Source organism: Clostridium sp. UBA7503, from assembly GCF_002477055.1.
Classification (GTDB): Bacteria; Bacillota; Clostridia; order Clostridiales; family Clostridiaceae; genus Clostridium_J; species Clostridium_J sulfidigenes.
The window spans coordinates 1-89,665 of sequence record NZ_DLNT01000057.1 but is presented as its reverse complement, the minus strand read 5'-3'; the positions used below and the strand labels follow the sequence as shown (position 1 = coordinate 89,665).

The 89,665-nt window shown below is 29.0% G+C and carries 76 protein-coding genes, 2 tRNA genes, 2 pseudogenes and 1 other annotated feature; of the genes and pseudogenes, 23 read left to right on the top strand and 57 right to left on the bottom strand.

The annotated features are described in order from the left end of the window. Positions 1 to 99: 99 nt before the first annotated feature. From B3630_RS16585 to B3630_RS16575, 3 genes are all read right to left on the bottom strand, one after another. The gene (locus B3630_RS16585) at positions 100 to 2,319 is read right to left on the bottom strand and encodes a heavy metal translocating P-type ATPase (RefSeq protein ID WP_346900093.1); all 2,220 of its coding nucleotides are present in this window, start codon (positions 2,317 to 2,319) and stop codon (positions 100 to 102) included. Positions 2,320 to 2,343: 24 nt separating this feature from the next. Continuing rightward, positions 2,344 to 2,697: a metalloregulator ArsR/SmtB family transcription factor gene (locus tag B3630_RS16580; protein ID WP_346868968.1), complete on the bottom strand. Its 354-nt coding sequence runs from the start codon at positions 2,695 to 2,697 to the stop codon at positions 2,344 to 2,346. A gap of 192 nt (positions 2,698 to 2,889) precedes the next feature. Next, complete coding sequence (locus tag B3630_RS16575; protein WP_346868969.1) at positions 2,890 to 3,519, bottom strand: DUF1836 domain-containing protein; 630 nt, start codon at positions 3,517 to 3,519, stop codon at positions 2,890 to 2,892. 221 nt (positions 3,520 to 3,740) lie between these two features. Here B3630_RS16575 and B3630_RS16570 point away from each other — a divergent pair, with 221 nt between their 5' ends. The 3 genes from B3630_RS16570 (at position 3,741) to trhA (ending at position 5,677) form a co-directional block, all read left to right on the top strand. Next, positions 3,741 to 3,908, top strand: coding sequence for an IS110 family transposase (locus B3630_RS16570; RefSeq protein ID WP_346900091.1), 168 nt, complete (start codon positions 3,741 to 3,743; stop codon positions 3,906 to 3,908). Positions 3,909 to 4,176: 268 nt separating this feature from the next. After that, positions 4,177 to 4,614: an IS110 family transposase gene (locus B3630_RS16565; protein WP_346900097.1), complete on the top strand. Its 438-nt coding sequence runs from the start codon at positions 4,177 to 4,179 to the stop codon at positions 4,612 to 4,614. Positions 4,615 to 5,020: 406 nt separating this feature from the next. Next, positions 5,021 to 5,677, top strand: coding sequence for a PAQR family membrane homeostasis protein TrhA (trhA, locus tag B3630_RS16560; RefSeq protein ID WP_346900089.1), 657 nt, complete (start codon positions 5,021 to 5,023; stop codon positions 5,675 to 5,677). Between the two features lie 75 nt (positions 5,678 to 5,752). On the opposite strand, the gene B3630_RS16555 is transcribed toward trhA, so the two are convergent. The 3 genes from B3630_RS16555 to B3630_RS16545 all read right to left on the bottom strand — a co-directional run bounded on the left by B3630_RS16555 (position 5,753) and on the right by B3630_RS16545 (position 8,863). Further along, on the bottom strand, positions 5,753 to 6,325 hold the full coding sequence (locus tag B3630_RS16555; RefSeq protein ID WP_346900087.1) for an FUSC family protein: 573 nt from the start codon (positions 6,323 to 6,325) through the stop codon (positions 5,753 to 5,755). A gap of 91 nt (positions 6,326 to 6,416) precedes the next feature. Then, positions 6,417 to 8,114, bottom strand: a complete 1,698-nt coding sequence (gene ade, locus B3630_RS16550; protein ID WP_346900085.1) for an adenine deaminase — start codon at positions 8,112 to 8,114, stop codon at positions 6,417 to 6,419. Between the two features lie 95 nt (positions 8,115 to 8,209). Further along, on the bottom strand, positions 8,210 to 8,863 hold the full coding sequence (locus B3630_RS16545; RefSeq protein WP_346900083.1) for a ribonuclease H-like domain-containing protein: 654 nt from the start codon (positions 8,861 to 8,863) through the stop codon (positions 8,210 to 8,212). 230 nt (positions 8,864 to 9,093) lie between these two features. Between B3630_RS16545 and B3630_RS16540 the strand changes: the two genes are divergently transcribed. The 3 genes from B3630_RS16540 to B3630_RS16530 are packed head-to-tail and all read left to right on the top strand — an operon-like array spanning position 9,094 to position 11,272. Next, complete coding sequence (locus B3630_RS16540) at positions 9,094 to 9,321, top strand: FeoA family protein (protein ID WP_035133006.1); 228 nt, start codon at positions 9,094 to 9,096, stop codon at positions 9,319 to 9,321. 1 nt (position 9,322) lies between these two features. Next, positions 9,323 to 11,101: a ferrous iron transport protein B gene (gene feoB, locus B3630_RS16535; protein ID WP_346900081.1), complete on the top strand. Its 1,779-nt coding sequence runs from the start codon at positions 9,323 to 9,325 to the stop codon at positions 11,099 to 11,101. 15 nt (positions 11,102 to 11,116) lie between these two features. Beyond that, the gene (locus tag B3630_RS16530; protein ID WP_346900079.1) at positions 11,117 to 11,272 is read left to right on the top strand and encodes a FeoB-associated Cys-rich membrane protein; all 156 of its coding nucleotides are present in this window, start codon (positions 11,117 to 11,119) and stop codon (positions 11,270 to 11,272) included. A gap of 68 nt (positions 11,273 to 11,340) precedes the next feature. Here B3630_RS16530 and argS read toward each other — a convergent pair whose 3' ends face one another. From argS to B3630_RS16505, 5 genes are all read right to left on the bottom strand, one after another. After that, positions 11,341 to 13,035, bottom strand: a complete 1,695-nt coding sequence (gene argS, locus B3630_RS16525; RefSeq protein ID WP_346900077.1) for an arginine--tRNA ligase — start codon at positions 13,033 to 13,035, stop codon at positions 11,341 to 11,343. Between the two features lie 80 nt (positions 13,036 to 13,115). Further along, positions 13,116 to 13,374, bottom strand: a binding site (T-box leader). A 143-nt stretch (positions 13,375 to 13,517) separates the two neighbouring features. Beyond that, the gene (locus B3630_RS16520; protein WP_346900075.1) at positions 13,518 to 15,098 is read right to left on the bottom strand and encodes an ABC-F family ATP-binding cassette domain-containing protein; all 1,581 of its coding nucleotides are present in this window, start codon (positions 15,096 to 15,098) and stop codon (positions 13,518 to 13,520) included. A gap of 120 nt (positions 15,099 to 15,218) precedes the next feature. Then, positions 15,219 to 15,470, bottom strand: coding sequence for a DUF1653 domain-containing protein (locus tag B3630_RS16515; RefSeq protein ID WP_346900073.1), 252 nt, complete (start codon positions 15,468 to 15,470; stop codon positions 15,219 to 15,221). 64 nt (positions 15,471 to 15,534) lie between these two features. Next, a complete protein-coding gene (locus B3630_RS16510) occupies positions 15,535 to 15,897 on the bottom strand; it encodes a YccF domain-containing protein (RefSeq protein ID WP_346900071.1) in 363 nt (120 codons plus the stop codon). A 133-nt stretch (positions 15,898 to 16,030) separates the two neighbouring features. Next, positions 16,031 to 16,204 (bottom strand): hypothetical protein, encoded by a 174-nt coding sequence (locus B3630_RS16505; RefSeq protein WP_346900069.1) that lies wholly within the window; start codon positions 16,202 to 16,204, stop codon positions 16,031 to 16,033. 321 nt (positions 16,205 to 16,525) lie between these two features. Between B3630_RS16505 and B3630_RS16500 the strand changes: the two genes are divergently transcribed. Beyond that, the gene (locus B3630_RS16500) at positions 16,526 to 17,590 is read left to right on the top strand and encodes a carbamoyl phosphate synthase small subunit (protein ID WP_346900067.1); all 1,065 of its coding nucleotides are present in this window, start codon (positions 16,526 to 16,528) and stop codon (positions 17,588 to 17,590) included. A 46-nt stretch (positions 17,591 to 17,636) separates the two neighbouring features. Then, positions 17,637 to 20,843 carry a carbamoyl-phosphate synthase large subunit gene (gene carB, locus B3630_RS16495; protein ID WP_346900065.1) on the top strand — a complete coding sequence of 1,069 codons (3,207 nt, stop codon included), beginning with the start codon at positions 17,637 to 17,639 and terminating at the stop codon, positions 20,841 to 20,843. Between the two features lie 94 nt (positions 20,844 to 20,937). Here carB and B3630_RS16490 read toward each other — a convergent pair whose 3' ends face one another. From B3630_RS16490 to B3630_RS16465, 6 genes are all read right to left on the bottom strand, one after another. Continuing rightward, positions 20,938 to 21,129 carry a hypothetical protein gene (locus B3630_RS16490; protein ID WP_346900063.1) on the bottom strand — a complete coding sequence of 64 codons (192 nt, stop codon included), beginning with the start codon at positions 21,127 to 21,129 and terminating at the stop codon, positions 20,938 to 20,940. A gap of 183 nt (positions 21,130 to 21,312) precedes the next feature. Beyond that, entirely contained in the window at positions 21,313 to 22,347 is a 1,035-nt protein-coding gene (locus B3630_RS16485; protein WP_346900061.1) for a pyruvate kinase, read from the bottom strand. 347 nt (positions 22,348 to 22,694) lie between these two features. Continuing rightward, positions 22,695 to 23,534, bottom strand: coding sequence for a DUF975 family protein (locus tag B3630_RS16480; protein WP_346900059.1), 840 nt, complete (start codon positions 23,532 to 23,534; stop codon positions 22,695 to 22,697). A gap of 164 nt (positions 23,535 to 23,698) precedes the next feature. After that, positions 23,699 to 24,496: an XdhC/CoxI family protein gene (locus B3630_RS16475; RefSeq protein WP_346900057.1), complete on the bottom strand. Its 798-nt coding sequence runs from the start codon at positions 24,494 to 24,496 to the stop codon at positions 23,699 to 23,701. A 13-nt stretch (positions 24,497 to 24,509) separates the two neighbouring features. Then, entirely contained in the window at positions 24,510 to 25,529 is a 1,020-nt protein-coding gene (locus tag B3630_RS16470; protein WP_346900055.1) for a molybdopterin-binding protein, read from the bottom strand. A 105-nt stretch (positions 25,530 to 25,634) separates the two neighbouring features. Continuing rightward, complete coding sequence (locus B3630_RS16465; protein ID WP_346900053.1) at positions 25,635 to 26,930, bottom strand: uracil-xanthine permease family protein; 1,296 nt, start codon at positions 26,928 to 26,930, stop codon at positions 25,635 to 25,637. A 388-nt stretch (positions 26,931 to 27,318) separates the two neighbouring features. Here B3630_RS16465 and B3630_RS16460 point away from each other — a divergent pair. Next, a pseudogene (locus tag B3630_RS16460) lies at positions 27,319 to 28,119 on the top strand (hypothetical protein). A gap of 83 nt (positions 28,120 to 28,202) precedes the next feature. Next, entirely contained in the window at positions 28,203 to 29,399 is a 1,197-nt protein-coding gene (locus B3630_RS16455; RefSeq protein WP_346900051.1) for a pyridoxal phosphate-dependent aminotransferase, read from the top strand. A 99-nt stretch (positions 29,400 to 29,498) separates the two neighbouring features. Here B3630_RS16455 and B3630_RS16450 read toward each other — a convergent pair whose 3' ends face one another. The 9 genes from B3630_RS16450 to B3630_RS16410 form a co-directional block, all read right to left on the bottom strand. After that, a complete protein-coding gene (locus tag B3630_RS16450) occupies positions 29,499 to 30,362 on the bottom strand; it encodes a GNAT family N-acetyltransferase (RefSeq protein WP_346900049.1) in 864 nt (287 codons plus the stop codon). 133 nt (positions 30,363 to 30,495) lie between these two features. Beyond that, a complete protein-coding gene (locus B3630_RS16445; RefSeq protein ID WP_346900047.1) occupies positions 30,496 to 32,415 on the bottom strand; it encodes a bifunctional 4-hydroxy-3-methylbut-2-enyl diphosphate reductase/30S ribosomal protein S1 in 1,920 nt (639 codons plus the stop codon). Between the two features lie 58 nt (positions 32,416 to 32,473). After that, positions 32,474 to 33,133 carry a (d)CMP kinase gene (gene cmk, locus B3630_RS16440; RefSeq protein WP_346900045.1) on the bottom strand — a complete coding sequence of 220 codons (660 nt, stop codon included), beginning with the start codon at positions 33,131 to 33,133 and terminating at the stop codon, positions 32,474 to 32,476. Positions 33,134 to 33,228: 95 nt separating this feature from the next. Further along, complete coding sequence (locus B3630_RS16435; protein WP_346900043.1) at positions 33,229 to 34,446, bottom strand: NAD(P)/FAD-dependent oxidoreductase; 1,218 nt, start codon at positions 34,444 to 34,446, stop codon at positions 33,229 to 33,231. Positions 34,447 to 34,679: 233 nt separating this feature from the next. Beyond that, positions 34,680 to 36,032 carry an NADP-specific glutamate dehydrogenase gene (gene gdhA / locus B3630_RS16430; protein ID WP_346900041.1) on the bottom strand — a complete coding sequence of 451 codons (1,353 nt, stop codon included), beginning with the start codon at positions 36,030 to 36,032 and terminating at the stop codon, positions 34,680 to 34,682. Positions 36,033 to 36,276: 244 nt separating this feature from the next. Continuing rightward, a complete protein-coding gene (locus B3630_RS16425) occupies positions 36,277 to 37,164 on the bottom strand; it encodes a MurR/RpiR family transcriptional regulator (protein WP_346900039.1) in 888 nt (295 codons plus the stop codon). Between the two features lie 216 nt (positions 37,165 to 37,380). Then, positions 37,381 to 37,923, bottom strand: coding sequence for a class I SAM-dependent methyltransferase (locus B3630_RS16420; protein WP_346870634.1), 543 nt, complete (start codon positions 37,921 to 37,923; stop codon positions 37,381 to 37,383). Then, positions 37,916 to 38,644, bottom strand: a complete 729-nt coding sequence (locus tag B3630_RS16415) for a pseudouridine synthase (protein ID WP_346900037.1) — start codon at positions 38,642 to 38,644, stop codon at positions 37,916 to 37,918. The genes B3630_RS16420 and B3630_RS16415 overlap by 8 nt, the downstream gene beginning before the upstream one ends. 136 nt (positions 38,645 to 38,780) lie before the next feature. Then, positions 38,781 to 38,933 (bottom strand): hypothetical protein, encoded by a 153-nt coding sequence (locus B3630_RS16410; protein WP_167403023.1) that lies wholly within the window; start codon positions 38,931 to 38,933, stop codon positions 38,781 to 38,783. A 189-nt stretch (positions 38,934 to 39,122) separates the two neighbouring features. Between B3630_RS16410 and B3630_RS16405 the strand changes: the two genes are divergently transcribed. Then, positions 39,123 to 40,226 carry an iron-containing alcohol dehydrogenase gene (locus tag B3630_RS16405; RefSeq protein ID WP_346900035.1) on the top strand — a complete coding sequence of 368 codons (1,104 nt, stop codon included), beginning with the start codon at positions 39,123 to 39,125 and terminating at the stop codon, positions 40,224 to 40,226. Between the two features lie 108 nt (positions 40,227 to 40,334). Here the strand turns inward: B3630_RS16405 and B3630_RS16400 are convergent, their stop codons facing one another. After that, positions 40,335 to 40,895: an N-acetylmuramoyl-L-alanine amidase gene (locus B3630_RS16400; protein ID WP_346900033.1), complete on the bottom strand. Its 561-nt coding sequence runs from the start codon at positions 40,893 to 40,895 to the stop codon at positions 40,335 to 40,337. A 109-nt stretch (positions 40,896 to 41,004) separates the two neighbouring features. Then, complete coding sequence (locus B3630_RS16395; RefSeq protein WP_346900031.1) at positions 41,005 to 41,382, bottom strand: PadR family transcriptional regulator; 378 nt, start codon at positions 41,380 to 41,382, stop codon at positions 41,005 to 41,007. A gap of 241 nt (positions 41,383 to 41,623) precedes the next feature. Between B3630_RS16395 and B3630_RS16390 the strand changes: the two genes are divergently transcribed. The 4 genes from B3630_RS16390 to B3630_RS16375 all read left to right on the top strand — a co-directional run bounded on the left by B3630_RS16390 (position 41,624) and on the right by B3630_RS16375 (position 45,552). Continuing rightward, entirely contained in the window at positions 41,624 to 42,457 is an 834-nt protein-coding gene (locus B3630_RS16390; RefSeq protein WP_346900029.1) for a PHP domain-containing protein, read from the top strand. A 45-nt stretch (positions 42,458 to 42,502) separates the two neighbouring features. Next, positions 42,503 to 42,820: a DUF1540 domain-containing protein gene (locus B3630_RS16385; RefSeq protein WP_346900027.1), complete on the top strand. Its 318-nt coding sequence runs from the start codon at positions 42,503 to 42,505 to the stop codon at positions 42,818 to 42,820. A gap of 341 nt (positions 42,821 to 43,161) precedes the next feature. Next, positions 43,162 to 44,547 (top strand): YjiH family protein, encoded by a 1,386-nt coding sequence (locus B3630_RS16380; protein WP_346900025.1) that lies wholly within the window; start codon positions 43,162 to 43,164, stop codon positions 44,545 to 44,547. Between the two features lie 240 nt (positions 44,548 to 44,787). Beyond that, positions 44,788 to 45,552: an alpha/beta hydrolase family protein gene (locus tag B3630_RS16375; RefSeq protein WP_346900023.1), complete on the top strand. Its 765-nt coding sequence runs from the start codon at positions 44,788 to 44,790 to the stop codon at positions 45,550 to 45,552. A gap of 33 nt (positions 45,553 to 45,585) precedes the next feature. Here B3630_RS16375 and B3630_RS16370 read toward each other — a convergent pair whose 3' ends face one another. Both B3630_RS16370 and B3630_RS16365 read right to left on the bottom strand, forming a co-directional pair. Further along, on the bottom strand, positions 45,586 to 46,218 hold the full coding sequence (locus B3630_RS16370; protein WP_346900021.1) for an isochorismatase family cysteine hydrolase: 633 nt from the start codon (positions 46,216 to 46,218) through the stop codon (positions 45,586 to 45,588). 53 nt (positions 46,219 to 46,271) lie between these two features. Continuing rightward, the gene (locus B3630_RS16365) at positions 46,272 to 46,445 is read right to left on the bottom strand and encodes a hypothetical protein (protein ID WP_346870643.1); all 174 of its coding nucleotides are present in this window, start codon (positions 46,443 to 46,445) and stop codon (positions 46,272 to 46,274) included. 187 nt (positions 46,446 to 46,632) lie between these two features. Between B3630_RS16365 and B3630_RS16360 the strand changes: the two genes are divergently transcribed. Then, on the top strand, positions 46,633 to 47,352 hold the full coding sequence (locus B3630_RS16360) for a lysophospholipid acyltransferase family protein (protein ID WP_346870644.1): 720 nt from the start codon (positions 46,633 to 46,635) through the stop codon (positions 47,350 to 47,352). 127 nt (positions 47,353 to 47,479) lie between these two features. Beyond that, on the top strand, positions 47,480 to 47,725 hold the full coding sequence (locus B3630_RS16355) for a TIGR03905 family TSCPD domain-containing protein (RefSeq protein ID WP_346900019.1): 246 nt from the start codon (positions 47,480 to 47,482) through the stop codon (positions 47,723 to 47,725). A 36-nt stretch (positions 47,726 to 47,761) separates the two neighbouring features. On the opposite strand, the gene B3630_RS16350 is transcribed toward B3630_RS16355, so the two are convergent. Both B3630_RS16350 and B3630_RS16345 read right to left on the bottom strand, forming a co-directional pair. Continuing rightward, positions 47,762 to 49,315, bottom strand: a complete 1,554-nt coding sequence (locus B3630_RS16350; protein ID WP_346900017.1) for a methyl-accepting chemotaxis protein — start codon at positions 49,313 to 49,315, stop codon at positions 47,762 to 47,764. A gap of 80 nt (positions 49,316 to 49,395) precedes the next feature. Further along, positions 49,396 to 50,184, bottom strand: coding sequence for an SDR family oxidoreductase (locus tag B3630_RS16345; protein ID WP_346900015.1), 789 nt, complete (start codon positions 50,182 to 50,184; stop codon positions 49,396 to 49,398). A 225-nt stretch (positions 50,185 to 50,409) separates the two neighbouring features. Between B3630_RS16345 and B3630_RS16340 the strand changes: the two genes are divergently transcribed. Next, a complete protein-coding gene (locus B3630_RS16340) occupies positions 50,410 to 51,045 on the top strand; it encodes a DNA-3-methyladenine glycosylase (protein ID WP_346900013.1) in 636 nt (211 codons plus the stop codon). Positions 51,046 to 51,079: 34 nt separating this feature from the next. Here B3630_RS16340 and gltX read toward each other — a convergent pair. From gltX to B3630_RS16220, 24 genes and pseudogenes are all read right to left on the bottom strand, one after another. Then, a pseudogene (gltX, locus tag B3630_RS16335) lies at positions 51,080 to 52,751 on the bottom strand (glutamate--tRNA ligase). A gap of 208 nt (positions 52,752 to 52,959) precedes the next feature. Further along, complete coding sequence (pglX, locus tag B3630_RS16330; RefSeq protein ID WP_346900011.1) at positions 52,960 to 56,652, bottom strand: BREX-1 system adenine-specific DNA-methyltransferase PglX; 3,693 nt, start codon at positions 56,650 to 56,652, stop codon at positions 52,960 to 52,962. Between the two features lie 277 nt (positions 56,653 to 56,929). Further along, positions 56,930 to 57,127, bottom strand: a complete 198-nt coding sequence (locus tag B3630_RS16325) for a hypothetical protein (protein ID WP_035132938.1) — start codon at positions 57,125 to 57,127, stop codon at positions 56,930 to 56,932. 118 nt (positions 57,128 to 57,245) lie between these two features. After that, positions 57,246 to 58,052, bottom strand: coding sequence for an NAD(+) diphosphatase (nudC, locus tag B3630_RS16320; RefSeq protein WP_346900009.1), 807 nt, complete (start codon positions 58,050 to 58,052; stop codon positions 57,246 to 57,248). Positions 58,053 to 58,179: 127 nt separating this feature from the next. Beyond that, a tRNA-Lys gene (locus tag B3630_RS16315) sits at positions 58,180 to 58,255 on the bottom strand. A gap of 220 nt (positions 58,256 to 58,475) precedes the next feature. Further along, positions 58,476 to 58,551 (bottom strand) — tRNA-Lys (locus B3630_RS16310). Positions 58,552 to 58,678: 127 nt separating this feature from the next. Continuing rightward, on the bottom strand, positions 58,679 to 59,824 hold the full coding sequence (locus B3630_RS16305) for an alanine/ornithine racemase family PLP-dependent enzyme (protein WP_346900007.1): 1,146 nt from the start codon (positions 59,822 to 59,824) through the stop codon (positions 58,679 to 58,681). A gap of 370 nt (positions 59,825 to 60,194) precedes the next feature. Continuing rightward, positions 60,195 to 61,664, bottom strand: coding sequence for a PLP-dependent aminotransferase family protein (locus B3630_RS16300; protein WP_346900005.1), 1,470 nt, complete (start codon positions 61,662 to 61,664; stop codon positions 60,195 to 60,197). Between the two features lie 137 nt (positions 61,665 to 61,801). Further along, positions 61,802 to 62,260 carry a hypothetical protein gene (locus tag B3630_RS16295; protein WP_346900003.1) on the bottom strand — a complete coding sequence of 153 codons (459 nt, stop codon included), beginning with the start codon at positions 62,258 to 62,260 and terminating at the stop codon, positions 61,802 to 61,804. Positions 62,261 to 62,531: 271 nt separating this feature from the next. Beyond that, positions 62,532 to 63,710 carry an O-antigen ligase family protein gene (locus tag B3630_RS16290; protein WP_346900001.1) on the bottom strand — a complete coding sequence of 393 codons (1,179 nt, stop codon included), beginning with the start codon at positions 63,708 to 63,710 and terminating at the stop codon, positions 62,532 to 62,534. Between the two features lie 522 nt (positions 63,711 to 64,232). Continuing rightward, positions 64,233 to 65,477, bottom strand: a complete 1,245-nt coding sequence (gene purD, locus B3630_RS16285) for a phosphoribosylamine--glycine ligase (RefSeq protein WP_346899999.1) — start codon at positions 65,475 to 65,477, stop codon at positions 64,233 to 64,235. Between the two features lie 30 nt (positions 65,478 to 65,507). Continuing rightward, positions 65,508 to 67,025, bottom strand: a complete 1,518-nt coding sequence (gene purH / locus B3630_RS16280) for a bifunctional phosphoribosylaminoimidazolecarboxamide formyltransferase/IMP cyclohydrolase (RefSeq protein WP_346900095.1) — start codon at positions 67,023 to 67,025, stop codon at positions 65,508 to 65,510. 4 nt (positions 67,026 to 67,029) lie between these two features. Beyond that, positions 67,030 to 67,644, bottom strand: coding sequence for a phosphoribosylglycinamide formyltransferase (gene purN / locus B3630_RS16275; protein WP_346899997.1), 615 nt, complete (start codon positions 67,642 to 67,644; stop codon positions 67,030 to 67,032). Continuing rightward, positions 67,632 to 68,630 carry a phosphoribosylformylglycinamidine cyclo-ligase gene (purM, locus tag B3630_RS16270; protein ID WP_346899995.1) on the bottom strand — a complete coding sequence of 333 codons (999 nt, stop codon included), beginning with the start codon at positions 68,628 to 68,630 and terminating at the stop codon, positions 67,632 to 67,634. Before purM ends, purN begins: the two co-directional genes overlap by 13 nt. Positions 68,631 to 68,646: 16 nt before the next feature. Beyond that, entirely contained in the window at positions 68,647 to 70,071 is a 1,425-nt protein-coding gene (gene purF, locus B3630_RS16265; RefSeq protein ID WP_346899993.1) for an amidophosphoribosyltransferase, read from the bottom strand. Positions 70,072 to 70,110: 39 nt separating this feature from the next. Next, on the bottom strand, positions 70,111 to 70,812 hold the full coding sequence (gene purC / locus B3630_RS16260; RefSeq protein ID WP_346899991.1) for a phosphoribosylaminoimidazolesuccinocarboxamide synthase: 702 nt from the start codon (positions 70,810 to 70,812) through the stop codon (positions 70,111 to 70,113). Continuing rightward, entirely contained in the window at positions 70,812 to 71,291 is a 480-nt protein-coding gene (gene purE, locus B3630_RS16255; RefSeq protein ID WP_346899989.1) for a 5-(carboxyamino)imidazole ribonucleotide mutase, read from the bottom strand. Before purE ends, purC begins: the two co-directional genes overlap by 1 nt. A gap of 26 nt (positions 71,292 to 71,317) precedes the next feature. Beyond that, complete coding sequence (locus B3630_RS16250) at positions 71,318 to 75,088, bottom strand: phosphoribosylformylglycinamidine synthase (RefSeq protein ID WP_346899987.1); 3,771 nt, start codon at positions 75,086 to 75,088, stop codon at positions 71,318 to 71,320. A 257-nt stretch (positions 75,089 to 75,345) separates the two neighbouring features. Beyond that, complete coding sequence (locus B3630_RS16245) at positions 75,346 to 76,293, bottom strand: ROK family protein (RefSeq protein WP_346899985.1); 948 nt, start codon at positions 76,291 to 76,293, stop codon at positions 75,346 to 75,348. A gap of 95 nt (positions 76,294 to 76,388) precedes the next feature. Further along, the gene (locus tag B3630_RS16240; RefSeq protein WP_346899983.1) at positions 76,389 to 77,147 is read right to left on the bottom strand and encodes a YdcF family protein; all 759 of its coding nucleotides are present in this window, start codon (positions 77,145 to 77,147) and stop codon (positions 76,389 to 76,391) included. After that, entirely contained in the window at positions 77,140 to 77,595 is a 456-nt protein-coding gene (locus B3630_RS16235; protein WP_346899981.1) for a VanZ family protein, read from the bottom strand. The genes B3630_RS16240 and B3630_RS16235 overlap by 8 nt, the downstream gene beginning before the upstream one ends. A 21-nt stretch (positions 77,596 to 77,616) precedes the next feature. Beyond that, on the bottom strand, positions 77,617 to 79,014 hold the full coding sequence (locus tag B3630_RS16230) for a Sapep family Mn(2+)-dependent dipeptidase (protein ID WP_346899979.1): 1,398 nt from the start codon (positions 79,012 to 79,014) through the stop codon (positions 77,617 to 77,619). A 552-nt stretch (positions 79,015 to 79,566) separates the two neighbouring features. Beyond that, positions 79,567 to 81,216 (bottom strand): carbon starvation protein A, encoded by a 1,650-nt coding sequence (locus B3630_RS16225; protein WP_346899977.1) that lies wholly within the window; start codon positions 81,214 to 81,216, stop codon positions 79,567 to 79,569. Between the two features lie 94 nt (positions 81,217 to 81,310). After that, on the bottom strand, positions 81,311 to 81,823 hold the full coding sequence (locus B3630_RS16220; protein WP_346899975.1) for a hypothetical protein: 513 nt from the start codon (positions 81,821 to 81,823) through the stop codon (positions 81,311 to 81,313). Positions 81,824 to 82,103: 280 nt separating this feature from the next. Between B3630_RS16220 and B3630_RS16215 the strand changes: the two genes are divergently transcribed. The 3 genes from B3630_RS16215 (at position 82,104) to B3630_RS16205 (ending at position 86,133) form a co-directional block, all read left to right on the top strand. Further along, the gene (locus tag B3630_RS16215; RefSeq protein WP_346899973.1) at positions 82,104 to 83,339 is read left to right on the top strand and encodes an aminopeptidase; all 1,236 of its coding nucleotides are present in this window, start codon (positions 82,104 to 82,106) and stop codon (positions 83,337 to 83,339) included. 251 nt (positions 83,340 to 83,590) lie between these two features. Next, on the top strand, positions 83,591 to 84,295 hold the full coding sequence (locus B3630_RS16210) for a response regulator transcription factor (RefSeq protein ID WP_346899971.1): 705 nt from the start codon (positions 83,591 to 83,593) through the stop codon (positions 84,293 to 84,295). Positions 84,296 to 84,309: 14 nt separating this feature from the next. Further along, positions 84,310 to 86,133, top strand: coding sequence for a HAMP domain-containing sensor histidine kinase (locus B3630_RS16205; RefSeq protein WP_346899969.1), 1,824 nt, complete (start codon positions 84,310 to 84,312; stop codon positions 86,131 to 86,133). A 61-nt stretch (positions 86,134 to 86,194) separates the two neighbouring features. Here the strand turns inward: B3630_RS16205 and B3630_RS16200 are convergent, their stop codons facing one another. After that, positions 86,195 to 86,692, bottom strand: coding sequence for a metal-dependent transcriptional regulator (locus B3630_RS16200; RefSeq protein WP_346899967.1), 498 nt, complete (start codon positions 86,690 to 86,692; stop codon positions 86,195 to 86,197). A 316-nt stretch (positions 86,693 to 87,008) separates the two neighbouring features. Here B3630_RS16200 and B3630_RS16195 point away from each other — a divergent pair, with 316 nt between their 5' ends. Beyond that, positions 87,009 to 87,275, top strand: a complete 267-nt coding sequence (locus B3630_RS16195) for a FeoA family protein (RefSeq protein ID WP_346899965.1) — start codon at positions 87,009 to 87,011, stop codon at positions 87,273 to 87,275. A 199-nt stretch (positions 87,276 to 87,474) separates the two neighbouring features. Beyond that, complete coding sequence (gene feoB / locus B3630_RS16190; protein ID WP_346899963.1) at positions 87,475 to 89,634, top strand: ferrous iron transport protein B; 2,160 nt, start codon at positions 87,475 to 87,477, stop codon at positions 89,632 to 89,634. Positions 89,635 to 89,665 lie beyond the last annotated feature (31 nt).

Below are 89,665 nucleotides of genomic sequence, written 5' to 3'. Positions count from 1 at the left end.
ATGCTGGGCGCACTTAAAAAACCCTTTAATGCTAAAATCATTAAAGGGTTTTAATATGTTTTAATTTTCTATTCTAGTATTTTTAGGTTAAACTTTTATTTATTCTTCCATCTTCATAGATCTCATAGCATTTAATACAGCTATTATTGTAACTCCCACATCTGCAAATACCGCCATCCACATATCGGTAATTCCTAGCGCTGTTAATACTAAGACTATAGCTTTTATCAATAAGGAAAATACTATATTTTGAACTACAATTTTTTGCGTCTTTCTAGCTATTTTTATAGATGTAGATATTTTTTCAGGATCGTCAGTCATAATAACAACATCAGAAGCTTCTATAGCTGCACCTGAGCCTATTCCCCCCATCGCTATCCCTATATCTGCTCTAGCTAATACAGGAGCATCATTTATTCCATCTCCAACAAATACTAATCTTCCCTTCTTAGAAAGATCATTATATATTTTTTCTACTTCACTTACTTTTTCATGTGGCATTAATTCGGCTCTAGTCTCATCAATGGAAATAACCTTTGCAACATATTCAGCAATTGTTTTATTATCTCCAGTAAGCATAACAGTTTTTTTAATTCCTAATTCTTTTAACTTTGCAATAGCCCTAGGCGAAGTATTTTTTATTCTATCAGAAATCACTAAACTTCCTACAAAATTATTATTTACTGCAACATATATAATAGTACCTACTTCATTTGATTTTACGTATTTAATTTCAAGCTCTTCCATAAGCTTATAATTTCCTGCATATATATATCTATCACCAAAGTATATTTTTACACCTTTACCTGTAATCTCTTCATAACTCTTTATTCTACTTTTATCAATAATAGCCTTTGTACTAATTTTTTTATAGGATTCTACAATAGATTTTGCAATAGGATGATTAGAATATATTTCAGCATATGCCGCATATTCCATTAACATGTCCTCTGTAATGAATCCATAAGGAGTAATTTTTGTAACTTCAAAGCTTCCTTCTGTTAATGTACCTGTTTTATCAAAAATCACCACTTCCGCTTTGCTCAATGCTTCAAGATAATTTCCTCCTTTGACAAGCACCCCACTTCTAGATGCTCCTCCAATCCCACCAAAGAAGCTTAAAGGTATTGATATTACAAGGGCACAAGGACAAGATACAACTAAAAATGATAGTCCTCTATATAACCAGATATATAAATCTTCACCCATAATTAATGGTGGTAAAAAAGCTAGTAGAATAGCTAATATAACCACAATAGGAGTATAGTATCTAGCAAACTTTGTTATAAACTTTTCTGTTGGTGATTTTTTACTTGAAGCATTTTCTACTAATTCAAGAATCTTTGATACTGTAGATTCACTAAATTCCTTAGTTATTTTAACTTCAATAGGAGAAGTTTTATTTATAGATCCAGCTAAAACTTCATCTCTTTCCTTAACTACTCTTGGAACAGACTCTCCTGTTAAAGCAGAAGTATCTATTTGAGAATCCCCCCTTACTATAACTCCATCTAAAGGAATTATTTCACCTGGCTTAACAATTATTATTTCACCAATGCCTACCTCTTCTGGAGATACTGAAGATATATCCCTGTTATTTAATTTTAAATTTGCATGGTCTGGACGAATATTCATTAACTCTGATATAGAATTCCTAGATTTATTAACTGCTAATTCTTGAAAAAACTCTCCTACTTGATAAAATAGCATTACACCAATAGCTTCTGGATATTCACCAATTAAAAATGCACCAACTGTAGCTATACTCATTAAAAAGTTCTCATCAAAAACTTGACCTTTTATTATATTTTTACTAGCAATAAGCAGAATATCTCCACCAATTACTAAATAAGCAGCTATAAATAATAATAAACTTACCATATCCTTAGTTAATACTCCAGCAACTGCAAAAGAAATTCCTATAATAAATCTTATTATTTGTTTCTTCTTAAATCCTTCTCCATGATCATGGTTATGATTATGAACATGCTCATCACCATGAGAATCCTTATATGTAACATTTTCTTCCTTGACTTTATTATCATTTGAATTAGAATTAACACTTTTTTTATTTATAATACTTTTATCAATTTCTTTAACTCTAACTCCATGTTCAATTCTAGTAGATATACTTTCCACATCATCAAATATTAGCTCTTCACCAATGCCATCTTCAACCTCTAAAATAGCTTTTGATGTCACAGAGCTGACTACAGCACTTTGTACGTAAAATAATTGATTTAGTTCACGTTCGATTTTCAAAGCACAATTTGTGCAATGTAATCCTTGAATTTCATAAAGCCTTTTTGTTTGTCCCATTATTTTACTCCCCCTATTAATAGTTTATTCATTAACGTGGCTAAGTCCTTTATAGAAAATATCTTTAACATGATCATCATCTAAAGAATAATATACAACTTTTCCATCTTTTCTTGATTTTACAATCCTAGCTAGCTTTAGTACTCTTAATTGATGAGATATTGCAGATTGTGTCATATTAGTTAAAGCTGCTATGTCGCAAACACAGGCTTCTGTATTTAATAAAATATTTAATATTCTAACCCTAGTAGGATCTGCCATAGACTTAAATAAATTTGAAAGTTCTTCTACTGTAGTATCATTTAAAGTTTTGTCTTTTAATTTTTCAGTAACTTCATCATGTATGCAAACTTGCATACAAACCTCTTCTTTATACATATATTACATACTCCTTTCATGTGAACATTTGTTCATATGTTTATATTATTCTCATTTCTTTTTTTTGTCAATACTTCTTAAATAATATATTTATTTAAGAATTTTATATAGTTTATAATATAAATATTAATTATAAATTTACACCCCAAAAATAAAATGACTGTCTACAAAGGCAGTCATTTTGTTTTTAATTCATTCATTAAAATAAGTATCTATCATCTTCTCTGCAATTCTTTTATTTAAGGAAGCTGAATTTAAAAGTGTTAATATAATCAATAATATTTTTTTATAATCCTCATAATTTTTATTAGTTTCTTTTTCACATAAATTAGTTGTATCATTGACAATTAAAGTTAAGAATTCTTTTTCTTTATCAATTTGATTTTTCTTTAATGAAAGATACTCATTATATATATTACTTAATTCAAAATTTGATTTTTCTTCTGATAATACTTTTATCATAGGGGTAAATAATTTTTTTATATCACCTATAGACAAAATTTGTTTTAAATCATAAATCAAAATCATTAAAAGAATATGATCTTTAGAATATTTTTTATTTTTATTTTGAAAAAGTAATTTGTCTTTAGAATAGTTATTTATCATAGTCTTGGTTAAAATCTTGTCCGCAGGGTTTCTTTTTATATGCTCTAAATTATTTTCAAATAATTGAATTACCTGATCCATATATAAATCAATATCTGGTATTTTATTGATATTAATCCTATCATCTAAATTCATATCAATTAAAAGTTTTTCTAAATTCTCTATATTAAAGTTCACATAATCACCTTGTATAATGAACTCATAGTAAAAATTCATTATACTTTCCCTTTCATAATAATTTTTATTATACTTAACATAAGACGCTGTGGATTAGTTCAATCACCTATAGCTAGACTATTTAAATTGAGGATATAACCACAGCTTTATGCTTATTTGTTAATTAGTTAGATAACGCATGACATTTTATATAGAGCAAGGATACATTTAGCATAAAGTTAGTGGAACATAGCGGACTAATTTAAAAAGGAGTTGTTCTTATGCTTTATGTCGGTATTGATGTGGATAAAGACAAACACGATTGCTGCATTGTAAATTCAGATGGAGTTATTATTAATGATTCTCTACGTATATGTAATTCAAGTGAAGGCTTTGAACTACTATTCCCCTGTATCATATCAAATTCAAGATCTAAAGTCACTAACTAGACATCGCTATAGAATGATATGATATCGATCAAGGCTGAAAATATCAATAACTAGACTCATAGATATAATCTTTCCTGAATTACCTAAACACATTTGGTCAATTCATCAAAATTCTTCTTATTGCCTCCTAACGGAGTTGTCAAATCCGAAGGATATTGCAAGTTGTCATCTAACTAAGTTAACTAATATTCTTAATAAATCCTATCAAGATCGCTATGGTAAAGCTAAGGCTATTGAAATAAAGGAAGCAGCTAGTTGTTCAATTTGCATGAGCGTAAGCTCTTTATCATTCGAACTTAAGCAAACCATTAGGCTAATTCAGTCAGTTCAAACAGAAATTGCTGCTTTATATATCCAAATAAAGAAAGTTGTTATTGAAACAAACACTTCACTAATGACAATTCCAGGTATTTCATCCACTTTAGCTGCTATTATTCTATCTGAAATTGGAGATATCGATAGATTCACAACTCCAGCAAAACTCTTAGCCTTTGCTGGTTTAGAACCTTCTACATACCAATCTGGTAAATATAATGCTTCGTATACACCAATGGTGAAACGAGGTTCTACATATCCGCGTTGGGCCATGCTAACGGCATCAATGACAGTTACTATGAGAGATGAAACTTTTGATTTATACCTTTCGAAGAAACGAGATGAATGTAAACATTACTACGTTGCTATGAGTCATGTAGCCAAAAACTAACCCGTACCATATTTTATCTTTTAAAAACTAATAATGCATTTGTTCCACAAATGTAATCCAATAAATTATTTTTAAAAGCAACATTCAAGTTGCTTTATTTGTCATGCAAATTTTTAGGCCACTAACAATTAAGAAATTTATATAAAAATTATATTGACTTTATATAGTTAGTCTCTTATGTATATTTTCTTTTATTATAATATTATTATTAATAGTAGTAAATACTATTATATATAAATATACATATTAAAATTATACTATAGTAACTTAAACTTAATTAATAATGATAATTAACACATTTTTAATAATTATCATATGTATTTATATAATAAATATGATATAATATTAATATGATAATACATAGTATTTAAAACTATATTACCCGATAAATCTTAGGAGGTATATTATGACTAATTTAAAATTTAGAGAACCCTTTAGTGGATTTTCCCATATGGTAGGAGCTATAATTTCTTTATTGGGTTTATGTTTCTTATTATTTGCCCAATTTCATAGTAATAATTACAACATATATACTTTAATATCAACTGTTATATTTGGAATAAGTCTAATTCTACTATATACAGCTAGTAGTGTATATCACCTTATCGTAGCTAAAGATTCAATAATAAATATTCTTAGAAAGATTGACCATGCAATGATATTTGTATTAATAGCAGGAACATATACACCTATCTGCCTAGTTTTATTAGAGACACCAATTAGATACTATATGCTGGCTATAATATGGGCTGTAGCTATAATTGGCATTCTTTTTAAATTATATTGGATTAATTGTCCTTCTTGGTTATCTTCTACTATTTATATCGCTATGGGATGGATGGCTATATTCATTTTTAATCCTCTTTCAAAAGTGGTATCTAGTATAGGACTTTCAATATTAGTATTAGGAGGAGTATTATATACCATAGGTGGAATTATATATTGCTTAGAAAGAAAAGGAAACCATAGAACTTTTGGTGCACATGAAATATTTCATATTTTTGTTCTACTTGGAAGTTTTACTCACTATTACTTTATTTATAGGTATGTATTTAATTTATAACATTTAATTAATAAAATTTGTGAAAATAAAAACTACTGATTAATTAATAAATTATATCAGTAGTTTTTACTATTTTTACTCTTTTATATCTATTTTTTCAGGAACTCTCATAATAAAATTTTCTATATCCTCATCATACTCATTCTCCGATTTACCCTTAGCAAATTTAGAATCTGAGGGTGGAGATATAATGTAATTAATTATTATCGATATGACAATTCCAACAATAGTATCAACGGTTCTTTGAAAAGCGTACAAAACTATATTTTCACTAGTCATAGTAATCATAATTACACAAAATACAACACAAGCCATAGATATAGAGTCTTGCCATTTTAATATATTAAGTAATGTTATCAAAAGTACCATTCCTAAAAAGAGCAGAAATATGTTACCTGGATCTATTAGAACAGTTATAATGCCTATTAATCCTCCTATTATAGTACCAAGCACCCTTGCAATTCCAGCATTAATTCCCTTCTTCACTGTGGTTTCCATAGAAATTAAGGCACCTGTAACTACAAAAAATGGTGATTGAAGATGAAACAATTCGGCTACAATTACACTTATTACTGCGGCTAGAGCAGTTTTTATATTTCTCATACCGATATATTTCTTAAATTTATATATAGAGTTTAAGTTATTCAAGATTACAATCTCCTTAATTAATGTTGTTCATTTTTAAATTATGTAAAAAGTATTATTAATATTATATATAACTTGTAATATTGTGTCATCACTAATTAAAAGAAAGATCAATAAATTTAAATAACTCATATGAAAATAACCCTTTACTTGTAAGCTTTACCTGTGGAATTACTGGTAAACTCATAAAAGATAAAGTTATAAATGCATCTATATCAGGTTTTAACCCATAGTTCTTTACTAATCTATTTAAATTTTTTAACTTATTATATACATAATCTATAGGTAAATTAGTCATCAATCCTCCTATTTCTAAGGGCAGACTATCAATTAGTACACCCTCACTTACTATAGTAATTCCTCCACCTATATCAATTAACTTGTTTACTGCCTTGCACATATCCTTATCATTATCTCCTATAACTATAATATTATGAGAATCATGTGCTATACTTTGAGCTATAGCACAGTTTTTAATACCTAATCCCGATAAATATCCTAAGGAATAATGATTAGTATTTTTATGTCTTTCGAAAACTCCTATTTTTAAAATATCTTCGTATTCACTCATATCTAAATATCCATCTATAGTTTTACTAGATTTCACTAATAACTTAGTTTCAAGCGATCCTTGAGTTACACCAATTACATTTACTTTGCTTCCATTAGATAGTATTCTAAAATCCTCCTCTTTTAGCTTTTCTATATTCATAGTGTTTTCACTTTTAATAATGTAAGATAATTTATTATAGTCATCTATTACTCTACCCGACTTAATAACTTTATAAATATCTACCTCATTTAAATCATTTAGAATAACCATATCAGCCTTATATCCTGGTGCTATAGCTCCTTTATCTTTTATTCCATAACATGTGTATCCATTATAACTTCCCATTATATAGGCTTTTATAGGATCCATACCACTTTGTATACTGAGTTTAATAGCATTATTTATAGATCCCTCTTCCACTAAGTCCTCTAGGTGTCTATCATCAGTGCAAAATAAAAATCTTCGAAAATTCTTATTGCTAACTGCAGAAATTAAATCCTTTAAATTTTTAGCAGCAGAACCTTCTCTTATAAGAATATACATACCTAATTTTACTTTTTCTAAAGCTTCTTCCTTTGAAGAACATTCATGGTCAGTTCTTACACCTGATAAAATATATTGATTAAGATATTTATAAGAAATTTGAGGCGCATGACCATCTATGATTTTATCTTTAAATACATTCAACTTATTCATCATGGACGGTGCTTGCTCTATTACAGAAGGTATATCCATTACCTCACCAAGACCTATTACTTCTGGTTGATCAATAAACTTAGATAAATCTTCCGCACTTAAAGTAGCACCATTTTCTTCAAAAGATACTGCTGGTACACAAGAAGGCATCATAAAATATATATCTAAAGGGCTTCTTTGCGCACTATCTAGCATGAAATATATCCCATCAATTCCAAGTACATTGGCAATTTCATGCGGATCAGCTACTACTGTAGTAACCCCATTGGCTAAAGCTACATTTCCATAAGATTCTGGAGTTGTCATTGAAGATTCTACATGAATGTGTCCATCCATAAACCCTGGACATATAACTTTAGAACTACAATCAATCTCCTTAATCCCTTCGTATGAACCAATTCCTATAATTGTGTCATTAATAATTCCTATATCTCCCTCTTCTATTTCTTCAGTAAATACATTAATAAATTTTCCATTTTTAAGTACTAAGTCGCATTTATCATTCCCTATAGTAGCACCTTTTCCTTTTCTTAATATTTCCATAATACCCCCTAAATTTGTAAATACTAAATACACTATATAGAAAACTATCTCATAGAAAAATACAAATTTATATTCTTCTATGAGATAGTTTTTAATTACTCTGTCCTAATATATTTATTCCATTGAGTATATATATGAAATAAACTAACTACATCCTGCATATTATACAAAAGAATTTTCTCTTTTTTTTCTATGGGCATTCTTGAAAAATACATATCATCTTTCATTATCTTACCAAAGGTTTTAGCCAATGTTGAGCCACTTATGACTTCACTTTCCCTAACAATGTCACATTCACTCTCTAGTGCTTTAAGGCCTATTGACTTCTGTTTAACTTGTTCATATTTTTTTTGTAAATCTATACTTTTAAAATATTCTTCCACAGTATAATTAAAATTATATTTTTTAAACAGATAATCAATTACTAGATAATCATTATTCCCTGAAAAAGTAACAACATATTCTTTTTTGAAAATATTTCTCATATTTTCAAAATATTCTTTAGCCAAGGCAAGAATTTTCTCAAGTTCATACTTATTTTCAATCATATACTGAGTAATTACCAACTTATTATTTTCTTCGTCATAATATCCTGCTCCAAAGACCCCTATGCATATAGGTTTCTTATAAACATAATGTTCTAAGTCAAAGAAAACTGATTTTTTATAAAGTTCATTATCTCCGCTAATATTTAGACTTTGTTTAAATTTATCTTTTTCAATGTCTATAGTACTTTCTTTAACTATCACCTTACCACTCATTTCTTTAATAGGTATTGTACTTTAAATAAACCTATATATAATTATATGTACTATAAAAATATATAATTATATTATACCATAAATAAATCCCTTTTATCTATATTATACATCCGTTTTATGTATTTTATTAATATATATTTTAAGTTGACATTGGTTATCATTTAGAATATAATAATACCATATATATTGATAATTATTTTCATAAAGGAGTGATATTCATGAATGTTTTTAATTTAAAACCTGGTGATAAAGGTTTAATTAAAGAACTTGCATGTGATGATAGATTAGCTAAAAGATTATTAGCTTTAGGATTTGTTGAAGGAACAGAGGTTTTAGTTAAGAAAACCGCTCCTTTAGGAGATCCAATTATTATAAATTTAAGAGGGACAGACCTTGCAATTAGAAAAAAAGATGCTGAATTAATTTTTATTAAGGAGGCAGTGTAATATGAAAACCATTGCCCTTATTGGTAATCCTAATGTAGGAAAAACAACTTTATTTAATGCACTAACAGGTTCTAACCAATATGTAGGTAACTGGGCAGGTGTAACTGTAGATAAAAAAGAAGGATATTTGTCAAAGGATATAAAAATTGTTGACCTACCAGGTATATATGCAATGGATACCTTTTCTAATGAAGAAAAAGTGTCTAAAAACTTTTTGTATACTGATGAAGTAGATTTAATTATAAATATAATAGACGGTTCTAATCTTGAGAGAAACCTTTACTTAACCTCTCAATTAACGGAATTTAATAAGCCTATTTTATTAGTCGTAAATATGATAGATGTAGCAGAAAGTAATGGAATTCACATTAATTATTCCGATTTATCTAAAGAATTAGGTGTGAATATTATGGCTATATCTGCTTCTAAAGGTGAAGGTGTAAAAGATGTTAAGGATTTTCTTATCAATAACTTTTCCTTTAACTCTATAGATAAAACTATTAATTCTAAACATGAGTTTAATAAAATGAACGAAAAAGAAACCTATGGATATATAGAAAACATTCTGAACAGATGTGTAGAAGGAAAAAAAACAAATATTAATACTATTACTGAAAAATTAGATTCTATCGTGCTTAATAAGTTTTTGGCTTACCCTATATTTTTAGCAATTATGTTTATTATATTTAAGTTTACCTTTGATTGGGTTGGTGGGCCACTGCAAGAATTAGCTGATAAACTAGTCAATGAAGACTTTGTATCTTTAATAGAAATACCTCTAGCTAATACATCCCCTTGGTTTAAATCATTAATAATTGATGGTATCATTGGTGGTGTTGGTTCAGTAATTGTGTTTCTTCCAATTATATTAACTCTATTTGTAGGGATTAGTTTCCTTGAAGATAGCGGTTATATGGCTAGAACAGCATTTATTATGGACAAGTTAATGAGAAAATTAGGACTTTCAGGAAAGGCCTTTATACCTTTAATAATGGGCTTTGGATGTTCAGTACCAGGAATAATGTCTGCAAGAACTTTAGAAAGTGAAAAAGATAGAAAGTTAACAGCTCTGATTATTCCTTTTATGTCTTGTAATGCAAGATTACCTGTATATGCCCTATTTGCTGGTGCACTTTTTGCAGGCTATGAATCATTAGTCATTTTCGGATTATATTTCTTAGGACTTATAGTAGCCTTTATAATGGCGTTTATATTTAAAAATACTTTATTAAAAAAAGACGAAGAACCCTTTATCATAGAATTACCTGAATACAAACTTCCTGAGTTTAAAAGTTTAATACTTCATACTTGGGAAAAAGGTAATGGATTTTTAAAGAAGGCTGGAACTTTAATATTCTCTATATCTGTTCTAGTATGGTTCTTATCAAACTTTAATATGAGTGGAATGTCTGAAATTAACGAAAGTTTCCTTGCATCTATAGGTAACTTCATATCTCCAATTTTTGTTCCACTAGGCTTTGGTACATGGGAAAACGCTGTGGCACTTTTAACTGGGCTCATGGCTAAAGAAGTAGTTATAGGAACTTTAGGAGTACTTTATACTGGTGATTTAGCTAATAGCATAGCTACAACATTTACAATAGCCAGTGGTATTTCTTTCTTAGTATTTACTTTGTTATACACACCATGTGTTTCTGTTATAGCTACCTTTAAGAAAGAATTTAGTGGAAAACTTGCTGTATTCTCAGTTGTATATCAATTTATTGTAGCATGGATTTTTTCATTTGGAATATATCACATAGCTTCACTGATATTTTAAAGAGGTGATAATATTTTGGAAATAATTATAACTATAATTATTGTTGTATTAGCCATCTTTATTCTTTTTAAAAATTTAAAGAAAAAATCTAAAGGATGTAATTGTGGTAGTTGTACCTCTAAATGTCCTAATTATGTTAATTCAATAGAAAAACATGAAGATGATAAATAACACAATAAATAAAGAAAATCCCTTGGATGATAAATTGTCCAAGGGATTTTCTTTATATTAATCTTTTATTACATTTCATCTACTGTTTCAAGACCTATAAGATGTAATCCATTTTCTATTACTTGAAGGGTAGCCTTAACTAAAGCTAATCTGGTATTCTTTGTTACTTTGTCCTTCGAATTAGATATATTTATAGAATTATAGAATTTATTAAAAGCTTTAGCTACATCTATAGTGAATCTTGTAATTATACTTGGTTGTAGTTTATCCAAAGCCTGCTTAATAGAATTATTAAACCCAGATAAAGTTTTAACTAGTTCAAACTCTTCCTCTGAAATAAGCTTACCATAATCAACTTCACCAGTGCCTTCTCCTAATTTTCTTAAAATACTCTTTCCTCTAGCATAGGTATATTGAACATATGGTCCAGTCTCTCCTTCAAAACTAAGCATTTCATCCCAATCAAAGATTATGTCTCTCTCTCTCGAGTTTTTAAGATAAGCAAATACAACAGCTCCAATTCCTACCTTTTTAGCTACTTCCTTTTTATTTTCTAATGTAGGATTTTTATCATTTATTATTTCTTCTGTTTTAACTACAGCTTCGTTTAACAAATCCTCAAGGAATACTACATCGCCTTTTCTTGTAGAAAGCTTCTTATCTGGGAAACGAACTAAACCAAATGGTACATGTATACAATCATCAGCCCAATCATAGCCCATCTTTTTAACTGTACTAAATACTTGTTTAAAGTGAAGGGATTGATCCTTTGCAACTACATATATATTCTTATAGAAATCATAAGTTTTCTTTCTATAGAACATAGCTGCTAAATCACGAGTTGCATATATTGTGGCTCCATCTGCCTTCTTTATTATACAAGGTGGAATATTAAGCTCCTCTAACATAACAACCTTAGCACCATTACTTTCCGTTAATAACCCTTTAGATTCTATTTCATCAATGACAGCGTCCATTTTATCTTGATAGAAGCTTTCCCCCGCAAAAGAATCAAATTTAACATTTAACATTTCAAATAACTTATCAAATTCCTTTAAACTTAAGTCTTTAAATTTAGTCCAAAGCTTAACTTCTTCTTCATTGCCATCCTCTAGAAGCTTAAAATGCTTTCTACCTTCATCATCAAGAGCAGGATTTTTTTCTGCTTCATCATGAAATTTTACATAAACCCTTAACATTTCTTTAATTGGTTCTTCCTCTAAAGCCTTCTCATCACCCCAATGATTATATGCATATATAAGTTTACCAAATTGTGTTCCCCAGTCTCCTAAGTGGTTTATTCCTATAGCATTATATCCTTGAGAATTGAATATTTTATAAAGAGAGTTACCAATCATAGTAGTATATAAATGTCCTACGTGGAATGGCTTTGCAATATTAGCTGAACAATATTCAACAATTACATTTTTGCCTTCTCCTTCTTTTGTACTTCCATAAGTCTCTTTCTCATTTAATACTTTTTCAATGATTTCCTTCATAAAATCATTTTTAGCTACAAAAAAGTTTATATAAGGTCCAAAAGCTTCTATTTTTTCAAATCCATCTAAATTACCAAGTAATCCTTTTAGATCTTGAGCTATCATATTTGGTGCTTTCTTCATAGATTTTGCTAACTGAAAACACGGGAATGCAAAGTCCCCCATTTCTGGTTTTGGTGGGTTTTCAACAAGTCTTTCTATTGTTTCCTTTTCCATATCTATATGCTTACATAAATTTTCTGCTATTATATTTTTATACTCCATAATAAATCCTCCTTTTTATTTCCAACTCTTTTATTTATTAAAATTTCAAAATTCATATAAAAAACCGTCTCTTTCCATTGGAAAGAGACGGTTATACACCCGTGGTACCACTCTAATTGACTTTTTAAAAAAGTCCACTCATAATTTTAACGCTTTTCACGACTAACCCTACTAAGTAACCCTTTTGGGCAGCTTCTCCAAGGTTCTCTTCCTAATTTATTATAAATAAATTTCCCTACAATTACTTGTTAAGATTCTTTTATTCTTGTGAAGCTCACACCAGCCTCCACTCGCTTTAAGAATTAATAAAGAAAGTACTGTCCTTTTCATAGAATTTCCATATTAAATTTTATTTTATTTGTATTATAAATAAATAATGGCAAAATGTCAACTAAATAAATCAATATTTATACAAACTAAATGTTAATTTATTCATATAATGCCTATCTACTACCAAAGTAATTTTTATATCAACCTAATCTCTATTTTAATTCTAGATACTCATCATAAGTCATATTCTTATCAATTACACCACCATGAATAATTTCTATTATTCTATTTGCAACAGTATTAATAAACTGATGGTCATGGGATGTAAATAATATAGTTCCAGCAAAGTTAATTAATCCATTATTAACTGCTGTTATGGATTCAAGATCTAGGTGGTTTGTTGGCTCATCTAAGATTAGTACGTTAGCTCCACTTAACATCATCTTTGATAGCATACAACGAACTTTTTCTCCTCCAGAAAGCACAGATGCTTGCTTTAATGCTTCTTCTCCTGAGAATAGCATTCTTCCAAGGAATCCTCTTATAAAACTTTCCGCCTTTTCTTCTGAAAATTGTCTTAACCAATCTACAAGATTTTGATCGCAACCCTCAAAGAACTCTGAGTTATCAGATGGGAAATACGATTGAGATGTAGTAATCCCCCATTTATAGCTTCCACTATCTGGTTCCATTTCACCCATCAATATTTTAAATAAAGTGGTTTTAGCAATACCATCACCTAAAAATGCTACCTTATCATTCTTATATATCATAAAACTTACATTATCTAAAACTTTAACACCATCAATAGTCTTACATAAATTCTCAACAACTAGCAAATCATTACCAGCTTCTCTATCCGCTTTAAATCCTACAAATGGATATCTTCTTGAAGATGGCTTAATATCATCAAGCGTTAATTTATCTAATTGCTTCTTTCTACTAGTTGCTTGCTTAGCTTTTGATGCATTAGAACTAAAACGAGCTATAAAGTTTTGAAGTTCTTTAATTTTTTCTTCTTTCTTTTTATTCTGATCCTTAGACATTTGTAATGCTAATTGACTTGATTCATACCAGAAATCATAGTTACCAACATACATTTGAATTTTTCCAAAGTCTACATCAGCCATATTAGTACATACTTTATTTAGGAAGTGTCTATCGTGGGATACCACAATAACAGTTCCCTCAAAATCCATTAAGAAATTTTCAAGCCAAGCTATAGATTTAATATCTAAGTGGTTGGTAGGCTCGTCAAGTAAAAGAATATCTGGATGACCAAATAAGGCTTGTGCAAGTAAGACTTTAACCTTCTCTGAACCATTTAAATCCTTCATTAACTTGTAATGTAAATCTTCTGTTATCCCAAGTCCTTGAAGTAATGTAGCTGCTTCACTTTCCGCTTCCCAACCATTAAGATCTGCAAACTCGCCTTCAAGCTCAGAGGCTCTTATACCATCTTCATCACTAAAATCTTCTTTAGCATAAAGAGCATCCTTTTCATTCATAATTTCAATTAATCTAGGATGACCCATAATTACAGTTCTTAGTACTTCTTCTTCATCATAAGCAAAGTGATCTTGCTTTAAAACTGCTAATCTTTGTCCTGGTGTTATATTAACTTCGCCTGTATTAGGTTCTATATCTCCTGATAATATTTTAAGAAATGTAGACTTTCCTGCACCATTTGCTCCTATTAATCCATAACAATTACCTTCTGTGAACTTAATATTAACATCCTCAAAAAGTTTACGTCCTCCGTATCTTAAACTAACTCCTGTAGTACTAATCATAACGTTACCTCCAATTATCATTAAAAAAGTCTTACCCATTGGGTAAAACCTCTTGAACTTTTCTTTAAAACATACGATTACTATTATAACATAGATTTATATTTTATACTATTCTTTACTTCAAATATTTTTACTTTCTACTATTATCTCTTGAAATCTATACTTTTGTCCTGTCGGATTCACCTTATTTTTAGGTGCTTCTTCTGTAAACATCTTATATGGTCTTACGAACAACCCACACTCCCCATATAATGCTCTATATAGCACCATCTTTTCTTGTGTTTCTGAATTTATTACAAAATCCTCAAGTAAATATAAATCCCCTTTGAAGTGTCTAAAAATCTTCCCCTTTAATTCTGATATATCTCTCATAACTCCTCCTATACAATTACTTTAATACTACAATAATCATAAATTTAACCTATTAAATCAATTTTTATATTACATCTTTTCCAAATGGTGCTAAAGATAATTTTGCCATTTTTAATGATTGCACAGCAAAAGGTATACCTATTATAGTTATAGACAGTAAAAATGCACTTATTAAATTGGTTATTGCAAGAAGCAAACCTCCAAATATTACCCATAATATATTCAGAAAAAATCCCATACTACTATCATTTGTTGTAATAACTTCTTTTCCGAAAGGTGCAAATTGTAGTTTAGCTAACTTGAAACACTGAATGCCAACTGGTATTCCCACAATAGTTATACACCATAAAAGACCTGTTAAAAACCATTGTAACCCTGCAACTAATCCTCCAAATATAAACCAAATAATATTTCCTAAACAACTCATAATATACTCCTTAAAAACTTCTAATAATTAATATAATATATAATTAATTTATATTTGCAATGGAATTTAATAAAAATTAACAAAAATAAACTTAGATAAAATTAAATTTACCTAAGCTTATTTATAAATATTTTTATTTATCTAAATTTTTATTTACTTTCTCTAAATAATTTGTTTCACTAACAATTTTATTTTCAAAATTTTCTACAGCTCCTTTAGTATAATTACCAATAGCCTTTAAATTTACCCCTTGGAGATTATTATCATTTTTCAAACCATTATTTTTTAAATTATTGTTTTTATTCATTTGTTATCACCTCCTGAATTTATTGTTAGTAATTTTATTAGATTTATTCAGCAAATATTTGCTAAATATTTCATTAAAAATTATATTTTATAATAATATATTTATTTTATTATTGACATTTTAAAAAGTTTTTTATAAAATCAAAAGGACAAATCTACTTTTAAGTTGGTCCAGAGAGGCCAAGAAGGGAGACAGGAATAATGGCTAGAATTATAATTATTTTAAAGAGAAACCCATAGGATAATAAATAGAGCATCTAATAATTTGCTTTGTTTGTTGTCCTTTTGTTATACATTAATTATTTTGATTGGAGGGTTTTTCTTGAAAACAAAAAATACAGAAGCAAAACTTATATTAGAAAACGGAATGAAATTCAAAGGTAAAGCCTTTGGTTACATTGATGATACCGTTGGAGAAGTAGTATTTAATACATCTATGACTGGGTATCAGGAAACTCTTACTGATCCATCTTATTATGGTCAAATTGTAACTATGACCTATCCCTTAATTGGAAATTATGGAATTAATTTAGAGGATATAGAATCTTCTTCTCCAAAAGTTAAGGGTTTTATTGTAAGAGAAAAATCTAATAATCCTTCAAACTTCAGATGTGAGATGGAGTTAGATGGGTATCTTATAGAAAACAAGATTTTTGGACTAGAAGGTATTGATACAAGGGCCCTTACGAAAATTCTTAGGGACCATGGATCAATGAAGGGTTATATAACGACTAAAAACTTATCCTTAGAAGATATAAAGGATAAGCTGGAAAAATTTCAAAATGATGATGCTGTGTATAAAGTATCTACTGATGAAATATATGAAATACCAGGCAGTGGACCACATGTTGCCGTTATGGATTTTGGAGTTAAATCAAATATCTTGAGAAGTTTTAAAGAAAGAAATTGTAGATTAACTGTGTTTCCAGCTACCTCAAAGGCTGAAGAAATTCTTTCTACAAACCCTGATTTAATATTTCTATCTAATGGTCCTGGAGACCCTATGAAATTAGATAATATAGTTAAAGAAGTAGTAAAATTAGCAACTTCAAAACCTACTTGCGGAATTTGCCTTGGACATCAACTTTTAGCTTGGGCCTTTGGTGGAGAAACTAGCAAACTAAAGTTTGGTCATAGAGGATCTAATCACCCAGTAAAAGATATTATATCAAGTAAGGTATACATAACTAGTCAAAATCATGGCTACTATGTTTCTAAGTTACCTGTTGATATGGACATAACTCATGTTAGTGTAAATGACGGCACCTTAGAAGGTATGATGCATAAAAAATTGCCAGTAGCAAGTGTACAATATCATCCAGAAGCATCACCAGGACCTAAAGAAAATAATGTTATATTTGATAGTTTTTTAAGCTTAATAAAATAAATTACATTAAGAAAGACAGTGAGCTTTCATGTAGGAGGAATAATCAATGAGTAAGAGAAATGATATAAAAAAAGTATTAATAATAGGATCTGGTCCAATTGTAATAGGACAATCAGCTGAATTCGACTATTCTGGAACTCAAGCTTGTAGAGCACTTATTGAAGAAGGGATAGAAACCATACTAATAAACTCTAACCCTGCAACCATAATGACTGACAAGGAAGTGGCAAATAAAATATATATAGAGCCATTAACTACTGAGTTTATTGAGAAAATTATAGTAAAAGAAAAACCAGACAGCATTTTATCAGGTATGGGTGGACAAACAGGTTTAAATCTAACTATAGAACTTGCTGAAAAAGGTATATTAGATAAATATGGAGTTAAAATCATAGGAACTTCTGTAAAATCTATAAAAAAAGGTGAAGACAGAGATTTATTTAAGGCATTAATGGAAAAAATCAACGAACCCGTTATTGAGTCAGATATAGTAAATGATGTAGATTCTGGAGTTAACTTTGCTAAAAAGATTGGTTACCCTGTAATTGTAAGACCTGCCTACACCCTTGGTGGTACTGGTGGTGGTATTGCAGATACTGAAGAAGAACTAATTACCATATTAGATAGCGGTCTTTATCTTAGCCCTGTAAAACAAGTTCTTATAGAAAAAAGTATTAAAGGATGGAAGGAAGTTGAATATGAAGTTATGCGTGATTCTCATGGGAATTGCATAACAGTATGCAATATGGAAAACATAGATCCCGTTGGTGTTCATACAGGAGATTCCATAGTTATTGCTCCGTCTCAAACTCTTTCTGACAAAGAATATCAAATGCTTAGGACTTCAGCCTTAAAAATAATAGACGAAGTAGGAATTATTGGAGGTTGTAATGTACAGTTTGCTTTAAATCCTAATAGTTTTGAGTATGCTGTAATTGAAATAAACCCTAGAGTTTCTCGTTCTTCTGCCCTTGCATCAAAGGCTACAGGATATCCTATAGCTAAGGTAGCTGCAAAAATCAGCCTTGGATATACCCTAGATGAAATTGTAAATTCCGTTACTGGTAAAACAATGGCTTCCTTTGAGCCAGCTCTTGATTATGTAGTTGTAAAAATACCAAAATGGCCTTTTGATAAATTTAAAAATGCCAATAAATCCTTAGGAACCAAAATGATGGCAACGGGGGAAATTATGGCTATAGGATCAAATTTTGAGGCTGCCTTCCTAAAAGGAATTCGCTCCTTAGAAATAGGAAAATATGTGTTAGATCATAAACCATCTCAGGAAAAAACCTTATCTCAGCTAAAGAGTAGCGTAATGGTGCCAGATGATGAAAGAATCTTTGATCTAGCTGAAATGCTTAGAAGAAAATATCTAGTGGAGAAGTTATCAGAGGTTACAGGAATAAATACCTTCTTTATAAATAAAATAAAATGGATAGTAGAACAAGAAGAATTCTTAAAAACTGCTAAGTTAGAAGATTTAAACAAAGATTATCTAAAACTATTAAAGAAAAAGGGTTTTTCAGACAAAGGTATTGCAGACTTAATGGATATTAGCCCTATAGAATTGTATACTCTTAGAAATCTGTATAACATTATGCCAACCTATAAGATGGTAGATACTTGCGCTGGAGAGTTTGATGCTATATCACCATACTACTATTCAACCTATGAAGAATTTGACGAAGTGGTTGTATCTGATAAAAGAAAAGTAATGGTTATAGGTTCAGGTCCTATTAGAATTGGACAAGGAATAGAGTTTGATTACTGCTCTGTTCATGCTGTTAGAGCTCTTAAGAAAAAAGGCATTGAAACTATAATTGTAAATAACAACCCAGAAACTGTATCAACGGACTTTGATATATCAGATAAACTTTACTTTGAACCTCTAACTGAAGAAGATGTACTCAACATAATCAACAAGGAAAAACCTGAAGGTGTAATTCTTCAATTTGGTGGTCAAACTGCTATAAAATTATCTAAGTTTCTAAGAGAAAATGGAATTAAGATTTTAGGTACTGATGCTGACGGTATAGATAGGGCCGAAGATAGAGAAAGATTTGATGCTATGCTTGAAAATCTTGATATTAATAGACCTAAAGGAATTGCAGTATGGAACCTTGATGAAGGAATTGTTGGTGCTGAGAACCTTGGATATCCTGTACTTGTTAGACCTTCTTATGTATTAGGAGGTCAAGGTATGGAAATCACCTATAGAGAAAAGGAACTTAAAAAGTATTTGGAGAATTCTTTTAAAAGAGATCATAAAAATCCTGTTTTGATTGATAGATACTTAGTTGGTAGAGAGATTGAAGTGGATGCTATCTGTGATGGTAAAAGTATTTTAATTCCAGGAATTATGGAACACCTTGAAAAAGCCGGAGTCCACTCTGGAGATTCTATAAGCATATATCCTTCTCAAAATATATCTTACAAATCTAAGAAAACTATCTTTGAATATACAAAGAAGATTGCTTTAGAGCTTAAAGTTCTTGGGATGATAAATATTCAGTTCATTGAGTTTGAAGGAGAAATTTTTATCATAGAAGTTAATCCTAGAGCTTCTCGTACAGTTCCATATATAAGTAAGGTTACTAATGTTCCTATAGTTGAATTAGCTACTCGCGCCATGCTTGGAGAATCTCTAGAAAATATGGGATATAAGGAACAAATATGTGCTGAACCTAATTTTGTAACTGTAAAAGTACCTATATTCTCTACTGAAAAGCTTCCAAAGGTTGAAGTAAGTCTTGGACCTGAAATGAGATCTACTGGAGAAGTACTTGGTGTAGGACATACCTTTGATGAAGCTATGATGAAGGGTTTCTTGGCTGCCAAAAGACCAATTTTAAAGTCTGGAGACAAATTACTAGCAACCATAAATAATAGTGACAAAGATGAATTCTTAATACTAGCTAAAGAAATGAACTTACTTGGCTGTCAGATAGTAGCCACAGAAGGAACTGCAAAAATGCTTCAAATTGAAGGTATAGATGCAAAAATAGTTAATAAAATTGGTGAAGGAAAACCTGATATAGTAGATTTTATCAGAAATAAATCTATAAATATGATAGTTAATACACCAACTAGAGGAAATGACTCTCAGCGCGACGGCTTTAAACTTAGAAGAACAGCTGTAGAATCAGGAGTTTCATTAATGACTTCTCTCGATACCTTAAGAGCAATGGTAACAGTAATGAAACGAGGATTGAAAGTTAAAGATTTAGATATATTTAACTTAGGAAAATAGTTTATATAATTTTTCATTAATATATGTTTAAAAGCAATAGACAAAATTAAGTCTATTGCTTTTGTTCTACATTTTAAATAATTATAAGGATTTATTAGTTATACATGAATAAATCAATAAATCCACCACAATCAAGTGTTTGATTAGAATCAGTTGTTGTCAATTCTCTAAAAGGACATTCTTCACATTCATTATGAGTACATTGAATTTTTGATAATTCTTCTGTTAATCTAGCAATTTCATTATATATTTCTTGTATCTTTTCCTTCTGTAAATCTTTATTCATAATAATCCCCCCTATATGCTTAGGTTAGTGTAGAGTTTTTACACTATCTATATTTAATTATATCATCGAACCCCATGTAAATATATAGAATTGATGCCTAAAATATAACTAAACTAGATTAAATAGTGAATTAATTCTAAAATGAAGATAGATATAATTTTCATATTCATCTTCATTCTTTTCTTAACTAAGATAACTATATTTATCTATAAATTCTTTAGTAAATCTTATAACATGCAGAGGATTTTTACCTACCCCAACTTCTCCAGCTAGCATAATTCCATCCACTTTATTTTTTATAAAATTATATAAATCATCTAATTCAGGAATTTTAGGTTTTCGAGTACTCCTCATAGAATCTAACACATAGGTTGCGATTATAAGCTCCTTTTTTTCAGATTTCATCTTTTCTATTATTTCATCCTGAACAAACGGAATTTCCATTATGTCCAATTCAGAGAATAAATCTCCCCTACCTAGCATAATTCCATCAACAGATTTTAAAATAGAATCAAAATTAAGAATTCCCTCTTTACACTCTATTTTTGCCCAAATTTTAGGCATAATAATTTGAGGATTATATTTCTTTACTTTTTTTATATATTCCTTTAATTCTAAAATATCAGATTCTCTCGTAACATAGGAAAGACATATTATATCCACACCACTTAATAGTCCAAATTCAATATCCTTCTTATCCTTCATGGTTAACGTCATTCCCGACCTATCAATTCCCGGAGCATTTAACCCCTTCTCACCTCTAACCATGCCACCTAAAACAACTTCTGCCTTTATTGCCTCTTTATCCTTAAGCTTTCCTACAACATTAAATTCCATCGTTCCATCCTTCATAAGGATTTTTTTACAGCTAGAAAGCCACGTAAATTGTCCTTGAAAAGAAATTGGAATTAATGTATTCTTTGCACTATGTCTAAGATTTTCTTTAAAAAATTCTTCACTACAAAAATATACGGTCTCTCCAAAGTTAACCCTTAATTGGCCATTAAACAAATTAGATACTCTAATTTTATTTCCCTGCAAATCTTGAATAATAGAAATATCAGGATAATTCTCCTTCATATACTTAATTTGTTTTTTTGCTGTATCATTTTCTATATGAGAAAAATTCAATCTCATAGAATTCATTCCTGAATTTACAAACTTATCTAAATCATTTAAGGTCTTAACATTAGGACCTATTGAACATACTATCTTCATTTCATCACCTAATCATTCATTTATATTTATCCAATACATAACTAATTAATATATTTTATCTTTAATGTAATCTATTATAAATCTATCATCTTTATTCATAACAAACAATATCATTCACATACAATCTTAAATCTTGAAGCAATATTTTTTAAATTTAGGCTTTAGTTTATTTACTTCTAATTATACTTAATAATAAAAATCCAAAGAACTCCTTTGGATTTAAGTTGATATACATATTCTTTAATTATGATATAAACCTAGTTAAAATTTAATTCACTCTAAATGCTGAGTTATTGTATAAGTAATCTCATTCATATCTAATTTATATAGATATATAAACCATAGTGTTAATTTAATGGATTAATTTCATTATATATAGGTTTATTATTATATCCAGATATTTCATTAAAGAAATTTAAAGATGTTGTATTTATATATGGTACTAGCCATAGAAAACCAATTGATGCAATGAAAGGTAATATAGTAATGAGAGTTTCATTAAATGAAAAAACTGCAATAATAGCTACAACTATAACTGGTACAATACATAAAATAGCCCAGCCTAAAAAGCTAAGGTATAGTACAAATAAACTCCATACATTCCCTTTCATTAATTTAAAACTTTCTTTTATACACTGAATTACACCCTTACTATTATCTTCACATACTAAAATCACTGCTGGGAATAAATATAAACCCAAAATAATTATTGGTATACATAAAACTAACGTAACCAGAACAATCATGGTTGTCATGCCTTCAAAAGATGGAATAGAGTTACCTGATAAAGAACCCATAAATATCTGGTTACTATAATGAATTGTTATAAATCCTACAACTATACCAATAATAATTATTATTGGTATGTACATTAATACTATTAAAAGTTGTATACCCGTACCTTTTCCCCAAGTCTTACCTGAGATAAGTATATCAGAAAATTTAACTTTCTTATCCCTAGAAATTTTAAGATAAAATGAATTACTCATAATTGCTATACTTAAGCTTACTATTATGCTCATAACTGTTATCAGAAGTGATGGTCCTATAGTATCTTTAAAAGTCTCAGAACCAAGACTTATACTTCCTTGAATCACAAAGATTATTAGTGTTATTAAGACCGGTATCTTCCACTGCCCCCTTAATTGATCTTTAGATTTACTTTTTAAAGCTTTCCGATTTACCATTGTTTTCCCCCTTAAAACTCCCTTTTATTTATATATTAATAAAATACAATATTGCCTATCATACTTTACTTTTTTACAAATAAAATTAACCCTTATATAATTAAAATATTATGAACATATTGATTATATTACAATAATTCGATATAAATTTTTTTCTCTCTATATTATTGTAATTTTTTATGAGTCAGTTTTCCATTATTTATAACTAATGAAATTTCTGCCATTATAGATAATGCTATATCTTCTGGTCTTTCACCACCTAATTCTATGCCAATAGGTGCATATACTTTATTCAACAAATTTTTCTTAAATCCTTCATCTAATAATTTATAAATAGTTTTTTTCACCTTGACTTTACTTCCTATCATACCAATATAATTTGCTTCAGTATCTATAACAGTTTTTAAAGCTTCATAGTCATGGAAATGTCCCCTAGTTATAATCACTATACTGCATTGATTATTTATAGGATATTTTTTTAAACTTTCTTTAATATCTCCTAGTAAAAGCTCATCAGCCAATTTAAATCTTTGCTCATTACAATATTCTTTCCTATCCTCAAAAACTACAATATCATATCCTAATACATTAGCTATAAAATGTAGTGGCAACGCAATATGTCCTCCACCAACTATAAGAAGTTTACGCTTAGGCATTAATACTTTTATATATACTTCAATGTTTCCTCCACAAACCATATTAAGCTCTTTATTATCTTCATTCAAACTATATTCGTATCTACCACTTCTTTGTGTTTCTATAGCTTCTATACTAGATTTTATAATTTCATCTTCAACTGCACCTCCACCTATAGTACCAATTACAGTACCATCTCTTAGAACTCCCATCATGGTACCTTCTCCCCTAGGTGAAGATCCACAAGCCTTAGTAATTATAGAAAGAGCTACAAAATTCCCATTCTTCACTTGCTCATTCACTTCTTCGAGTAAAGTAATACTCATATAAAATACCTCCCTATTTCCCAAATGGACAAATTGGATAATGACATATATTACATTTTAAACAAAGGCCTCCGTGAGATAACTCACTTATTTCTCTTTTACTAATTTTATCCTTTGCCATTATCCTAGGAAGTAAAACATCAAATACAGTTATTTTAGAGAACATTCCACAAGCTGGAATCCCAACATAAGTTATATCATCACTATATGCTAACATAAACATAGCTCCTGGTATTACTGGAGATCCATAGGTAATTATCTCTGAAGCTACTTTTTCAATAGCTACAGGTGTTAAATCATCTGCATCTACTGACATTCCCCCACTGCATATTATTAAACTGCATCCTCTAGACTTAAATATCTCTATAGCATTAGTTATTTTTTCTAAATTATCTGGAACAAATATGACATCTTCAACAACAGCTTTGTAATTACTAACCTTTTCCTTAAGTATTGGAGCAAATTTATCAGTAATGAAGCCTTCATAAACTTCCGTACCAGTAATAACTATTCCTACCTTCTGAACTTTAAAAGGTATTATGTCTATAATCCCTGATACATTTCTTAATATATCCTTAACTTGATTAATATATCTTTTTTCTACAACTAAAGGTGTTACTTTTGTAGCAGAAACAATTGTATCCTTCTTTACAACAGTATTATTGTGTAATGTACTTACCACAATGTTTTTAATATAATTAATTTCATATAACAGACTAGTGTTAATTTTCAAAAGTCCATCCCGGGCAGCTAAAATATTTACTTTTCCCTCACTAGGTGATTTAAGGTAGGTATTTTCTCCTCCAATTGCTTGTCCTAACTCTAAAGCTGCCTGGTCTTCATGAAGCATTTCTGAATTCATTTCAATAATATAAATGTGATTTTTCCCTATAAACTTCAACTCTTCTATATCTTTTGCTTCTATTATATGTCCTTTTTTAAAAGCAGCACCCTTGAATTGCCCAGGTACTATCTTAGTTAAATCATGGGCCACCACCATCCCAATAGCATCTTCAACTTTAACTTTTTTCATTTTCACACCCCCATGTTATATTTTATTATATTATACCATGATATGTAAAAAAATACCACTTAATACATAGTCTTTGTATTAAGTGATATTTCAATGAATGCATAGTTAAGCTACATATTCATTTCTATTTTCTTCTTTTTCACTTTTAAAATTTAAAATCATATTTAGTATAACCCCTACAAGAGCTGCTAAGCTTACGCCTGTTATTTTAACAGATGCACCAACTGGAATTCCAATTGATATACCAGTGTATTTTTCTAAATTAGTAGTACCAAGACCAATTATTATTATAGTAGCTATTACTACAATGTTTTTCCAATCAAAAGTTACATCTCCATTTTTAATAGTTTTAAATCCTATTAATGCAATCATTCCAAATAGCATGATACTAATACCACCCATAACAGCGCTAGGGATAGATAATAGTAATCCTCCTAATTTAGCTACAAAACCTAAGATGATAGCAAATATTGCTGTAATTCTTATTATTGATGGGTCATAATTTTTTGTTAATGCTAAAACTCCAGTATTCTCTCCGTAAGTTGTATTTGCTGGTCCTCCAATAAATGAAGAAAACATAGTTGCAAGTCCATCTCCTAATAGGGTTCTATTAAGACCAGGATCTTCAATGAAGTTTTTGCCCACTACTTGTCCGTTTGTACTAATATCACCAACATGCTCCATTAATACAGCTAACACTACTGGGGCAATTGTAAGGATAGATGCCATATCAAATTTAGGAAAGTTAAAGCTAGGTATCGCTAAAAATGCTGCCTTAGATATTATGCTAGTATCTACTATATTAAAAATCAATGAGAGTATATACCCTGATGATACTGCAATAAGTATAGCTAATTGTTTTGAAAAACCTTTTCCAAATAAGTTAATTGATAATGCTATAGATAAAGTTATCCCTGCTATAATAAAATTATCACTAGCCATTCCTATAGCTGTAGGTACAAGGTTTAATCCTATAACTATTATCATAGGTCCTACTACTTGGGCCGGAAGGAATCTTTTTATAGTGGTTACTCCAATTTTCTTAACTAGAAATGAAATTATTACATAAATAAAACCTGCAACTAACAATCCGCCTTGTGCATATGCTAAATCTCCGCCATTTAATTCTCCCGCAGCTATTATTACCGGTATAAATGCGAAGGAAGATCCAAGAAATACTGGAACTTTTCCTTTCGTACAAAGGTGAAATATCAAAGTACCACATCCTGCGGCAACAAGAGCAACTGAAGGGTCAAGTCCTGTAAGTACAGGTACTAGAACCGTTGCACCAAACATAGCAATTAAGTGCTGCATAGCAAGTACCATTCTTTTAGTCTCTTCCTTAATAGATCTCTTTGCCAATGTTTCTTCTGCTTCTTTTTTTAATGTTATTTCTGACATATAAAGCCTCCTTAATATTTTTAATATTAGGAGAAATTTCTTTCTCCCCTTTCAGTATCCCAGTACTGATTAAAAGGTATATAAATAAAAAAACTTCTTACTTTCGCAAGAAGTTATATACAGAAATATAGTGTGCCCTGTAATTATATCTACCTTCTTGCCAGCCTCTCTGGACTGATTTAAAGAAATATTTTATTATTTAATTTATTCTTTAGGTTATTGTACTACTTTTTCACTCAAATAACAAGTATTTTTAAGATTTATTTTATTACTCTTTCCACTATATTAAAATATCTTGAAAAAACATGCAAATAAGTTATAATAAAATCATGGTACATAAGATAAATAGTATAACTGATTTTAAAACATAATTATGGGGGGTGTATATATGAACATACGTTATGCGAATAGGACTTCAAATTTAAAAGCATCTGAAATAAGAGAACTTTTAAAATTGACTGAAAAGCCAGAAATTATTTCTTTTTCAGGTGGATTACCAGCACCTGAATTATTTCCTTTAGATAAACTAAACGAAGTATCATCAAAGGTTATAAAAGAAAAAGGTCAAGTAGCTCTACAATATGCTTCTACTGATGGTTACATGCCTTTGAGAGAACTAATTGTAAAAGAAAGAATAGCGCCTACAGGAGTAAAATGCGATACTTCAAATGTTATGCTAACTAATAGTTCTCATAAAGGTTTAAAGTTTTCTGCAAAGCTTTTCATAAATAAAGGAGCACACTATTGCATGTGAGAGTCCAAGCTATCTTGGAGCTTTAAATGCATTTCTAGCTTATGGTCCTAAATTCTTAGAATACCAGTGGATAAAAATGTTATAATTGTACAATAATTAGAAAATGGAAACCACAATATAGAAATAATTTATACTATTTCATATTTTCAAAATCCAAGTGGAATTACATGAAAAAATATTTTCCTGAAGACGTTAAATACACTTATCCTTCAGGAGCGTTGTTTACTTGGGTTGAATTAAGAAAAGATTTAGATTCTGCTTCTATTATAGAAGATGCTCTAAAAGAGAATGTGGCCTATGTACCTGGTGCTTCTTTCTTCCCTAATGGTGGAAAAAAATTTCTTTAGATTAAATTACTCTAATATGCCAGAAGATAAAATCGTAGAAGGAATAAAAAGATTATGTAAAGTTCTTCATAAATATTATACAAAATAGAAACAATATATAATGTATACTAGTACAATAATGAAAATAAATAAACTTAAATATTTATTCATATTATTTTAGGAGGAGTTAAAATGGAATTTTCAAAAAGAATACTGGCTATGGGATATTCACCTATTAGAAAACTGGCACCATATGGAGCTGAAGCTACACGTAAAGGAGTAAAAATATATCATCTAAATATTGGTCAACCTGATATTGAAACTCCAAAGGAGTTCATGGAAGGAATTAACAACTATAAAGATGATGTGCTTAAATATGCTCAATCTCAAGGAATAGATGAAGCAATTAATAGTTTTATTAAATATTATAAAGAATGGGATATAGATTTTGAATCTAATGAAGTTCTTATTACTAATGGAGGTTCTGAAGCTATTTCTTTAGCATTAACAGCAATTTGTGATGTAGACGATGAAGTAATTATACCAGAGCCTTTCTATACTAATTATGCAGGATTTGCACAAGGTGCTGGCGTAAAAGTAGTACCTTTTATAACTAAAGCTGAAGAAGGCTTCCATCTACCAGGAAAGGAGGTTATAATATCTAAAATAACTCCTAAAACTAAAGCAATCATGGTTTCTAACCCTGGAAATCCAACTGGAGTTGTTTACACTGAAAATGAAATAAGAATGCTTGCTGATATATGTAAAGAAAATAACCTATTCCTTATTGCAGATGAGGTATATAGAGAGTTTGTTTATGATGGATTAAAATACACTTCTGCTCTTTATATGGAAGATATTAAAGATAGAGTAATTTTAATAGATAGCATATCTAAACGCTATAGTGCATGTGGTGCAAGAATTGGTTTAGTAGCTTCTAAGAATAAAGAACTTATAAGTCAAATTATGAAAATATGTCAAGTTAGACTATGTGTTCCAACTATAGAACAATTAGCAGCAGCAAATTTAATCAATACTCCTAAAGAATACTTTATTAACGTTAAAAAAGAGTATGAATCAAGAAGAAACATTCTGTTTGAAAAGCTTTCAAAAATGCCAGGTGTTATATGCAAAAAACCTACTGGGGCATTTTATATAGTAGCAAAACTTCCAATAAAAAGTGGAGAAGATTTTGCAAAATGGTTACTTACAGACTATAATTATAATAATAAAACTGTTATGGTTGCTCCTGCAGAAGGTTTCTATGCAACAGAAGGTCTTGGTATGGATGAAATAAGATTATCTTATTGTTTAAATACTGAAGCTTTAGCTGATGCAATGGACATATTAGAAAGAGCTTTAGCTGAATATGTAAAAATTGAAAAATAATAATAAAAAAAGAAATTAAGNNCTTAATTTCTTTTTTTATTATATTTGCTCTTAATAATTATAAAGTATAGTTCTATATTTACTACATTAATTATTATATTAAAATGAATCTATATTATCTTTCTTATACTCATGGTAAATATCTATTGTTTTAAACCCTTCACCTATATATAAATTTGCAGCTTCTATATTCTTTTTATCACATTTAAGATATATTTTACCATTACCAAGATCATGAGCTATATTCACTATATGTTTAAGTAGCTTCTTTCCATAACCTTTACCTCTATATTCAGGCAAAATTCCAAAGTTAGCTATATAAATTTTTGAATCTTTTTTTATTAATTGCCCGTACCCTACATGAACCCCTTTATGTTTAATAAAAATACATCCTTCTGGAATATAATAATTTTGATATTTTTCGTATATAATATCCTCTTTATTTATAGACTGTCTATTAGCTGAATCAAAAACTTTATTCTGAATTAAACACCTATATTTTTCATCTTTTCCTTCTTTAAATGTTGCAAAAGAAATATTTTCATCATTATTTTGTTCTTCATAGGAACTTATATCTCTTTCCATTTCAATAATAGTTCTTTCTACACTAAATCCTAGTTCAATCAATAAAGTTGTATTCAAGTTATTATTTTCACTAATTATAATTGAATTACAACTATTGAAAAACTTAAAAACTTCTTTATAATACTCAAAAGTACTATATTCAGGAATAAACTTTATACAGTGTATTTTATATACTTGATATTGAAGTTTACTATACCATAAAAACCCTATATATTTTTGTTGAGATTTTATATACTTGATATTTTTTCCCAAAAGAAGTTTTTTAAATATATTCTTATTTGTACATATATCTATGAGTTCTTCTTTATACTCATTAGTAATATCAAACTCATTTATAAAATTAAAATTTGAATTATTTAATGTTTCTAATCTATACATAAATCCATCTACCTCATACTTTTGAATCTATATATATATTATAATCCAAATTTAAATAATATAACCATTTTTAGTATATTTATTTTAATTTAAAATAGAAGATACACCAGTATAGTGTATCTTCTAAAAATTTTTATGCTTCTAAATCTTTAATGCTAAGTCCAATTTTCTTTCCTTCAGCATCTACTTGAGTTATAACAGCTTTTACGATCTCTCCAATTTTTAAAACATCTTCAATTTTTTCAACTCTCTCATTAGAAATTTGAGATATGTGGACTAACCCATCTATCCCTTCTTCTAATTCAACAAATGCTCCAAATGGTGCAAATCTTACTACTTTTCCAGCAACAACATTTCCTGTTGGATATTTTTCATTAATATTATTCCATGGATTTTCGCTTAACATTTTAACACTTAGAGCCAATTTGTTATTTTCTCTATCAACTTCTAAAACACCAACTTTAATAATCTGACCAACTTTAAATAATTTTGATGGGTTATTAACTTTATTCCAAGACATTTCTGAACTGTGTAATAAACCATCTATACCATTAATTTCTACAAAAGCTCCAAAAGCAGTTAATCTTTTAACTTCACCTTCAACTACCATACCCTTTTCTAAAGAAGACCATGTAGTAGCTTTTTTAACTTCATTCTCCTTCTCTAAAAGTTCTCTTCTTGAACCAACTATTTTAACTCTATTTCTTTCTCTAGAATATTCTATAAGTTTTATATCAAAATTTTGCCCTATATACTTAGACAAATCACTAACTCTACTTAATTCTATATGAGATGCTGGTATAAATACTCTTTCTCCTTCAAATAAAGCTACAAGTCCACCTTTTACTTCTTGTTTAACTTGAACATTTATTATCTCTCCATTATCAAAAGCAGTCTTTAACACTTGTTGTTGTTCAGCTCTTAAAACCTCAGTTCTTGATAATACAACTAATCCATCAGAATTTTTTCTATTTATTACTTTTGCTTTAACAACATCTCCAACTTTAATTTGTTGATTTAAAGGAGTGCCATTTTCTCTAGAGTATTCCTCTGCTGTTACTATAGCCTCAGTTTTTGTACCTATAGTTAAATATGCTTCTTTTTCATTTACTTTAAATACTTCACCTTCTAAAATACTCCCTACAGATATGTTGCTAGTATCCTTAAAATATTTATCATAAAGGTCCATATCCTCTTGACTTATATCGTTTTGTTTTTTCATTTTACTAATAGCCTCCTCAATTACGTACTCTGGAGTTGACGCCCCAGCAGTAATTCCAATTTTATTTATATTTTCATTCCCTATCATATTTAAAAGTGAAGAATCTACTTTTTCTACATGATAAGTATTTTCACAATTTTTTTTGCAAATTTCATAAAGCTTTGTAGTATTTGAACTATTATATCCACCTAAAACTATCATTAAATCAACCTTTTTAGAAAGTTTATTCGCTGATTTCTGTCTTTCTTCTGTGGCATTACAGATAGTGTTAAAAGCTACTATTTCTTTAGCTAATGATATTACCCTGTTCAAAACCTTTTCCCAATTACCTTGCTTTTCTGTAGTTTGAGAAACTACACATACCTTACCCCCAATTGCATCTATGTTTTCTCCATTCTTAGATATAATAGCTGTATCATTACACCACCCATTAATTCCTATGACCTCTGGATGCTTATCATCTCCAACAATAATTATATTATATCCTTTGCTGTAATACTCCTCAACTTTTTGTTGTATATTTCTCACATATGGACAAGTCCCATTTTCTATTATAACATTATTCCTTCTTAAATGGTCAAATACATTTTTACCAACACCATGAGATCTTATTACTACAACATCATTTTTTTTAAGACTATATGCTTCTTCAAGAGTTATAGAATAAATACCTTTTTCCTGTAAGCTTTTCACAACATCATTATTATGGATCAATGGTCCTAGTGTGTATATATCCTTATCATATTTTTCTCTCAATCTTATAGTCTCTTCAACTGCTCTCTTTACTCCAAAACAAAAACCTGCTTTATTTGCAAGAGTTACTTCAGCCATATTATCCTCACCTCTAATACCATTTACTATAAAATAAATTAATTTAAATTATACATGACTATTTATCTACTATATATGATATGTACTTAGATATGGCTACTACTACTTCACTTATACCCATCGTAGAAGTATCAATTTCTATAGCATCTTCAGCTTTTCTTAAAGGATCTACTTCTCTATTTGAATCAATGTAATCTCTTTTTTTTATATCCTCTAATATATTATTATAATCTACTTTTATATTCTTGGCTATGAGCTCATCATACCTACGTTTAGCTCTTTCTTCTGCCCTAGCTGTCAAGAATATTTTTAAGGTTGCATTTTTAAGTACTACTGTGCCTATATCCCTACCATCCATGATTACATTGTAATTTTTAGCTATTTCTTGCTGCATTTCAACTAGCTTTTGTCTAACTTCTAGTATAGATGCATATCTCGACACATTATTAGTAACTTCAATACTCCTTAACTCATCAGTCACATCTATATCATTAACAAATAGGTTATCATTATTAAAATACATCTTCAAAGTATCTATAAGTTCACATAAATCACCTATTTGATTAGGTTCAATACCCTTTCTCATTGCAAATAAAGTAACTGCTCTGTACATAGACCCAGTATTTATATACATTAAATTATATTTTTCTCCTATTAATTTAGCTATAGTACTTTTCCCTGCTCCAGCAGGACCATCAATAGCTATTGATATTTTCATAGTATCACTCCTCAGTTATATAGTTACTATCAATCTATAATTTAAATACATATTTTAAAACTATAAATTTCTCAATAATAACTTTACTTTTATATTTATATCTTACTTCCTGCTATAAAACCTGTAGAAATAGCAATCTGTACATTATAACCTCCAGTATAAGCATCTACATCTATTACTTCTCCAGCAAAACTTAGGTTAGAAACCACCTTAGATTTCATTGTAGAGGGATCAATTTCTTTTGTATCAATACCTCCAGATGTAACTATTGCTTCATCTATAGACCTTAATCCTCTTACATCCATCGTAAGATTTGAAATAAGATTTAGAAAAAATCTACGTTGTTCTTTTGTAATACTATTTACCTTTTGATTTTCTGGTATTTTACTTAAATTAATCATAATAGGAATTAATTTTTGTGGAAATAAATCATTTAATGCATTCTTAAAGTCCTTATTATTATACTTTAAAAAATCCTTTTGTATTCTTAAATCTAACTCTTTTTCACTAAGTGCAGGCTTAAGATTTAATACAATCTTATACTTTTTGCTTGGTTTTATTAAACTACTTGCACTAAGACATAATGGACCAGAAATTCCAAAGTGAGTAAATAACATTTCACCTTGATCTTTAAAAATAATTTTATTGTTCTTATCTAATAATGTAAGTTGTACATTTCTTAGTGATAAACCTTGAAGGTCTTTTGCCCAAGCTTCACTAATTTCAATTGGTACTAAGGACGGTTTTATAGACACTACATTATGACCCAAACTTTTGCCAAATCTAAACCCGTCACCATTAGATCCAGTTTGAGGATATGAAGCCCCGCCAGTAGCTAAGATTATATTATCACATTCTATATAATCATCATTATCAAGGATTACTGAAGTAATCTTATTATTTTCAACTTTTAATTCTTTTACAGCAATTCCAAGTTTAATTTCAATATTTTTCTCCATTAAAGTTTTTTCAAAGGCTTTTATAATATCTGAAGATTTATCTGAATTAGGAAAAACTCTATCCCCTCTCTCTACTTTAAGTTCAACTCCTCTTTCATTAAAAAACTTAATAGTATCCTCATTGGTAAATGTATAAAGAGCACTATATAGAAAATGAGGATTAGTTGGAATATAATCAAAAAACTCACTAATATCCTTATTATTAGTTACATTACATCTACCTTTCCCAGTAATAAACAGTTTTTTGCCAAGTTTATTATTCTTTTCTATTAATATAACCTTATTATTTTTACTTGCTGCTATTGCAGCCATCATTCCAGCTGGACCTCCACCTACAACTACTACTTGTGCCAAAAAATCACCATCTCTTCTGTTTTATTTTAAATATATTCCTATATTATAATTTAATATAAAATTCCTAATTATTCAATGAAATTATTTTGTTAACTAAAATTTTATTCTACATTTATTAGAAGAGTTTAATTATAATAAATTACATTTAAAACTGAAATCTTTATCATATTACATGAAAAAGGAGAGAATTTAAAAATTCCCTCCTTTAATATTAAAACTATTTTAATTTAATATTAAATATCTCCTTGAGCATGCATTGCTTCAGCAACTTTCATAAATCCAGCAATATTAGCACCAGCAACTAAGTTGTATCCAAATCCACATTGTTCAGCTGCATCCATAGCATTTTTATGGATTGTTACCATTATTTGATGAAGTTTTTGGTCCACCTCTTCAGCTGTCCAAGATATTCTCATACTGTTTTGTGCCATTTCTAATGCAGAAGTAGCAACTCCACCAGCATTAGCAGCTTTAGCAGGTCCAACTATTAATTCATTAGCTAAGAAGTATTCAACCGCTTCGTTTGTACATGGCATATTTGCAGCTTCACATACAAATTTAATTCCATTAGCAACGATTTGTTTTGCATGTTCTATATGAATATCATTTTGAGTTGCGCAAGGCATTATGATGTCAACTTTAACACCCCATGGTTTTTGTCCTGGGAAGAATTCACATCCAAATTTATCAGCATAATCTTGAACTTTATCTCTACCTGAATTTCTCATTTCAACTAAGTAGTTAATTTTCTCTGGCGTAGTTATTCCATCTTTATCATAGATGTAACCATCTGGTCCAGATAAAGTAACAACTTTACCACCTAAATCAGCAACCTTTTGGCATGCTCCCCAAGCAACGTTACCGAATCCTGAAACTGCAACTGTTTTTCCTTTGAAATCAGTTCCCTCATGTTTAAGCATTTCTTCACAGAAGTAAGTAACTCCAAATCCTGTTGCTTCTGGTCTTACTAAACTTCCACCATAAGTTAACCCTTTTCCAGTTAAAACTCCATTTTCGAAAGCTCCTCTAATTCTTCTATATTGACCATATAAGTATCCGATTTCTCTTCCACCTACACCGATATCTCCAGCTGGAACATCCACATCTGGTCCGATGTGTCTTTGTAATTCAGTCATAAACGCTTGACAGAATCTCATGATTTCAGCATCAGACTTACCTCTTGGATCAAAGTCTGAACCACCTTTACCTCCACCTATTGGAAGTCCAGTTAATGCATTTTTAAGAATTTGTTCAAATCCTAGGAATTTGATAATTCCTAAGTAAACAGATGGATGGAATCTTAATCCACCTTTGTAAGGTCCTATAGCTCCATTAAATTGTACTCTAAATCCTCTATTTACTTGAGTTTTACCATTGTCATCTTTCCAAGATACTTTAAACATTATTTGTCTTTCAGGCTCACAGAATCTTTCTAATAGGTTAGACTCTACATATTCTGGGTGCTTGTCAAGTACAGGCCCTATAGAGTTTAAAACCTCTTCAACAGCTTGTATAAATTCTGGTTCAGCGCTGTTTCTTTTTTTCACGTTTTCTAATACTTGCTCAATATAAGCTTTAGTATCCATAGTATCAATACCTCCTAAAATTTAAACAAAATTATTTATATAATTTACTTTTTGCATGATAACACACTGAAGTAAATCTTTACATGTAATATATATTCTATGTATTCGCTTTTTTTCCTTCTTTTTTAAAAACATTTTAACAGATTTATTGCAAATATTAAAAACGATTACATGTCTTTATCTACATAATAGAATACTTTTATCTATAAATCAACATAATTTTATAAAAATTTAGACATAAAAATTAGAACTTGTTAATATCCTTATTTGTTTTGTAAGAATAAATTTGATATTCTTGCCATACTTGCTCAAGTTCCGTAAAGGTTTTAGATATTTTATCCTTTTCCTTCAATCCTACAGCTATAATAAGGGCGTTAATAACACTTAATGGTGCCACTAAAGAATCAACAAAGGAAGCCATATTACTTTCAGCTATTAGTGCATAATCAGCTTTAGTTGCTAATGGAGATAAAACGCTATCTGTAATTGCAACAACATCAGCTCCCCTTGACTTTGCATAATTAAGGGTTTCAACAGTTCTCATAGCATAACGTGGGAAACCTATACCAATGACACAATCTCCTTCCCCTAATGTTAGCATCTGTTCAAAAATATCACTCATTCCGTAAGATACGATTTTTACATTGTCTAATATTAAATTTAAATAAAATCCTAAAAAGTCTGCCAATGCAGCGGAACTTCTTAATCCTACAATATAAATTTTCTTAGAGTTTAAAATACTATTAACTGTACTTTCAAAAGCTTCATAATTTATTTTTTCCATTGTTGCTCTAATATTTTCTATATCTGATTTTAATACTCCTTTTAAAGCGTTATTAGGAATAATAAAATCGTTAGACAATTCTATTCTTTGAGCTGTGGTAAGTTTGTTTTTTATAAGTTCTTGCAATGCCTTCTGGAGTTCAGGATATCCTTCATAACCTAATTGATTAGCAAATCTAACTACCGTTGATTCACTAACACCAACGCTTGCTCCAAGCTTCGCTGCAGTCATAAATGCTGCTTTATCATAGTGCTTTAAAATATATTCAGCTATTAACTTCTGCCCTTTACTTAACCTTGAAAATTTAGTTTGTATCATTCTCATTAAATCAGTATTATTATTTTCCATCACTTAACTCCTTTTAAAAGATTATAAAGTATATAATTCATTTTACTGAAAAATGAATTATATACTTCATATTAACATAGTATGGATTATCCTTCAACATAAAACTTCTATGATTATTAATTTTATGAAAATTTTCCTATATAAGAGATAATCATAAACTTATAACATGGTTTAAAATTCCGCATTAAGTATTGTAAAATCACTACTTTAGAGGAATCACTTCTTTTCAATGACTAATAAATACGGAGCCCTTTCACTCCTATTTATAACTTTATGAATCATTACTCCATACTTATCTTTCGGTAGAGAACTTGCATATTTTAGTATCTGTTCACTTTCACGAAGACCTTCATTATGACCAATATATACCGATATAATGGCAAAACCTCCATTTTTTAATATTTTCAAAGTTCTTTTAATACTTTTTAGTGTAGATTCAGCCTCCGTAGTTATTGATTTGTCGCCACCGGGTAGAAAACCTAAATTATATATGGCTACATCTACCTCTTCAGTTATATGTTTTTCTATATTTTCATGAGAATCACAAATGAGTTTTACATTATTTTTATTTTTTTTCTTATATTCTTCTATTGCTACTGATTGAATATCAAATGCATAAACTTTTTTAAAGCTCTCACTTAGAAAATCACAATCTCCACCATTCCCAAGAGTCTCATCTATCGCTATATTTTTATCCACCACAAAATTTTCAATTATATAGTGAGATAAATCTGTTATATTTCCCAAGTATTTAAACATTTTTATCTCCTCCATTCTTTAAGTATTGTATTTCTATTTCACTTAGGTATCTCCATTGACCTTCTTTTAATCCTATATCTAATTTTATTTCACCAATTGAAACTCTCTTTAAACTTATAACTGGATGTCCAATTGTTTCACACATTCTTCTCACTTGTCTATTTTTCCCCTCATGGATAGTTATAGCAACTTTACAACTATTTTTATATTTTTCTACCACTTCACATCTTCCCGGTGCAGTAATATAATCCCCAATATTAATTCCTTTTTCAAATTTATGTATTTCATCATTATTGATTATTCCTCTTACTATAGCTATATAAGTTTTATTAATAGAAACTCTCGGGTGCATTACATTGTTGTAAACTTCACCATCATTAGTTAAAAGAATTAATCCAGAAGTGTCATAATCCAACCTTCCAATAGGATATATTCTTTCATCTACCTTTACAATATCCAATAAAGTTTTTCTACCTCTATCATCCTTTACAGATGATATATATCCTGTAGGCTTATTCAGCGCTACATATATCTTTTTTTCTTCTGGTTTTATTACTTTATCATCTAATCTAACTTCACTAACTCTAGAGTCAATTTTTGTTCCTAATTCCCTTACTATATTCCCATCAACTTTAACTCTATTAGATAATATTATTTCTTCACATTTTCTTCTAGAAGCAACACCACATCTAGCCATATATTTTTGTAATCTCTCTTCCATTTTAAACTTCCCTTCATAACTCTAATAAAAAGAATTATAATTTTTATTAGTAAAAAAATCAATCTAATTAAACAATAAACCGATAACTCTACATATTAATATTTTGTAGTGTTATCGGTTTAAGTATAACCTAGACTTATTTAAATTGATTTAAGTGAGAATTAGGTTGCTGTTCCATATATCCTGTTTTAGAATTTCTACTGTCATTTGATTTGTCATTCATAGAAGTTAGTTCACCATTCATCTTATTGGAAGATTTCTTAGGTTTATTCTGCTTATTCTTAGCCATAAAGCTCACCTCCATATTAACTATTATTTTCAAAATTAATTTTAATATTCAATAATAATAGCTCTTACAAATAAAAACTCATAATAAAGTCATATTTTCTAATTAATTGAGAAAATATGTAATAGATGATATATTAAAATATGAGATAAAATTTTAATATTACAATTAACTTTAAGGAGGAATACAATTTTGAGTAATCCAATATTTTTTATGCCAACAAAGATCATATGTGAAAAAAATGCAATATCAAATTATGGTAGTATAATGAATTCTTTAGGAAGTACTGCTTTAATAGTGACTGGTAAACATTCTTCTAAAACTAATGGTTCTTTAAATCATGTGGTAAATTCTTTAAAAGAAAACAATATAGATTATCATATTTTTGATGATGTAGAAGAAAATCCATCTACAGAAACAATTAATAAAATAAAATTTTTTGGTGAAGATAAAGGTATCGATTTTATTATTGGGATAGGTGGAGGTTCACCTATTGATGCATCTAAAGCTGCAGGAGTACTTCTTTTTAATTCACAAGCCACTACTGAAGATTTATTTACAAATTCCGCTCTTAATTCTCTTCCAATCGTTGCAGTTCCTACCACTGCTGGGACCGGCACAGAAACTACCCCATACTCCATATTAACAGATCATAATATAAAAAATAAAAGAGGTATTTGCCCTAAAATTTTTCCTGTAGTATCATTTTTAGATGCTACTTACTTGATGGATACCCCTAAAAATGTGACAATAAATACTTCCATAGATGCCCTTTCACATTTAATAGAAGGCTATTTATCTACTAATGCTAACTACTTTAGCAACGCTCTTGCAGAAAGTGGTTTAAAGATATTTAGTGAGTGTATTTCATATATATCTTCAGAAAGCATTTCCTTTGAAATACGTGAAAATTTATTAATAGCATCTTCCATTGCTGGTATGGTAATTTCACAAAGCGGTACATCTATTCCTCATGGAATGGGATATCCATTAACTTATTATCATAACGTACCTCATGGTAAGGCTAATGGAATTCTTTTAAAAGAATACCTTAAAATATACGCAAATAATGCTAAGGATAAAGTGGATAAAATCATATCTTTATTGGACTTCTCAAATGTAGATGAGTTTGGAAACTTTATAGATAAATTATTTTCAAAGGATTTGAAAATAACCTTTGATGAATTAAAAAATTATACTTCTTACATGAATTCTAATAAAGCAAAACTTAAAAATCATCCCTATCCATTAACCTATGAGGATATACTTAGCATTTATATAAAAAGTATAAAATAATAATAGACCCATTAGTAGATTAATTCTAATGGGTCTATTATTTTCTTCATTTATAATTGCTCGTTTAATATTTATATTTTTGAAACTACCAAAATAAATATTATTAAATTAATCTATGTCAGTACAATCAATATCTAGTTGAGAAAGAATACCTTTTGCTATAGCTTTTCCAAATTTCTTTTGATTTTCAATAGTACTAATTATCTTATTATCTTCTTCATTATCTATAAAAGCACACTTGATAATAATTGCATCCATAACAGTGTCTCTTATCAATGGAAAATAATCTCTTCCGCTTTTATTCATTCTATTATAAGTTTTAATTTGTGTCTGACCAGTATTCATAATTTCATTGCTAATTTTGTTTGTAAGTTCTAAACCTTTACCATTATATATAGAATAAATTATTTCACCTCTATCTCCTCCACCTACATTACAATGAATAGAAATAAAATAATCTGACATATTATTATTTGCCATGGTAGTTCTTTGAGAAAGTCCTAGATATTTATCAGTATTTCTTGTCATTTGAACTTTTATTCCATGTCTAAGTAGCTCTTTCTCACATTCTACAGCTATAGTTAGTGTAATATCTTTTTCTATTAGATCACCATAAACGCCTCCTGGATCACTTCCACCATGTCCAGGGTCTAAGGTTATCTTATACATAATTTAAAGCCTCCCATTAATTAATCTCTTCATATATAATATTCTTTAATATTACATATGTGATTAATAATAGGAATGAGCCATCTTTGAATAATGCTGCAAAACTTGTCTATTGTTTCTTATAAATTTGATTTAAAACATTATTATAAATAGAAATATTATATTCTATGGCATGAAAATAATCTACCTTTATTCTTTTATAATGTTCTATACCTTCATCGGTAATTTTATATAAGCGTTTATTTTTTCTATCAAAATCTTCCCATTTAGCTGTAAGATATAGATTTTCCTCCAAATCTCTAAGAAGTGGATACACCAACCCATTAGAAACTTTAGTAAAGTTTTTATTTATATAATTCACTATTTCCAATCCATATTCCTCATTATTTTCATATATTAAATAATGTAGAATATATAATTTCACAAGCTTTGTAGTATTTATTCTATTATCTAATGTTGCAATTCTTTTTCTCATTTCACCTCTCATTTTTATCTCCTTTAAATTTATTAAATATTTTTTATTGTGATTTTATTATATAGCTTAATTTCAATTATGACAATTGTTTTTATGGTATAATAATTTATTTGTATTAATATCTTTAAAGTTTTCTTTCAACTTATAGAATCAACTTATAGAATCAACTTATATAGTATAAATAATACTACACTTAAGATATAATAAATCTATATTATTATATCTATTTACTATACAAAGGAAGGAGATATTTATGAATATTATAGCAGAGTTTCACTGTCATACAACTGCATCAGATGGGAGGTTCTCCCCTTCTCAAGTAGTAGAAATGGCTAAAAATAAAAATGTTGAACTTTTATCTATAACAGATCACGATACCACTGAAGGTATTAATGAAGCTTTAAATAAAGCTAATGAAATTTCTCTTAACTTTATTCCTGGAATTGAGTTAAGTTGTAATCACAATGGAGAAAGCATACACATTTTGGGATATTTTAAGGGAAATGATTTTAAAGATGAATCCTTAATAAAATTTCTTAATAATTTAAAGAAAAACAGGGAAACTAGAGCTTCATTTATAGTTAAAAATTTAGATAAATACTTTAATATTAAAATAAATGTGGATGATGTTTTAAAAATTAGTAATGGTGTTATAGCTAGACCTCATATAGCACAAGCCATAGTAAATGCTGGATATCCCTTTGATTTCCACTATATATTCGAAAAATTTATAGGAGATGATAGCCCTGCCTATGTTCCTAATAAATACATATCCATACCAGAAGGAATTGAACTTCTAAAAAGATATAATTGCATAGTAATTTTAGCACATCCTAAACTTATAAAAAAAACACCTATTAAAAATATATTAAGTTATGATTTTCATGGTATTGAAGCACTATATTATCAAAACTTTAAAAGAGAAACCGATGAATTTATATCCTTAGCTAAATCAAGGGATATGATAATAACTTGTGGTTCTGATTTTCATGGAATTTCTAAAGATGATACTAAACACGGTAACATTGGAGATATGTTTCTTAGTGAGGAAGATTTTAAGAAATTTATGATTATGTATAAAAATTAGAATAATTAGGTATACTAAAGTAAAATTATTTTCGGAGGAGATAAAATGGTTTTACTTCAATGTTCAGTTCATAACTGTGTACATAATAATTCCAACTACTGTAATTTAAATCAAATAACTATTGGGGGTTCCAATACCTATCAACCTTATGGTACAAATTGTGAAAACTTTATAAAAAAATCAAGTGCATTAACAAATTCTATAAGTATAAATACTCCTTATTCTAATGTAAATTGCAGGGCTGAACAATGTATTTATAATAAAAAACTTAAATGCACTGCAAACTCTATTGATATTTCTGGTTATACCTCATCTACTAATGAAGAGACCTTATGTGCCAACTTTCAATATAATACTAACTAAATATTTTCCTTTAAATAAGTGTAAGTAGTAATAAATTAAGTATAATTATTACTTATGCTTATTATTTTTATGCAACTAATTCATTAATAATTATTAATTTATATAGCTAAAAAATAAATTAGTATATATCTTTTCATTTGGCTCTCTTATGTATGTTTAATTTAAACTTAATACTTTATAATCAAAAACTATCATACAAATTGCTATATTTTTTACATTTTCTTAAAAAAATATAATATTTTTTTAAGTTTAAATATAATATTTATGTATAATCATGTTGCATTATGGGGAAAGTTTATGTATAATTATACATAAATTCATTAAGGAAAGGATGTATATAAATGGACATCAAAAATAATAAAGTGTCTACTTCAGCAAATAATAAAAATTATTCATATATATTAGCTGTAATTAAATTTCTTATATTATCTTCTTTAGGTATCTTCCTATTTATGATTCCAATTACCAAAGGAGAAGAAGTAGTTATACCTGTTGCAACTTTATCAACCTATGTTCAAGAAGCTCTTGGCCAATCACTTCCATACATAATAACAACCATAATAGTTGTAACTGCATTTTTTACAATAGTAACTAAAGTATTTAAGCCTAAATTTATTATTAAAAATAATTTTTTAAATTCTCTTTTTAATGTAAATAATATTTGGTTTATTATCAGAGTTTTAGGTGGAATATTCATAATATGTACAATCTTTAAAATAGGGCCTAAAGTAATTTGGTCAGAAAATACAGGAGGAATGATCTTATCCGATTTACTTCCTATACTCTTTTCAGTATTTTTATTTGCCGGATTATTTCTACCTCTTCTTCTTAATTTCGGACTTTTAGAATTTGTAGGCTCTCTCCTAGTAAAGATAATGAGACCAATTTTTAATCTACCTGGTTCTGCTGCAATAGATTGTATCGCATCTTGGCTTGGAGATGGTACTATTGGTGTTCTTTTAACAAGCAAACAATATGTTGATGGATATTATACTGAAAGAGAGGCCTGTGTAATTGGTACAACCTTTTCTTTAGTGTCAATAACTTTTAGCTTGGTTGTAATTGATACTGTTGGTCTTAGTCATATGTTTTTACCCTTCTATCTATCAGTTACCTTCGCTGGTTTAGTGGCTGCTATATTAGTGCCTAAAATACCTCCACTATCTAGAAAAAAAGATATATACTATAATAATGCAAATAATTCTATGGAAAACCTTCTTCCTGAAGGTTATACACCTTTTAAATTCGGGTTAGAGAAAGCACTAGATAAAGCCAAATCTTCATCCTTGAAAAAAGATGTATTTGCTAAAGGAACATTAAATGTTATAGATATGTGGTTTGGTGTAATTCCTGTAGTTATGGCTGTAGGAACTATAGCACTAATGATAGCAGAATATACACCATTATTTCAAATTCTTGGTTTACCCTTTATACCAATTTTAAAACTTCTACAAATTCCTGAAGCTACAGCAGCTTCTAGCACATTAGTAGCTGGATTCGCAGACATGCTATTACCATCTATAATGTCAGGTGGAATTCAAAGTGATATGACAAGATTTATTATAGCTGCAACTTCTATAACCCAGCTTATATATCTTTCCGAAGTGGGAGCTTTATTACTAGGTTCTAAAATACCTGTTAATATAAAAGAATTATTCATAATATTTATAGAAAGAACTTTAATAACTCTTCCTATAATTTCAATTATTGCTCACTTCATATTCTAAAATAATTTCTAATATCTAGTTATATTTATTTTAAAGAAAAGCAGATCATATTTTATTAATTCAATATGGTCTGTTTTCTTTAATTTTTAATATTAGCCTATTCAATAGTAATGGTAATTATGTTTTTAAATTATAATAATTTGTGTATAATGTAATTTATAAGTAAAATAAAAAGCATTAATTTTTTTTAAAATAATATATACTCTATTATAATTGGCGAATCTTAAAGGAGGCATGACAATGTGGATTAATAATTTAATCAGTATAAAAAAAGTAAATATAGAAAATATATCTACTCTTATAATGTATCCTAAAAATTTTACTGAAAAACTTCCTGTAATATTCTTTTATCATGGATGGAGCTCTAATAAAGATGTTCATAAAAACCTAGGGAGTTTCTTAGCTTGCAATGGATATATGGTAGTTATACCTGATTCAATAAATCATGGTGATCGTGGAACCATAGATTATTGGCAAGGTGAAAGTGGATTAACTAAATTTTGGCCAACGGTGTTATCATCTGTAAAAGAATTCAGTTTTATTCTTGATTATATTGAATCTAACTACAATATAGATGAACACAGAATTGGAGTTTCTGGTCATTCCATGGGAGGAATGATTACTTCTGGTATCATTGCTCATAATAAATGCATTAAAGCTGGAGTAATTATGAATAGCTCTGGTGCTTGGGTTGAAGCAACTTTAGAAATAATTGGGGATCAGTATAAAGATAATAAGGATTATATAGATAAAAGCTTAAATGAACTATCTTCCTATAGCCCTATAAATAATATTAATAATTTTAATAATACTCCTCTTCTTTTACTTCACGGGGATAAGGATGCTTTAGTGCCAATTAAAAGTGAGATTGCTTTCTTTAATGCAATAAAACATAACTATAAAAATAAAGATTTAGTAGATATGAAAACCTATGACAGACTAAACCATTATATAACAGAGGCTATAGTTTCTGAAGCTCTTCAATGGTTTGATACTTATTTGTAAGTAAAAATGAGTGGAATTGTCCACTCATTTTTATTATTCTATATACTTAACTATATTTATACCATTTATTTTCATCTTATATAAACTTATTAAATTCATCAAATCTCCATTATGTATTCCTAAATCATAAGTTTCTACTAAGTTTATAGGAACTATTATATTTTTTTCTTCATTAATTTCATTGAAGTAGGTTATTAAGGATATAGCTAAAGTTTCTACACATATATCTGTACAAACACCTGTAACTATAAAGTTATTAATGCTAGAATTTTCTTTAAGCCATTGTTGAAATTCTTTAGTATGAAATCCATTAGTACTATTCTTCTTTATAATTTTATTATTCTTTGTATAAACCTTTAGTTCTTCTATTAACTCTGATTCTACTGTATTAGCCATACAGTGAGGTGGATATGCATTAAACTCACTAGAGCATTCTTCATGACAATCTATAAAGAATACTTTTTTATAACCTGTAGTTTTATCATTTAGCTTCACTAAAGGGCTTATTATATTCTTCACCCTAGAAGACGCCAAAGGTCCTACATCATAAAAACCCCTAACCATATCAACTACTATTATTGCTGTATTTTCCTCTTTCAAATCCTTTAAATTAATAGATTCTAAATCTATTAATGCTTTTTCCATCTCCTTTAATATCTCATACATTTAATTCACTTCCTATAAGCTTTAAATTTAAATTTTATGGACACTAAGTTACACTATTTTTTACCTTTTACCTTCATAATAGTTTTAGTTACCTTGTATCCAATTCCAATAGCAGCAATAACTACACCGGCAACTAATGCTGAAGATAATTTTTCATTATGTTTTTCTAATTGTTCTAATTCAAGATTTTTAAATTTATTTTTTATGTCTATATGTTTTAAAGTCATAGATATCACCCTTTCTATATTATCTTATATTGGATTATACCACTTTCTTCATATAAATTGTTTAAACTTTTACTGAATAATAAACTAAAACTTTACAATTACCTTAATATGAGGTTTTTTATCCTTTATTAAATTAACACTCTGTACTATAATTACTAATATACGTTATTATAATGGAGGATTTATTATGTTTAAAACAATTATTTGGTTTGGTCATTTTGCCATTAGTCTTTTGACCAAAATTGGACCAATGTATAAAGTTAATTATTTAGAGAAACAAAGAAAAACTGAAGAAATGGAAGCTTATATACATAAAGTAACATCAAAGTGGGCTATGTCGCAGCTTAAATATAGCGGAGCAACAGTATCCGTTTATGGTGAAGATAATATTCCATCTAATATTCCTGTAGTGTTTATTAGTAATCATCAAGGAAATTTTGATATTCCACTATTAATGAGTTATATTAATAAACCAAAAGGTTTTATTGCTAAAGTTGAAACTTTAAAAATACCTATAGTTAGAACCTGGATGCAATATATTCACTGTGTATTTATGGATAGAAGTAATCTAAGAAAATCTGCTGCTGCTATAATTGAAGGGGTAAAAATAATTAAAGCTGGTCATTCACTAGTTATATTCCCAGAAGGTACTAGAAGTAAGGGTGGTCCTCTAGGTGAATTTAAAGCTGGTAGCTTTAAACTGGCAACTAAATCTAATGCACCTATTGTACCTATAACTATAAATGGTTCTTATAAACTTATGGAGGCTAATAACAATAGAATTAAGGCTGCTAATGTAGATTTATTTATTCATCCTCCTATTGAAACTAAAAATTTATCTAAAGAAGAACAAGAAAAACTTCCCACTGTGGTTAAAGAAATAATAGCTAGTAAACTTTATAATTAGTTAAACATTTTTAATTACTTCAAAATCATCTATTTAATTTTAAAATAATCATTTGATAATATTGAAATATTAACCTTATTACTGTATTATCAAATAGTATGTAAGTTTGCATAGGAGGAAATAATAAATGAAATATGTTACTTTAGGAGTTTGCTCAAAAGAAATTAACTTTGACGTAGTTGAAAATAAAATAAAAAATGTAAGCTTTATAAGAGGTTGTGACGGTAATCTATTAGGTATTTCTAGTTTAGTAGAAGGCATGGATATCAATGAAGTTATATCAAGACTAAAAGGAATCCAGTGCGGTTCAAAAGATACCTCCTGTCCAGATCAATTAGCAAGAGCTTTAGAAATCTATAAAACTAAGAATTAAAATGAAGCTATCTTAGATAACTAAGATAGCTTCATTTCAATTCTTTTCTAATACTAAATCTCCCATTACAATACCTACTACTTGTCCACTATTATTCTTTATAGGTACTGAAAGAGCTATACAATATCCATCAGTATCAGAAGATATGTATGGCTCCGACTTATATACTAATCCTTTAATGGATTCTTTAAAGTATTGTCTATGAGAATAATTACAGTATAATTCTTCCCTACTTCCCTCAAGGGTTACCCCCTTAGTATCTCCATTTATATCCATAGCTGATAATAGATAAAAGAACGGATATTTTTTCACAAATTCTTTTAATGTTTTATTACACTTAGTTTCTTCTAAAGATATTATTGCGCCTTCTTTTGCAACACTATTCAAAATATTTTTAGCACTATTTATATATTTTTCAGTATCTTCATCTAAAATATAATTTTGTGCAAAAGATGATATTATAAGCTTCATATCTTTATTCATATTTACAACTTCTTTAATATTATCAGAAACACGCTTTACTACCTTAAATTGAGCCTTAGAACTTTCTGCTGTATTTTGTACATGAATGGTAGTTTTAGAAACAAAATTAGAAATACTATTTATAGATAGTTCTATATCCCTTAAATTTATATTTTGATCCTCAATAGCTTTATTTATTTCTTGTATAGAGTTTAATGTATTCATACTTGAGCTAGATATAGATTGAAAATTTTCACTATTTTTCTTAGCATATGAAATGGATTCTTTTATAACTGATAAGTCTTCTTCCATTATAGATCCAAATTCATATATATCTTTTTGAACATTATCTGTTATCTTTTGAATTTCATCTGCTTGTACAGATGACATTTCTGCCAACTTTCTTATTTCCTCAGCCACCACAGAAAAACCTTTTCCTGCTTCTCCGGCTCTTGCAGCTTCTATGGATGCATTTAAAGATAATAAATTGGTAGTACCACTTATTTCTTTTACAGTATCAGATATATCTTGAATTTTTTGTGCACCAATTTCTAAGGCTTTTATCCTAAGAGAGAGTTCCTTTTCCAAACATAGTGATTTTTCCATCTTATTAATAAGTTTATCAAACTCACTCTTGCTTTCATTTACAGATTCCATCATTGACATAGCTGTTTTTTCTACGCTATGCGAATTTCTAACCATAGTTCCATGATTTAAAACAATACTTTCTATATCACTTCTAGCAGATACAACTTTATCAACCTGATTATTCATATCATCTGATATGGTGGTAATAGATTCTACATTTTCAACCACATGTAACTCCATATTTTTCATATCTTCATTTAAGACATCACAGTTTATAAGTATTCTATCACTAATTTCCGTAGATTTTCCTATAAGCCTTCTAACCTTTATCATAAAGTCATTGGAATAAACAATTAGTTCTTTTATTATTTTAATTTTGTTTGCCTTTAGTTTCTTTGTTAAATCACCTTGAGAAATTTTCTCCATTTCATTAGTTAGCCTTCTTAGTGAACTTCTAATTCTTATATTAAATGTAGAAACTATGATCAAAGTCACAATAAAAACTCCTATTATACCCCAAAATACATATTGTATTTTCAAATTTTCACCCCCTTTATATGAAATTAAATACATATAATATATAATTATACATTAATATCAATATATTTCCTACAAAAACATTACTTATTAAGTAGAATAACTGAATTTTGGATACATCCAACGGTTTTTCCCAATACTTTTCTAGGTAAAACTCTAGATATTCCTATAGCAATTTTATTTTTAATCCCAGGTATAATTATACTTTTTCCTTTCATAAATTCTTTATACCCTATTTCAGCTACTAATTTAGGCGACATTGCTCCTCTTACTTCTCTTTTGCCAGCTCTTTGATGAAAATCTGTTTTTGTAGTTCCTGGACAAAGTCCACTTACCTGAATATTATACTTTTTAAGTTCTATTGATAAAGCTTCCGTTAAAGATAGTACATAAGCTTTTGATGCATAATATACTGCAGTATACGGTCCTGGTTGATATGCACCAGTAGATGCCACATTTAGGATTTTCCCACCCTCATTTTTAATCATTTGATTAGAAATTAAATATGTAAGCTCCGTTAAAGCAACAATATTAGTTTGTATTACTAAATCATGATTTTCCATATTAATTTCATGAAATAGACCACAATAACCTACACCAGCATTATTTATTAGTACATCTATACTTATATCTAAATTTATAATTTCATTAAAAACCTCATTTCCACTATAAGATTTAGATAAATCCTTCTCAATTATAATAACTTCTATTCCATAAATCTTTGATAGCTCCTCTTTAATCCTTCTTAAAACTTCGATTCTTTTAGCAACTAAAATTAAATTATAGCCATTTTGAGCAAAGATTTTACTAAGCTCATATCCAATTCCAGACGAAGCTCCAGTAATTAACGCTGTTTCTCTTTTAATTTCCATATATAATCCCTCCCTGAAAATTCAAACTATACTATCATAAAATAGTTAATATTTATTTTTTCATATATATATAATGCAGATTTAAATTATTAATTCAAATTTTAATTGAATTAAATGAAAATTACTAGATATTTTATCTTTATGTAGATATATTATAAATAATCTAAGCAATTTTAACCTAAACTATATAATATTACATTTGTAAAATAAATATGGAGGATATTTATGAAATTTAAAAACCTTTCCCTTGATTTTTTTCGTAGGGATGCAAGAGAAGTTGCTGAGGACCTCTTAGGTAAAATAATAGTAAGGAATTATATGGGATATAAGCTCACTGGTAGAATTGTAGAAACTGAGGCTTATGTGGGAAAAATTGATAAAGCTTCTCATGCCTATAACTATAAGAAAACCACTAGAACGGAACCTTTATTTAAAAGTGCTGGTATAGCCTACGTATATAAAATATATGGAATGTATAACTGCATGAATATAGTAACCGGTTGTGAAGACGATCCTCAAGGAGTCTTAATTCGTGCCATTGAACCAATAAAAGGTATTGAAGTTATGAGTGAAAACAGATTTAATAAACCTTTTACTAAGCTTAAGCCCCGCGAAATATTAAATCTCACTTCTGGTCCTAGAAAACTATGTATAGCCCTTAGTATAGACAAATCTTTAAATACCCATTCTATATTAAGCGAGGAGTTATCCTTATATGCAGACGATTTTAAAGATTTCAAAATTGTATATTCTAAAAGGATTGGCATTGATTACGCTGAAGAGGCAAAAGATTTTCTTTGGAGGTACTATATTGAAGGCAATAAATATGTTTCAGTTATAGATAAAAAATCATCTCTATAAAATTACAGAGATGATTTTTTATCTATATTTCTAATTATAGTTTTAAAAATTTATTAAATCTATTTCTAACTCTTTCTTCTCCCATTATTTGCATAATAGTATAAAGGTCTGGTGTATTATTTCTATAGGTTAATGCCGTTCTTACACATCCAGCTACATCTGAAACCATACCTTTGTAATTTTCAGGGTTTTTCTTAAAGGCTTTTCTATCTGTAGCATACCCTAATTCTACAGCTACTACTTTTAAATCTTCAAACCAATTATCCTTATCAGTATTAAAATTATATGCCTTAGCATAAGCTTCTATTACCCTTTTAGCTTCTGCTAAATCAATATTCTTAGGAAATTCTATTTCTTCTGAAGTACTGTTGAATAATTCATCAAAGAAGAAAAATATTTTTTCCTTAACATCATTCCATTTAGCAAAATCCTTTCTAGGTTTTGGTCCTTCTTTATCAATATTAAATATTTCTTTACACATTAATTCATTGTTAGTTACTATGTCATACATTTCCTTATCATAATTCTTAGCCCAATTTATAAAGTAGTCATATACCACATCGGCCTTTAACTTGCAAATTACATTTTTACTTACGTCACTTAATTTTATAATATCAAATAAAGCACCGCTTTTACTCATCTTATCTAGATATACTCTAAATTCATGATAATCAGATAATGGATTTTCTTCTCTCCACTGTTCAAAAGTAGAATTTATTATATTAAGTAAATATTCTATAACAGATATCATAGGATATCCTTCTTCATCATAATAACTTACTGCACTTTCAGGATCTTTTCTCTTAGATAGTTTTCTTTTAGAATCTCCATCTAACTTCATTATTGTAGGAGTATGTGCATATTCAGGTCTATCAAATCCAAGAATATCAAAAAGTTGAATATGAATTGGAAGAGATGATAACCATNNAACCATTCTTCTCCCCTAATTACAGTAGTAGTTCCCATTAGCGCATCATCAATAGCATGAGCAAAATGATAGGTTGGAAGTCCATCAGATTTAATTATAACTATATCCTGATTGCTTTCTGGGAAAGAGATATCACCTTTAACTAGATCGTGAAACTCAACTCTGTTTTCTAGATTACCTGGGGATTTTAATCTTATAATATACTTTTCACCTTCATCTATTCTTTTTAAAGCTTCTTCTGGAGATAAATTTCTACAGATTGCATATTCTCCATAATATCCTGGAGTTAATTTTTCACTAATTTGTTTTTCTCTTAGTTGTTCTAGATCTTCTGATGTACAAAAACATGGATAAGCAAGACCTTTTTTAATTAGATCTCTAGCAAAAGTTTTATATATCTCTTCTCTTTCACTTTGCCTATAAGGACCATACTCACCTTTAGATGTGTTATCTCCTGTCATACCTTCTGTAAATTCTAACCCAAACTTATGCATAGTATTTATAGTATCTTCAATAGCACCAGCCACTTCTCTTTTTTGATCTGTATCTTCAATTCTTAAATAAAAAACTCCTTCACTTTGAGTAGCTATTCTTTCATCTATTAATGCAGAAANNCAGAAAATACTCCTCCTATATGTTGAAACCCTGTTGGACTTGGAGCATATCTAGTAACCTTAGAACCTTCTTTAAGATTTCTCTTCGGATACTTTGAAATATAATACTCAGGCTCCTTATCAATGTTAGGGAAAATTGTATTTGCTAATATTTCATAATTCATTTTACTCACCTTACCTTATATATTTATTAATTACCTCACACTTTGGCTTAATCCATATAATATAATTTAACATTTTATATAATATGAGATATATAGTAATCTTACTTAAAGTTTACCTTATATAAAACTCTATTAAATATTAATCCATTTTAAATATTACCATAAAATAAAGTATAATTGTACCCCTATATGTTTTAATATAAATTCCTTAGATTTTATATAAAAGATTCATCTTAGTTTCTTTCCCATTTGTTTTCACTATTTTGATACCTTGGAATTTATCATAATTTTCCTTAATTCCTTCATCTAAGTTAATGGATTTTTTTTCATTAGCAATATATGCAACTATTTCATCATATTCAATAAGTTCTTCTATTTTCCTTTTTAACTTTTCACTTTTTTTTCTAGCTATTGCTCTTTCCTGAGCACTATACTCCTGTGAGCCTTTTACTAGTTCCAATGTACTTAATTCACCTTCATATTTTCGTTGCATAGGATTAATATATTCTGTCCTCAATAAAGCTACAGTTAAGCTGTCATATCTATGAGCATATACCAATGCTTTAAATCCATCATTCTTACCTGAATCAAATAGCCAATAGATAGGTTTCTTGCCATAAGCTTTTATATGATCCTTATAGAATTCCTTAAAGAAGTATCTTCTAACGCTTTGCCTTGAAGTTTCACTATCTTTTTTGCCTAAAATATTGGCTATAAAGTTAAGATTCTCTTCCAATAATTCATTTCCATAAGCTGCTTTTAAAAATTCAATGAATTTGGTCATTAAGTCTTCTGAAAAATATTTTTCTTCTGTTATAGGCATTATATTATCAAACTTAGGCATAAAACTTGAATTAACCCATCTATTATCATTTACTTTTCTAGTGGACTCTATTTCTACTTTCTTAACTCTATGTTTTTTAAAATCCCATTTATCTTGGAAGTTTCCACCTCCATACACTAAACCATCAATATCTATTGAATATCTACCCATAATACATCCCACTGCAAAAGATATTAAAGATTTCACTTCTCTTTCTACCTCAATTCTCCTTAATGTTATATCTTTATAGGGTACATCCGGGGATAATTCTTCATTTAAACCATAAACATCTATGAAAATTTTATTTAACTTATCTTCATTATTTTTAAGTTTCTCAATAATTTTCATATTTTCTTTTTCCCAAAGTTTAAATCTAGATTCTATAGTTACATTATTAACTTTTTTTTCTCTTAAGCCTCTCATCAATGGATGAGTTCTAAAGTTCCATGATGTCTCAAATTCATTCCATTCCGCTTCACTAATGGCTATGTTTTCTTCTACAATTTCATCAATGGTAGATTTTATTTCTTCTTTAAATACATCTTCATGTATTGGAATATTCTTCAAATCTCCTACTTGTATATTATAGGTTGGATTCATTATATCTAAAAACATATTAGCAACTTTGCTGCATAACAATGCTAGTACTACCTTTTCTATGTCTTTATCATCCAAGAATATAGAAGATCCAGCAACGTCAAATATGAACCCCTGAGGAGAATACCTTACTCCCATATTTTCAGAAATAAAAGTGTATGTAAGACCACTTTTAAAATAAAACTCCTCATTTTTTATAGTTCTACTATATGATTTATATAACTTTGCTGCATAATCTTTTACTTCACTACCATCATTTTCCCAATTAATCACATATCTATTATTACCAAACCACTTTCTGTATTCTCCACCTTTGTTATATGGAAACCATTTTTTCTTACTTAACAAAGCTTCATCTCTATCAGCAGCTGAAAAATTAATTTCATTTATATCAACTTCATACCAATCTCTTAAAAACCGTTTATTATCCGATGTAGCCATTCCTTGTCTAGGCTTTGCAATATTTTCAAACTTGTCTAAATTAGAAAATAAATTTAATACATTATCATTTGCCCAATAAGCAAAAGGTTTTGTTGGGATTGTCATTAGTTTTTTTAGCCATATACTGTAAATCCCATCTCTCTCCATTCCACTACAAACTGACTTAATCTTTATTTTCTTTTCCAAAGCTGTTAACTCTTTAGTAAGGTCTACAATTCTGGTTTTATATTTAGGAATTTTACTATTTTGATTTATAAAAGCAACATTCTGTACTATGGTACCCACATTATCTTCAAATACCTTAGCTCCTAAGTGAATCATGCTAATAAAAGTACTGTCTTCTAAAATCTTACCTCTAAGTTCTAAAAAGCTACTTAAAAACATCCATGAATGCTGATTTACCATGGCATATATTCCATCTTCTTTCAGATAGTTCTTACATACTTCCATATACACAGAAAATAAATCATGCTTTGATAAAGGATAATGGTTGGTCAAATATTTAGCTAGGGTATCATTAGCTCCCCTTAGTCCCATATAAGGTGGATTAGTAATACAAACCTCATATTTAATACTCATTATTTCTCCCTGATTAATAAGCTTTGGTAATTTATTTAACAGTATCTGTCTATAATCACTAAATACTAAATTATTTTCTTCGTTTATCTCTCCTAACCGTTCTTTTAACCTCTGAAAATTCACCTTCTCAAATCTTAATATTGATCCAAACTCTTTACCATCCTTAAAGGTATTTACTAAATAAGATAAATCACCTCTTAGCTCTTCATCTTCCTTTGCGAAATATTCTATAATTTCATAAGTAATACCATTACTTTCTTCTATAGGTACTATATTAAGCTTCAAAGGATTTTTTTCAACTTCTCTGAAAAATCTTCTATTATACGCTCTAGCCTTCATAATAAGACAGAACATACCAATTTGACTAGCTCTTAAATCTATATCTAATCCAAATATATTATTTTCTAAAATTTTTCTTGAAATCTCTCGCTCTGGATAAGCTGCAGATTTGTAAATTTTATAAAGCACATCAAAGGCATATAACAATATGTGCCCCGAACCCATACATGGGTCAAGGATTTTTATATCCTCAGGATGTAAATTTTTTCTCTCCAATTTAATATTATGTAAAATGTCATCTATTTCGAAATCCTGAATGCCTTCCTCTAAATAATATTTTAATTCATTCTTTAAATTTTCATCCTCATGTCCTTGAATCCATATGGTTCCTAATGAATTTTCTACTAAGTATTTCACTATCCACTTAGGAGTAAATAACTGAGTAGCTGCTGGAATGTTTTCTTTAGTTATTTTTACATTTTTCTTTAGATCATCAAAAACCTTATCCTTCTTTTCAGATATATAATACTGATACATCCACCCTATAATTTCTACTTCCTCTTTCCAGTCTTCTTCATCTATGTCATTGCACATTTTCCTTAGTATGGAACCTTCTTCTAACAAATTATCAGGAAATAACAATTCTGTATAATCTTCTATTTTTTCAAATAAACCAGGAATAATATTCCCTAATTCATTACATTGTCTTATTAAAATATATTTATATAGATTTTCTCTATCAGAATTTTTACTACTATCTAACAGTTTATAGACTAAATCTGAATCTAGTCTCAACTCTCTTATAACTTCACCAACCCTAAATAAAATATCTGGTTCCATTTTACCTGGTATCTCTGAAGATATAATTCTTATTCCAATGGGCAAATAATCATGTACTTCCATATATCTTAAAGCTATAAACCTGTTAAACCAAGTATATGCCACTTCTTCCACAACTTCATCTAAAGATTTTGATTCTATTTCCTTTATTAGTGATTTTCTATGATTAGGTGAAATATTAAATATTTCTTCTCCACCCACTACTTTAAATCCACTTTGAACCACTTCTATATCTCTAATTCTATTATCTTCAATACCTATTTTATACGCTCTATCTTTTATTTTTTCAATAAGATTACTTCTTGCCCAAGTGGCAAAAGCCTTAACTTTATTCTTATTCATCCTTTAATTGCTCCTTATTTGCTATGTAAAATTTCAATAGCTTTATTATAACATAGTAAGATTTTTTTATTGAAATTTTTATATAATTCCTTATCACATTATTTTCTTTTCAAATTCTAAGATTTTATAATTAAACCCTAAAGAGCTATCTCAAAATAATTCTCTAGAATCTCTAAAATATCGAGTTTATACTTTAATACCATTAGTAGATAATACTCAACATAATTAAGATTTAGATTACTTTGAAATAGCCCTTTTATAAATAAAATATTTAATTTTAATAACCGTTTTTTTTTGCTACGATACCACTTTCATTGGTACCTGGCTCTTCAATAGTAGTATTAAAGCTACTTTGAGCGTATTGACCTTGAGATTTATTCCCATTACGAAGGTAGTTCTCCTTTTTGTATTTCCTTTTATCTTCTTCACGTTGTTTAATCTCATATTGTTGTTCTCTTAATAAATCATGATCCATCTTTATCCCTCCTTTAACACATATATTCATTGTTTATTATGTGTTAAAGTTTTTATAGTATACTGTTAAACACAATATACCTTTCCTATGAATTTTATTATTAATTTAATTTTAAAATCTAGATCTCAATATAATTATCCTTAAACCAATCTATTAGTTTTCTTGCAATACTAATGCTTCCAGGAATACTAGGTAAATTGTTTACCTCAAACCAGTTTGCCTCTTCAATTTCAACTCCATCAACCTTTATTTCACCCTTATCATATTCTGCTGTGAACCCTACCATAAGAGAATTAGGAAATGGCCATGGTTGATTACCAAAATATTTTATATTTTTAACTTCTATTCCTACTTCCTCCATTACTTCCCTCTCTACACATTCCTCTAATGTTTCACCAGGTTCCAAAAATCCTGCTAAAACACTATAAAAATTATGTTTTGACTTAGCATTTTTAGCAAGAAGTAATTTACCATCTTTAACTATAGCAACTATTATAGCAGGACTTATTCTAGGGTAGCTTATAAAACCACACTGTGGACATATTTTCCCATATTCATTTAGTATAGTATTAGTACTATTACCACAAACACCACAATATTGATGGGTTCTATCCCAATTCATGATTTGAATAGCACGTCCCACTTCTATATATATTTCATCAGGAACTTGTCCATATAAGTTTCTTAAGGTTATAAATTTCGTACCCAAAGGTTCTGTATACTCTTTTGCTACCTCTACAGAATAACACTTACCACAGCTCCTAGTTCCTAGATCTTGAACTCTTACCGGATTAATATTAACTGATTCTAAATCTTTAAAGCTTGGTATAAAAATTTTATCTTCTTTCTCTTCTACTAATAATTCATTTTGTCTAAATATAAACCAAATAGGAGCATTAGTTTTTTCTATTGATAAATGATTCATTATTTTTCCTTCTTTCATTTTGTATAAAATCTATATTAACCTTAATATATTTTATTAATTAAGTCTATACTATTTTTTAGTTTAAAATGTAAAAAAACCTCGTAATACTTATTAGTACTACGAGGTATGGTGCGCCATCAGGGGTTCGAACCCTGGACCCCTTGATTAAGAGTCAAGTGCTCTGCCAGCTGAGCTAATGGCACATGTCCTTGTCACAAGTATCATTATACAACCCACTGTAAGTTTTGTAAAGTATTTTATTAAAATACATTAAATAAATATTTATTATTTAATGTAAAAAAATATAAAATAATGCAGTTTATAATTAAATAGATTATTTTAATCATATTAATTATTTTACTAGCTACTTTTTTAAAAAAATTTTATTAAAAAAGAAACAACACTCTACAGTATTGTTTCCCTTGGTGCGCCATCAGGGGTTCGAACCCTGGACCCCCTGATTAAGAGTCAGGTGCTCTGCCAACTGAGCTAATGACACATGTCCTTGTTACAAATATTATTATATTAAGATTATTTAATTTTGTAAATAATTATAGATATATACAATAGATTTCAAAATATCTATTGCATATACCTATATTGTATTTAAACATCCTTTATCTTCATTATATAAATTTCTTATTTACATCCCTTGATCCACTTAGATATAATAAGTGAGGATAATATATATTAAATTCTATAACATCACCAACTTTATAATTGGTTTTACAGTCTTCTATATCTATAATTAAATGGTCACTACTAGCACCAATTACCTCTATATTTTTATCTATAGGTATTAAAGTATCTACAGAAACAAAATCCTGCTTACCTATTGCCAATAATGCACGTCTTCTTTCACCCCTATCTTCATAGGTGGGCTTATTCCCAAATGCATCTATAAATATTTCACCAATTGGATGAGATGGCTTATTTTTAACTTCTACTACCTGAGCTTTTAGTACAAAGGCATCTTGATGTAACATGGACATATCATACTTCCAAAAATCATCTAAATCTTTAGCAACTAATATTCCTTCTCCAATTCTTAAATTATTAATTTTACTTGGTATTTTTCCATCCCAAATTAAAGTTAACGAAGACGTAGCTCCTCCTGAAACCACATCCAATTCTCTTCCAATCAAAGCTTCTATTTTTTCTGCTACATCACATAATTTACCTAAATTCTCTTCTGTAGGTTTTACTGAACCATAGCATCCTAAATTTGTCCCTACACCATAAAGTTTTACATTAGTTAATTCTTTCTCTACATATAAGGCTAAGTTTATGAACTCTTTTTCATCTACGATACCTTCCCTTAAATCACCTAAATCCATCATTAAAATAACTTTGTGATTCTTGTTTTTATATTTACACTCTTCGTTTATTTTCCTTAAAGTTTCAATTTCAGAGTTTAAACTTATATCCACATATTCCACTAATTGTTTTATTTCATTATGCATAGGTATTCTTATAAGCATAACAGGTTTTTTTACACCTTGTTTTTTCATCTCTATAACTTGATTTATTCTAGATGTAGCAAGATACTCACATCCCGCCTTATCCATCTCTGAAACTATCTGTGGCATAGCATGTACAACTTTAACTACTCCTGCTACAGAAATTCCTTTATTCTTACATAAATCCACTACATATTTAGTATTATCATATACCTTTTTTAAATCTATCTCTAGTAGAGGAAATTCTTCCAATTCCTCTATATCCTTTATATCCTTTATATGGATATCATTAATCAAAGTGTTTTCTATCATAGTATCCTCTCCAGTCCCCTAATATAAAGATACCTAATTTAAATTAGTTTTATCTAACAGCTGCTATCTTGTTTATATTATAAGAAAATTCACTCAATACTTCTCCATCCATATTAATTAAAACAAGCCCAACCAAAAGCTACTCATAACACAACCATATAATCATGTTATGAGTAACTAAAAAATAAATATAATTCTAAATTTAGTTCATTGTTTAATAGTTATAAACAAAGTTCTTTGCTTCAGAGGGAGTTTTTACTCCCTCTGAAACTTAGCAATCGTTATCAAGGGACGTAGCCGCTCTTTACTCTCAATTGAAGAAGATGAGAATATTAGAGCGGGTAATCATCGTATAAAAAGATTTATGGAATTAACGTCTAATTAATTCTTTAATAAGTAATGATAGTTTTAATAAACCTTTCTCTAGTTCTTCTATAGGTGCATAGGAAAAAGATATTCTCAAAGAATTGTTAAAATTAGCATCATATATATATCCAGGATACAATAAAATTCCCATTTTACATGCTTCGTCAAAAAGCTTATACATACCTATTTTATACTTTAATGTAATCCAAACATAATAACCCCCTGAGGGTGTTTCCCAAGTAGCAATATCCTTGAAGTGTCTATTTAAAGCATTTATTGTTACATCTCTTCTTATAGTTAATTGACTTCTTATCTCTTTTAAATGATTTTCATACAATCCCGTTTCTAGCCACTTACCCACTGTAAGTTGTGATAAAGAACTAGAACCATAATCAGTTTGCATCTTTATATCGCCTAATCGTTCAATTACTGGTTCTGGTCCTACAATCCAACCAATCCTTAGTCCTGGACATAATGTCTTTGATACACTCCCTACATATAACACCAATCCATTAGTGTCTATACTCTTAATAGGTTCCGGTGGTGGAGCATCAATCCAAAGTTCCCTGTATACATCATCTTCAATAATAGGTAACTTTTCTTTCTGACAAACCTTCATCAACTCTTTTCTTCTTTTTTGGGACATGACTATAGAGGTAGGATTTTGAAAATTTGGTATAGTATATAGTATAGATGGAACATGTTTTTTTATGTAATCTGGAATTAAATTAGCCATAACTCCTTCATTATCCATAGGTATACCACTTCTTCTCATATCTAATGACTGAAATATTTGAAGTGAGTACATATAAGAAGGATTTTCTAACAATACAGTAGAACCCTTTTGCAATAATCCCATAGAAATTAGTTGCATTGCTTGCAAAGCTCCAGAAACAATAAGTATAGAACCTGGTGATGCATATATGCCAATTGTCTTTAAATAATTACTTACTTGCTGCCTAAGATACATAGTTCCACTGGGACTTTCATATCCTAAATTATCCATATCCTTTGCTACTTCATTTAATATTACTTTCATATCTTCTTTTGGAAATAATTCTGATGATGGTTCTCCAGTGCTCAATCGTATATAATCTTCTCTAAACTCAAGGGTATTGATTTTCTTAATAGTTTTAACATTAGGGATATGAATACCTTCATCAATATAGGACTTCCAATCTGGTTGTATATTAGATAATAAAGGTGATACATTATTTACTATTTTAGTTCCACCCTTTCCCTTACCCTCTAATATTCCTTCTGCCTTCAACTCATCTATAGCTGAAACAATAGTGCTTCTATTTACATTAAAAATTTTAGCTAGTTCTCGTTGCGTAGGAATCATAAATCCGACTTGCCATTCTCCTCCATTTATTCTCTCCTTAAAGTACTCTACAATTTGAATATATAGAGGCTTATTTATGTTTTTATCCGGCTTCCAATCTATATTTATTATATTTATCTCTCCCTTCAAGATAATAATATACTATTAAATGTATTTATTTATCTATTTAATATATTAACCTAAATATTTCTTCTTTTATAGTCCTTTATAAGAATAGAGCTTAATTATCAGATGATAACTAAGCTCTTATAAATTTAATTTTTCTATTAGGATTGTATTTCTATCTCTTTCTCCTCTAAGTAAGTACATACGGCTCTGAAATCATCTATCCAATGAATTTTTGCAAGTTCTCGCAAATCTAGAATTATACCTGTACTTTTATGTTTGATATACTCCATATTATAGATTTCCGTTTCTACAAAATTATTTATATAACTATATATACATGGAACAAATTTATCCCAATTCTGTTCAAAATATTTAGTTTTTGCATAACATAATCTATTTATATGAAATATTATCCCTATAGGAGTACTCTTCGTGGCTAGTTTATGACTAAAATATTCTTGATTAGGGTATTTGGGCTCTACTCTTTCCCAATATAAGTTTTCATTGGGATGTAAATTGAATTTATCAATTATTTTGCACTTTTCTTTCCCCAACTCTTCTCTCATCAACTTTTCTCTAATAGGCTGTTCCAACTCTTTTAAATACTCTAGATTCATAATGTAATGCCCCCTATTAAAACCTTGTTATAAATTTCTTAATTTCATTTTATTGCTTTATATAGCAATTTACCAATACTAATTATTGATAAGTATAATATTACTTATTGGTAATATTAATACAACAATATAAATTAATCTATTATACTAATTACATATATAATTTTAATAAATGAAAATCCTGTACTTAGCCTTTACTTAAACTCTAATATATAAAAAAAGCTTTTATGAGAATAAACTTCTTCATAAAAGCTTTTACAAAACTTAATAACTATACAGCTATACTTCTTCTTTTTGAAAACACACTAACACTTTCTTTTGCTAGAGCTGTGACTATAGATGATGATCCAATAAATAGTATTCCTATTTGTGGAGTTATTATTGTAAAATCAATTACTCCATGAACTAAAACAATTACCTGTATTGCCATAAGTAAAGCTACACTACTATATCCAGATTTATAAAGATATATTAAATCTTTATAAATATTTGCTCTTATATATAAGTAAATTAAAAGTCCAATTACTCCTAAAGAAGTTAATAATGATAGCCATATATTATGAGAATGATTAATGACACGACTATACCTTGAGAATTCATTACCATGCTCTATAGTTCCTAACATTCCCCAACCAGTCAATGGTTTCTCTTCTATCATCCTTAAAGATCCTAACCATATTTCTTCTCTAGTGTCAAAAGACCTCTCAATCTGATGACCAGTAATTTCTTGAGATATATCAGATACCTTTGGAGGTGTAAAACCTACTACACCTATAACTAATAAAATAGATATAATAATTATTATATCACTCTTATTTCTTTTTATTTTCAATAGTAATAGGGATACTAATCCAAACATAAATCCAATAAAAACCCCTCTTGAGCCAGTTAAACAAAGATTTATTAAAAATAGAGCTGTAGCACTATAATATGAAAACTTCACCTTAACACTTTTACTATTAGAAGCATAGTATATGGCCATTATCACCATAATAGCAAACCAATCTCCAGCTATGTTCGGATTTCCAAAAGTACTAAAAATTCTATGATTAGTTGAAACCTCCAACGGTACACCTAAAATTTTTTTCCACAGTTCCATTGGAAAATATGCAAAAGTAACCTTTTCTATAATTCCAACAATTCCCGAAAAAATTGAAAACTTAATTAAGTAATTACATATTATTTCCAATTTTTCTTCTGTCTTGCAATAATTTTGTAATACTACACTTATAGTAAAATATAAGAAAAAAACTATTGAAACAGCGGCAGACATAATACTTTTATTAAGAAGTCCAGCTAATAGAGACCAAAGAAACAAAAGAACCAATCCCATATTCCAACTATTTTTCTGTATTTCCTCTCTCATCTTTATAACTCTATAAGTAGTATATACTCCGGTAAATAATGCAGTATATGGAGACATAATAATTAATAATATTAAATTAAACATAATCTTCACCTTTATTTTTCTATTCTTCCATATATAATATGTTATTATCATCATGGAAATTATTTTATAGTTTTACATAATAATGTGTTCTTAAAATCCTCTATATATATTTTACACATTTTTTCTAATTTTGTTAATACTTTTTACATATTTTGGTATATATTTTTTAATACATAAATATACACATTGATTATAATACATTATGTACTTATTTATTTCAACAAAAAAAACATATTGTAATAAATTCGTAAGAACTTCCTCACTGTATATTATAGGATTTAAAGTTACTTCATATACCTTAAATTAATAAAATTATACCCTTTTCTTCTTTCTCTTTTCTTTAACTATTTTACAAGCAAGACTACTCTATAAACTAGATTTTAAATAAATGTAGATTTACTGATGAAAGCCATTTTCTAAAATTTTCACAAAGACTATAAGTATATAATATAGTGAGTATATAAATAAAAATGCTAAGGAGTAGTTATATTCCACCTCCTTAGCATTTTCTTATTTCAGTATTTATTTACCTATATCTTTTCTATAATACATTCCATTAAAATTTACTTGTAATATCCCTTTGTAAGCCTTTTCTCTTGCGTCTTCTATATTATCTCCAAGAGCTGTAACTCCTAAAACTCTACCACCATTAGTAATTAATTTATTATATATGGAATTAGCTCCAGCAATAAATACCTTTTCACTACAACTATCAACACCTGTAATTAACTCACCTTTTTCATATCTCCCCGGATATCCTTTCGAAGATCCTATAACACAACAAGCTGTCTTATTTTTAAACTTAACTATATCATCACTAAGTTTTCCTTCTATTGCAGCTTCAATTATATCAATAAAATAACTCTCCATAAGAGGTAAAACCACCTGTGTTTCTGGATCACCCATTCTAACATTATACTCTAAAAGATATACTCCTTTTTCGCAAATCATCAATCCAAAGAATATTATTCCTATATAGTCTAGATTTTCTTCCTGTATCCCCATAAGCGTTGGCTTTAAAATATCCTCTTTAAAGGCTTTTAAAACACTTTCATTACAGTACGGGTTTGGAGCCACAGTTCCCATTCCACCTGTATTAAGTCCCTTATTATCCTCAAATATAGTTTTATGATCCTTAGATGATATAAATGGAATTATAGTATTTCCATCCGTAATACTTAATATTGAAGCTTCTACACCTAGTAAGAATTCTTCAATTATAATTTCCTTACCTGCTCCTCCAAAAGTATCATTAATCATGAAATCATTAATGGCTAAAATTCCTTCTTCCTTAGTTTCGGCTATAACAACTCCCTTACCTGCAGCAAGTCCATCAGCTTTTATAACTATTGGATATTCAGCCTTTTCCAAATACTCTAAAGCCTTCTTTGAATCTCTAAAAGCTTCATAAGCTGCAGTTTTAACTCCATATTTTTTCATGAATTCCTTAGCAAAGGTTTTGCTTCCTTCAAGAGTTGCTGCTTTCTTACTTGGTCCAAATATTTTTAGATTGTGGCTTTTAAATAAATCTACTATACCATTACATAGGTATACTTCTGGTCCAACTACAGTTAAATCTATAGAATTTTCTAAAGCAAAGTTTAAAAGTTTATAATTATCTGTTAAATTAATATTTTCACATTTATGTTCCATAGAAGTACCACCATTTCCTGGAGCACAATATATCTTTGAAATTTTATCACTCTCACCGAGTTTCCATGCTATAGCATGTTCTCTTCCACCATTTCCTATGACTAAAATTTTCATAAAATCACCTCAAGTTTAACTTATAGGATACTAATGTTTAAAATGTCTCATTCCTGATAAAACCATAGGTATGCCATACTCATTGCATGCCTCAATGCCCTCATTGTCTCTCATAGATCCACCTGGCTGAATTATTCCTTTTATATTATGTTTACTAGCTTCATCTACACAATCTCTAAATGGGAAGAACCCATCAGAAGCAAGTATTACTCCATCTCCAGCTCTATCTATAGCTTGAGTTGTAGCCCAAATTCTATTAACTTGTCCACCAGCTATTCCCTTAGCCATACCAGCCTTAACTACTACTATAGCATTGGACTTTACATATTTACAAACCTTCATTCCAAATATCATATCATTCATATGTTCCTTTGAAGGTTTTGCTTCTGTAACTACTTTTAATTCCTCATAAAGCTTTCTATCTACATCCTGTACTAATATACCTCCATCTACAGAAATAACTTCTTTTTTATCACTTGGTTTACTCGTACATTTTATAACTCTTAGATTTTTCTTTGTTTTAAGTACTTCTAAAGCTTCTTCTTCGAACTCAGGCGCAATAACAATTTCTAAGAAAGTTTTTTTCATTTCTTCTGCTGCCTCTTTAGTTACTTTAGTATTAATAGCTACTATACCTCCAAAAATTGAAACATTATCACAACTATATGCTTTACTATAAGCCTCTAAAGCAGAATCCCCCACCGCAACTCCGCACGGTGTATTATGTTTTAAAGCACAACAGGTAATTTTTTCAAATTCATTTACTACTTTCCAAGCTATATCCATATCCTTTATATTATTGTAAGAAAGTGCCTTACCATTTAATATTACAATATTATTAAGCATTCCAGTTTTATTTGTATTAGTAAATACAGAAGCTTCTTGATGAGGATTTTCTCCATATCTTAAATCTTCCATTTTTTCATAAGATAAGGATAAATACTTATTTGAATGCTTATCCTTATTATCCATGTGGTTTAATAAGTATTCACATATTGCGCTATCATAAGCTGTGGTTAAGTTAAATACCTTCATAGCAAGATATTTACGAGTTTCAAAGGAAACTTCTCCACTTTCCTTCATTTCCTCCATAACTATTTTATAATCTTCTACATCACTTATTACTACCACATCTTTAAAGTTTTTAGCAGCACTTCTAAGCATTGTTGGACCACCTATATCTATAAATTCTACTGTTTCTTCAAAGGTTAATCCCTCATTAGCTTTTTCAAAGAAAGGATATAGATTAACACATACTAAATCTATAGTATCTATTTCTCTTTCTTTTAAAGTATTCATATGTTCCTCATTATCTCTAATAGCAAGGATACCTCCATGAACTACAGGGTGTAGTGTTTTTACTCTTCCATCTAACATTTCCGCTGCCTTTGTAACTTCTGCTACTTCTTTAACTTCTATGTTATTTTTCTTTAAAAGACTATAAGTACCACCAGTAGATATAACTTCTATCCCATGCTCTACTAAGAATTTTGTAAACTCTACAATTTCATTCTTATCATAAACACTTATTAAAGCTCTTTTCATAATTCCATTACTCCTTTATAATAACTTTTCTATCCTCTATAAAAATCTTATGCTCACTCATAAGCTTTATAGCTAATGGCAAAGCTTTATGTTCTTCTTCTAATATTCTATTTTGTAGCTTTTCTGGAGTGTCATCTGATTTTGCATTTACCACATTTTGGATAATTATAGCTCCTGTATCTGTATTTTCATCTACAAAATGTACTGTACATCCACTAACTTTTACACCATAATCTATTGCAGCTTCATGAACTTTAATTCCATACATTCCTTTTCCACAAAAGCTTGGAATAAGTGAAGGATGAATATTAATTATCTTCTCTTTAAAACCATCTACTAAAGGAGATGATATAATTGATAAATATCCCGCAAGAACAATTAAATCCACCTTATCCTTTAATACTTCATAAATTTTATTGCTTAGCTCTTTCTTATATATCTTTCTATCTAAGACTAAAGTATCAATATTGTGTGCTCTAGCTCTTTCTATTCCATAGGTTCCTTCTCTATCACTTATGACATACTTAATATTTACATCTTTTAAATATCCATTTTTAATGTTATCAATGATAGACTGGAGATTAGTTCCTCCACCAGAAACTAATACTGCTATATTAAGCAAACTCCTCCACCTCCAGTTTGTACTTTACCTATTTCATAAGCCTCTTCTCCAAGAGCTTTAAGTTCATTAATCACATCATTTTTAACAGAGCTATCTACCGCAAGAACCATACCTATTCCCATGTTAAATGTATTAAACATATGATACTCGTCTACGCCTTTATTAATTAAATATTGGAATATAGGTTGTCTTGGGAAAGAATCCTTTTTTATCTCTGCTGTAAAGTTATCTTTAAACATTCTTGGTACATTTTCATAAAATCCACCGCCAGTTATATGTGACATTCCATGGATATCAAATTTCTTCATAAGTGCTAATACTGGCTTAACATATATCTTTGTTGGTTCTAATAGAATTTCTCCTAAGGTTCTTCCTTGAAGGACTTCATCATAATTCTCAACAACTTTTCTTACAAGGGAATAGCCATTACTGTGCACACCAGAAGAAGTTATGCCTATAAGTGCATCCCCTTCTTTAATTTTACTTCCATCTATAATTTCATCTTCATCTACAATACCAACAGCAAATCCTGCAAGATCATAATCTCCTAAATTATACATTCCTGGCATTTCTGCTGTTTCTCCTCCAATAAGTGAAGCATAACTTTGTAGACATCCTTCACTAACACCTTTTACAATATCACTAGCTATTAGAGAATCTAATTTTCCACAAGCAATATAATCTAGGAAAAATAAAGGCTTAGCACCATGACATAGAATATCATTAACACACATAGCTACACAGTCTATCCCTACTGTATCAAATTTCTTAAGCTTGATTGCAATTTCAATCTTAGTCCCTACTCCATCAGTACCTGAAACTAGTACAGGTTTTTTATATCCTTCCGGTAGTTTTACCATTCCAGCAAAACTTCCAATTCCATTTAAAACCGATGAAGTTAAAGTTCTTGCTGTATATTCTTTCATAAGTTTTACAGCTTTGTAACCTTCTTCTATATTAACCCCTGCATCTTTATATGTTATCATTCTATATCACTCCTTACTAAAATTTAACTGGTGCTGATATTGGATACTCTCCATCAAAACATCCACAACAAAACCCATGGTCACCATCAAGACATTCTAATAAGTCTTCTTTTGAAAGATAGACTAGACTATCTGCTCCAATAACTTCCCCTATCTCTTTTTCATTCATTTTCTCACCTATAAGCTGGCTTCTATAAGGTATATCAATACCATAATAACAAGGATATTTAACCATAGGAGAACAAACTCTAAAATGAACTTCTGAAGCTCCAGCTTCCTTAATCATAGTTACCAATCTCTTACTTGTGGTTCCACGTACTATAGAATCATCTATTAAAACTACTCTTTTACCAAAAACATTTTCTTTTATTACATTAAGCTTAACATTTACAGAAGCTTCTCTCTCTTCTTGTGTTGGAGCTATAAAAGTTCTTCCAATGTACTTATTCTTAATAAGTGCCATATCTATAGGTATACCTGAAGCCTTTGCATATCCCATTGCAGCTGACATTCCTGAATCTGGTACCCCAACTACTATATCAGCTTCCACAGGTGCCACTTCATAAAGCTTAATTCCTGCTTTATATCTAGAATTATTAACACTAATTCCATCTATAACACTATCTGGTCTTGCAAAATATATATATTCAAAGGAACAGGTGGCAAGTTTAGATTTCTCGCCAAACTTTATGGATTTTACACCTTCTTCATTAATTACAACTACTTCACCAGGCTCAACATCTCTTATAAATTCAGCACCTGTAGCATTAAGCGCACAACTTTCTGATGCTAATACATAACTTTCATTTATTTTACCAAGGCATAGTGGTCTAATTCCATAAGGATCTCTGACTCCTATTAACTCATTTTCAGTTAATATTACAATAGCAAAGGAACCTTTTATTGCTTGCATAGAATCAATTACACTTTGAAGTATACCTTTCTTAGCACCTCTAGAAATAAGGTTTATAATTACCTCAGTATCAGTAGATGTTTGAAACATACATCCTGATTCTTCTAAAAGTTCTTTAATGATATCAGCATTAGTTAAATTTCCATTGTGAGCTATAGCAATGTTTCCTAGCTTAAATTTTCCCATAAGTGGTTGAGCATTTTTTAATGAACTTCCCCCTGCTGTAGAATATCTTACATGTCCAATTGCACCATACCCCTTTAATTCCTTTAGGGTTTTCTTACTAAATATTTCAGATACAAGTCCCATATCTTTATGGCAATTCATATCGCTTCCGTCAAAGGTTGCTATTCCTGCACTTTCTTGACCTCTATGTTGAAGGGCATAAAGACCATAATATGTCCTTTTGGCCACATCTAAATTATCCTTTTTACTGTATATACCATATACCCCACACTCATCATGAAATTTATCTTCATCATAACACTCATATCCATCGTAACTAGAAGCCTTAAACTTAAAATCCATTACTGTTTCCTCCTAAATAATACTCTTGCCAATGATTAATTACTTAATTCTTTCAAGGACCTTTGTATATCCTTCTACTAAATCTCCTAGCTCTCTTCTAAATCTATCTTTATCAAGCTTTTCTCCTGTTTTAAGATCCCATAATCTACATGTATCTGGAGAAACTTCATCTGCTAGTAATATTTGTCCATTAAGTTTTCCAAATTCCAATTTAAAATCTACTAATTTTATATCTTGATTCAAGAAAAATTCAGTAAGTATTTTATTTACTTTAGAAGCTTGGTCATATATATACTCTAGTTCCTCTCTTGTAACTATTCCTAATGCCATAGCATGATAGTCATTCATTAAAGGGTCTCCTAAATCATCATTTTTATAACTAATTTCAAGAACCGTAGTCTTAAGCTCTGTACCCTCTTCAACCCCATATCTTTTAGCCATACTTCCAGCAGCTATATTTCTAACTATAACTTCTAGCGGGATTATATCTACTTTCTTACATATTTGTTCTCTATCACTAATTTTTTCAACAAAGTGAGTCTTTATTCCTCTTTCTTTTAGCATTTCAAAGATTATAGAACTGATAGTATTATTTAGTATTCCCTTTGAAGCTATTGATGCCTTCTTCTCACCATTAAAAGCTGTTGCATCATCCTTGTAGTAAACCAGTACTTCATCTTCCTTTTCAGTTTTAAATATTCTCTTTGCTTTTCCTTCATAAATAAAATTTTTCATATCCATTATAATTCTACCCCCGCTTCATTTTCCTTTATAAAATTTTCTTTCATACTTTTTCTATATTCCTTTAATTTATCTTTAATTTCTGGGTATTTTACTGAAAGCATTTGTACTGCCATCATTCCACCGTTATAACTATTATTTATTCCTACAGTAGCCACTGGAATTGATTTTGGCATCTGTACTATTGAATAAAGAGAGTCCACGCCATTTATAGCTGCATTTATTGGAATACCGATTACTGGTATAATAGTTTTTGAAGCTATAACTCCTGGAAGATGAGCTGCTAGCCCTGCTCCAGCTATAATTGCTTCACATCCTTCTTCCTCTAACATTTTTAAAACTTCTGTTAATTTTTCTGGCACCCTATGAGCTGACAACACATGAGCTTCGAAAGGAATATCAAATTCCCTTAAGCATTTTGCTGCACCTCTCATTATCTCTGTATCTGATTTACTTCCAAATATAATTGCTACCTTCATTTAGTTTTCCTCCAAATCTAAAAATTTTATTTAAAATACTTAACTCCACTATGGAATATTTTCATATCATGTTCACCTAATACATTTTTAATAACACCATTTCCTACTCTCTCACTATGAGCCATCTTTCCAAATACTCTTCCATCTATACTTGTGATTCCTTCAATTGCATATACAGATCCATTTGGATTAAAGTTTATACCATAGGTTGGGTTACCGCTATTATCTACATACTGAGTTGCAACCTGACCATTTTTAAATAATTCTCTTACCACATTTTCATTGGCAACAAATCTTCCTTCACCATGAGAAATTGGAACTTTATAAATTTCACCTTCATTACAATCACTAAGCCATGGTGATTTATTACTCACTATTCTAGTATTTACCATAGTACTTTGGTGACTTCCAATTAAATTATGTGCTAAAGTTGGGCTATCTTCAGCAATATCTCTTATTTCTCCATAAGGTACAAGTCCTAGTTTTATAAGAGCTTGGAATCCATTGCAAATTCCTAGCATCAATCCATCTCTATTGTTTAATAACTCCATAACAGCATTTTTAATTCTTTCATTTCTAAATATGGCATTTATAAACTTACCTGAACCATCTGGCTCATCTCCCGCTGAAAATCCTCCAGGTAACATAATTATTTGAGATTCTTTTATATTTTTCTCCATATTTAATATAGATTGACCTATATGTTCAGGAGATAAATTATTAAATATTACAGTTTCAACCAACGCTCCTGCTTTTAAGAATGCCCTCTCACAATCATATTCACAGTTTGTTCCAGGAAAAATCGGAATAAGTACCTTAGGTTTTGCAATCTTAATCATTGGTGATACTTTTAAATTTTCATCTCTTTTGATTCTATCGATTAAAATTTCGCCCTTCATTTCAAGATGATTTATTTTATTTTTTCCGTAGTTTTTATTGAAAATTTCTTCAAGACTATCTTCATATGAACTAGCTAACTTATTTAGGTTAATTTTTTCATTTATCCTTACTATTGCATGTTCTTCTGTTGTATTTCCAAGATAAATTATGTTTTCATTATCCATATTAAAATCCTGGTTAACTTCTAGTATGATAGATCCATACCCAAATCCTTGAAGCTGCTCCATGGATACTTTCTCATTTAATTCAATACCTATGTTATTTCCAAAGCACATTTTAGAAATAGCTTCTATGGCACCACCATAATTTATACTTCCGCTTGCTAAAATTTTTCTTGATTTTATTAGTTCACTTACCAACCTATAGTTATTATTTAACACTTTAAAATCTGGAGTAAAATCTTCCTTCATAGGAGCATTTACAACTATAACTTTACTTCCAACTTTCTTAAAGTCATTACTTATTGTACTTTCTATGTTTCCTGTAGTCACAGCAAAACTTATTAATGTAGGCGGAACCTTTAGGTCTTTAAATGTTCCAGACATACTATCCTTGCCACCTATTGCTGCTATTTCTAAATTGTGCTGTGCATAAAGCCCTCCTAGTAATGCTGCAAATGGTTTTCCCCACTTTTTAGGGTCATCTCCTAACTTTTCAAAATATTCTTGGAAAGAAAGGTAAATTCCATTTATATCTCCACCTAAAGCTACTAGTTTAGTAACACTCTCTACCACTGCATATAATGCTCCATGGAAGGGACTCCATTTCGAAATTTTAGGATTAAAACCATGGGCCATTAAAGCTGTAGTAGTAGTTTCTCCATTTTCCACTGGTATCTTAAATACCATCCCATCCACTTGAGTTCTTTGAGTTTCTCCTCCATATGGCATTAATACTGTATTTCCTCCTATGGTGGAGTCAAATATATTCATAAGACCCTTTTGTGACATCACATTTAGGTCCTTAGACAATTCTTCAAAAGCTTCCTTTAGTGATAACTTAGTATTTTTCTTATTAAAATAGTTATCTTCTTCTTTTGGTGCAGTAACCTGAACCGTACCATAAGTACTAGCACCGTTTGTATCTAAGAAATCTCTCTTTAGATTAACTATTTCTGTTCCTTGCCATGTAATAATCATGGATTTTTCTTCAGTTACCATTGCCACTACTGTAGCTTCTAAATTTTCTTCCTCACAAAGAGTTATAAATTTCTTTACATCTTTTTGTGATACTACTACAGCCATTCTTTCTTGCGACTCTGATATAGCTAATTCAGTTCCATCTAAACCTTCATATTTTTTCTTAACTTTATCTAAGTTAATTTTAATTCCATCAGCGAGTTCTCCAATTGCTACAGAAACTCCACCAGCGCCAAAATCATTACATCTCTTTATCAATGTTGTAACTTCATTTTTTCTAAATAATCTCTGAATTTTTCTCTCTGTAGGTGCATTTCCCTTTTGAACTTCTGAACTACAGTTATCAATGGATTTTTCATTGTGCTCCTTAGATGATCCTGAGGCTCCACCAATTCCATCTCTTCCTGTTCTTCCTCCAAGTAATATTACTACATCTCCTGGAGTTGGCACTTCTCTAATAACATTTTTTGTAGGAGCTGCTCCAAGCACTGCTCCCACTTCCATTCTCTTAGCTACATACCCTTCATCATAAATTTCTCTTACATATCCTGTAGCAAGTCCAATTTGATTCCCATAGCTACTATATCCCTTTGCTGCTTCCTTAGTTATCTTTCTTTGTGGAAGCTTCCCTATTAAAGTTTTCTCTATGGCTTTTCTCGGGTCTCCAGAACCAGTAATTCTCATAGCTCCAAATACATAACTTCTACCTGATAGTGGATCTCTTATAGCTCCTCCAAGACAAGTTGATGCACCTCCAAAAGGTTCAATTTCTGTTGGATGATTATGCGTTTCGTTTTTAAACATTAGAAGATACTTTTCTAGCTTACCATTAACATCCACATCGATAACTATACTACATGCATTTATCTCTTCAGATTGATCTAATTTTTCAAGTTTTCCATCTTTTCTTAGCTTCTTCATAGCTATAACTGCCATATCCATCAAAGTTATTGGCTTTTCTCTATCTTTATATACTTCTCTTCTGTAGTTTTTATATACTTCGAACCCTTTTTTAACAGGCTCTATATACTTCCCTTCCTCAAAATCTACATCTGTTAATACTCTTTGAAAAGTAGTATGTCTACAGTGATCTGACCAATAAGTATCTAATACTTTTATTTCTGTAATTGTAGGATTTCTATCTTCTCTTTTAAAATAATCTCTTATAAGAACTATATCTCCAATACTTAAAGATAACCCTCTTTCCTTTAAAAAATTCTGCAATTCACTTTCATTCATATTTATAAATCCATCTATTATCTCTACCTCCGATGGCAATTGTTGATCTTCCATTATAATTTCTTTTTTCTTTAGTGAACTTTCCTTAGAATCTACAGAATTTATATAATAATTCTTTATTTTTTTAAGTTCTTCTTGAGTAACCTCTCCATATAAAGCTATTACTTTCGCTGTCTTAACTTGTGGAGCTTCCTTTTGTGTAATTAATTGAATACATTGAGCTGCTGAATCAGCCCTTTGATCATACTGGCCTTCATGATATTCAACTACAAAGTACTTACTTCCTTCTAAGTCTATATCTTCCTCATATATATTATCGGTATTCTTTTCACTTAAAACCGTATATTTTATTGCTTCTAACTCTTCATTTGTAATACCACAAATGTCATATTTATTTATTAACCTTATATCATTTATGCTTTTTATTGATAATAAGTTTTTAACTTCTCTTAATAATTCTTGTGCACCCTTATTAAATTCTGATTTTTTTTCAACATAAATGGTGAATATTTTATTCATTTAACGTATCCCCCTTTAACATATACGAACATTACATAATATAATACATTTATTATTCGTCTTTATTTATATGATAATACAAACTTCAAAAAAAATAAACCTTTATTTGAAAATTTCATACTTTTTTTATATGTGCTATACATATAATTCAATTTAAGATTTTTTCGAAATATTTTATGAATAAATTATTAACAAAATTAAAAGCACCTATGGAATACTATTTATATCCATAAATGCTCTTATTAAATATATATTTTTTATTTATATTTACACAGAGAAGCTGCTCCTATAATACCACCATCATTTCCAATGCCAGATAATAAAATTTTTCCTACATCCATACCTTTATAATAAGTTATTTGAGATACTTTTTCCCTTAACATAGAAATAAGATACTCTCCTGCAGCTGATAACCCACCTCCTATTACAAAAACTTCAGGATCTATTATAGAAATAATATTCATAATTCCTATAGCTAAATAATTTGTCATTCTACCAATTACTTTACAAGCTACCTTGTCTCCTGCCTTAGCTTGGTCAAATATAACTTTTCCATCAATACTATTTAAATTACCTTTAACTTCAGTGATAATAGCTGAATCATTTCCTTCTTCAATCAGTTTTCTTGCATGCTTTATTATAGCTGTAGATGAGGAAAAAGTTTCTAAACATCCATTTCTCCCACAATTGCAATTATAATAATTTTCTCCCACTATCATATGCCCAATTTCAGAGCCTATTCCGTGGAATCCATCATATACATGTCCATTAATTATTATGCCTCCACCAATACCGGTTCCTAAGGTTAGTAAAACCCCTGTATGATAGCCTTTCATAGCTCCAACTACCAATTCAGCTACTCCAGCTACAGTAGCATCATTACCTACGAAAACCGGAATACTTAATTTCTCCTCAATAGCACTCTTAATATCTACATTATTCCACCTGAGATTTACACAATCAATTATGATTTGGCTTTTAGGATCCACTATTCCTGGTATGCCTATTCCTATACCTTGTATATGAGATTTAGGTATATTATTAACATTTATAGTCTTAGAAATCAAAGCTATTGTATCTTCAATAATATCATTGAATCCGTTTTCCCTTTTAGTAGGAATTAAATCTTTGTATATTAACTTATTTTCACTATCTACAATACCAATCCCTACGTTAGTCCCCCCTAAATCTATTCCTATATACATATAAATCTCCTCCTATAGATTCCAATATACATATTACTAAATTAATTACGTTATTATTTTTCAATAATAAAATCAACATACAGTACTGTTTAACTTTATTTTGTATAATGATAAATTAACTCTTTTATATAAGCAAAACTTTCTCTCACATAAAAATTCAATGATGTAATTATTTCATTTCTAGCACTATAACAATATATCTTTAATCCCGTATTAATTCCTATATACTTAGCTCTAAACATATGGAATCTATTAGTTATTAAGGTAACACTTATATTGTCCTTTTCTTTACTTTTATTCTCCATTATTACTTTTGAAAACTTAAAATTCTCATAGGTATTAGTAGACTTTTCTTCCATTATAATATTATTCTCATCTACTCCATTACTTACTAAATATCTCTTCATAGCAAGAGCTTCAGTGATATCCTCATCTTTACCCATGCCGCCACTAACTATAATAGGTATATTATCATGGATTTTATTATATTCTATAGCTTTATCTAGTCTAAAACGTAAAGATTTAGATATTTGTTCCTTATTTATTCCAGCTCCTAATACTAAAACATAATCTGTAATACGGTCATCCTCAATAGTGCCAGTATATATAATTAATCCTTCTAATACACAAAAAATTATAAGACCTATAGAAATAAGTACAGTTAATACTTTCCCCGAGGAATTTTGTGTAAGGTTATTTTTTAAAATCCAATGAGTTATATAACTCAATATAGCTACTATTAACCAGAACCATGCAAAGGCTATATGAAAGTTAAATATCTTTAGAATACAATAATACACAATAGCAAACCATCCTATGTACACAAACATGTGGCATAATTTAAACTTATTCATAAAAATGTCCTCTTTTCACTATTCTTATATGGGTAGCTATATAGTTTACTATAAAGAATGTAACCACACCACTAAAATCAATTAGTACATCTCTTACTTCAGAGCTCCTACCTACAATAAAACTTTGCAAGAACTCATCGCTTAAAGCCACTAATACACAAGATAATAGAATAAAAGAATTATTTTTCTTATTATTGAAAGCTCCATAGGTGATGGTAACTAAACCACCCAAAATGAAATATTCTGTAAAATGAGCTCCCTTCCTAACTATCATAGTCAATACTTCCTCCTTAGATTCATCTAATTTCAAAGTACTTAATATAACATTTACTATTTTAGAGCTAGAACTTGAAGATTCAACCGCCGGTTGAGATGACATATAAAATATAAAGCTAATCCAGAAAATAGTTATAAACAATAGTATGTTTTTTTTCTTAATATCCTCCACCTCTTTCAACAATTTTAAATTTTATTTCAATAGTTCATATATAGCCATAGCATATATTTCTACTAAATCCATAAATTCATCCAAAGTAATAAACTCATCAACTGCATAATCTAACCCCTTATTTCTAGGCAGTATAGGTCCAAAGGATACCAGATTACTCAAGACTCTTGCATAGGTTCCTTTTGAACTTACGTAAGGCTGTGAATCTTCATCACCAGTAACTTCTCTATAAGCCTTCATAAGTTTTTTTACTACAAAGCTATCTTTAGAAAAGGAAACTGACCTTAGATGACTTAGATTTTTTATTTTAAGAGAAGAATACTTGAAGCCATCTTTAACTAACTCTAATACATCACTATATACATATGATATAGGATAGTTGATATTAACCTTTATATCAACTCTATCACTAGTTAAGTTTATGGTGCTCACATTAAAAGTAAAGTTACCAGAATCTTCATCTTGTAATTTACAATTTATTTTTTCCCCATTATATGAAGTAGAAATTAATCTGTTATATTCATGAACAAATTCTCTTTTATCAATAAACTCTTCAAAATTCTCAAGAAACTTAAGTCCATAGGATATGGCATTTACTCCTCTATCTGGGTTGTTACTATCAGCTTCCTTACCTATAATTTCTATATTCATAAGTTTATTTTGACTTATAGTTTCATATTTTATGTTTTCAAGTTTTGAAAACCTTTTTAGCTCAATTTCAATTTTATCTTTAAATATATCTTCACAACTAAGTATAATACTAACTTTAGACGGTACAGTATCTATACTTTGTCCTCCAACTATTTGTACTATATTGATAGGGGCATCAAAACCACCTGAAAATTCCATATGAAGATCAAAATTAATTATACCCTTTTCTCCATATATTACAGGAAATATACCATCTGGAGTAAACCCTATATCTGGAGCTACTTCATATTCCTTATAATAATTTATGCTTTTTATTCCAGTCTCCTTATCCGCCCCCACAATCATTCTAATTTTTTTTCCTTCTGGAATTAAATCTTCATCCTTTAAGAATTTCATAGCGTATAGACAAGCTATTAAAGGTGCCTTTGCCTTTACAATACCTCGTCCATATATCTTACCATCATAAATTTCTCCTGAAAATGGGGGCTTTGTCCACCCTGTTCCTTCTTCATTCACATCTACATGACATAAAACACCAATTGTATAATCACCACATCCAGCATCTACTTGGCCACAGTATCCACAAAAGTTTTGACTTTTAAATCCCATATCTTTAGCTTTGTCTAACACAAACCTAAGACTCTTGTGAACTTCTTCACCGAAAGGCATATTAGGTTTTTTATGAGAAGCTACACTTCTTATTTTTACTAACTCTATTAAATCTTTTATAATATAATCTTTATTTTCATCTATATGTTCATTAAACATAAATAACTTTAGAAGTTTGTACTAATAAGTACTGTACTTACTAAAGTTCACCTCCTTATATTGGAAAAACTTTTATACCTTACAATAAATTGAGTTCTTTGCTTCAGATGGAGTTTTCACTCTCATTGAAGCTTACTAACAGACTTCTAAGTATCAATTTATTTCATGCTTAGAAGTCGTTGTCCTTTAGGAGAAATCGTTATCCAGGGACGTAAAAACTCTTAACTCCACTCTAAAAAGTTGGAGTATTAGAACTTGTGGTCATCGGATAAATCCATTGTAAACTTATTCATTCCATTAATGAATTGTATTAGTAATTTGTCGTTATATACACTCTATTAAATTCATTGTTCATATTTATTTATAACATAAATATTCTCCATATGAAATACTCTTATACAACCTTTACGTAATTTCACAACAAAATTTTATTATATATATATCGTTACATAATAAATATTCTATTATACCATAATAAAAGAGTCTATTAATTAATTATAAATAGGCTCTTTTACTGCATATATTACTTTTATTTTCTATAAAATATGCTAACTACTTTAATATAGTCTTATTAATATTTTTCTTTAAATTTTTATTTCGTACTAGCGTGTTATACGCTTCTATTATTAAAACTATAGCAAGAATAAATAGTATTAGTGCAATTATACCTAATATATAATTTGGAGTTGAAGAGAAAATATAATCTTTAATTAATAGACCTAACGCAGATAATGTTACAATAAACATTAATATCATAGGAACAATTGTTACTAAAGCTTTCTTTCCACTCTTAGTAAGCCATGCTGTTATAGCTAAAAGTGCAAGAGCTGCTAAAAGTTGATTAGCAGAACCGAATATTGGCCATATCTTATTATATCCATATAGAATTAAACCAAAGGAAGCTAAAACAGTTATTCCAGTTGATATATACATATTTTTGCTAATAATATTCTTTTTACCACCTCTTCCCTCACATAACTCTTGCAAGATATATCTACCAATCCTAGTAGCTGTATCTAAGCTTGTAAGAGCAAAAGCTGAAAAGCATAAAGTAACAAACACTATACCTACTTGTTGAGGAATTCCGAATCCACTCATAAAATTACCAACACCATTTGCAAATATAACAGCTGGTGTACCTTCTGCTTTAGTTACATAGCCTACAGCTATGAGAGCTATAACCGCTACTATACCTTCAATTAACATAGAACCATATCCTATAAGTTTAGCATCTGGTTCTTCTTTATCAATCTGTTTAGATGTGGTACTTGAGCTTACAAGAGAATGAAAACCTGAAATAGCACCACAAGCAACAGTTACAAACAAGAAAGGGAATAGAGTTTTTCCACCCATATTAAAACCATTAAAAGCAGCTAATTCCATAGCAGGTCTTTTTATTACTATTCCAAGAAGAGCACCTATAATGATTCCATATAGTAGGAATGAGCATAAATAATCTCTTGGTTGTAATAATAACCAAACCGGTAATGTAGATGCTAAGAAAATATATATTAGTAATAATATTTGCCATCCAAGCTTTGACAACTTAATAATTGGGAACATATATCCTATATAAATACAAAATAATAACAACACTATTCCTATTATTGACGCTACTGATAGCTTAGCACCTTTTTTAAACACACTAAATCCAAAAACTACTGCTAGTACAATAAATAGCATAGATGCTGTTCCAGCTTGAGCCCCCATCAAATTTTCTGGAATAGCAGGATCATAAGCAAATGTAGATGCACAAATATCTGTAAAAGCCGCTACCACTAATACAATTGTGACCCATCCAAATATATTAAATAATTTCTTTCCTTTCTCTCCAATGTTTACTTTAATAACTTCACCTATAGTTTTCCCATCATGCCTGACAGATGCAACTAATGATCCAAAATCATGAACTCCTCCTATAAAGATACTTCCTATAATTATCCATAATAATACAGGTAACCATCCAAATATAGCTGCTTGTATAGGTCCTGTGATTGGACCTGCTCCAGCTATAGATGAAAAATGATGTCCAAGCAATACCTTTGAATTTGTTGGACAATAGTCTACATCATCCCTTAGTGTGTGTGCTGGAGTTTTTCTTTTGGGATCAATCCCAAATTTTTTAGCAAGAAAGGCTCCATAAGTCACATAGGCTACAATGAATATAGCTATGCAAATTAATAATAAAGCTAATGAATTCATACCAAAACCCCCTTTATATTTAAAACAAGGTCATAAAATTATGAACCTTATTTTTAACCAAGTTATATTAAACAAAGAAAATGACGATTATAGATTAAATTATATTAACCTTATCAAAGGATAAACTGTCAACTATATCTATTGATATTTTATTATGATATATTTCACCATTATTCAAATCTACTACAATAAGTCTTAAAATACTCCAACCATAAAAACTCATTCTATAATTCTTAGTATAATTAAATCTTCTAATTTTTCTCATGATATCTTCATCATTTATGTTTTTTGTCACAAGTATTCCAGTTATGTAGGTAGTTTTATGATTCTTGTGTGGATTAACTATACTTAACGTGCATTTCTTAAGATAATTTATAAAATCATCTAAAAATTTCTCATTAACTCTATCTTCACTGACTATCAAACAATGTTCATTACACTCATATTCATCAATTATTTTATTTTTAGAAATAAAGCTTCTTCCAAATTTCATATTCCAAACTCCATAAATATCTATCCTTTTATTCATTAGACTCTTATTTGTTTCTAAATGGAACTTATTAGAAAATACTTTTGCAAGATGATTTAAATAAATTAACTTATCCATATATCCTCCTAAAATATGTTATACCTATTTTTATGCTCATTTTTGTTGATTTATAATAATTATTAAAAATAAATGTAAATATTTCAAAATTATATTTATTTTTAATTATTTATATTTATATTATTTTTTTCATTTCTGGATAATATAAGAACCTACACTATAAAATAATTTTATATAGAAATTTAATAGTTTTGCATATATAATAAAAATAAATTAATAATTTACTTTATTAGAATAATTTAAAATTATTATGCAATTATTAAGGAGAGGATCTGAGTATATGAAAATAAATGATGAGTTATTAAGAAAATATGCAAAACTTAGTGTATCAATTGGTGTAAACGTACAGCCTAATCAAATTCTAGTTATAAAATCACCTGTAGAATGCGTTAATTTCACAAGAATGATTGTTGATGAGGCCTATAAAATTGGAGCAAAAGAAGTTGTTGTTCATTGGAATGATGAAGAATGTGCTAAATTAAAATATCTTAACTCCCCTATAGAGGTTTTTGAAACATATCCAGATTGGATGAAAGAATCCATGCTCACCTATGCTAAAGAAGGCGCTTGCTTTTTAAGTATAAGTGCATCAAATCCTGAACTACTAAAAGATGTAGATCCTAAAAAAATTGCAACTGCACAAAAATCCTCTAGCATAGCTACAAGAGAATTTAGCGAAAGACTTATGAGTAATAAAAATTCTTGGTCTATAATAGCTCTACCAACTAAAGGTTGGGCAACTAAAGTATTCCCTAACCTTTCTGAGGATGAAGCAATAAATAAACTATGGGAAAACATATTTAATATAGTTCGTGTGGATCAAGAAAATCCAGTTAAAGCTTGGGAGTATCACAAGAAAAATTTAATTAAAAAAATAAACTACCTTAATGAGAAAAACTTTAAATGTCTTCACTACACAAACTCTCTAGGTACAGACTTAAATTTAGAGCTTGTGGATAATCACCTATGGATAGGTGGTGCAGAATACACTCCAGAGGGGATAGAATTTATTGCAAATATGCCCACAGAAGAGATCTTTTCAATGCCAAAGAAAACCGGAGTTAATGGTAAAGTCTTTAGCTCAAAACCACTTAACTATGGTGGCAACCTAATTAATAACTTCTCTCTTACCTTTAAAGATGGTAGAGTTGTTGATTTTGAAGCTAAAGAAGGTTATGAATCCTTAAAGTCATTAATTGAAACTGATGAAGGATCTCATTTTCTTGGAGAAGTTGCTTTAGTTCCATTTAACTCTCCTATTTCAAATTCCAATATAGTTTTCTTTAACACTCTATATGACGAAAATGCTTCATGTCACTTAGCCTTAGGTAAAGCATATAACTTATGTGTGAAAGATGGAGTAACCAAAACTACTGAAGAAGTGTTAGCTCTAGGTGGTAATGATTCTTTGACTCATGTTGACTTCATGATAGGAACTTATGATTTAAATATTACCGGAATTGGCTTTGATGGTTCAAAAACTCCCATTTTTATAAATGGTAATTGGGCTATATAACTATTAAATATCATTATATAAATATAAATTTAATTTCATATATCATATATATGTTTTTAGTATCAACTTCAATGTATAACTTATAGATAATTTATTAAGTTAAAATTATCTATAAGTTATTCTTTTTTTAGTTAAAAGTATAGTTATTATAATTAGTAATAAAGTTTTAATACTTTTTGTGTATTTATGTTGTAAAATATTAATTGTAAATCATAAAAAATGTTTAAAAATAAAAGGTGGTGCTCAATAGTATGTCAAATTTCAATATTTTAGTAGTAGATGATGAAGTTGAAATATGCAATGCTATAGAAATATATTTAAAACGTGAAGGATTAAAAGTGTTAAAGGCCTATGATGGAATTGAAGCTCTTCAGATTTTAGAAGAAGAAAAGATTCATTTAATATTATTAGATGTAATGATGCCAAAACTTGATGGTATAAAAACATGTTTAAGAATTAGAGAAAATAGAAATATACCTATAATAATTCTATCTGCTAAATCTGAAAATCTTGATAAGATTATTGGATTAAATAGTGGTGCTGATGATTATATAACTAAACCTTTTAATCATCTTGAACTTATAGCCAGGGTTAAATCTCAACTTAGAAGATATGAAAAACCTCTTGATATAGAAAATGTAAATTTAAAAGATAAAATTGTAATTAAAGACCTAATTATTGATACAACCCTAAAATCTGTAACCCTAAGGGATGAACCTGTAAAACTGACAGCTACTGAATATGGAATATTACTATTACTAGCTTCTAATACCGGTAAAGTTTTTTCTATAAAAGAAATATATGAAAATGTATGGAAAGCCCCATTTTACCATAGTGAGAATACAGTAACTGTTCACATTAGAAGAATGCGTGAAAAAATTGAAATTAATTCTAAAGATCCAGAATATATAAAAGTTGTCTGGGGAGTTGGATATAAAATTGAAAATCCTAGTTAAAGGAGGGTTAAACATTGACTTCTACTATTAAAAAACTAATTAAAAAATGGATTAATGCCTCTAATGAAAATATAATTTTAATTGAAATACTGATAGTTTTTATTATAGGTATAACTGTTCTTCCAAAATTTCTTCAAATAACTCTATCTGATTATGATAATTATACCAATAGATATAGTTTCTATGGAACTGCTATTATTAACGAAAAAACTTTTAAGAATGAGATGCTACAAAATGATGTCATCAATTTCAGAGAAAATTTATTAAGTGTTACAGAAGGATTTTCAAAAATTCTCCATTGTAAAACTGATAATGATGAAAAAGTTATACAAAACGCCTTAGAAACTTCTCTTACTGGTGATATTGGAGTTTTACTTATTGATAAAACTAATAATAGGTGTTTTTCTAACAGAAATTGGTTTTCAGATTATCCTTTCAATGAACTTCCACCTAAAGATGCATTAATAAAATTATCTAAAGAAGATGATGTGTTAGTTTATAGTTCTAATAATTTATCACATTATTCAGCTCCAAGAGGTTACTATAATGGTGCATATACCTCTCCTAATACTGAATTAGAGGAACTTTACTTTATTCGTGGTGCTAAATATAGTAGTATGGCAAACTTCATACGACTTAAATTTTATTTTTCTATTCCTCTACTAACTATATTTATGATTTTATTAATTAAACAATTTTTCTGTATTAAAATTTGGGGAATAAAAAAGTATATACGTAATTTTAACAATTTACTTATTTTTAGGTTAATAAAGTCTATTAATATTTTTTTTGTAAGTATTAAGGATGTATTTAGAAACTTATTTTTTGATACTACACTATTAGGACTTTTTATATTTTGGGTAATGTATTTACCTCTATCCTATGCGTTTAATTCTAATGATTACTTTTTTTATTTCAACAGGAATCTTAATAGTTTCCTTATAAAATCAACTTTCTTTATTATTATAGCAAGTACATGTGTTAGATATTTAGAGAGTATAAATAATAAGAATAATTTAATCAAATATCTTAAAAAAATTGAAGATGGAGATATGCGTGTAGATATAAATACTAAAAATCTTGGTAATTTATCTAGCTTAGCAATGGAAATAAACAATTTAAAGGTAAGCTATAACAAGAAAGTTAAAGAAGGAATTGGAAGTGAGAAGTTAAAAACTGAACTTATAACTAATGTATCCCACGATTTAAAAACTCCACTAACTTCCATTGTAAATTATGTAGATATACTTAAAGATGAATCCCTTGATAAAAGTGAAATAAAGGATTATGTTACCATTCTAGACAATAAATCAACTAAACTAAAAAAACTTGTTGAAGACTTATTTGAAATGTCAAAAATGAACTCTGGACAAATTATTTTAAACAAAAGCGATGTAGATATTGTAGAACTAATTCATCAGAGCCTAGGAGAACTAAGTTTTTTAGGCGAAAATAAGAATCTTGCCTTTAAAGTAATTGGAATTAAAGATTGCCACCTACACCTAGATGGTGCTAGAATTTCAAGAGTTATGGATAACTTAATATGCAATGCTATAAAATATTCACTTGAAAACTCTAGGATTTATCTTGAAGTTATAGAATGTGAAAAGGAATGTGAGATAATAGTAAAAAATATATCAAAATATGATTTAGATTTTAATGAAGATGATATTCTTGAACGATTTGTTAGAGGCGATAAATCTAGAAATTCTACAATAGATGGTTCTGGTTTAGGTCTTGCTATTTCTAAAACTATAGTAGAACTCCATAAAGGCACTCTTAAAGTGAAATGTGACGGAGACTTATTCAAGGTAATAATTAAACTTCCTAAATCTTAGAATATAAAACTAGATAAACTTTACAAAGCTACCTTAAAGCTATAGCGTTTAGGTAGCTTTTTTATATTTTATCAATATCTTCATTTTTGTAGTACTTTTCTCTAAATTCTCTATACTCATCTAAAATATTTTTATTATCTTCTATAAAACAATTAAATATATTTAAATTCTCTACAGTATCACTACCTACCACATGCTCAATTAACTCTGTTTCTATGAGTATATCACTATCAGAGTCTAAAAATTTCAAAAATTTTTCTATTGTATTATGTCTGCATAAAAGATATTTACCTACCTTTATACCAAGAGAAGTAAGTCTTATAATTCCATACTTTTCATAATCGATTAAACCTAGCTTGCCGAGCTTCTGCATCATCTTGGATGCTGAAGAATCCCTAACATTTAACATTGCAGACAGCTTATTAAGTCTTATATAATCCTCCCCCTCCATAGTGCATCTATAAAGCATTTCTACATAATCTTCCATGGATGCAGTGATTAATCTATCATCAAATAGCTTCTGCTCATATGCTCTAACTGTATAAAATTTTTTATCCACTAACTTTATCCTCCATATTCTATAAATTATATTTTACTCCTTAACAAATTTTCATACTTCCATTTTCATTACATATTTATATAGATTATAAACACTAAAATATAAATAATTAAAAACTATTAAATATTTCTACTTTATTTTTTAATAGTATTTTTAAAATAGTATCATGAATATATAAATAATCATATGTTAGAGTAGGGAAAGATTTTTTCCCTACTCTAACTAGTTAAATATATGATTAGTTAAAAATAATTAGAAGTACTATAACTTACTTAATTAAGTATAAATACAAAAAGTTTAAAAGGAGATTAACAGTATGAATAAAAATTCAAATGTTTATATAGAGTCATCTAGAATATTACCCTTAACAGATTTATCTATGGGCAGAAAATGCAAAGTAAAAAACCTTACCTCTAGTGGATCCATAAGACGCAGAATGCTCGATCTTGGACTTATATCCAATACAGAAATAGAAGTTCTTAATCAAAGTCCTTCTGGCGATCCTGTAGCTTATTTGATTCGTGGAGCAGTAATTGCAATTCGTAAGGAAGATGCTTCTAACATATTAGTTGAAGCACTTTAATGTGGTAAGTCTACTATTTGCTTTCATTATAAAAATAAAATAGATCAATTTTATTTTTATTTCTAAAAGATTATAGGCTTCTGATAGAGTCTTAACTTAATCTGAAGCCTATTAATAGACATTTAAATAATACGCCTCTAAACTTTTCATAATTATATAAAATTAAATAATACATTACTTTTTTATAGGAGGTTTTATAATGGGATTAACTAATCAATCCACCGGGGTTAGTGCATTAGAAAAAGAACTTAATATCGAGCGTGCCTCCCCCTCAGATAAAATAATTGCTTTGGCCGGTAATCCGAATGTAGGTAAGAGCACAATTTTTAATAGTTTAACTGGACTTAATCAACATACTGGAAATTGGCCTGGAAAGACTGTATCAAATGCGCAAGGTAGATATACTCACAAGGATAAATCTTTCATATTAGTTGATATACCCGGGACCTACTCTCTTATGGCTAATTCTGTAGAAGAAGAAGTTGCTAGAGACTTTATATGTTTCGGAAATCCTGATGCCACTATAGTTATCCTTGATGCTACTTGTCTAGAAAGAAACTTAAACTTAGCACTTCAAACCATAGAAATAACTGACAATGTAATAATATGTGTAAACTTACTAGATGAAGCTAAACGAAAAGGAATTAATGTAGACTTAGCAAAACTTTCCTTACTTCTCGGTGTTCCTACTGTAGGTACTAGCGCTACCACAGGATATGGTCTTAAAGAATTAATGGATATAGTATATAATCTTACAAATAATGAAGTACCTATAAATCCTATTAAAATTAAGTATGATAAAGTTTTAGAAGATTCTATCTCATTAATAGAACCAGAAGTAAAAATAGCTCTAAAAAATATAGATTCTAAAATTAACCCTAGATGGATTTCTTTAAAATTATTAGAAAATGACCCTAGTCTAATTCACTCATTGAATAAATATTTAAATATTAACATGTTAAATAATGAAATAATTAAAGAGAAGTTAATAGAAGCAACTAATCTTTTAACTACTTATAACATAACTGGAGAACATTTTAGGGATATATTAGTAACTACTTTAGTAAGTAAAGCCGAAAAAATCAGCATGAAAGTAGTTACAAAAGAGAATTATAAATATAACATTACCGATAGAAAAATTGATAGAATTCTTACATCTAAAATATATGGAATACCTATAATGATTTTACTTTTATGCGTTGTTTTTTGGATAACAATTACAGGTGCTAATTACCCTTCATCCCTTTTATCTACTGCGCTCTTCTGGATTGAAGATAAACTTAGTGTATTTTTACTAGGTTTAGGTGCACCCTGGTGGCTGGAAGGTGTTCTAATAAAAGGAATTTACAGAACCTTGGCCTGGGTTATTGCTGTAATGCTTCCTCCAATGGCTATTTTTTTTCCATTATTCACACTTCTTGAAGATTTAGGATATTTACCTAGAATAGCTTTTAATTTAGATAACTTCTTTAAAAAAAGCTGTGCATGCGGAAAACAAGCTCTTACTATGTGCATGGGATTTGGCTGTAATGCAGCAGGAATAATTGGATGCAGAATTATAGACTCCCCTCGAGAAAGGCTAATTGCAATTATTACAAATAATTTTGTACCTTGTAATGGACGTTTTCCAACTTTAATTGCTATAATCACCATGTTCTTTGCTGGCACTTTTGTTGGTCCATCACAATCTATTATATCTTCATTAATTCTAACATGTGTAATCCTATTAGGAGTATTTATGACCTTAATGATTTCCAAAATTCTATCTAAAACTATACTTAAAGGAGTACCATCATCCTTTACTCTAGAACTTCCCCCTTATAGAAAACCACAGGTGGGAAAAATAATAATCCGATCTATATTAGATAGAACTCTATTCGTTTTAGGTAGAGCAGTTGTTGTAGCAGCACCTGCTGGATTAGTTCTTTGGATAATTGCTAATATTACAATTGGAAACTTAAGTCTACTGGCTCATTGTGCTAATTTTTTAAATCCCTTCGCGAATTTAATAGGCTTAGATGGTTATATATTAATGGCATTTATACTTGGTTTTCCTGCTAATGAAATTGTAATTCCTATTATTATTATGAGTTATACAGCCACTGGAAGTTTATTGGAATTTGATAGTTTAATTCAACTAAGACAGCTTCTAACTTCAAATGGTTGGACATGGCTTACAGCGTTAAATGTAATGTTATTTTCTTTAATGCACTGGCCATGTAGTACAACTTGTTTAACTATAAAAAAGGAAACTCAAAGCTTTAAATGGACCGCCATTTCCTTTGCAATTCCTACCATAACAGGTATTGTAATTTGTTTTACGATAACAACTGTAGTCCGAATTCTAGGCCTTACTTAAACATTTAAATAAAAAAGGGGGCGTCGCAAAA

Excerpts from the sequence above, each read along its gene's own strand:
- B3630_RS16410 (WP_167403023.1), bottom strand. The coding sequence starts at position 38,933 with ATGGCTAAGAATAAGCAGAATAAACCTAAGAAATCTTCCAATAAGATG.
- carB (WP_346900065.1), top strand. The coding sequence starts at position 17,637 with ATGAGTAAGAGAAATGATATAAAAAAAGTATTAATAATAGGATCTGGT.
- B3630_RS16360 (WP_346870644.1), top strand. The coding sequence starts at position 46,633 with ATGTTTAAAACAATTATTTGGTTTGGTCATTTTGCCATTAGTCTTTTG.
- purD (WP_346899999.1), bottom strand. The coding sequence starts at position 65,477 with ATGAAAATTTTAGTCATAGGAAATGGTGGAAGAGAACATGCTATAGCA.
- argS (WP_346900077.1), bottom strand. The coding sequence starts at position 13,035 with ATGGAGTATAAAAATATAATAGCAGAAAATTTATGTAAGCATATAGAT.
- B3630_RS16290 (WP_346900001.1), bottom strand. The coding sequence starts at position 63,710 with ATGTTTAATTTAATATTATTAATTATTATGTCTCCATATACTGCATTA.
- nudC (WP_346900009.1), bottom strand. The coding sequence starts at position 58,052 with ATGAATCATTTATCAATAGAAAAAACTAATGCTCCTATTTGGTTTATA.
- B3630_RS16470 (WP_346900055.1), bottom strand. The coding sequence starts at position 25,529 with ATGAAAAAAGTTAAAGTTGAAGATGCTATTGGGATGGTGGTGGCCCAT.
- B3630_RS16585 (WP_346900093.1), bottom strand. The coding sequence starts at position 2,319 with ATGGGACAAACAAAAAGGCTTTATGAAATTCAAGGATTACATTGCACA.
- B3630_RS16195 (WP_346899965.1), top strand. The coding sequence starts at position 87,009 with ATGAATAAAAATTCAAATGTTTATATAGAGTCATCTAGAATATTACCC.
- B3630_RS16295 (WP_346900003.1), bottom strand. The coding sequence starts at position 62,260 with ATGAATCTAGAGTATTTAAAAGAGTTGGAACAGCCTATTAGAGAAAAG.
- cmk (WP_346900045.1), bottom strand. The coding sequence starts at position 33,133 with ATGAAAATATCAATAGCTATTGATGGTCCTGCTGGAGCAGGGAAAAGT.
- B3630_RS16240 (WP_346899983.1), bottom strand. The coding sequence starts at position 77,147 with ATGAATAAGTTTAAATTATGCCACATGTTTGTGTACATAGGATGGTTT.
- B3630_RS16225 (WP_346899977.1), bottom strand. The coding sequence starts at position 81,216 with ATGAATTCATTAGCTTTATTATTAATTTGCATAGCTATATTCATTGTA.
- B3630_RS16215 (WP_346899973.1), top strand. The coding sequence starts at position 82,104 with ATGAAAATAAATGATGAGTTATTAAGAAAATATGCAAAACTTAGTGTA.
- B3630_RS16400 (WP_346900033.1), bottom strand. The coding sequence starts at position 40,895 with ATGTATAAGATAACCTTAGACCCTGGACATGGTGGAAGTGATCCAGGA.
- feoB (WP_346900081.1), top strand. The coding sequence starts at position 9,323 with ATGAAAACCATTGCCCTTATTGGTAATCCTAATGTAGGAAAAACAACT.
- B3630_RS16395 (WP_346900031.1), bottom strand. The coding sequence starts at position 41,382 with ATGAGAGGTGAAATGAGAAAAAGAATTGCAACATTAGATAATAGAATA.
- B3630_RS16575 (WP_346868969.1), bottom strand. The coding sequence starts at position 3,519 with ATGAATTTTTACTATGAGTTCATTATACAAGGTGATTATGTGAACTTT.
- B3630_RS16375 (WP_346900023.1), top strand. The coding sequence starts at position 44,788 with ATGTGGATTAATAATTTAATCAGTATAAAAAAAGTAAATATAGAAAAT.
- B3630_RS16420 (WP_346870634.1), bottom strand. The coding sequence starts at position 37,923 with ATGTTTAAATACTTGGGAAATATAACAGATTTATCTCACTATATAATT.
- B3630_RS16450 (WP_346900049.1), bottom strand. The coding sequence starts at position 30,362 with ATGTATAGATTAGAAACATTAAATAATTCAAATTTTAATTTTATAAAT.
- B3630_RS16385 (WP_346900027.1), top strand. The coding sequence starts at position 42,503 with ATGGTTTTACTTCAATGTTCAGTTCATAACTGTGTACATAATAATTCC.
- B3630_RS16445 (WP_346900047.1), bottom strand. The coding sequence starts at position 32,415 with ATGGCTGAAGTAACTCTTGCAAATAAAGCAGGTTTTTGTTTTGGAGTA.
- purM (WP_346899995.1), bottom strand. The coding sequence starts at position 68,630 with ATGATAACATATAAAGATGCAGGGGTTAATATAGAAGAAGGTTACAAA.
- trhA (WP_346900089.1), top strand. The coding sequence starts at position 5,021 with ATGACTAATTTAAAATTTAGAGAACCCTTTAGTGGATTTTCCCATATG.
- B3630_RS16570 (WP_346900091.1), top strand. The coding sequence starts at position 3,741 with ATGCTTTATGTCGGTATTGATGTGGATAAAGACAAACACGATTGCTGC.
- gdhA (WP_346900041.1), bottom strand. The coding sequence starts at position 36,032 with ATGGATACTAAAGCTTATATTGAGCAAGTATTAGAAAACGTGAAAAAA.
- B3630_RS16515 (WP_346900073.1), bottom strand. The coding sequence starts at position 15,470 with ATGAGAGATATATCAGAATTAAAGGGGAAGATTTTTAGACACTTCAAA.
- B3630_RS16250 (WP_346899987.1), bottom strand. The coding sequence starts at position 75,088 with ATGAATAAAATATTCACCATTTATGTTGAAAAAAAATCAGAATTTAAT.
- B3630_RS16355 (WP_346900019.1), top strand. The coding sequence starts at position 47,480 with ATGAAATATGTTACTTTAGGAGTTTGCTCAAAAGAAATTAACTTTGAC.
- B3630_RS16390 (WP_346900029.1), top strand. The coding sequence starts at position 41,624 with ATGAATATTATAGCAGAGTTTCACTGTCATACAACTGCATCAGATGGG.
- pglX (WP_346900011.1), bottom strand. The coding sequence starts at position 56,652 with ATGAATAAGAATAAAGTTAAGGCTTTTGCCACTTGGGCAAGAAGTAAT.
- B3630_RS16230 (WP_346899979.1), bottom strand. The coding sequence starts at position 79,014 with ATGTTTAATGAACATATAGATGAAAATAAAGATTATATTATAAAAGAT.
- B3630_RS16520 (WP_346900075.1), bottom strand. The coding sequence starts at position 15,098 with ATGATTAGTACTACAGGAGTTAGTTTAAGATACGGAGGACGTAAACTT.
- B3630_RS16325 (WP_035132938.1), bottom strand. The coding sequence starts at position 57,127 with ATGGATCATGATTTATTAAGAGAACAACAATATGAGATTAAACAACGT.
- B3630_RS16245 (WP_346899985.1), bottom strand. The coding sequence starts at position 76,293 with ATGTATATAGGAATAGATTTAGGGGGGACTAACGTAGGGATTGGTATT.
- B3630_RS16480 (WP_346900059.1), bottom strand. The coding sequence starts at position 23,534 with ATGGTAAATCGGAAAGCTTTAAAAAGTAAATCTAAAGATCAATTAAGG.
- B3630_RS16465 (WP_346900053.1), bottom strand. The coding sequence starts at position 26,930 with ATGTCAGAAATAACATTAAAAAAAGAAGCAGAAGAAACATTGGCAAAG.
- feoB (WP_346899963.1), top strand. The coding sequence starts at position 87,475 with ATGGGATTAACTAATCAATCCACCGGGGTTAGTGCATTAGAAAAAGAA.
- ade (WP_346900085.1), bottom strand. The coding sequence starts at position 8,114 with ATGGAAATATTAAGAAAAGGAAAAGGTGCTACTATAGGGAATGATAAA.
- purF (WP_346899993.1), bottom strand. The coding sequence starts at position 70,071 with ATGGATTTTAAGTTTAAGGCTTCTAGTTACGATGGATATGAGTGTTAT.
- B3630_RS16580 (WP_346868968.1), bottom strand. The coding sequence starts at position 2,697 with ATGTATAAAGAAGAGGTTTGTATGCAAGTTTGCATACATGATGAAGTT.
- B3630_RS16505 (WP_346900069.1), bottom strand. The coding sequence starts at position 16,204 with ATGAATAAAAACAATAATTTAAAAAATAATGGTTTGAAAAATGATAAT.
- B3630_RS16220 (WP_346899975.1), bottom strand. The coding sequence starts at position 81,823 with ATGGATAAGTTAATTTATTTAAATCATCTTGCAAAAGTATTTTCTAAT.
- B3630_RS16345 (WP_346900015.1), bottom strand. The coding sequence starts at position 50,184 with ATGGAAATTAAAAGAGAAACAGCGTTAATTACTGGAGCTTCGTCTGGA.
- B3630_RS16510 (WP_346900071.1), bottom strand. The coding sequence starts at position 15,897 with ATGAGTTGTTTAGGAAATATTATTTGGTTTATATTTGGAGGATTAGTT.
- B3630_RS16415 (WP_346900037.1), bottom strand. The coding sequence starts at position 38,644 with ATGGAAGAGAGATTACAAAAATATATGGCTAGATGTGGTGTTGCTTCT.
- B3630_RS16490 (WP_346900063.1), bottom strand. The coding sequence starts at position 21,129 with ATGAATAAAGATTTACAGAAGGAAAAGATACAAGAAATATATAATGAA.
- B3630_RS16370 (WP_346900021.1), bottom strand. The coding sequence starts at position 46,218 with ATGTATGAGATATTAAAGGAGATGGAAAAAGCATTAATAGATTTAGAA.
- B3630_RS16380 (WP_346900025.1), top strand. The coding sequence starts at position 43,162 with ATGGACATCAAAAATAATAAAGTGTCTACTTCAGCAAATAATAAAAAT.
- B3630_RS16540 (WP_035133006.1), top strand. The coding sequence starts at position 9,094 with ATGAATGTTTTTAATTTAAAACCTGGTGATAAAGGTTTAATTAAAGAA.
- B3630_RS16340 (WP_346900013.1), top strand. The coding sequence starts at position 50,410 with ATGAAATTTAAAAACCTTTCCCTTGATTTTTTTCGTAGGGATGCAAGA.
- B3630_RS16565 (WP_346900097.1), top strand. The coding sequence starts at position 4,177 with ATGAGCGTAAGCTCTTTATCATTCGAACTTAAGCAAACCATTAGGCTA.
- purC (WP_346899991.1), bottom strand. The coding sequence starts at position 70,812 with ATGGATATGAAAAATTTTATTTATGAAGGAAAAGCAAAGAGAATATTT.
- B3630_RS16475 (WP_346900057.1), bottom strand. The coding sequence starts at position 24,496 with ATGAGTATTACTTTACTCGAAGAAGTGAATGAGCAAGTGAAGAATGGG.
- B3630_RS16485 (WP_346900061.1), bottom strand. The coding sequence starts at position 22,347 with ATGAAGATAGTATGTTCAATAGGTCCTAATGTTAAGACCTTAAATGAT.
- B3630_RS16425 (WP_346900039.1), bottom strand. The coding sequence starts at position 37,164 with ATGGAAAATAATAATACTGATTTAATGAGAATGATACAAACTAAATTT.
- B3630_RS16365 (WP_346870643.1), bottom strand. The coding sequence starts at position 46,445 with ATGACTTTAAAACATATAGACATAAAAAATAAATTTAAAAATCTTGAA.
- B3630_RS16455 (WP_346900051.1), top strand. The coding sequence starts at position 28,203 with ATGGAATTTTCAAAAAGAATACTGGCTATGGGATATTCACCTATTAGA.
- B3630_RS16305 (WP_346900007.1), bottom strand. The coding sequence starts at position 59,824 with ATGATAGAAAACACTTTGATTAATGATATCCATATAAAGGATATAAAG.
- purE (WP_346899989.1), bottom strand. The coding sequence starts at position 71,291 with ATGAAGGTAGCAATTATATTTGGAAGTAAATCAGATACAGAGATAATG.
- B3630_RS16210 (WP_346899971.1), top strand. The coding sequence starts at position 83,591 with ATGTCAAATTTCAATATTTTAGTAGTAGATGATGAAGTTGAAATATGC.